Source organism: Mycolicibacterium iranicum (assembly GCF_014190915.1).
Classification (GTDB): domain Bacteria; phylum Actinomycetota; class Actinomycetes; order Mycobacteriales; family Mycobacteriaceae; genus Mycobacterium; species Mycobacterium iranicum_B.
The window spans coordinates 113,900-225,028 of sequence record NZ_JACHVU010000001.1 but is presented as its reverse complement, the minus strand read 5'-3'; the positions used below and the strand labels follow the sequence as shown (position 1 = coordinate 225,028).

General features: G+C 69.6%; 113 protein-coding genes and 1 pseudogene (2 of these 114 only partly in view). 55 read left to right on the top strand and 59 right to left on the bottom strand.

Going from position 1 to position 111,129, the window contains the following annotated elements; all coding sequences use genetic code 11:
* The 4 genes from FHR72_RS01055 to FHR72_RS01040 all read right to left on the bottom strand — a co-directional run.
* On the bottom strand, window positions 1–719 hold the 5' portion of the coding sequence (locus FHR72_RS01055) for a succinate dehydrogenase/fumarate reductase iron-sulfur subunit (protein WP_311736012.1). 37 nt of this gene lie to the left of the window's left edge; the window shows 719 of its 756 coding nt (coding positions 1–719); it begins with the start codon at window positions 717–719; the stop codon falls past the left edge of the window.
* Between the two features lie 4 nt (window positions 720–723).
* On the bottom strand, window positions 724–2,658 hold the full coding sequence (locus tag FHR72_RS01050; RefSeq protein ID WP_183466052.1) for a fumarate reductase/succinate dehydrogenase flavoprotein subunit: 1,935 nt from the start codon (window positions 2,656–2,658) through the stop codon (window positions 724–726).
* Window positions 2,659–2,728: 70 nt separating this feature from the next.
* Complete coding sequence (locus FHR72_RS01045; RefSeq protein WP_183466051.1) at window positions 2,729–3,550, bottom strand: succinate dehydrogenase subunit SdhC; 822 nt, start codon at window positions 3,548–3,550, stop codon at window positions 2,729–2,731.
* A gap of 61 nt (window positions 3,551–3,611) precedes the next feature.
* Window positions 3,612–3,914 carry an Rv0250c family protein gene (locus tag FHR72_RS01040; protein ID WP_183466050.1) on the bottom strand — a complete coding sequence of 101 codons (303 nt, stop codon included), beginning with the start codon at window positions 3,912–3,914 and terminating at the stop codon, window positions 3,612–3,614.
* Window positions 3,915–4,030: 116 nt separating this feature from the next.
* Between FHR72_RS01040 and FHR72_RS01035 the strand changes: the two genes are divergently transcribed.
* Window positions 4,031–4,792, top strand: coding sequence for an isocitrate lyase/PEP mutase family protein (locus FHR72_RS01035; RefSeq protein WP_183466049.1), 762 nt, complete (start codon window positions 4,031–4,033; stop codon window positions 4,790–4,792).
* On the opposite strand, the gene FHR72_RS01030 is transcribed toward FHR72_RS01035, so the two are convergent.
* The 3 genes from FHR72_RS01030 to FHR72_RS01020 are packed head-to-tail and all read right to left on the bottom strand — an operon-like array spanning window position 4,789 to window position 6,308.
* Window positions 4,789–5,247, bottom strand: coding sequence for a hypothetical protein (locus FHR72_RS01030; protein WP_183466048.1), 459 nt, complete (start codon window positions 5,245–5,247; stop codon window positions 4,789–4,791). The genes FHR72_RS01035 and FHR72_RS01030 overlap by 4 nt on opposite strands.
* The gene (locus FHR72_RS01025) at window positions 5,238–5,801 is read right to left on the bottom strand and encodes an RNA polymerase sigma factor (protein WP_183466554.1); all 564 of its coding nucleotides are present in this window, start codon (window positions 5,799–5,801) and stop codon (window positions 5,238–5,240) included. Before FHR72_RS01025 ends, FHR72_RS01030 begins: the two co-directional genes overlap by 10 nt.
* 57 nt (window positions 5,802–5,858) lie before the next feature.
* Entirely contained in the window at window positions 5,859–6,308 is a 450-nt protein-coding gene (locus tag FHR72_RS01020) for a universal stress protein (RefSeq protein ID WP_183466047.1), read from the bottom strand.
* A 136-nt stretch (window positions 6,309–6,444) separates the two neighbouring features.
* Here FHR72_RS01020 and FHR72_RS01015 point away from each other — a divergent pair, with 136 nt between their 5' ends.
* From FHR72_RS01015 to FHR72_RS00990, 6 genes are all read left to right on the top strand, one after another.
* Window positions 6,445–6,909, top strand: a complete 465-nt coding sequence (locus tag FHR72_RS01015; RefSeq protein WP_183466046.1) for an Asp23/Gls24 family envelope stress response protein — start codon at window positions 6,445–6,447, stop codon at window positions 6,907–6,909.
* Window positions 6,909–7,205, top strand: coding sequence for a hypothetical protein (locus FHR72_RS01010; protein WP_183466045.1), 297 nt, complete (start codon window positions 6,909–6,911; stop codon window positions 7,203–7,205). Before FHR72_RS01015 ends, FHR72_RS01010 begins: the two co-directional genes overlap by 1 nt.
* A 297-nt stretch (window positions 7,206–7,502) precedes the next feature.
* On the top strand, window positions 7,503–7,682 hold the full coding sequence (locus FHR72_RS01005; protein WP_183466044.1) for a hypothetical protein: 180 nt from the start codon (window positions 7,503–7,505) through the stop codon (window positions 7,680–7,682).
* Entirely contained in the window at window positions 7,675–8,055 is a 381-nt protein-coding gene (locus FHR72_RS01000; protein ID WP_183466043.1) for an Asp23/Gls24 family envelope stress response protein, read from the top strand. The genes FHR72_RS01005 and FHR72_RS01000 overlap by 8 nt, the downstream gene beginning before the upstream one ends.
* Window positions 8,052–8,615 carry a DUF6286 domain-containing protein gene (locus FHR72_RS26705; RefSeq protein ID WP_183466042.1) on the top strand — a complete coding sequence of 188 codons (564 nt, stop codon included), beginning with the start codon at window positions 8,052–8,054 and terminating at the stop codon, window positions 8,613–8,615. The genes FHR72_RS01000 and FHR72_RS26705 overlap by 4 nt, the downstream gene beginning before the upstream one ends.
* A gap of 1 nt (window position 8,616) precedes the next feature.
* Complete coding sequence (locus FHR72_RS00990; protein WP_183466041.1) at window positions 8,617–9,180, top strand: hypothetical protein; 564 nt, start codon at window positions 8,617–8,619, stop codon at window positions 9,178–9,180.
* A gap of 7 nt (window positions 9,181–9,187) precedes the next feature.
* Here FHR72_RS00990 and FHR72_RS00985 read toward each other — a convergent pair whose 3' ends face one another.
* Window positions 9,188–10,243, bottom strand: a complete 1,056-nt coding sequence (locus FHR72_RS00985; RefSeq protein WP_260155754.1) for a GGDEF domain-containing protein — start codon at window positions 10,241–10,243, stop codon at window positions 9,188–9,190.
* Window positions 10,244–10,522: 279 nt separating this feature from the next.
* Between FHR72_RS00985 and nirB the strand changes: the two genes are divergently transcribed.
* The 3 genes from nirB (at window position 10,523) to fdxA (ending at window position 13,973) form a co-directional block, all read left to right on the top strand.
* Complete coding sequence (gene nirB / locus FHR72_RS00980; protein ID WP_183466039.1) at window positions 10,523–13,081, top strand: nitrite reductase large subunit NirB; 2,559 nt, start codon at window positions 10,523–10,525, stop codon at window positions 13,079–13,081.
* A 6-nt stretch (window positions 13,082–13,087) separates the two neighbouring features.
* Window positions 13,088–13,465 (top strand): nitrite reductase small subunit NirD, encoded by a 378-nt coding sequence (gene nirD, locus FHR72_RS00975; protein WP_183466038.1) that lies wholly within the window; start codon window positions 13,088–13,090, stop codon window positions 13,463–13,465.
* Between the two features lie 154 nt (window positions 13,466–13,619).
* On the top strand, window positions 13,620–13,973 hold the full coding sequence (gene fdxA / locus FHR72_RS00970; protein WP_183466037.1) for a ferredoxin: 354 nt from the start codon (window positions 13,620–13,622) through the stop codon (window positions 13,971–13,973).
* A gap of 108 nt (window positions 13,974–14,081) precedes the next feature.
* Here the strand turns inward: fdxA and FHR72_RS00965 are convergent, their stop codons facing one another.
* The 9 genes from FHR72_RS00965 to FHR72_RS00925 form a co-directional block, all read right to left on the bottom strand.
* A complete protein-coding gene (locus tag FHR72_RS00965) occupies window positions 14,082–14,798 on the bottom strand; it encodes a sirohydrochlorin chelatase (protein WP_183466036.1) in 717 nt (238 codons plus the stop codon).
* A complete protein-coding gene (locus FHR72_RS00960) occupies window positions 14,795–15,937 on the bottom strand; it encodes a uroporphyrinogen-III synthase (RefSeq protein ID WP_183466035.1) in 1,143 nt (380 codons plus the stop codon). Before FHR72_RS00960 ends, FHR72_RS00965 begins: the two co-directional genes overlap by 4 nt.
* Before the next feature lie 120 nt (window positions 15,938–16,057).
* Window positions 16,058–16,636 carry a GNAT family N-acetyltransferase gene (locus tag FHR72_RS00955; protein ID WP_311736043.1) on the bottom strand — a complete coding sequence of 193 codons (579 nt, stop codon included), beginning with the start codon at window positions 16,634–16,636 and terminating at the stop codon, window positions 16,058–16,060.
* A 12-nt stretch (window positions 16,637–16,648) separates the two neighbouring features.
* Window positions 16,649–17,575 carry a 5-oxoprolinase subunit C family protein gene (locus FHR72_RS00950; RefSeq protein WP_183466034.1) on the bottom strand — a complete coding sequence of 309 codons (927 nt, stop codon included), beginning with the start codon at window positions 17,573–17,575 and terminating at the stop codon, window positions 16,649–16,651.
* Window positions 17,572–18,246 carry a 5-oxoprolinase subunit B family protein gene (locus FHR72_RS00945; RefSeq protein WP_183466033.1) on the bottom strand — a complete coding sequence of 225 codons (675 nt, stop codon included), beginning with the start codon at window positions 18,244–18,246 and terminating at the stop codon, window positions 17,572–17,574. The genes FHR72_RS00950 and FHR72_RS00945 overlap by 4 nt, the downstream gene beginning before the upstream one ends.
* A gap of 85 nt (window positions 18,247–18,331) precedes the next feature.
* Window positions 18,332–19,021: a queuosine precursor transporter gene (locus tag FHR72_RS00940; protein WP_183466032.1), complete on the bottom strand. Its 690-nt coding sequence runs from the start codon at window positions 19,019–19,021 to the stop codon at window positions 18,332–18,334.
* 12 nt (window positions 19,022–19,033) lie between these two features.
* Window positions 19,034–19,996 (bottom strand): ABC transporter substrate-binding protein, encoded by a 963-nt coding sequence (locus FHR72_RS00935; protein WP_183466031.1) that lies wholly within the window; start codon window positions 19,994–19,996, stop codon window positions 19,034–19,036.
* A 65-nt stretch (window positions 19,997–20,061) separates the two neighbouring features.
* Window positions 20,062–20,586, bottom strand: coding sequence for a hypothetical protein (locus FHR72_RS00930; protein ID WP_311736011.1), 525 nt, complete (start codon window positions 20,584–20,586; stop codon window positions 20,062–20,064).
* 51 nt (window positions 20,587–20,637) lie between these two features.
* Window positions 20,638–21,246: a LysE/ArgO family amino acid transporter gene (locus FHR72_RS00925; protein WP_183466030.1), complete on the bottom strand. Its 609-nt coding sequence runs from the start codon at window positions 21,244–21,246 to the stop codon at window positions 20,638–20,640.
* Window positions 21,247–21,456: 210 nt separating this feature from the next.
* On the opposite strand from FHR72_RS00925, the gene FHR72_RS00920 reads away from it, so the two are divergent.
* Window positions 21,457–23,889: a hypothetical protein gene (locus FHR72_RS00920; RefSeq protein WP_183466029.1), complete on the top strand. Its 2,433-nt coding sequence runs from the start codon at window positions 21,457–21,459 to the stop codon at window positions 23,887–23,889.
* 94 nt (window positions 23,890–23,983) lie between these two features.
* Here FHR72_RS00920 and FHR72_RS26385 read toward each other — a convergent pair whose 3' ends face one another.
* Window positions 23,984–24,109 (bottom strand): hypothetical protein, encoded by a 126-nt coding sequence (locus FHR72_RS26385; RefSeq protein ID WP_260155712.1) that lies wholly within the window; start codon window positions 24,107–24,109, stop codon window positions 23,984–23,986.
* A gap of 74 nt (window positions 24,110–24,183) precedes the next feature.
* On the opposite strand from FHR72_RS26385, the gene FHR72_RS00915 reads away from it, so the two are divergent.
* Entirely contained in the window at window positions 24,184–24,882 is a 699-nt protein-coding gene (locus tag FHR72_RS00915) for a GAF domain-containing protein (RefSeq protein ID WP_311736010.1), read from the top strand.
* A gap of 45 nt (window positions 24,883–24,927) precedes the next feature.
* On the opposite strand, the gene FHR72_RS00910 is transcribed toward FHR72_RS00915, so the two are convergent.
* Window positions 24,928–25,182: a DUF6480 family protein gene (locus FHR72_RS00910; RefSeq protein WP_183466028.1), complete on the bottom strand. Its 255-nt coding sequence runs from the start codon at window positions 25,180–25,182 to the stop codon at window positions 24,928–24,930.
* 288 nt (window positions 25,183–25,470) lie between these two features.
* Between FHR72_RS00910 and FHR72_RS00905 the strand changes: the two genes are divergently transcribed.
* The 3 genes from FHR72_RS00905 to FHR72_RS00895 all read left to right on the top strand — a co-directional run bounded on the left by FHR72_RS00905 (window position 25,471) and on the right by FHR72_RS00895 (window position 26,613).
* Window positions 25,471–25,767: a hypothetical protein gene (locus FHR72_RS00905; protein WP_183466027.1), complete on the top strand. Its 297-nt coding sequence runs from the start codon at window positions 25,471–25,473 to the stop codon at window positions 25,765–25,767.
* Window positions 25,768–25,931: 164 nt separating this feature from the next.
* Window positions 25,932–26,336, top strand: a complete 405-nt coding sequence (locus FHR72_RS00900) for a phage holin family protein (protein WP_183466026.1) — start codon at window positions 25,932–25,934, stop codon at window positions 26,334–26,336.
* On the top strand, window positions 26,320–26,613 hold the full coding sequence (locus FHR72_RS00895; RefSeq protein WP_183466025.1) for a DUF3618 domain-containing protein: 294 nt from the start codon (window positions 26,320–26,322) through the stop codon (window positions 26,611–26,613). The genes FHR72_RS00900 and FHR72_RS00895 overlap by 17 nt, the downstream gene beginning before the upstream one ends.
* Window positions 26,614–26,623: 10 nt before the next feature.
* On the opposite strand, the gene FHR72_RS00890 is transcribed toward FHR72_RS00895, so the two are convergent.
* Entirely contained in the window at window positions 26,624–26,764 is a 141-nt protein-coding gene (locus FHR72_RS00890) for a hypothetical protein (RefSeq protein ID WP_183466024.1), read from the bottom strand.
* Window positions 26,765–26,851: 87 nt separating this feature from the next.
* On the opposite strand from FHR72_RS00890, the gene FHR72_RS00885 reads away from it, so the two are divergent.
* From FHR72_RS00885 to FHR72_RS00845, 9 genes are all read left to right on the top strand, one after another.
* Window positions 26,852–27,652, top strand: coding sequence for a DUF5718 family protein (locus tag FHR72_RS00885; protein ID WP_183466023.1), 801 nt, complete (start codon window positions 26,852–26,854; stop codon window positions 27,650–27,652).
* 53 nt (window positions 27,653–27,705) lie between these two features.
* Entirely contained in the window at window positions 27,706–28,728 is a 1,023-nt protein-coding gene (locus FHR72_RS00880; protein ID WP_183466022.1) for an NAD-dependent epimerase/dehydratase family protein, read from the top strand.
* Window positions 28,729–28,874: 146 nt separating this feature from the next.
* Window positions 28,875–29,582 carry a cutinase family protein gene (locus FHR72_RS00875; protein ID WP_183466021.1) on the top strand — a complete coding sequence of 236 codons (708 nt, stop codon included), beginning with the start codon at window positions 28,875–28,877 and terminating at the stop codon, window positions 29,580–29,582.
* 181 nt (window positions 29,583–29,763) lie between these two features.
* Window positions 29,764–30,633: a LysR family transcriptional regulator ArgP gene (locus tag FHR72_RS00870; RefSeq protein ID WP_183466020.1), complete on the top strand. Its 870-nt coding sequence runs from the start codon at window positions 29,764–29,766 to the stop codon at window positions 30,631–30,633.
* A gap of 24 nt (window positions 30,634–30,657) precedes the next feature.
* Window positions 30,658–31,425, top strand: coding sequence for a precorrin-6A synthase (deacetylating) (gene cobF, locus FHR72_RS00865; protein WP_183466019.1), 768 nt, complete (start codon window positions 30,658–30,660; stop codon window positions 31,423–31,425).
* The gene (locus FHR72_RS00860) at window positions 31,422–32,894 is read left to right on the top strand and encodes a cobyric acid synthase (RefSeq protein ID WP_183466018.1); all 1,473 of its coding nucleotides are present in this window, start codon (window positions 31,422–31,424) and stop codon (window positions 32,892–32,894) included. Before cobF ends, FHR72_RS00860 begins: the two co-directional genes overlap by 4 nt.
* Entirely contained in the window at window positions 32,891–33,637 is a 747-nt protein-coding gene (locus FHR72_RS00855) for a cobalt-precorrin-6A reductase (RefSeq protein ID WP_183466017.1), read from the top strand. The genes FHR72_RS00860 and FHR72_RS00855 overlap by 4 nt, the downstream gene beginning before the upstream one ends.
* Entirely contained in the window at window positions 33,634–34,158 is a 525-nt protein-coding gene (locus FHR72_RS00850) for a bifunctional adenosylcobinamide kinase/adenosylcobinamide-phosphate guanylyltransferase (RefSeq protein ID WP_183466016.1), read from the top strand. The genes FHR72_RS00855 and FHR72_RS00850 overlap by 4 nt, the downstream gene beginning before the upstream one ends.
* A 36-nt stretch (window positions 34,159–34,194) precedes the next feature.
* Window positions 34,195–35,013 (top strand): DNA-formamidopyrimidine glycosylase family protein, encoded by an 819-nt coding sequence (locus FHR72_RS00845; RefSeq protein WP_183466015.1) that lies wholly within the window; start codon window positions 34,195–34,197, stop codon window positions 35,011–35,013.
* On the opposite strand, the gene FHR72_RS00840 is transcribed toward FHR72_RS00845, so the two are convergent.
* From FHR72_RS00840 to FHR72_RS00815, 6 genes are read right to left on the bottom strand one after another with little or no spacing between them, the layout of a single operon-like run.
* Window positions 34,989–35,288: a hypothetical protein gene (locus FHR72_RS00840; protein ID WP_183466014.1), complete on the bottom strand. Its 300-nt coding sequence runs from the start codon at window positions 35,286–35,288 to the stop codon at window positions 34,989–34,991. The two genes, FHR72_RS00845 and FHR72_RS00840, sit on opposite strands and share 25 nt — an antisense overlap.
* Window positions 35,278–36,354 carry a spore photoproduct lyase family protein gene (locus FHR72_RS00835; protein WP_183466013.1) on the bottom strand — a complete coding sequence of 359 codons (1,077 nt, stop codon included), beginning with the start codon at window positions 36,352–36,354 and terminating at the stop codon, window positions 35,278–35,280. Before FHR72_RS00835 ends, FHR72_RS00840 begins: the two co-directional genes overlap by 11 nt.
* Window positions 36,355–36,394: 40 nt before the next feature.
* Window positions 36,395–37,042, bottom strand: coding sequence for a 5,6-dimethylbenzimidazole synthase (bluB, locus tag FHR72_RS00830; RefSeq protein ID WP_183466012.1), 648 nt, complete (start codon window positions 37,040–37,042; stop codon window positions 36,395–36,397).
* Window positions 37,042–37,821 carry a cobalt-precorrin-4/precorrin-4 C(11)-methyltransferase gene (locus FHR72_RS00825; RefSeq protein WP_183466011.1) on the bottom strand — a complete coding sequence of 260 codons (780 nt, stop codon included), beginning with the start codon at window positions 37,819–37,821 and terminating at the stop codon, window positions 37,042–37,044. The genes bluB and FHR72_RS00825 overlap by 1 nt, the downstream gene beginning before the upstream one ends.
* A gap of 40 nt (window positions 37,822–37,861) precedes the next feature.
* Window positions 37,862–39,103 (bottom strand): amidohydrolase family protein, encoded by a 1,242-nt coding sequence (locus FHR72_RS00820; RefSeq protein ID WP_183466010.1) that lies wholly within the window; start codon window positions 39,101–39,103, stop codon window positions 37,862–37,864.
* Between the two features lie 42 nt (window positions 39,104–39,145).
* The gene (locus FHR72_RS00815; protein WP_183466009.1) at window positions 39,146–39,724 is read right to left on the bottom strand and encodes a TetR family transcriptional regulator; all 579 of its coding nucleotides are present in this window, start codon (window positions 39,722–39,724) and stop codon (window positions 39,146–39,148) included.
* A 56-nt stretch (window positions 39,725–39,780) separates the two neighbouring features.
* Between FHR72_RS00815 and FHR72_RS00810 the strand changes: the two genes are divergently transcribed.
* Complete coding sequence (locus FHR72_RS00810) at window positions 39,781–40,863, top strand: isocitrate/isopropylmalate dehydrogenase family protein (RefSeq protein WP_183466008.1); 1,083 nt, start codon at window positions 39,781–39,783, stop codon at window positions 40,861–40,863.
* A gap of 3 nt (window positions 40,864–40,866) precedes the next feature.
* Here the strand turns inward: FHR72_RS00810 and FHR72_RS00805 are convergent, their stop codons facing one another.
* On the bottom strand, window positions 40,867–42,294 hold the full coding sequence (locus FHR72_RS00805) for a WS/DGAT/MGAT family O-acyltransferase (protein WP_183466007.1): 1,428 nt from the start codon (window positions 42,292–42,294) through the stop codon (window positions 40,867–40,869).
* A gap of 133 nt (window positions 42,295–42,427) precedes the next feature.
* A complete protein-coding gene (locus FHR72_RS00800; protein WP_396888375.1) occupies window positions 42,428–43,471 on the bottom strand; it encodes a LacI family DNA-binding transcriptional regulator in 1,044 nt (347 codons plus the stop codon).
* A 108-nt stretch (window positions 43,472–43,579) separates the two neighbouring features.
* Between FHR72_RS00800 and FHR72_RS00795 the strand changes: the two genes are divergently transcribed.
* The 5 genes from FHR72_RS00795 to FHR72_RS00775 are packed head-to-tail and all read left to right on the top strand — an operon-like array spanning window position 43,580 to window position 48,900.
* Window positions 43,580–44,998: a sugar porter family MFS transporter gene (locus FHR72_RS00795; RefSeq protein WP_183466006.1), complete on the top strand. Its 1,419-nt coding sequence runs from the start codon at window positions 43,580–43,582 to the stop codon at window positions 44,996–44,998.
* Window positions 44,995–45,915 carry a sugar phosphate isomerase/epimerase family protein gene (locus FHR72_RS00790; RefSeq protein WP_183466005.1) on the top strand — a complete coding sequence of 307 codons (921 nt, stop codon included), beginning with the start codon at window positions 44,995–44,997 and terminating at the stop codon, window positions 45,913–45,915. The genes FHR72_RS00795 and FHR72_RS00790 overlap by 4 nt, the downstream gene beginning before the upstream one ends.
* Before the next feature lie 12 nt (window positions 45,916–45,927).
* Window positions 45,928–46,980: a Gfo/Idh/MocA family protein gene (locus FHR72_RS00785; RefSeq protein ID WP_183466004.1), complete on the top strand. Its 1,053-nt coding sequence runs from the start codon at window positions 45,928–45,930 to the stop codon at window positions 46,978–46,980.
* Between the two features lies 1 nt (window position 46,981).
* A complete protein-coding gene (locus tag FHR72_RS00780; RefSeq protein WP_183466003.1) occupies window positions 46,982–47,854 on the top strand; it encodes a sugar phosphate isomerase/epimerase family protein in 873 nt (290 codons plus the stop codon).
* 35 nt (window positions 47,855–47,889) lie between these two features.
* Window positions 47,890–48,900, top strand: a complete 1,011-nt coding sequence (locus FHR72_RS00775; RefSeq protein ID WP_183466002.1) for a sugar phosphate isomerase/epimerase family protein — start codon at window positions 47,890–47,892, stop codon at window positions 48,898–48,900.
* Here FHR72_RS00775 and FHR72_RS00770 read toward each other — a convergent pair whose 3' ends face one another.
* Window positions 48,901–49,776 (bottom strand): LysR substrate-binding domain-containing protein, encoded by an 876-nt coding sequence (locus FHR72_RS00770; RefSeq protein WP_183466001.1) that lies wholly within the window; start codon window positions 49,774–49,776, stop codon window positions 48,901–48,903.
* Window positions 49,777–49,850: 74 nt separating this feature from the next.
* On the opposite strand from FHR72_RS00770, the gene FHR72_RS00765 reads away from it, so the two are divergent.
* The 3 genes from FHR72_RS00765 to FHR72_RS00755 all read left to right on the top strand — a co-directional run bounded on the left by FHR72_RS00765 (window position 49,851) and on the right by FHR72_RS00755 (window position 53,376).
* Window positions 49,851–51,011: an MFS transporter gene (locus tag FHR72_RS00765; RefSeq protein WP_311736009.1), complete on the top strand. Its 1,161-nt coding sequence runs from the start codon at window positions 49,851–49,853 to the stop codon at window positions 51,009–51,011.
* An 86-nt stretch (window positions 51,012–51,097) separates the two neighbouring features.
* Window positions 51,098–51,676 (top strand): TetR/AcrR family transcriptional regulator, encoded by a 579-nt coding sequence (locus tag FHR72_RS00760; protein ID WP_260155710.1) that lies wholly within the window; start codon window positions 51,098–51,100, stop codon window positions 51,674–51,676.
* Between the two features lie 89 nt (window positions 51,677–51,765).
* On the top strand, window positions 51,766–53,376 hold the full coding sequence (locus tag FHR72_RS00755) for a diflavin oxidoreductase (protein WP_183466000.1): 1,611 nt from the start codon (window positions 51,766–51,768) through the stop codon (window positions 53,374–53,376).
* Here the strand turns inward: FHR72_RS00755 and FHR72_RS00750 are convergent.
* From FHR72_RS00750 to FHR72_RS00725, 6 genes are all read right to left on the bottom strand, one after another.
* Window positions 53,373–54,785, bottom strand: coding sequence for an NCS2 family permease (locus FHR72_RS00750; RefSeq protein ID WP_183465999.1), 1,413 nt, complete (start codon window positions 54,783–54,785; stop codon window positions 53,373–53,375). The genes FHR72_RS00755 and FHR72_RS00750 overlap by 4 nt on opposite strands.
* Before the next feature lie 8 nt (window positions 54,786–54,793).
* The gene (locus tag FHR72_RS00745; protein WP_183465998.1) at window positions 54,794–55,045 is read right to left on the bottom strand and encodes a hypothetical protein; all 252 of its coding nucleotides are present in this window, start codon (window positions 55,043–55,045) and stop codon (window positions 54,794–54,796) included.
* 13 nt (window positions 55,046–55,058) lie between these two features.
* Window positions 55,059–56,225, bottom strand: a complete 1,167-nt coding sequence (locus FHR72_RS00740; RefSeq protein WP_260155746.1) for an acyl-CoA dehydrogenase family protein — start codon at window positions 56,223–56,225, stop codon at window positions 55,059–55,061.
* Between the two features lies 1 nt (window position 56,226).
* Window positions 56,227–57,417 carry an acyl-CoA dehydrogenase family protein gene (locus FHR72_RS00735; RefSeq protein ID WP_183465996.1) on the bottom strand — a complete coding sequence of 397 codons (1,191 nt, stop codon included), beginning with the start codon at window positions 57,415–57,417 and terminating at the stop codon, window positions 56,227–56,229.
* A gap of 160 nt (window positions 57,418–57,577) precedes the next feature.
* Window positions 57,578–57,985, bottom strand: coding sequence for an STAS domain-containing protein (locus FHR72_RS00730; protein ID WP_183465995.1), 408 nt, complete (start codon window positions 57,983–57,985; stop codon window positions 57,578–57,580).
* Between the two features lie 148 nt (window positions 57,986–58,133).
* Window positions 58,134–59,372 (bottom strand): DNA polymerase domain-containing protein, encoded by a 1,239-nt coding sequence (locus tag FHR72_RS00725; RefSeq protein WP_183465994.1) that lies wholly within the window; start codon window positions 59,370–59,372, stop codon window positions 58,134–58,136.
* 70 nt (window positions 59,373–59,442) lie between these two features.
* On the opposite strand from FHR72_RS00725, the gene fadD2 reads away from it, so the two are divergent.
* Window positions 59,443–61,158, top strand: coding sequence for a long-chain-fatty-acid--CoA ligase FadD2 (fadD2, locus tag FHR72_RS00720; RefSeq protein WP_183465993.1), 1,716 nt, complete (start codon window positions 59,443–59,445; stop codon window positions 61,156–61,158).
* Window positions 61,159–61,175: 17 nt separating this feature from the next.
* Here fadD2 and FHR72_RS00715 read toward each other — a convergent pair whose 3' ends face one another.
* A complete protein-coding gene (locus FHR72_RS00715; RefSeq protein ID WP_396888374.1) occupies window positions 61,176–61,529 on the bottom strand; it encodes a hypothetical protein in 354 nt (117 codons plus the stop codon).
* Between the two features lie 89 nt (window positions 61,530–61,618).
* On the opposite strand from FHR72_RS00715, the gene FHR72_RS00710 reads away from it, so the two are divergent.
* Entirely contained in the window at window positions 61,619–62,971 is a 1,353-nt protein-coding gene (locus FHR72_RS00710; RefSeq protein ID WP_260155709.1) for an MFS transporter, read from the top strand.
* Here the strand turns inward: FHR72_RS00710 and FHR72_RS00705 are convergent.
* From FHR72_RS00705 to FHR72_RS00670, 8 genes and pseudogenes are all read right to left on the bottom strand, one after another.
* Window positions 62,894–64,066 (bottom strand): annotated as a pseudogene (locus FHR72_RS00705) (flavin monoamine oxidase family protein); the annotation flags it as partial. The gene FHR72_RS00710 and the pseudogene FHR72_RS00705 sit on opposite strands and share 78 nt — an antisense overlap.
* 52 nt (window positions 64,067–64,118) lie before the next feature.
* Window positions 64,119–65,006 (bottom strand): ferredoxin family protein, encoded by an 888-nt coding sequence (locus tag FHR72_RS00700; RefSeq protein WP_311736007.1) that lies wholly within the window; start codon window positions 65,004–65,006, stop codon window positions 64,119–64,121.
* Window positions 65,007–65,015: 9 nt separating this feature from the next.
* Window positions 65,016–66,242: a cupin domain-containing protein gene (locus FHR72_RS00695; protein WP_183465991.1), complete on the bottom strand. Its 1,227-nt coding sequence runs from the start codon at window positions 66,240–66,242 to the stop codon at window positions 65,016–65,018.
* Between the two features lie 9 nt (window positions 66,243–66,251).
* Window positions 66,252–66,500 (bottom strand): BatC protein, encoded by a 249-nt coding sequence (locus FHR72_RS00690; RefSeq protein WP_183465990.1) that lies wholly within the window; start codon window positions 66,498–66,500, stop codon window positions 66,252–66,254.
* A 173-nt stretch (window positions 66,501–66,673) separates the two neighbouring features.
* Complete coding sequence (locus FHR72_RS00685; protein ID WP_183465989.1) at window positions 66,674–68,866, bottom strand: acyl-CoA dehydrogenase family protein; 2,193 nt, start codon at window positions 68,864–68,866, stop codon at window positions 66,674–66,676.
* A gap of 56 nt (window positions 68,867–68,922) precedes the next feature.
* Window positions 68,923–69,870, bottom strand: coding sequence for a 2-hydroxyacid dehydrogenase (locus tag FHR72_RS00680; RefSeq protein WP_183466545.1), 948 nt, complete (start codon window positions 69,868–69,870; stop codon window positions 68,923–68,925).
* A gap of 11 nt (window positions 69,871–69,881) precedes the next feature.
* Window positions 69,882–71,018 carry an alpha/beta fold hydrolase domain-containing protein gene (locus FHR72_RS00675; protein WP_183465988.1) on the bottom strand — a complete coding sequence of 379 codons (1,137 nt, stop codon included), beginning with the start codon at window positions 71,016–71,018 and terminating at the stop codon, window positions 69,882–69,884.
* 129 nt (window positions 71,019–71,147) lie between these two features.
* Entirely contained in the window at window positions 71,148–71,777 is a 630-nt protein-coding gene (locus FHR72_RS00670; RefSeq protein WP_183465987.1) for a TetR/AcrR family transcriptional regulator, read from the bottom strand.
* A gap of 97 nt (window positions 71,778–71,874) precedes the next feature.
* On the opposite strand from FHR72_RS00670, the gene FHR72_RS00665 reads away from it, so the two are divergent.
* From FHR72_RS00665 to eccE, 12 genes are all read left to right on the top strand, one after another.
* Window positions 71,875–72,774 (top strand): oxygenase MpaB family protein, encoded by a 900-nt coding sequence (locus FHR72_RS00665; protein WP_183465986.1) that lies wholly within the window; start codon window positions 71,875–71,877, stop codon window positions 72,772–72,774.
* Between the two features lie 168 nt (window positions 72,775–72,942).
* Complete coding sequence (eccA, locus tag FHR72_RS00660; RefSeq protein WP_183465985.1) at window positions 72,943–74,817, top strand: type VII secretion AAA-ATPase EccA; 1,875 nt, start codon at window positions 72,943–72,945, stop codon at window positions 74,815–74,817.
* Entirely contained in the window at window positions 74,814–76,346 is a 1,533-nt protein-coding gene (gene eccB, locus FHR72_RS00655; protein ID WP_183465984.1) for a type VII secretion protein EccB, read from the top strand. The genes eccA and eccB overlap by 4 nt, the downstream gene beginning before the upstream one ends.
* On the top strand, window positions 76,343–80,320 hold the full coding sequence (gene eccCa / locus FHR72_RS00650) for a type VII secretion protein EccCa (protein ID WP_183465983.1): 3,978 nt from the start codon (window positions 76,343–76,345) through the stop codon (window positions 80,318–80,320). Before eccB ends, eccCa begins: the two co-directional genes overlap by 4 nt.
* Window positions 80,320–80,628 (top strand): PE family protein, encoded by a 309-nt coding sequence (locus FHR72_RS00645; RefSeq protein WP_183465982.1) that lies wholly within the window; start codon window positions 80,320–80,322, stop codon window positions 80,626–80,628. Before eccCa ends, FHR72_RS00645 begins: the two co-directional genes overlap by 1 nt.
* 31 nt (window positions 80,629–80,659) lie before the next feature.
* The gene (locus FHR72_RS00640) at window positions 80,660–82,234 is read left to right on the top strand and encodes a PPE family protein (protein WP_183465981.1); all 1,575 of its coding nucleotides are present in this window, start codon (window positions 80,660–80,662) and stop codon (window positions 82,232–82,234) included.
* Window positions 82,231–82,524 (top strand): type VII secretion protein EsxS, encoded by a 294-nt coding sequence (locus FHR72_RS00635; protein ID WP_183465980.1) that lies wholly within the window; start codon window positions 82,231–82,233, stop codon window positions 82,522–82,524. Before FHR72_RS00640 ends, FHR72_RS00635 begins: the two co-directional genes overlap by 4 nt.
* 32 nt (window positions 82,525–82,556) lie before the next feature.
* The gene (locus tag FHR72_RS00630; protein ID WP_183465979.1) at window positions 82,557–82,844 is read left to right on the top strand and encodes a WXG100 family type VII secretion target; all 288 of its coding nucleotides are present in this window, start codon (window positions 82,557–82,559) and stop codon (window positions 82,842–82,844) included.
* Between the two features lie 9 nt (window positions 82,845–82,853).
* Window positions 82,854–83,726 carry an ESX secretion-associated protein EspG gene (locus FHR72_RS00625; RefSeq protein ID WP_183465978.1) on the top strand — a complete coding sequence of 291 codons (873 nt, stop codon included), beginning with the start codon at window positions 82,854–82,856 and terminating at the stop codon, window positions 83,724–83,726.
* On the top strand, window positions 83,708–85,156 hold the full coding sequence (gene eccD / locus FHR72_RS00620) for a type VII secretion integral membrane protein EccD (RefSeq protein ID WP_183465977.1): 1,449 nt from the start codon (window positions 83,708–83,710) through the stop codon (window positions 85,154–85,156). The genes FHR72_RS00625 and eccD overlap by 19 nt, the downstream gene beginning before the upstream one ends.
* 35 nt (window positions 85,157–85,191) lie before the next feature.
* A complete protein-coding gene (gene mycP, locus FHR72_RS00615) occupies window positions 85,192–86,553 on the top strand; it encodes a type VII secretion-associated serine protease mycosin (protein WP_183466544.1) in 1,362 nt (453 codons plus the stop codon).
* Window positions 86,550–87,467: a type VII secretion protein EccE gene (eccE, locus tag FHR72_RS00610; RefSeq protein ID WP_183465976.1), complete on the top strand. Its 918-nt coding sequence runs from the start codon at window positions 86,550–86,552 to the stop codon at window positions 87,465–87,467. The genes mycP and eccE overlap by 4 nt, the downstream gene beginning before the upstream one ends.
* On the opposite strand, the gene FHR72_RS00605 is transcribed toward eccE, so the two are convergent.
* The gene (locus FHR72_RS00605) at window positions 87,454–88,671 is read right to left on the bottom strand and encodes an alpha/beta hydrolase family protein (protein WP_183466543.1); all 1,218 of its coding nucleotides are present in this window, start codon (window positions 88,669–88,671) and stop codon (window positions 87,454–87,456) included. The two genes, eccE and FHR72_RS00605, sit on opposite strands and share 14 nt — an antisense overlap.
* 1 nt (window position 88,672) lies before the next feature.
* Complete coding sequence (locus FHR72_RS00600; protein WP_183465975.1) at window positions 88,673–90,613, bottom strand: heavy metal translocating P-type ATPase; 1,941 nt, start codon at window positions 90,611–90,613, stop codon at window positions 88,673–88,675.
* 90 nt (window positions 90,614–90,703) lie between these two features.
* Here FHR72_RS00600 and FHR72_RS00595 point away from each other — a divergent pair, with 90 nt between their 5' ends.
* Together FHR72_RS00595 and FHR72_RS00590 are read left to right on the top strand one after the other, a co-directional pair.
* Complete coding sequence (locus FHR72_RS00595; RefSeq protein ID WP_183465974.1) at window positions 90,704–91,042, top strand: ArsR/SmtB family transcription factor; 339 nt, start codon at window positions 90,704–90,706, stop codon at window positions 91,040–91,042.
* A gap of 26 nt (window positions 91,043–91,068) precedes the next feature.
* The gene (locus tag FHR72_RS00590) at window positions 91,069–91,833 is read left to right on the top strand and encodes a trans-aconitate 2-methyltransferase (RefSeq protein ID WP_183465973.1); all 765 of its coding nucleotides are present in this window, start codon (window positions 91,069–91,071) and stop codon (window positions 91,831–91,833) included.
* Window position 91,834: 1 nt separating this feature from the next.
* Here FHR72_RS00590 and cysC read toward each other — a convergent pair whose 3' ends face one another.
* The 4 genes from cysC to FHR72_RS00570 all read right to left on the bottom strand — a co-directional run bounded on the left by cysC (window position 91,835) and on the right by FHR72_RS00570 (window position 96,959).
* On the bottom strand, window positions 91,835–93,706 hold the full coding sequence (cysC, locus tag FHR72_RS00585; RefSeq protein WP_396888386.1) for a sulfate adenylyltransferase subunit CysN: 1,872 nt from the start codon (window positions 93,704–93,706) through the stop codon (window positions 91,835–91,837).
* Window positions 93,707–93,795: 89 nt separating this feature from the next.
* Window positions 93,796–94,716 (bottom strand): sulfate adenylyltransferase subunit CysD, encoded by a 921-nt coding sequence (cysD, locus tag FHR72_RS00580; RefSeq protein ID WP_183465971.1) that lies wholly within the window; start codon window positions 94,714–94,716, stop codon window positions 93,796–93,798.
* Window positions 94,713–95,516: a trehalose 2-sulfotransferase gene (gene stf0, locus FHR72_RS00575; RefSeq protein ID WP_183465970.1), complete on the bottom strand. Its 804-nt coding sequence runs from the start codon at window positions 95,514–95,516 to the stop codon at window positions 94,713–94,715. The genes cysD and stf0 overlap by 4 nt, the downstream gene beginning before the upstream one ends.
* A gap of 66 nt (window positions 95,517–95,582) precedes the next feature.
* A complete protein-coding gene (locus tag FHR72_RS00570; protein WP_183465969.1) occupies window positions 95,583–96,959 on the bottom strand; it encodes a sulfatase family protein in 1,377 nt (458 codons plus the stop codon).
* A 127-nt stretch (window positions 96,960–97,086) separates the two neighbouring features.
* Between FHR72_RS00570 and FHR72_RS00565 the strand changes: the two genes are divergently transcribed.
* Both FHR72_RS00565 and FHR72_RS00560 read left to right on the top strand, forming a co-directional pair.
* A complete protein-coding gene (locus tag FHR72_RS00565) occupies window positions 97,087–98,634 on the top strand; it encodes an HNH endonuclease signature motif containing protein (RefSeq protein WP_183465968.1) in 1,548 nt (515 codons plus the stop codon).
* A gap of 10 nt (window positions 98,635–98,644) precedes the next feature.
* Window positions 98,645–99,550, top strand: a complete 906-nt coding sequence (locus FHR72_RS00560; protein ID WP_183466542.1) for an NAD-dependent epimerase/dehydratase family protein — start codon at window positions 98,645–98,647, stop codon at window positions 99,548–99,550.
* Between the two features lie 27 nt (window positions 99,551–99,577).
* Here the strand turns inward: FHR72_RS00560 and FHR72_RS00555 are convergent, their stop codons facing one another.
* Together FHR72_RS00555 and FHR72_RS00550 are read right to left on the bottom strand one after the other, a co-directional pair.
* Complete coding sequence (locus FHR72_RS00555; protein ID WP_183465967.1) at window positions 99,578–100,060, bottom strand: hypothetical protein; 483 nt, start codon at window positions 100,058–100,060, stop codon at window positions 99,578–99,580.
* 14 nt (window positions 100,061–100,074) lie between these two features.
* Entirely contained in the window at window positions 100,075–100,557 is a 483-nt protein-coding gene (locus FHR72_RS00550) for a hypothetical protein (RefSeq protein WP_183465966.1), read from the bottom strand.
* 59 nt (window positions 100,558–100,616) lie between these two features.
* On the opposite strand from FHR72_RS00550, the gene FHR72_RS00545 reads away from it, so the two are divergent.
* On the top strand, window positions 100,617–101,288 hold the full coding sequence (locus tag FHR72_RS00545; RefSeq protein WP_183465965.1) for a phosphatase PAP2 family protein: 672 nt from the start codon (window positions 100,617–100,619) through the stop codon (window positions 101,286–101,288).
* Here FHR72_RS00545 and FHR72_RS00540 read toward each other — a convergent pair.
* Window positions 101,242–102,735, bottom strand: coding sequence for a bifunctional phosphatase PAP2/diacylglycerol kinase family protein (locus tag FHR72_RS00540; RefSeq protein ID WP_183465964.1), 1,494 nt, complete (start codon window positions 102,733–102,735; stop codon window positions 101,242–101,244). The two genes, FHR72_RS00545 and FHR72_RS00540, sit on opposite strands and share 47 nt — an antisense overlap.
* A 142-nt stretch (window positions 102,736–102,877) precedes the next feature.
* Here FHR72_RS00540 and FHR72_RS00535 point away from each other — a divergent pair, with 142 nt between their 5' ends.
* Window positions 102,878–103,537, top strand: a complete 660-nt coding sequence (locus tag FHR72_RS00535) for a L,D-transpeptidase family protein (protein ID WP_311736006.1) — start codon at window positions 102,878–102,880, stop codon at window positions 103,535–103,537.
* A gap of 22 nt (window positions 103,538–103,559) precedes the next feature.
* Here FHR72_RS00535 and FHR72_RS00530 read toward each other — a convergent pair whose 3' ends face one another.
* Entirely contained in the window at window positions 103,560–104,018 is a 459-nt protein-coding gene (locus FHR72_RS00530) for a nuclear transport factor 2 family protein (RefSeq protein WP_183465962.1), read from the bottom strand.
* Window positions 104,019–104,098: 80 nt separating this feature from the next.
* Here FHR72_RS00530 and FHR72_RS00525 point away from each other — a divergent pair, with 80 nt between their 5' ends.
* Window positions 104,099–105,895, top strand: a complete 1,797-nt coding sequence (locus FHR72_RS00525) for an Hsp70 family protein (RefSeq protein WP_183465961.1) — start codon at window positions 104,099–104,101, stop codon at window positions 105,893–105,895.
* A 158-nt stretch (window positions 105,896–106,053) separates the two neighbouring features.
* Here FHR72_RS00525 and FHR72_RS00520 read toward each other — a convergent pair whose 3' ends face one another.
* A complete protein-coding gene (locus FHR72_RS00520; protein ID WP_183465960.1) occupies window positions 106,054–106,776 on the bottom strand; it encodes a hypothetical protein in 723 nt (240 codons plus the stop codon).
* A gap of 164 nt (window positions 106,777–106,940) precedes the next feature.
* Here FHR72_RS00520 and FHR72_RS00515 point away from each other — a divergent pair, with 164 nt between their 5' ends.
* Window positions 106,941–107,141, top strand: coding sequence for an excalibur calcium-binding domain-containing protein (locus FHR72_RS00515; protein WP_183465959.1), 201 nt, complete (start codon window positions 106,941–106,943; stop codon window positions 107,139–107,141).
* Here FHR72_RS00515 and FHR72_RS00510 read toward each other — a convergent pair.
* The 4 genes in view from FHR72_RS00510 to FHR72_RS00495 are tightly spaced (at most 54 nt apart) and all read right to left on the bottom strand, a layout consistent with a single transcriptional unit that may run on beyond the window.
* A complete protein-coding gene (locus FHR72_RS00510) occupies window positions 107,138–107,917 on the bottom strand; it encodes an SDR family NAD(P)-dependent oxidoreductase (protein ID WP_183465958.1) in 780 nt (259 codons plus the stop codon). The genes FHR72_RS00515 and FHR72_RS00510 overlap by 4 nt on opposite strands.
* Before the next feature lie 10 nt (window positions 107,918–107,927).
* Window positions 107,928–109,157 (bottom strand): FAD-dependent oxidoreductase, encoded by a 1,230-nt coding sequence (locus FHR72_RS00505; RefSeq protein ID WP_183465957.1) that lies wholly within the window; start codon window positions 109,155–109,157, stop codon window positions 107,928–107,930.
* A 54-nt stretch (window positions 109,158–109,211) separates the two neighbouring features.
* Window positions 109,212–110,735: a GMC family oxidoreductase gene (locus FHR72_RS00500; RefSeq protein ID WP_183465956.1), complete on the bottom strand. Its 1,524-nt coding sequence runs from the start codon at window positions 110,733–110,735 to the stop codon at window positions 109,212–109,214.
* Window positions 110,732–111,129, bottom strand: the 3' portion of a protein-coding gene (locus FHR72_RS00495) for a dioxygenase family protein (RefSeq protein WP_183465955.1). Its footprint extends 478 nt past the window's final position; the window shows 398 of its 876 coding nt (coding positions 479–876); its start codon lies off the right edge, out of view; the stop codon is at window positions 110,732–110,734. The genes FHR72_RS00500 and FHR72_RS00495 overlap by 4 nt, the downstream gene beginning before the upstream one ends.

Sequence of the window (111,129 nt, the reverse complement as noted above, 5' to 3'; positions counted from 1 at the left end):
ACCGGATCGTATTTGCGATCGGCGGCACGCTCTTTCATCGGGATGAGCGCATTGTCGGTGATCTTGATGTGCTCGGGGCACACCTCGGTACAGCACTTCGTGATGTTGCAGTACCCGAGGCCGTTGTCCTCCTGGGCCTCCTCGGCGCGGTGGCCGTGGGTGTCCAGCGGGTGCATGTCGAGTTCGGCCTGACGCATCAGGAAGCGCGGACCGGAGAAGGCCAGCTTGTTCTCCTCGTGGTCGCGCACGACGTGGCAGACGTTCTGGCACAGGAAGCATTCGATGCACTTGCGGAATTCCTGCGACCGGTTGACGTCTTCCTGGGCCATCCGGTACTCGCCGGGCTGCAGATCCTTGGGCGGCTTGAAAGCCGGGATCTCCCTGGCCTTTTCGTAGTTGAACGAGACGTCGGTGACGAGGTCGCGCATCACCGGGAACGTCCGGAGCGGGGTGACGGTCACCACCTCGTCCTCGCCGAACGTCGACATCCGCGTCATGCACGCCAGCCGGGGCCGCCCGTTGATCTCGACCGAACAGGACCCGCACTTGCCGGCCTTGCAGTTCCACCGCACCGCGAGGTCCCCGGTCTGGGTCTGCTGGAGCCGGTGGATGATGTCGAGCACCACCTCGCCGTCGTTCACCTCGACGGTGTAGTCCTTCAGCTCGCCGCCACTGGCGTCGCCCCGCCAGACCCGCATCTTCGCGTTGTACGCAGCCACGGTCTCAGCCCTTCCGTTGCGGATGGTCGACGAGTTCGTCGTTGGTGTAGTACTTCTCGAGTTCGGACAGCTCGAAACATTCGAGCAGGTCCGGCCGCATCGGAATCTGGCGCTGCTTCTCGACGTTCACGTCGGGCACCACCGGATCGTCTCCGTCGGAACGGACCACCAGCAGCGCGTTGCGCCAGTCGGAGTCCATCTGCGGGTAGTCGTCGCGGGTGTGGCCGCCGCGACTCTCGGTGCGGGTGATCGCCGACTTCGCGACCGATTCGCTGACCAGGAGCATGTTGCGCAGGTCCATCGCGAGGTGCCAGCCGGGGTTGAACTTCCGGTCGCCCTCGACCTTGACCCGCTTGTAGCGCTCCCGCAGCTCGGTCATCTTGTCGAGCGCCTCCTGCATCTCGTCCGCCTTGCGGATGATGCCGACCAGGTTGTTCATCGTGTCCTGCATGTCGAGTTGCAGGGTGTACGGGTTCTCGCTCTCCGAGCCGTCGCCGGGACCGTCGAACGGCGCCAGCGCCATCGTCAGGGCGGTGTCGACGGAGTCGTCGCTGACCTTGGGCCGGTCGGACAGCGCGCGGACGTAGTCCGACGCACCGAGTCCGGCCCGGCGTCCGAACACCAGCAGGTCCGACAGGGAGTTGCCACCGAGCCGGTTCGAGCCGTGCATGCCGCCGGCGCACTCGCCGGCGGCGAACAGGCCCGGCGTCGCGGCCGCGGCACTGTCGGGATCGACCTCGATGCCACCCATCACGTAGTGACAGGTCGGCCCGACTTCCATTTCGTCGGTGGTGATGTCGACCTCGGCGAGCTCGATGAACTGGTGGTACATCGACGGGAGGCGACGCTTGATCTCCTCGGCCGACATACGCGAAGCGATGTCGAGGTAGACGCCGCCGTGCGGGGTGCCACGGCCTTCCTTCACCTCGGTGTTGATCGCGCGCGCGACCTCGTCGCGCGGGAGCAGGTCAGGGGTGCGGCGCGCGGAGTCGTTGTCCTTGAGCCACTGGTCGGCCTCTTCTTCGGTCTCGGCGTACTGCCCCTTGAACACGTCGGGGATGTAGTCGAACATGAAGCGCTTGCCCTCGGAGTTCTTCAGCACTCCGCCGTCGCCGCGCACGCCCTCGGTGACGAGGATGCCCTTCACCGACAGCGGCCAGACCATCCCGGTCGGATGGAACTGGATGAACTCCATGTTGATCAGGGCCGAGCCGGCGCGCAGCGCCAGCGCATGGCCGTCGCCCGTGTACTCCCACGAGTTCGAGGACACCTTGTAGGACTTGCCGATGCCTCCGGTGGCCAGCACCACCGCGGGCGCTTCGAAGAGGACGAAATCGCCTGTCTCGCGGTAGTACCCGAAGGCGCCGGCGATGCGGTCGCCGTCCTTGATCAGCTCGGTGATGGCCACCTCGTGGAACACCCGGATGCGGGCGTCGTAGTCGCCGAGTTCGGCCTTGTCCTCCTGCTGCAGCGAGACGATCTTCTGCTGCAGCGTGCGGATGATCTCCAGGCCGGTGCGGTCACCGACGTGGGCCAGCCGCGGGTAGGTGTGCCCGCCGAAGTTGCGCTGGCTGATGCGGCCGTCCTTGGTGCGGTCGAACAGCGCGCCGTAGGTCTCCAGTTCCCACACCCGGTCCGGGGCCTCCTGCGCGTGCAGTTCGGCCATCCGCCAGTTGTTCAGGAACTTGCCGCCCCGCATCGTGTCACCGAAGTGCACCTGCCAGGAGTCCTTGGTGTTCACGTTGCGCATGGCCGCCGCGCATCCGCCTTCGGCCATCACGGTGTGGGCCTTGCCGAACAGCGACTTCGTCACCACTGCGACGCGCAGGCCGCGCTCACGGGCCTCGATCACTGCGCGCAGTCCAGCGCCGCCGGCGCCGATGACGACGACGTCGTACTCGTGCCTTTCCACGTGGCGGTCGTCGGTGTCGGGAGTCATGCAAACCTCATTCGTGTCGATCGGGGAGCAGAAGAAGCGTGGGTGCCGTTCGTGGCGTCGGACAGCGGCATCAGCCGACGAACCGCAGATCGGGGAACCATCCGGCCGCCAGGGCCATGACGTAGAAGTCCGTCAGCATCAAGGTGCCCAGGGTGATCCAGGCGTACTGCTTGTGCCGGACGTTGAGCTTGCTGATCTTGGTCCACATCCAGTAGCGGATCGGGTGTTTCGAGAAGTGCTTGAGCCGGCCACCGGCGACGTGCCTGCAGGAGTGGCACGAGATCGTGTACGTCCACAGCAGGATCACGTTGATCAGCAGGATCAGGTTGCCGAGGCCGAATCCGAAGCCGCCGTCGGGCTTGTGGAAGGCGATGATCGCGTCGTAGGTGTTGATCACCGAGATGATCGCCGCGATGTAGAAGAAGTACCGGTGGGTGTTCTGGATGATCAGCGGGAACTTGGTCTCGCCGGTGTAGTGCACGCGCGGTTCCGCCACGGCACACGCGGTCGGGGACTGCCACACGGTGCGGTAGTAGGCACCGCGGTAGTAGTAGCAGGTCAGCCGGAACAGCAGCAGGAACGGCAGCGACAGCGCCGCGTAGGGCAGCCACCACACGTCAGGCAGGAACTGGCCGAAGTGGCTGGCCTCGGGCACGCACCCGGTGCTGATGCACGGCGAGTAGAACGGCGTCAGGTAGCCGTACTGCTCGACGTAGTAGTTGTTCTGCATGAACGCGCGCACCGTCGCGTAGATGATGAACGCGGCGAACCCGAGGTTCGTGATGATCGGGGATTTCAGCCAGTTGTCCGTCCGCAGCGTGCGCTGCGTGATCCGGGCACGTCCAGGCGAGAAGACGCCGCTCGCTTTGCGGTCGGCGGTGGGTGCGCTCACGTTTGCCTTTCGATGAAGTTATGTCCCCTGAGCGGGTGCCGCGCGGGGCGGCACCCTGTACTCAGCGGGTGCCGCCGAGACCCTCGTCATCGACGCCACGCCAGAAATCGGTGTCGTACTGCGTATCCGGAATCGCGATCCGCTCGGCGATGTGGTGGTGCCGGCTGACTCCCCGCGCGAGTTCGAGTTCCTCGGCGTCGATGTCCAGACGGTCGATATCGTTGAGGATGCGTTCGGCGTCATTGACGATGCGACGGGTGGCAGGGCTGTCCCCGTATCGCGACGCCAGTGACGTGACGCAACGCCTGAGGCTCCCGATCAGGTCGTGGAGCTGGGCGAGTTCGGTGGTGCTGGTGCTGGACAAGCGACCTCCTTGGGCTGAAGGGTGTCATGGATCACAGTACGCAACCGATGCTAGCTAAATCACCGTCACCAGGCGTGAGACAGATCACTTTGATGAGCGAAAGAGTCGGAGGACAGATGGTCGAGAAGGATGCACTGAAGGATCGGGCCGAGGCGTTGCTCGCGCTTCACCAGCCTGGAAACCCGGTGGTGCTCCCCACGGTGTGGGATGCGTGGTCCGCGCATCTGGCGGTGGACGCCGGTTTCGCCGCGCTCACCGTCGGCAGCCACCCGGTCGCGGATTCGGTGGGCAAGGCCGACAACGAGGGGATGACGTTCGACGACCTCCTGACCCGGGTCGCCCAGATCACCGCGGCGGTCGACGTGCCGCTGTCGGTCGACATCGAGTCCGGCTACGCCGAGGCGCCGGAGCGGCTCATCGAGGGGCTGTTGTCCGTCGGGGCCGTCGGGCTGAACATCGAGGACACCGTGCACAGCGAGGGCGGCAGGCTGCGGTCGGCCGAAGAGCATGCGGAGTTGGTCCGCGGGTTGCGGTCGGCGGCCGACGACGCGGGCGTCCACGTCGTGGTCAACGCCAGGACCGACCTCTTCCTGCGGCAGGACGGCGACGAGGCCGATCGCGTGGACCGGGCGATCGCCCGGTTGCGGCTGGCCGCGGAGGCGGGTGCCGATGTGCTGTACCCGGTCGGAGTGCATCCGCCCGAGGTGATGCAGCGATTGACGTCCGAGCTCCCGCTGCCGGTCAACGCGATCGCCAGGCCCGATCAGTCCGACCCGGCGTCCTACGGCCCGCTCGGCGTGGCACGGATCAGCTTCGGTCCGTTCTGGCAGGCGGCGCTGGCCGAGAGGTCCAAGGAACTGCTGGCCCGCTGGAGCTAGCGGTGGACGTCGGTCACGGCGACCGACACCACGACGTCGTCGGCGCCGATCGCGTCGGCGACCACCGCATGGGCGATCGCGCGTACCCGGTCGGCGGCGCGCGGTAGGTCGCTGCCGAACCGGCCGCTGACCTCGATGTCGATCGTGCGCAGCGTCTCGCCGTCGAGGGTGACCTCGACGTCGACGAGGGCGACGTCGGGGTCCTCGGTGACGCGGCGGGCGATCAGCGTGCGCAGGACGAGGTCGCTGACGCGGATGCGTCCGGGCGCCCTGACGCGGATGCGTCCGGGCGCCGTGTCGGGGGCGGGATCGTGGACGGCGATCGGCCAGCCGCCTCGGGGCGCCGCGCGGACTGCGTCGAGGACGCGCTGTTCGATTGCGGCCCAACCTGGTTCGGGCGCGGACCGCAGGGCGCGGGACGCGCGCGCGAGCACGTCGTAGTCGCCTATCGCCATCGCTGCAGCCTTTGTTGGAGTGTTGCGCGGGCCCGGTGGTGGTGTCCGCGCGCGCCGTCGGGGCTCAGGCTCAGGATCTCGCCGATCTGGGGGAAGGTCAATTCCTCCACTTCGCGCAGCACCCACACCGCGCGCTGACGCGGGGGCAGCTCGGCCAGTGCCTCCTCCAGCGCTGCCAGGAACTCCGCGTTCGTGGCCACCGCGAACGGGTCGGCCAGGGCGGACACGTCGGCGGGTTCCATCAGCCGATCGTCGAGGGGCTGGGCGCGCTTGACGCGGTGGGAATCGACGACCTTGCGCGCGCAGATCGCGAACAGCCAGGTCTTGGGGCTGGCGTCGCCGCGGAAGTGGTCGATCCGTCGCCACGCGGCCACGAACGTCTCCTGGACGATGTCCTGGACCGCGGCCTCGTCGCGGGTCATCCGGCGCGCGTACCGGTACAGGCTGGGGCCGTGCCGCCGGATCAGGACCTCGAACGCGGCTCTGTCACCGGCCGCGGCGGCAGCTGCAAGCTCGCCGTCGTCAGGCGAGTCGTCGAACCCGCCGTCGCGCATCTCCACCCGCGCGGTCCCTTTCTCGTGCCGGCCACGCCGGCCGTCGGAGCAGTATCACTACTCCGTGGTGTCGACGACGAGCACTTCGGTCTTCGCTCTCCGGCGCACGATCCGCGGCACGGATCCCACGAGGCGGCCGACGACCGAGTTGAGTCCGACGCTGCCGACGACGAGGAGGTCGGCGCCGACCTCTTCGGCCAGCTCGATCAGCGCGTCGGCCGGCACTCCCGGCACGGCCCGCTGCTGCACGTCACGCGCTCCGGCGGCTCTGGCCTTCGCTGCCGCGTCGCGCAGCAGGTCGAAGACCGGCGCGTCGCCGGCGATCTTGTAGTCCTCACCGCGCGGTTGATCGGGGTCGGGCGCGGCGCCGTCGCGGGACGCGGGGGTGTAGGCCGACCCGATGACCAGGGTGGCGTCTGATTCTGCGGCCAGGGACGCGGCTTTTTCGACCGCACGCAGGGACGTGTCCGAACCGTCTGTACCGACGACGATCACGCGGTAGCTCATCTTGTTCTCCTCATTCAGTGAACACTTGTTCTTACTTTACAGTAAGGAAGGCCGTGATCGACGTCACGCCGACGGCGCATTCGGTTCGGCGGAGCAGCCCCGACCAACTCATGTGACCGAAGAGAGAGGATCAACGATGAGCACCACTCAGACAAGCGGGTCGACAGCCACGTCCGCGGTCGCCACCCAGGCGGGCCCCCTGGCGACCTCGCAGGGCAAGACCACGATCGCCGACACTGTGGTGTCGAAGATCGCCGGACTCGCCGCCCGCGAGGTGTCCGGGGTCCATGCCCTGGGCGGCAGCGCCAGCAGGGCGGTCGGCGCGCTGCGCGACCGGATCCCCGGCGCGACCGTCAACCATGCGCAGGGCGTGTCCGTCGAGGTCGGTGAGAAGCAGGCCGCCGTCGACATCGACATCGTGGCCGAATACGGGGTGTCGATCTCCGACCTCGCCGCCGGTATCCGCCGCAACGTGATCGCCGCGATCGAACGGATGACGGGCCTGGAGGTCGTCGAGGTGGACATCACGGTGCACGACGTGTTCGTCGCCGACGAGGAGTCCGACGAGCCGGCCGACAGTCGCCTCACCAGGGTCGAATAATGGCCGAGCAGGAACCGGCCGACGCCGTCGAGGCGATCGTCCGAGCGGTTCCGGGGGTGGCGGACATGCACGCAGGCATGTTCGGCGAAGTCGCCACCCACCTGCCGGGCCGCAAGGTCGTCGGAGTCCGGATCAGCGGCAGCACGATCGATGTCCACATCACGGCGTGGGCGGATCCCTCGGTGCGCGAGACGGCCGCCGGCGTGCGTGCCGCACTGGCCGACCGGTGGCCCGACGCGTCCGTGGACGTCACGGTCGAAGCCGTCGCCCTGGCACCCCTGCCGCACGCGGACTGACCGTGCCGCCCGACGTCGCCGGGCAATCCCGGCGCAGAGCCCGGCGTGCGGTGATCCGCCGGCATCACCCCGATGCCGGCGGATCTGCCGGCGCCCTGACAGCGGCCCTCGCCACCTTCGACCGGAACGCCGCACCCACCGTCGCCGTCCGCGCGACCAGGCGGGGCCGATGGGCCCGCCTCACGGCGCGGGCGGCCCGCCGGATAAACCGCCGCAGATTCGTGACCCTGCATTGAATCAATTGTCTTACAACATCTTTCGAACAGATTTCGAATTCGACAACCGTGGAGGATCGACATGACCACCGCAACCGCCGGCCTGCTGGCCGGACTTCTGCTGGGCGTGGCTGCGGCCGCGGGCGGCTTCACCGGGTTCCTCGTGGCACTCGTACTGGGCGCCGTCGGCTACCTGATCGGCGGCCACCGCGACGGGGAGTTCGACGCGATGAGCCTGCTCAGGGGCCGGGGCCGTGGCTGACGACATTCCCGACACCGCTGACCCGGGGGCCCGCGGTGCGCTCACCATCCGCGAAAAGGCAGTGCAGACAGTGGCCTTCGCCGCTGCGCTGGAAGTCGAGGGCGTGGTGCGCGAGAGCAGGGGACTCGGAAAGCTGGCACTGCGTGAGCTGCCCCGCGCCGAGGTCGTCGTTTCCGGAGACCACGTGCGCGCCAGCCTGGATGTGGCCGTGGCGTGGGGCCTTCCGCTCGCAGCCACGGCTGCCGAGATCCGCCGGCGCGTGAGTCACGGGCTGTCCGAGCTCAGCGGTCTGGTCGTCGACGGCGTCGACGTCCACGTCACCTCCGTCGTGATCGCTCCTGGTCCCGGCGGGCGGGAAAGGGTGCTGCTGTGACCGTCGAACTGGAGAAGACCTCTGCACAGCCGGTGCGGCCAGGAGCCCAGCCACTGGCGCCCGCCGGGGCGACATACCTGGGTGCCGCGTTGGCAGTTCTGGTCGTCGCCGCCGGTGCGGTCGGCATCCGCGAAGCGCTGGTCGAGGCCGGTGTGGTCGCGGGTGACGGCTGGGTGGCCGCTGCCGTGTCCGCCGTCGACGGCGCCGCTCCGGCGTCCTGGATGCCGGCCGCGGGGATCGCGGTGGCGGTCGTCGGCCTGACCCTGATGCTCGTCGCTCTGAAACCGCGGCGGCGCCGGACAGTGCGGGCACGGGCGGAGACCGCCGTCTACGTCGACCTGACCGACGTGGCCAGGATCGCCCGCGCGGCCGCCGAGGCGGTGCCGGGCGTTCTCTCGGCTCCCACCACGGCGTCGCGACGGACGCTGACGATCCGATGCGAGGTGTCCGGTGCCTCGGACGCCGACCTCGAGAATGCGGTGATCCGGTCCGCCACCGACGAACTCGCCGCCCTGGAGCGTGCTCCGCGTGTCCGGGTGCGGCTGACCGAGAGGACATGACATGACCCGCGCAACGGTGTTCCTGGATCGCCTGGCGGTCTTCGCGGTGGGGGCAGCGCTTCTGGCCGCAGGCGGCACGGCGGTGCTGTGGGCGCGCCGGGACGGTCCAGGTGCACAGCCGTTGCAGCTGCCCGCGCCGCTACGCGATGTCGAGACATCCTGGTGGCCGTGGGCCTGCGGTGGCATCGGCGCCGTGCTCGTCCTGCTCGGCCTGTGGTGGCTCTCCGTGCACCGGCGTACCCCCCGCGTGCGGGACGTGCCGCTCAGCGACGACGCGCCGACCCGGGGCTCGCTCAGCGTCGATGCCGCCGCGGTGGCGTCCGCGGCGGCGGACGTCCTCGCGCAGCACCCTGCGGTGTCGAAGGCCGGCTCCCGGGTGAGCGTCGAGAACCGCGTCCGGACAATCACGTTGAGCGTGACGATCCCTGCCCGTCGGGCGCTGGAGTCGGCCGTCGCGGCCGCCGACGACACCGCCGCCACCGTCGCACAGATGCTCGGCGACGACGTGGCCGTGCGCACCCGGGTGCGCGTGAAAGCCCGCGACCGCCGGATGCCGGTGGCCTAGCGTCACCTCACCCGAACTGGACCTGGTTGCCGCCGTTGCGTTTCGCCGCGTACATCGCCGCGTCGGCCGCCGCGATCAGCTCGTCGATCAGAGACTCCGCGTCGCGGGCCCGCAGGTGCTCCAGACCGAGGCTACTCGTGCCGACGCTGGCGGTGACGTCGTGCGGCAGTTCGGCGATGGCGCGGCACACCTGGCCCGCCAGCGATTCCGTGCCCCCGCGGGCGGCGGTGACCGCAATGAGGAACTCCTCGCCGCCGGCCCGACAGATCGCGGCGTGACGTGGACTGCGCTGGCGGAGGAGATCGGCCACGGCCAGCAGCGTGCGATCCCCTTCGGCGTGGCCGTGGGTGTCGTTGACCCGCTTGAAGTTGTCCAGGTCGACCATCACCAGGCCGAGGTGGGTGGCTGATCCGGCGGGCTCCGTGAGCTGACGGCCGATGGCGTCGGCGAACCCGCGCCGATTCAACAAGCCGGTCAGTGGATCGGCGCCCGAACGGACGGCGTAGGTGCCCATCGCCCTGGTCATGCCGCGGATGGCCAGCGGGACCGTCAGGTTGAGGAACCACAGCAGCCAGAAGGCCGCGATCGCCGTGGCGACGTTCGTGTCACCGGCCAGCCGCCACGACGCCGACGCCGCGATCGCCACGGCGACCGAGAAGTTGAACAAGAGCACCTTGGTGTTGTGGAAGAACGCGACATAGCCACCGGTCACGGCCGTCGCGGTACAGGCCAGCACCGAGACCGCGGCGTCGGGTTGCGCCACACTCCAGACCGCGATGAACACGATGCCCGCGACCACCGCCACCTCCGACTGCCGGCGGGTTGGCCACCGGGTGAGCCAGAACGCGGTCATGCCCAGGGTGAAGCCGGCGCCCACCAGGCCGACGGCCAACAATCGCGTGGTCGGCCAGCCGAGCCCCAACAGGAAGCTCAGCGCGACCAGCGACGCCGACGCGGCCACGACGGCCATCACGCCCTGCGTGGAACGCAGCATGCCGTGCTGGCGCAGGAACTGGGATATCCATTCGAAGTGGTCCGGCTCGTTCCACCACCGCTGAACCATCGTCGTCAAGCGGGGCACCCCTACACGAGTCGTCTGATTGCAGCTAAATAATAGTTGCAGCAACTATACAGATCAGAACCATTTCAGGCAGGCAAACAGCAATCTTTGATCGGGTTGAGAACAACCATCCTGCCCAGGAGGCGGGCCGACCGCCGCGCGCCGCCGGTCTCGCGTGTCAGCCGGGGCTCACAGTGCACGACCGAGTGCGGTGAGCACACCGTGATAGGCCCTTCACACGAGGCGACACGGAGGCAATATCGCTTTCCTAGCGTGGTCGCCATGTCGTCAATTTCGCACGTCGTGGTCGTCGGCCACGGCATGGTCGGCCACCGGTTCGTCGAAGCGCTGCGCGCGCGCGACGCCGAGGGCACATGGCGCGTCACCGTTCTCGCCGAAGAACTCGACCCCGCCTACGACCGTGTCGGCCTGACCGGCTACACCGAACACTGGGACCGCACGCGGCTCGCCCTGCCCGGCAACGACTACCTCGGCGACGAGCTCGTTCAGGTGCGACTGGGGCAGCGGGTGGTCGACCTCGACCCTACGTCCAAGACGGTGACCACGGACGCCGGAGAACGCTTCGAATACGACGCACTGGTCCTGGCCACCGGTTCGTATGCGTTCGTGCCGCCCGTACCCGGACGCGACCTGCCGTCGGTGCACGTCTACCGCACCCTCGACGACCTCGACGCCATCCGCGCCGACGCGATCAAGACCCGGGAGACCAGCCGCGCGCCGGTGGGCGTGGTGATCGGCGGAGGTCTGCTCGGGCTCGAGGCGGCGAACGCCCTGCGCGGTTTCGGCCTGAACGCCCACGTGATCGAACGGTCCGGGCGGTTGATGGCCCAGCAGCTCGACGAAGCGGGCGGCACGCTGCTCGGCAGGATGATCGGCGAGCTCGGCATCACCGTGCACACCGACGTCGGAACCGAGTCCATCAAGCCGGCCCAGCGCAACCGACCGCTGAAACGGTCCGCAGAGGACAACTCGATGCGGGTCACGCTGAGCGACGGGAACCACATCGACGCCGGCGTGGTCGTATTCGCCGCGGGGGTGCGGCCACGCGACCAACTGGCCCGCGACGCCGGCCTCGAGATCGCCGAACGTGGCGGTGTGCTGACCGACGTGAGCTGCACGACAAGCGATCCCGACATCTACGCGATCGGCGAGGTCGCGGCGATCGAAGGGCGGTGCTACGGGCTGGTCGGCCCCGGCTACACCAGCGCCGAAGTGGTCGCCGACCGCCTGCTGGGCGGGGCCGCCGAATTCCCCGAAGCCGACATGTCGACCAAGCTCAAACTCCTCGGCGTCGACGTCGCGAGTTTCGGCGACGCGATGGGTGCGACGCCGGACTGCCTGTCCGTCGTCGTCAACGACGCGGTCAACCAGACCTACGCCAAACTCGTGCTCTCCGACGATGCGAAGACGCTGCTGGGTGGCATCCTCGTCGGCGACGCATCGTCGTACGGCATTTTGCGCCCGATGGTCGGCGAACCCCTGCCCGGAGATCCGATGGCGTTGATCGCCCCCACCGGATCGGAAGACGGGGCAACGGCATTGGGCGTGGGCGCCCTGCCCGCAGCCGCGCAGATCTGTTCCTGCAACAACGTGACCAAGGGCGATCTGACCGGTGCGATCGCGGACGGCTGTTGCGACGTCCCCGCCCTGAAGAAGTGCACCCTGGCCGGGACGTCGTGCGGCTCCTGCGTTCCGCTGCTCAAGCAGCTGCTCGAAGCCGAAGGGGTCGAGCAGTCGAAGGCGTTGTGCGAGCACTTCTCCCATTCGCGGGCAGAGCTGTTCGAGATCGTCAGCGCCACCTCGATCCGCACCTTCTCCGGTCTGATCGAGCGCTTCGGCACCGGAAGGGGTTGCGACATCTGCAAACCCGTCGTGGCCTCGATCCTGGCCTCGACGAGCTCGGAGCACATCCTCGACGGTGAGCAGGCTTCGCTGCAGGACTCCAACGACCACTTCCTGGCCAATATCCAGCGCAACGGCAGCTATTCGGTGGTGCCGCGCGTCCCCGGCGGCGACATCACCCCCGAGCACCTGATCCTGATCGGCGAGATCGCCAGGGACTTCGGGCTGTACACCAAGATCACCGGCGGCCAGCGCATCGACATGTTCGGCGCGCGCGTCGATCAGCTCCCCGAGATCTGGCGCCGGCTGGTCGAGGGCGGCATGGAATCCGGTCAGGCATACGGCAAGTCGCTGCGGACGGTGAAGAGTTGCGTGGGCAGCGACTGGTGCCGCTACGGTCAGCAGGACTCGGTGCAGATGGCGATCAACCTCGAGCTGCGCTACCGGGGCCTGCGATCGCCGCACAAGATCAAGATGGGGGTGTCGGGCTGCGCCCGCGAGTGCGCGGAGGCCCGGGGCAAGGACGTCGGCGTCATCGCGACCGAGAACGGCTGGAACCTCTACATCGGCGGCAACGGCGGCATGACGCCACGGCATGCCGAGCTGCTCGCGGGCGACCTCGACGACGAGACGCTGGTGCGCTACATCGACCGGTTCCTGATGTTCTACATCCGCACCGCCGACCGGCTGCAGCGCACGGCGCCCTGGGTGGAGGAGCGCGGCCTCAACCACCTGCGCGAGGTGATCTGCGACGACTCCCTGGGTCTGGCAGTAGAATTCGAGGCGGCCGTCGAACGGCACGTCGACGGATACGCGTGTGAGTGGAAGGGCGTGCTCGACGACCCGGACAAGATGTCGCGGTTCGTCTCGTTCGTCAACGCGCCCGACGTGCCGGATCCCACGATCGAGTTCACGGAGAGGTCCGGGCGCAAGGTGCCCACGCCGGTGTCGATCGGCATGCCGAAGGTAGGAAGGTAACCCGCCATGACCGTGCTCAACGAGGCACTCAGCGCGACCACGACCACGACCGCGACCACGACCTGGACGACCGCGTGCCGCTATGACTTCCTGATCCCCAACCGCGGGGTGGGTGTGCTGCTGCCCGACGGCGCGCAGGCCGCACTGTTCCGGCTCGACGACGGCAGCGTGTGCGCCGTGGGCAACATCGACCCGTTCTCCGGCGCCGCGGTGATGTCCCGCGGCATCGTCGGCGACCGGGCCGGGCGCGTCACCGTGCAGTCGCCGATCAAGAAGCAGGCGTTCGCACTCGACGACGGCAGCTGCCTCGACGACCCCGAGGTGTCCCTGCCGGTGTATGCGACCCGCATCACCGACGACGGCGAGGTCCAGATCGCCTCCTGACCCCCACCCAGCCCTTGCCCCCGCCCCTTTGCGCCGAACTGAGGTTCCAGGCTGCGCCGCGCCCGCAGATCACGACCTGGAACCTCAGTTCGGCGCAGAAGGTGGGGACTTTCGGCCCCTGCGGCGCGACGGGCCGAGTACCTAGCCTCGGGGCATGACCTACGTGATCGGCAGCGCATGCGTGGACATCGTCGACAAGTCCTGCGTGCAGGAGTGCCCGGCGGATTGCATCTACGAGGGCGACCGGGCGATGTACATCAACCCCAACGAGTGTGTGGACTGCGGTGCCTGCCGCATCGCGTGCCGAGTCGACGCGATCTACTACGAGGCCGATCTCCCTGACGAAGAGCGGGCGTTCCTCGAGGACAACGCAGCGTTCTTCAGCCTCACGCTGCCCGGCCGCGACGAGCCGCTCGGTGACCCGGGTGGGGCGCTCGCGCTCGGCCGCGTCGGTGCCGACACCCCGCTGGTGGCCGCATTGCCGCCGTCCACCACCCGGCACCCCTGACGGCCCACACCCCTGACGGCCCGCACCCCTGACTGCCCTCACCCCTGACTGCCCTCGCCGAACTGGGGTTCCCGGCTGTTCCCGACCGGCTTTCGACGACCGGGAACCTCAGTTCGGCGCGGAGAGGGCGGGGGCCACGGGGCGCCACGGGGCGAGCGCGGCACTGGCCCGCTGGAACCGGCTCGCGATCAACCGGGTGACACCGGGGTGTGTGCCGAGCGGGTCGGTCACGAGATCGGCGCCGCTGGCGCGCAGCCTGTCTTGAAAGAGGCCCTCAGACAACAGGTATGACGCGACGACCACCCGGCGCCCGCGGGTGCGTGCGGCGGCGACGGCGTCGTCGATCCGGGGTTCGCCGGTCGCGGCGAAGGCCAGTTCCACCCGCGACCCGATGGTGGCCGACAGCCAGGTGGCGGTCGTGTGCAGATCCCGCATCGCCCAGGGGTCGGAGGTGCCCGCCGCGGCCAGGATCACCGAATCGTCGGGCCGCCAGCCGGTTTCGACGAGGCGGTCGACCAGCACGCGCACCAGCGCGGGATCGGGGCCCAGGGCGCGGGTGACGGTGACGTCGCGATGCCCGCTCGCGGCCACGTGGTCGGGGATGTCGCTGGTCACGTGGTAGCCGCGCGCGAGGAACGCCGGGACCAGCACCGTCGAGCGGTCCAGCGTGGCGCTGAGCACCTCGGCCGGCGTCGGGCCGAGGACGTCGACGAAGGCGACGCGCACGGGACGGTCCAGCGCCCTCGACACCTGCCCGGCGATGTCGCCGATCAGCGAGACCCCGCTCTGCTTGCGGGTGCCGTGGGCGACGAGCACCAGGCTCATGACGCGAACGCCTCGTCGACGGGCAGGCGATAGCCACGCTTGACCACCGTGGCCACCATCTTCTTGTCGCCCAGCGCGGTCCGCAATCGCAGCACCGCGGTCTCGACGGCGTGGGTGTCGGTGCCGCAGCCCGGCAGCGCCCGCAGCAGGTCGGTGCGCGACACGACCGCGCCAGGCCGCAGCGCCAGGGCCCTGATCGTGGCCATCGCGGCGGGGGACAGCGCCTTGACCGTGCCGTCGACGAGCACGCAGGTGCCCCGGATCTCCAAGAGATGCCCGGCGACCCGCACGGTGCGGGCCTGCAGCAGCGGCAGTTCGTCGGTGATGTGACGGGCCAACGCGCCCAACCGCATCCGCTCGGGCGCCGAGGTGGGGACTCCGAGGCGGACCAGCGGCCGCGCGGTCACGGGCCCGACGCACATCGCGTGCACACCGTTGCGCAGCGCCGAGAGCACCTCGGCCTCGATCCCCATCTCGTCGGCCCGCATCAACACCGATGCGACCGCGGGCGCCGAGGTGAAGCTGACGGCGTCGAACTTCTCCTCGGCGATACCGGCCACCATCTGGTCGAACTCGCCGTTGCGCGGCGCCGGGTGCCAGCGGTACACCCGGATCGGGACCACTTCGGCGCCGGCAGCGCGCAACTCGTCGAGAAATTCGGGGAACGGATCCCACTCGGCGGTGGCCCCGTGCAACTGCACCGCGATGCGGGTACCCGCGATGCCGCCGTCGACGAGGTAGTGGACCACCTCCCGGGACGACTCCGAATCCGGCGACCACTCCTCCGGCAGACCGGCGGCGCGCAGGGCCCCGGTCGCCTTCGGGCCGCGGGAGACGATCCGTGCCTTGCTCAGCGCGGTGGTCAGGTCGGTGGCCATGCCCCAGCCGTCGGCGGCGGCGATCCAGCCGCGGAAGCCGATGCCGGTGGTGGCGATGACGATGTCGGGTGGCGCGTCGATCAGCGACTGCGTGCGCTGACGCAGTTCATCGTCGTCGGGCAGGGGCACCATCTCGATCGCCGCGGCGCTCGTCACGGTCGCGCCGCGGCGGCGCAGCAGCGCACTCAACTCGTCGGCGCGCCGCGCGGAGGTGACCGCAACACGGAATCCGGTGAGCGGTGCCCAGTCCGGATCAGTCATGTCCAATGTCTATGCAGGCCGTGTTTCGGGGTGATTAACCGGCGATTGCGCAGCTGTGTCACCGCCGCTCACGCCGTGAATTTCCGTTCACCGCGTGTGCCGGCACGCTGTGAGGTCCGTTCACCAGACGTCGCCGTTGCGCCAGTCGCAGGCCAGCCCGGCAGACGGGTCGAGGGTCATCTCAGGCGGCAGGTCGCCGGGCAATACGAACACGCCGCCGTCGTCGTCGGGCGTCGGCGTGATCCCGCCCGGGGCCAGCACGGACAGCGGGCCTTTCCACTGGATCCACCCGCGGCCGGTGTACAGCGGCTCGCCCAGCTCGCTGGCCCCCAGCGCGCCGAGGTGGTAACCGCCGCGCACGACCTGCTCGACGGCGTCCATCAGCACCCCGCCCAGCCCCTGGCCGCGGTGGTCCTCGCGGACGGCCACGCCCTCGACGTACCCGCACCGCAGGGCGACGTCGGCGTCGTGGAGTCTGCCGTAGTAGAGGCGGCGCTGGACGACCGCGGCGTGCCCGATCACCTCGCCCCGCTGGCAGATGAGCGCGTGCATTCCACCGAGCGCATGCTCCCAGTCGTCGTCGGCGAAGTCGCCGCCGAAGGCCTCGACGACCATCCGGTGGGCATCCCCGCGGGTCTCGTCGTCGAGATCGGAGGTGTGGACCAGGCGTGCGCGCACACCTGGAGTTCTACCAGCGATCGGCGTAGTCCGTCAGAGGGACGGCTCGCTGGCGTGCGGCGGCGTCGCCTCGAACGGCTTCCTGGGGCGGGACCAGTGCAGCCGCACGGTCTGACCCGGCCGCGCCTGGGCGATCCTGTCGATGTCGTCTTCGGTGACCACGCCGATCACCGGGTAGCCCCCCGTCACCGGGTGGTCGGGGCCCAGGATCACCGGGAAACCGTTGGGGGGCACCTGGATCGCGCCGCGGGTGGCGCCCTCGCTGGGCAGCTGACGATCGGGCCGGCGGTATTCCAGCGGCATGCCGACCAGCCGGATTCCGACGCGATCGCTGTGGTTGGTGACCTGCCAGTTGGTGCGCACCAGCACGTCGGGGTCGGCGAACCAGTCGTCCCGCGGTCCCGGTACCACCCGTAGTTCCAGCGGCGCGTCGTCGATCGCGGCCACCGGCGCCTGGTCGATCTCGGGGAAATCCGCGGTGTGTTCGCCGACGGGCAGCACGTCGCCGGGCTGCAGGGGTTCCGGGCCGAGGGCCGACATCACGTCATAGCTGCGCGACCCGAGGACGGGCTCGACGTCGATGCCGCCGCGCACCGCCAGGTAAGACCTCAGCCCCGCCCTCGGCGAAGAGAGCGAGATGACCTCGCCGTCGTGCGCGTAGTGAATACTGTTGGTGCCGAACGGTATTCCATCGACCGACGGATCGGCGTCGGCTCCGGTCACCGCGATGGCGACACCTTCGCCGTTGCCGCCGTGCACCCGCGCGGTGAACCCGCCGAGGGTGATCTCCACGGTGGCGCGGTCGTCGGGATTGGCCACCAGCCGGTTGGCCAGGGTGTGGGCGCGACGGTCGGCTGCCCCCGAGCGCGTCACGCCGATGTGGGACAGGCCGGGGCGCCCGAGGTCCTCGACGAGCGCCAGCGGCCCGGTCTGCAGGATCTCCAACGTCACGCCGCTCACGGCCGGACCGCCTCGAACTGCACCCACAGCCCCGGCGCCAGCAGTGCGGGATCGTCGCGGTCGACGTCCCACAGCACCGCCGACGTCCGCCCGATCAGCTGCCAGCCTCCGGGTGATTCGCGCGGGTAGACCCCGCTGAACTCGCCGGCGAGCCCGACGGACCCGACCGGCACCTTGGTGCGCGGCTCGGACCGGCGCGGTACCGCCAGGCGTTCGTCGCCGCCCACGAGGTAGGCGAAACCCGGTGCGAACCCGCTGAAGCCGACGCGCCACAGCGTGCCCGTGTGGGCCGCGACGACCTCATCGGTGCCGAGCCCCGTCAGCCGGGCCACCTCGTCGAGGTCCGCACCGTCGTAGACGACCTCCAAGACGACGTCGGCGTTCGACGGGGTCGCCGACTCGGCGACGGCCTCGTCGGTCAGCCGCAGTTCGCCCAGGCGCTGTCGGGTCGGCCCCTGGTACGCGATGTCGTCCAGCTTCACCAGGATGGTCCTGGCCGCCGGGACGAGGTCGACCACGCCGGGCAGGTCGGCGGTGCGCAGGGCCTCGTTCCAGGCCAATACCTCTGCGCTACTGGTTAATTCGAGCAGGAGCGCCCGGTCGCCGTAGTCGAGAATGCGAGGGCCGCCCCCGGTGCGCACTGTGTCGATCGCATCCGCAGTCACGCTCATGACTCAAAGCTACCGCCGAGTAGGTTCGAAAGCTCCCCCTCGGACGAAGCTCTGTGAACCTTGCCAGAACGTCCTTACCGACGGCTCAGACGGTCACGGGCGAGTACGTCGGCTCGCGACGCTTGATCACCGCGATCACTCGGTAGGTGATGGGCAGCAGCGCGACCTCGACGACGGTCTTGTACAGCCAGCCCTGCGCGGTGTAGGTCAGGAAATCGCCGAACGAGGTGATGCCGATGACGCCGGCGGCGATGGCGCAGAACACCACCGTGTCACCCAGCTGGCCGACGAACGTCGAACCCACCAGGCGGGCCCACAGGTGCTTCTCCTTGGTGCGTTCCTTGATGAGCACCAGCGACCACGCGTTGAGCGTCTGGCCGACGATGAAGCCCGCCAGGCCCGCGATGATCAGCCCGGTGTAGGCGTGGGCGATGTTCTCGAAGTGTTCCTGGTTCTCGTAGAAATCGGCTGCCGGCAAATAGATGGTGGTCCAGAGGGCAAGGGCGGCAAGAATGTTCATCGCGAAGCCGGTGTAGATGGCGCGCCGCGCGGCCTTGAAGCCGTACACCTCCGACAGCACGTCGCCGATCACGTAGGTCAGCGGGAACACGATGAAGCCGCCGTCGGTGATGATCGGCCCGAACTCGACGCCCTTGGTCGCCGTCAGATTCGAGATGATGACCAGCGCGGTGAAGACTGCGACCAGAACGGGGTAGTAGCCCGACCCCACGCGGGCGAAGGACGCGTGTGTGTCGGGAGCGGCGGGGTCTGTCACCGGCCCATTAGATCAGCCCAGTGCGGTCGCGATCATCGTCGGCAACCGGTCGGCGACCACCGGGTAGGACAGGGTCGAGGCGTACGCGATCGCGCCGGCGAGCTCCTTACCGGTGAACACGTGGCGCTGCCGGGCCGTGGCGGTCAGGCCTGCGATGGCGGGGTCTGCCAGCAGTGCGGCCTGCTCCTGGTCGCTTTCGGTGGTCCAGATCAGGACGTCGGCCGAGTCGAGCACCGGGGCGATCTGATCGCGGGGGATCGCCGCGGTGTCGGTGGGCAGCATTGTCAGGCCCATCTGGGTCAGGAACTCGTGGCGCCACGGCGGCCCGGCGACCTGGACGGCCCCGTCGGACAGCGTCCCGCCGAGCAGCAGCGCGTTCTTGCCGGAGAACTGCGGGAAGCTGTCTTTGACGCCGGTGAACCTCGCGTCGACGTCGGTGATCAGCTTCTGCATGTCGTCGTGACGGAACACCGCCTGTCCGATGGCGCCGGCTTGATCGCGCCATGGTTCGAAGAACGCGGCGGGCCCCGCCTGGGCGATGGTGGGCGCGATCGCCGACAGCTGCTGATAGGTGGCCTCGTCGAGCCCGGCGTCGGTGGCGACGATCAGGTCGGGGGCCAGCGCCGCGATCTGGTTTGTCTGGATGCCGTCGGCGAGCGACAGCACCGCGGGCTGGGCGCCGCCGAGGCGCTGCTGGGCCCACGGCCAGACCCCGAACGGTTCGGCGCCGAACCAGTCCGTCACGGCGATGGGGACGACACCGAGGGCGAGCAGGTCGTCGGCGTCGGTCAGGCCCGCGCTGACGACCTTGGTGGGCGGCGCGGGGATCTTCGTCTCACCGAACGTGTGGGCCACGGTCACGGAACCGTCGTCGGCGACGGCGCCGGGTTTGTCGGTAGCGCTGCATGCGGTCAGCAGTGCCGCGGTGCCGGCGGACAGGCCGAGGAAGCTGCGCCGGGACCACACGCGGGACACACCGCGACAATAGCCAGCTCAGCGGCACGGCGCCGGACAATCAGGGCGCAAGCCCCGGACGGGACCTACTGGACGGGCCCGGGGATCGGCATGGGCGGCCAGATCGGCGGCGGGGCCGAGGCCGGCGGGGGCGGCGAGCCGGGCGCGACGACCGGGGGCGGGGGAGGCGTGCCGTACGGCGTGGGCGGGACCCACGTCGCGGGATCCATCTGGCCCGGTCCCATCGTCTGCATGAACTCGGGGGAGTTCCGCATGTTCCACAGATCGCGCAGGAAGTCGAACTGGCCCGTGTTGCCGAAGTTCGCGTTCGGCACCGGCGGGATGAACGGCGCACCTGCCGGCGGTGGCGCCGGAGGAGCGACAGGAGCCTGGGGGGTGCCTCCGGTGGCGCTCGGGCTGCCACCGCCCTCGGCGATCGGCGTGTAGACGAAGACCGGCGGGGCGGGCTGCGCGGGGGCCGCCGCCGGCGGAGGAGGCGGCGGATCGAACGGGACCGCCGGTTGCGCACCGGCGGTGGTGGCGGCGGCCAGCGCGGCACCACCGATCAGCGAGGTCAACGCGGCGATCTTGGCGAGGTGCACGACTGTCACATCGACGAGGCTAGTGCCTTGCGTTACATGGCGACACTTTTCGGCCCAGCCTCAGCTCAGGGCCAGCGAGATTCCCAGTCCGAGCATCGTCACGGCGATCACGGCGTCGAGCACCCGCCACGTCGTGGCGGACGCGAACAGGTGGCGGAGCCGTTTCGCGCCGAACCCGAGCCCGGCGAACCACACGGCACTGGCCGAGACGGCCCCGGCGCCGAACAGCCATCTGCTGTCCTGGTGCTCGTTGGCCAGCGCGCCGATCAGGATGACGGTGTCGAGATAGACGTGCGGGTTCAGGAACGTCATCGCAAGGCACGTCGCGAGGACAGCCCCCAGCCGGGCGGGTGCGGCATCGGCCGGCGTCAGCGTTCCCGGCTTGACGACCCGGCGCGCGGCGAGGAGCCCGTAGCCGAGGAGGAACACCGCACCGCTGACCTTGATCACCGTGACGACGTCCGGGTGGGCGGCGATCACGGCGCCCACACCGGCGATGCCCGCGACGATGAGCAACAGGTCCGACACCGTGCACACCGCGACGACCGGAAGGACGTGTTCGCCGCGGATGCCCTGTCGGAGGACGAACGCGTTCTGCGCGCCGATCGCCGCGATGAGGGCCATCGTCGTGGCGAAGCCGCTGAGCACGACGAGGTAGGCGGTGTCCATACCGACGAACGCTAACGAGCAGGATTGGAACAGTACAGCTAAAGAAACTTCACTGTGATTAGTAGAACTTAATCCACCCACCGAGGACGTCCCGCGCCGCCCGTACCCCTGGGCGACGATGATCGGCGGGGAGAGCAAGGGGGTTCCCCTATTCCTTCTGGACGGTTCTTTTCACAGGATGGGTGGAGGAACTCGACGGGGAGGTTCGTGATGACGAGGGACGTTCGAGTCGGACGGGTGGGAGCGCTGGCCGTTGCGCTCGGGATCGGTTCGGCGATAGCCGGTATGCCCGGGGTCGCGTGGGCGCAGCCCGACGGCGACAACTCCTCGGCCGGCGCATCGCGGAGTGTTGATGCCGGTTCGGCCACTGGGACGCAAGGCGCCGACGAGCCTTCGCGGGGCATCGGCGACGAGAACAGCGCGGGATCAGGTGATGGCGAGGGAGTCGACGACGACGCCCCCGCCGCCACCGAGACTCCGGAGACTCGTGAGAACACCGAGAAGCGTTCCGGGACAGGGCGTGGCTCCGCCGCGGACGACACCGAAGACGACGCGACTGTCCCTGGCCGCGCCCGAATACGTGAGACCGAAGACGCCGCCGATGTCGGCCATGACACCTCGATTCGCGACACAGGCGATCCGGTCCTTCCCACTGCCGTCGAGACGCGCTCCGCAGCCGAGGCATCGACCGCCGCGCCCGAGGAGGCCGTCGACACCAACGAGGTCGTCGACACCGACAAGGCCACAGCACCGACATTTGCGCCGGCAACCGTGTTCGCCTCGTTGTTCTCACCCAGGACGACCCCGAACCCCGCAGACACACCGAAAACCCCGCCCGCGTCTCCCTTGCTGTGGACGATGCTGGGCTACGCGAAGCGTCACGCGGGCTCCGCAAGCGACCAGGCGGGCAGCGCCGCGATCTCGAGCGTCGCCACGCCCACCGGTGCCGTCGCCGCCGCGGCGGGGTCCTCGCAGCTTCCCGGGCAGGCTGTTCATGCTCCCGTTGTCGCCGCCGACGGCACCGTCTACCAGGTCACGTACGGCGCGGGCGTCACCCGCGTCTTCATCCTCGACGACAACGCCCAGGTGGTCGCCGAGAGCGGGGACATCACCGGCTTGTTCCGCGCTACCGGGGTCACGCGACCCGACGGATCCTTGATCGTGATCGCGGCCAACGACCGAGGCACGCGATCGACCGTCTATGAAGTCGACAGCACCGGCGCGGTGACCACCGTCAGGACAGTCCTCGGTTCGGCGAGCAATCAACTACGCGCGGGGGCAGACGGCGCGCTGTACTTCAGCACCCACTTCACCAATCCCTTCGACCCCTTCGGAGCGAACATTCCGTACCGGTCCTTCAGGATCTCGCCGACCAACGGCGTGCGGACCTTCGCCTACAACACCGCTGTCGACCTCGGACCGGACGGAACGGCGTTTCTGCGGTCGTCGGGTTTCGGATTCTCGACGTTGAGGGTCTTCGGTCCCACCGGGGCGCCGAGAACGTTCTTCCTGCCCTACGGGTCAGCGCCAAGCGACCCGATCGTGGGTCTGGACGGAACGGTCTACGTGACGGCGGGGGCGACGGGATTCTTCGGCACCAAGACCACCCGCGTGTACACATTCACCCCGACGTCGACCACGGTGCGCACCGTCGATGGTCTGCCGGGCGACACCGTGGCGACTCCGGACGGTCTCTATCTCGAGACCTTCACCTACTCCGGATCGACCGACAACGGCACTGGAACGACCGTCATCTCCCGGATCACCCCGACCACGGTCGACGCTTCCGACGTGATCGACGGCCGCATCGCAGGCTTCCAGGTCACCCCGGACGGCACTCTCTATGCGCCCCTCAGGCTCCCGTCGTCGGCGACCTCTCCTGTAGCCGTTGTCGCTACTGACGGGAGCATCACCACCGTCACGCTGCCGGGCACGCTCAGGACACGGGCAACGCGAATCCGCGGGGGAGCAGAGTCCGGGGCGGAGAATGTGGGATACGTGAACTACAGCGCCGGCGGACTCGATCACGTGGCGGTGCTCAACCCGGACGGGACCATCGCGCGCACCATCGATCTGCCGCCGGGTGCGACCGCGAGCACGGTGTTCTTCGGCCCCGACGGCGCGGCCTACCAACTCCTCGATTACTTCGGACCCGATGACGGGCAGACCACGGCTCGGCAGATCCTCGCACTCTCGACCGACACGTACACGGCGAAGGTGCCCCAAAGGGTGCCGCAGGGCTCCTACGATGTCGACTTCGGCCCGAACGGCATCGGCTATTTTTTCACAGGCGCATCGAACTCGACGGCCACCAGCGTCCTGGGATTCGACGCCGAGGGCAACACCGTCGTTCCGCTGAGCACGTTCACTCAACCGGTGGGCACGGGCGCCAGGGATGACGACCGGTTGCTGACGTTCGCCCCTGATGGCACCGCCTACGTGTACAACTACTCCGCCGACGCCACGGCCGGTGTGTACGCGTTGACGGCCTCAGGCGCGGTCAAGGTACTTGACGTCGACAGGGCAGGCGGAGTCCGAGCCACAGGACCGGTCTTCACCGCGGACGGAATCGGTTACGTCACTTTCCAGGCCGACACCGGTGGCACCACCGTCGCCGGCTTCCCCGCCCTCAGCGCCCTCTGAACTCGCGCTCCCGACCGGCGGCGTCATGGTCGCAGAAGCGTTGCGCGCCAACGGCATCACGACCACCGAGCAGGCCGTCCCACACGACTTCCGCTCACCGTAGTTCGAGCCAACCCTCGACACCATCGCCGAGTCGTTTGGACCCGTGGGTGCGCCACGTCGACCCGACGCCACCACCACCGTGGGTGAGGCTCTCGCGGCGGAGGGCGGGCGTCGTCATCGTCGGACCGGAGGCCCGGGTGTTCTTCGCTCATGCTTCCCCGCGGCCGCTCGACTGTGGGTTACCGTTCGCAGGTGGCGAAGTGGGTGAGTGGGTTCAACGACACGCTGAATGAGTTGCTCGCCGAGTTCGCTCGCCACGCGGGTGAAACCCCGGAGCGATACGTGGCCCGTGCCGTGGCCGCTCAGATGTTGGCCGACCAGCGTGCGACCGGCGGCGAGGACGGGACTCTCTTCGAGTGCTTGCGCGCCAACGCTCTGCCCGCATCCGCGCTCCCTGACGTCACCGCCGCGATCACCGACCCGGATCGGCTGCGCGCGGTGTACGCCACCGGCCTGCTGGATTCACCGCCCGAAGAAATGTACGACCGGATCACCCGTGCGGCCGCCGATGCGCTGCAGGCTCCGTTCTCGCTGATCTCGGTGATCGACGTCGACCGGCTCTACCTCAAGAGTGAGATCGGTGTGGTCGGCCATGCCGTGGAGGAGAAGCAAGCCCCGCTGGAGCGCTCCCTGTGTCAGTACGCGGTGGCGAACGGCACTCCTTTGGTTCTCGCGGACGCGCGGCTCGACCCGACCTTCAAGAACCACCCCGTCGTCCGCGAGGGCAGTGTCGTCGCCTATCTGGGCATACCTCTGCTCGATCACGACCGCAACGCCGTCGGAGCGCTCTGCGTCTACGACACCAAGCCACGTCTGTGGGCAACCGGCCACATTCAGATCCTCAGTGATCTCGCCAAGCTCACCGCGGACCGGATATTCGGCGACGAATAGCGCGTCGTCCAGCGCAACGGGGAGCCATACCGGCCGGCGGCACCGTCACCAACGATCCATCAGCCCGAACACCTGCAGGCCGTAGAGCACGGCGACGACCAGGAAGACCACGAAGACGATCCCGACGGTGACCATGCCTACGATCGCCCCCGGCGTGAAGCGGCGGGTGGGCGGCGGGTCCTGGTTCGCCGTGGCCGACTCCGAGCCGGAGTCCGGAGGAGTGTCGCCTGGTTGAACACTTCCACCCGGTGAGAGGCCGGTGGTGTCACTGGGATCGGGGTCCGGGGGAAGTGCGGTCATCAGGATGCAGTCCCCGCGCCGGGCGGTTCCGTAAACATGCAGCTGACGGTCCGTGCACCGCATTCATCCAGGTCAGCAGTGTGCGCGTCATCGTTGACGGGTCCGTCCGTCAGAGTTCGGTCATCGTCGGGATTCACGTTCTGTTCATCTCTGGAGCGCAAGTCCGAGGTTAGAACCCATACCGGTTGGGGAACCCCGACACCAGCGTGTGCTGAATCGTCCACGCCTCAGCGACAATTCGGCCTCTTGACCGGTACGTCACCATGGAGTCATCACGGAGGGTTGATCATGAAACGTCTGACACTCGCGGCCGCCGCAGGATCGCTGGCAGCCGTTGCCGCACTGAGCTTTTCGGCTAGTGCTCTGGCCGATCCCGAAGAACCGGCACCGGCCACCGACGGCACGGCGTCCGAGGCGCCCAACGCGGCCGCCGAGATCGCACGCCTGCAGTCCGAGGGCAAGTCGGTCCAGATCGTCGGCGGCGAGACCGCGCCGCTGGAGAGCTGCGACATCGCGAACACCACCGAGGGGGAAGTGGCCAACACGGTGATGGTGGAGGTGTCCTGCCCGGTCACCGACTTCTGAGTCTCCGCACAGCGCGGCGTCGGGGTGACGTGCACCCCGACGCCGCGTTGTCGTCTGCAGGGACCGGAAGACCGTGATGGCCGACTCGCACGGCAGATCGGTGAGTTTCGCGTCACAGTCAACGGGCATTCCCTCGACGAGTCCACATGGTGGGAGGAGCGGCAATGTCCGAAACGAAGACTCAACCGTCGACGGGTGAGCTGGTGAGTCAGCTCTCGGAACAGACATCACGGCTCGTCCGCGACGAATTGCGCCTGGCGCAGAAGGAATTCCAGGAGTCTGCCAAGCACGCGGGTATCGGTGCGGGCCTGATCGGCGCAGCAGGCCTGCTGGCCGTGCTGGGCCTCGCCACGCTGATCGCGGCGGCCGTGGCGGCGTTGTCCCTTGTTCTCCCGGTGTGGGCGGCGGCGGTGATCGTCGCCGCCGTGCTGTTCGTGGCGGCCGGGGTCGCGGCACTGGTCAGCAAGAAGCAGGCCGAGCAGGTGCCCCCGCCGGCAGCGACCTCGCTGCAGAGCGTGAAGACCGACATCGACGAGATCAAGGAGGCACGTCATGGCAGCAGAGCCTGATCCGCGCCCTGCGCCCGGGCCGGATGCGACGGCCGAGGAGCTGAAAGCCGACATCGAGGCGACCCGAGCCGATCTGGGCGAGACGGTGAGCGCGTTGTCCGACAAGCTCGACGTCAAGGCCCGCTCACAGCAGGCGGTCGCCGAGGCGAAGGAGAACGTGGTTCAGCGTGGCCATGAGGTGGCCCAGCAGGCCAAGGAACGCCCGGCTGTGCCGGTGGGTGCGGTGGTCGCGGTCGTCGCCGTGATCGGGCTGCTGGTCTGGTGGCGGCGGCGCTGAACGCTGAGCTTCACTCCTGGTCCCGGTCGGGCTCGGTGAGCTCCGGGGCGATCTCCCGCGTCGCCATCCCGCCGTCGCGGCCATGGTCGGCCGGTCCCGGCGGCTCCGGATCCTGATCGTTCTGGTCGTCCTTGCGAGGCGTGCTGTCCATGCGCGCGGGTTACCCCCGCCCGATGGCCGTCACACCAGCGTCAACGCGCCGCCTGCGGGTCCACCCGCAGGGCGTACGCTGCTGACCGTGATCGAGATCGCCCTCAGCGAGATGCGCAACTGGTTCGGCTTCGGTGTCGCGGGGAACTTCGCCGGTCACCTCGAACAGGCGGGTGAGGCGGTCGATTTCGTCAACGTCGCCAGCGAGGGCACCGCGCCCAAGGGGATCTTCCCCTGGTACGCGCCGGGCTCGGACACCTTCCTCGGCGAGTTCCCGCTGTCCAACGACTCGATCGTGCTCCCGGACGAGAGCGACGGCCCCCTCAACCTGCAGATCGAACCCGAGGTCGGTCTCGCCTGTCGGGTGGTGTGGGAGGGGGACACGGTCGTCACCTTGCAGCCGTTCGCACTGGGGGCGTTCAACGACTGTTCGATCCGTCGGCCCGGCGCGCCCAAGATCAGCGTGAAGAAGAACTGGGGTCCCTCGTCGAAGGGCGTGTCGAGCCGGTTCTTCGACATCAGCGATCTGACGCCCGACGGTCCGACCTCGACACTGCGCCTGGTGTGTTTTCTCGACAGCGGCGGCCAGGAGCACGAGTACGGCGTCGACAGCCCGCTGATCGGCTACTCCTACTACGGCGAGGTCCTGCTGGACTGGATCGTCGAGCGCCTGGCCAACCAGAAGGGCTCGCCCGACACGCCCCTCGAGGACGTCGGCGCCCTCATGGTGGCCAGCGGGCGCCCGGAGAACGTGCTGATCGGCATCGGCGCCACGCGGTACACGCCGCTCGGCGAGTCCACGTTCCTGAAACGGGGTGACGAGGCGATCGTGCGGGTGTACGACACCGCCACCGAGTCTGCGGCGGAGCTGCGCCAGACGGTGCAGTAGGTCCGTCCCGACTGTCGCTCTTACGGTAGCGGGCTCCGTTACTATGCGGAGCCATGACCGGCGTCGACGACCTGACCGTGACGGGCCAGCGCGCGCTGGTCATGGGGGCCAGTGGCAACGTCGGCGCCTGCGTGACGCGCCACCTCGCCGCCGGCGGGGCCGACGTGCGCGTCCTTCTGCGAAAGAGCAGTTCCGACAAGGGTATCGACACGGTCGACGTCGACAGGCGGTACGGCGACCCGTTCGACCGCGAGACGGCCGCCGCCGCGATGGCCGACCGCGAGGTGGTCTACTACTGCATCGTCGACACCCGGGCCGAGCTGCGCGACCCCGCACCGTTGTTTGCGACGAATGTCGAAGGCCTGCGCGCCGTGCTCGACGTCGCCGCGGACGCCGACCTGCGCAAGTTCGTCTTCTTGAGCACCATCGGCACGATCGCCGTCGGTGTCGACGGGGCGACGGTCGACGAGGACACACCCTTCAACTGGTCCGACCGGGCGGGCGCCTACATCGAATCACGCCGCGCCGCAGAGGATCTGGTGCTGTCGTATGCCGCGGAGCGAGGGTTGCCCGCAGTCGTCGTCAATGTCTCCAACCCGTACGGACCACCCGATTGGCAACCCCGTCAGGGGATGTTCGTCCAGATGGCGGCACTGGGGAAGATGCCGTTCTACATCCGTGGCGTGGGGGCCGAAGTGGTCGGCATCGACGACGCCGCCGAGGCCATGCTGCGCGCCGGGGCGCACGGCCGCGTCGGTCACCGGTACATCGCCTCGGAGCGTTTCATGTCGCACCGCGAGCTCGTCACGACTGCCGCCGATGCCGTCGGCGCCCGCAGGCCCCGGGTCGGCATCCCGATGGCGGTGGTGCGCGGCCTGGCCCGGGCCGCAGACACCGTGGGATCGCTTCTGCGGGTGCAGGTTCCGATCAGCAGCGAAAGTGCTCGCCTGCTCGAGCTCACCTCGCCCGCCAGTCACGCCAAGGCCACGCGCGAGCTGGGATGGCATCCGCGCCCGACGGAGCACTTCATCAGGTTCGCCGCCGAGGAGTACGTGCGTCGGCAGCAGGCGGGCTGACTTCCGGCCAACCGGCGCACGGGATGGGTGCTAGCCGCCATTTGTCGGTGAGCGCGACCCCGGGCCGACATTCCTGGAATTTTCTGCGGGCGTCCCGACATTCCACTGGGTAACGCCGCTGGAGCGGCCCTGACTGAGGAGACCGAATGTCCGATCGCCGTTCCGTCCGACGCACACTCATCCTGGCCGGCGTGGGAGGCGTCGCCGCCGCAGGCCTCCTGGGCCCCGGCGCCGCCAGCGCGCAGGCCCAGTCCTGTCCCGACGTCGAGGTGGTCTTCGCCCGCGGCACCGCCGAACCGGTCGGCCTGGGCCGCGTGGGCCAGGCCTTCGTCGACGACCTCCAGGGCGCCCTGGGTGGCCGCACCGTCAGCTCCTACGCGGTGAACTACCCCGCGTCCTACGACTTCCTGCAGTCCGCGCCGCTGGGTGCTGACGACGCCAGCGCGCACATCCAGGCCACTGCGGCATCCTGCCCGTCGACCAGCATCGTGGTCGGCGGATACTCCCAGGGTGCGGCCGCGGTCGATCTCATCACCGCAGATCCCAACGCCACGTTCGGTTTCGGGCGGCCGATGCCTCCGGCTGTCGCCGACCATGTGGCGGCGGTCGCAGTGTTCGGAAACCCGTCGACCAAGATCGGACGGCCGCTCACCGCGATCAGCCCGCTGTACGGGGCCAAGACCATCGACCTGTGCAACGGCGCCGACCCGGTGTGTTCCGACGGCGACGACCGGCCCGCGCACAGCCAGTACGTGCAGACCGGGATGACGCAGCAGGCGGCGGATTTCGTCGCAGGCCGGATCGCCGGGACCCCGGGCGAGGTCATCAGCAACGCCTCCGCCGCCGTACGCTGACCCGGTCCACCTCGTTCGGCCGGCCCTCGGCTCTGGCCCCTGGAACGTCGTCGAGTTCTGCGTGAGGGCTGCTGTACGGCCTCGCCGGCGACCACTGTGCAGAACTCGGCACCAAAACCCGACGGGCGCAGGGCCGCATCAGCGCTGCTCATCATTCAAGCGAAGCATTAGCATCGCTGAGGTGGTGGATCAGCTCGACACGGGTCAGCTGGCGGCGCTGTCGGCCGTCGTCGAGTTCGGCAGCTTCGATGCCGCCGCCGAACACCTGCACGTGACGCCGTCGGCGATCAGCCAGCGCATCAAGGGCCTCGAACAGCGTGTCGGCCAGGTGCTGGTGCTCCGCGAGAAGCCGTGCGTGGCGACCGCCGCCGGAATACCGCTGCTGCGACTCGCGGCGCAGATGGCATTGCTGGAATCCGAAGCGCTCGCCGAGATGCGGGGCGGCACCGCCGATTCGCGGCGGGTCGCGCTGGCCGTCAACGCCGATTCGATGGCCACCTGGTTCACCGACGTGTTCGCCAGGCTGCCCGGCGTGCTGTTCGACATCCGGATCGAAGACCAGGACCACTCCGCCCGCCTGCTGCGCGAGGGCGTGGTGATGGGCGCGGTCACCACCGAACGCGCCGCCGTCGGCGGCTGCCGTGTCCGGCCGCTCGGGGTGATGCGCTATCTGCCGGTCGCCACCCAGGCGTACGTCGACCGCTTCCTGCCCGAGGGATTCACCGCCGACGCTGCGGCCGAAGCGCCCTCGCTGGCCTGGAACCGCGACGATGCGCTGCAGGACCAGCTGGTGCGCAAAGTCTTCCGGAAGAACATCCGGCGCCCGACGCACTACATCCCGACCGCCGCCGGCTTCGGCGCCGGCGTGCACGCGGGCCTCGGGTGGGGCATGTACCCGGTGCAGCTGGTCGACACGTCCTTCGTCCCGATCACCGACCAGTACCTCGACGTGCCGCTGTACTGGCAGTGCTGGAAGCTCGACAGCACGACCGTCGCCGAGGTCACCGCGGCCGTGGAGTCGGCCGCCTCGGGGCTGCTCCGCGGCCGCTGACCAGGACCAGGGACAATCACTGCCATGGCCTCGGCGGTACGCATCAGGATCCTCGGCGTGGGCATGGGGCCCCAGCACGTCACCCCCGAGGCCGCCGAGGCTCTGCGCTCGGTGGACTACGTGCTGGCCGCCGAGAAGACCGAGGACGACCGCCTGCTCGCGGTGCGCCGGCAGATCGTCGACGCTCACCCGGGCCCTCGGGGCGCCGCCGAACTGGTCGCACTCACCGATCCGCCGCGCGACCGCTCGACGGGACTCACCCAGGACGGATACGCCTCGGCGGTGGCCGACTGGCACGACGCCCGCGCCGCGCAGTATGCCGACGTGCTGCGCGCACGCGGCGGCACCGCGGCCTTCCTGGTGTGGGGTGACCCGTCCCTGTACGACTCCACGATCCGCATCGTCGAGAAGGTGCGGGCGCTCGGCGTGGACGCCGACTACGACGTGATCGCGGGGATCAGTGCGCCCCAGCTGCTGGCCGCACGCCACCGCATCGTGCTCCACGAGGTCGGGCGACCGGTCCTCATCACCACCGGCCGCCGGCTGCAGGAGGCGGTGGCAGCGGGACAGGACAACATCGTCGCCATGCTCAACCCGCCGACCGACCGGCTCGACGTCACCGGCCTGCAGGACTGGACGATCTGGTGGGGCGCCAACCTCGGAGCCGCGGGCGAGAAGCTGGTGTCGGGGCGGCTGGGTTCGGTGCTGCCCGCGATCGCCGAGGCCAGGGCCTCAGCGGAGGCCGACGACGGGTGGGTCATGGACGTCTTCCTGCTCCGGAGGCCACGATGACCGGACTGCTGATCGCCGGCACGACCAGCGACGCGGGCAAGTCCGTGGTCACCACCGGGCTGTGCCGGGCACTGGCACGCCGCGGCGTGAAGGTCGCCCCGTACAAGGCGCAGAACATGTCGAACAACTCCATGGTCTGTTCCGGAGCCGACGGCCAGGGCGTCGAAATCGGTCGCGCGCAATGGATCCAGGCCCTCGCCGCGCGCGCCACCCCGGAGGCGGCGATGAACCCGGTACTGCTCAAGCCCGGCAGCGACCGCCGCAGTCACGTCGTCCTGATGGGACAACCGTGGGGACACGTGTCGTCGTCGGACTGGCTGGAGGGCCGCCGGGCCCTCGCCGCGGCCGCGCACGCCGCCTACGACGACCTGGCGTCCCGCTACGAGGTCGTCGTCGCCGAGGGTGCCGGCAGTCCCGCCGAGATCAACCTGCGCGCAGGCGATTACGTGAACCTCGGCCTGGCGCGCCACGCCGGGTTGCCGACGGTCGTGGTCGGCGACATCGACCGGGGCGGCGTGTTCGCGGCGTTCTTCGGCACGGTCGCATTGCTCTCGGCCGAGGACCAGGCGCTGGTGGCAGGGTTCGTCGTCAACAAGTTCCGCGGCGACCTGGCACTGCTCGACCCCGGCCTGCGCGATCTGGAAAAGGTCACGGGCCGAAGAGTTTACGGCACGCTGCCGTGGCATCCCGACATCTGGCTGGACTCCGAGGACGCACTCGACCTGCAGGGCAGGCGCTCGCCGCGGACCGGGGCCCGGCGCGTCGTCGTGGTTCGGCTGCCCCGGATCAGCAATTTCACCGACGTCGACGCCCTCGGCATCGAACCCGACCTCGACGTGGTCTTCGCCTCCCATCCCGGCGCGCTGGCGGATGCGGATCTGGTCGTCCTGCCCGGCACCCGGTCCACGATCGCCGATCTGGCGTGGCTGCGGTCGCGCGGACTCGACCGTGCCGTGCTGGCGCACGCCGCGCAGGGCCGGCCCGTCCTGGGCATCTGCGGTGGCTTCCAGATGCTGGGCCGGGTGGTGCAGGACAGAGACGGGATCGAAGGTCCGCCCACCGAGGTCGACGGGCTCGGACTGCTGGACGCCGCAACCGATTTCGCCGCCGAGAAGACTTTGCGGCTGCCCCGGGGGTTCTGGCGTGACGCCCCCGCGACGGGGTACGAGATCCACCACGGGCGGATCACGACGGGCGGGGGTGCCGAGGAGTTCCTCGGCGGCACCCGCGCCGGGAACGTCTACGGGACGATGTGGCACGGCGCGCTGGAAGGGGACGCGCTGCGTGCCCTGTTCCTGCAGGAGACGCTCGGCGTGCAGTCGGCTGCCTCCTTCGGCGCGGCCCGCGAGAGCCGCCTGGACCTGCTGGGCGATCTCGTGGAGCGTCACCTCGATGTGGCCGCACTGCTCGATCTGGCCAGAGAGGGTGTCGCACAATCACTTCCGTTCCTGCCCCCGGGGGCGCCATGACACGGGTCATGCTTCTCGGCGGCACGGCCGAAGCGCGGGATCTGGCCGCGCGGCTGACCGCGGACGGCGTCGAAGTCATGTCCTCCCTGGCGGGACGCATCGCCGATCCCCGCCTGCCCGTGGGTGACGTCCGTGTCGGCGGTTTCGGGGGAGTCGACGGCCTGCGGGCCGTGCTGTCGGACTACGACGCGGTTGTCGACGCGACCCACCCGTTTGCGAAGACGATCTCCGCCAACGCCGTTGCGGCCTGCATCGGGGAGGGCAGGCCGCTGCTCCGGTTGGAACGCCCCGGGTGGGCCGACCGGTCGGGAGAGTCCTGGCACTGGGTGGACAGCCACGAGCAGGCCGCCGAGACGGCCGGACGGCTGGGGCGTCGTCCCTTCCTGACGGTGGGCCGGCAGGAGATGGCCCGTTTCGTTCCCGATCTGGGCGAGCACGCTGTGCTGGCCCGCGTCGTGCAGGCCCCCGACGCGCCGATCCCCGCCGCGTGGCGGTTGGTGACCAGCCGGGGCCCGTACCACCTGGCCGGCGAACTCCGTCTGATGCGCGATCACCGAACCGACGTCCTGATCACGAAAGATTCAGGGGGAGAACACACCTGGCCGAAGATGGCCGCCGCCGGGGAACTCGGGGTTCCCGTCGTGATCGTGCGCAGGCCCGCCCGGCCGCACGACGTGCCCACGGTGCACGACGTCGCCGATGCGGTCGCCTGGGTGCGCGCGATTCCCGCGGGGCCGCGATGAGAATCCTCGTGACCGGCGGCGTGCGCTCGGGCAAGTCCCGCCACGCCGAGGGACTGTTCGACGCCGCCGAGCGCGTCACCTACATCGCGCCGGGCCGGCCCGCCGACGGCACCGACCCGGACTGGGACGCCCGGGTCGCCCGTCACCGCTCCCGGCGGCCGGCACACTGGGCGACCGCCGAGACCCACGACGTGGGCGCCGCGGTGCGCGACGCCGGCGGACCGGTCCTCGTGGACTGCCTCGGCACATGGCTCACCGCGATCCTCGATCGCGGCGGCCTGTGGGAGGCCTCCACCGAGGCGGCGGCCCGCGCCCTCGACCTCCGCGCCGAGGCCCTGTGCACCGCGCTGTCCGCGACGCCACGCGCGGTCGTGGTGACCAACGAGGTCGGCCTCGGCGTGGTCCCGTCACACCGGTCCGGGGTGATGTTCCGCGACCTGCTCGGCACGCTCAACCAGCGGGTGGCCGAGGTCTGCGACGACGTGCACCTCGTGATCGCCGGGCGGGTACTGAGGCTCTAAGGCTCTAAGGCTCTAAGGCTCTGAGGAGGTGCGGACGTGCCCGAGGGTGACACCGTCTACGCGCTGGCCCGCCGACTGGACGGCGCGCTGCGCGGCCGGGTCCTCACCCGCGCCGAGCTGCGGGTCCCGCAGCACGCCACCGAGGACCTCGCGGGCCGCACGGTCACCGAGCACATCACCCACGGCAAGCACCTGCTCACCCGGCTGTCGGGCGATCTGACCCTGCACACCCATCTGCGGATGTCGGGGTCGTGGACGATCTCCGAGGCGGGCCGCTGGCTTCCCCGGACGGTGATGCCCGACGTGCGGGTCGTCCTGCGCACCGACGGACCGGCGGCCTACGGTGTGCTGCTGCCCGTGGTCGACCTGGTGCGCACGCGCGACGAGGCCGCCGTCGTGGGACATCTCGGCCCGGATCCGCTGCGCGAGGACTGGGACCCCGAGGAGGCCGCCCGACGGGTTTCCCGCGACCCCGACCGGGCACTGGCGGCCGCCCTGCTCGATCAGCGTTGCGTCGCGGGCTTCGGCAATCTCTGGGCCAACGAACTGTGCTTCCTGCGCGGGCACAGCCCGTGGACACCGGTCGGGTCGGTGGACGTGCCCGCGCTGCTGCGGCTCGGCGCCAGGGCGTTGCGTCATTCGGCGACGGTGCCGGGCGCCATGCAGGTGACCACAGGTACCCGTCGCAAGGGGGAATCCCACTGGGTCGCGGGCCGGGCGGGACGCCCCTGTCTGCGCTGCGGCACGACCGTACGGGTGGTCGCCGAGGTGGCCAACGACCCGGAACGGCGACGCACCTGGTGGTGCCCGACATGTCAGCCGGGCCCCGTTCAGGAGCCGGGTTCGGGGACCTGAGCCTCCCAGCGCGTCCGCCGTTGCGCATCGGTCTGCTCCCACCACGGCGGAGTTCCCCGCTCCCCGAGGGCGATCTTGGTCGCGTTCACACCGGCTCGCGACGTCGCCTCCGCGTCGGTGCCCTTGGTGCGGCGCACCTCGCGACGCCATGCCATCAGGATGCGGGTCAGCTCCGCCCGTCGCGGTTCGGGGATGGCCGGATCGGTGGCGCGCCAACGGCGTCCGTTGATCACGAGGTAGTGCCCGTCGTCGGTCCTGGGCGGCTCAGAAGGCATACCGGATCCGGCAGGTCGGCAGCTTCTGGTCGATGAGGTCGGTGAGCTGCTCGACCCAGCGGCCCTTCCACGGCGACTTGTACCGGACATTCCACTGCCCGTTCTGACTTCGCTTGAGCTGCTGCAGGTCCGGACGCCACAGCACCTCCTCGGCCTTGGGATGCCAGCCGAGGTTGACCTCGTGCAGGCCCTCGTTGTGGGTCAGGAAGATGATCTCGGCGGCCAGTTGGGCCTTGCTGCGGTCGTTGGTGTTGTCGGCGATCTGCTCCAGCAGCTCCGACCAGTCCTCGCGCCAGTTCTCGTGGACGATCACCGGGCTGAAGTTCAGGTGCACCTCGTAGCCCGCCTCGACGAAGTCGTCGATCGCGGCGATGCGGTCGGTGATCTTGGAGGTCCGGATGTCGACGAGCTTGGACGTCTCACCGGGCATGAGGCTGAACCGGATCCGGGTGCCGCCGCGCGGGTCGTAGGTCAGCAGATCGCGATTGACCAGCTTGGTGGCGAAACTCGCCTTCGCGTTGGGGAGGCGGCCGAACAGATCGACGAGGTCGCGCACGTTGTCCGACACCATCGCGTCCACCGAACAGTCGCTGTTCTCGCCGATGTCGTACACCCAGTCGACGGGATCGCATTGGTTGGGTTCGGGTTTGGCGCCCTGCCGGCCGGCGTGGCGCTCGAGGTAGCCGGTTATCTTGTCGATGTTGGTGAAGACGGTGATCGGATTCGCGTAGCCCTTGCGGCGCGGGACATAGCAGTACGCGCAGGCCATCGCGCAGCCGTTCGCCGTGGACGGCGCGATCCAGTCGCTGGACCGCTCGTTGCGGCGTGCGGTCAGGCTCTTCTTCTCGCCGAGGACCAGCACCTGCTGCTTGATGCGGACCCAGTCCTCCACGTTGCCCGCGTTGCCGTAGAGGCCGGGGATCGTCTGGTGTGACGGCACCTCGATGCGTTCGGCTCCGGGGAAGCGGTCAAAGACCTGTTGTGCGCGTGGGGACCGCTCGATGCCGGGCTCGTGGTAGATCCGCGTGATGTCGAGAAGTCGCTCCGCCAGAGGCGTCGACGTCATGCCTGTTCCAACGTGCGGGGCGGCGGCGCGTGTTCCCCGATCAGGGATGTTCCGGGGCCGCCCGGTAACGCTCTCGGTGCAGCACGGTCTCGAGCGACGACCGGGCGCGCCACCCGAAACGCTCCAGGTCGGGTACGTCGGGAAGGTCGGCGACCGCGCCGACGCACAACCACGCGATCGGGCGCACGTGGTCGGGCATGCCGACGAGCTCGCGCAGGAACTGCTCCCGGTAGAACGACACCCAGCCGACGCCGAGCCCCTCGACGGTCGCCGCCAGCCACAGGTTCTGGATGGCGCAGACCACGGAATAGAGACCGGCGTCGGGGATGGCGTGGCGGCCGAGCACCTGAGGGCCGCCGCGCGTCGGGTCATAGCCGACGACGATGCCGAGACCCGATTCGCAGATGCCCTCGATTTTGATGCGCTCGAACGTCTCGGCGCGCTCACCGGTCAGCTGCCCGGCGAAGGCCTCCCGTTCTGCGGCGACGTGGTCGCGGAAGGTGCGCAGGGTCTCGGGGGAGCGGACGAGGACGAAGTCCCACGGCTGCGACATCCCGACCGAGGGCGCGGCATGTGCGGCGAGGAGCACCCGGTGCAGCACCGTCTCGTCGACAGTCGCACCGGTGAACTCGCGGCGCGTGTCCCGGCGCCGATTGATGACGTCGTACAGCGTTGCCGCGCAATCCATCAGATCCGGCCCTCACGCTTGACCGACCGGTCGCGTGCCGGGTCGTACAGGTAGCTCTCGCCGGCGTCGGGGTCGGGCCGGCCCGCGAGCGCCCTGCCCACCAGGATGACCGCCGCCTGTCGGAGCTGCGCGGCGTCGACCGCGTCGGCGATGTCGGCGACGGTCCCGCGCAGCACGAGCTCCTGCGGCTGCGAAGCCCGGTACACGACCACCACGGGGCAGTCGGATCCGTAGTCGCCCTCGATCTGGGCCATCAGTTCCCGGATCCGGGTGATGGCCAGATGCAGCACGAGTGTGGCGCGGGTCGCGGCGAACGCGGCCAGCGACTCCGTCTCGGGCATCGGTGTCGACCGCGCCCGGGTGCGGGTCAGGACCACCGACTGGGCGACCAGCGGCACGGTGAGCTCGCGTCCGACCCTGGCGGCCGCGGCCGCGTAGGCGGGCACGCCCGGAGTCACCTCCCACGGCACCGCGGCGGCGTCGAGCCGGCGGGTCTGCTCCGACACCGCGGAGTACACCGACGGGTCCCCCGAGACCAGCCGCACCACCGCCAGGCCCGCGCGGTGGCCGTCGATCAGCCGCGCGACGATGGCGTCGAGATCGAGATCCCCGGTGTCGACGAGTGAGGCCGTGGGCGAGCAGTTCGCGAGCACCTCGGGGTCGAGGTAGGTCCCCGGATACAGCACCAGGTCGGCGTCGGCGAGCAGCCGGGACGCGCGCACCGTCAACAGATCTGCGGCGCCGGGTCCCGCGCCGACGAACTGCACCGGGTGATTCATCGGGTGGGAGTCTAGGCGCGCACAGCACCCACGCTCGACGTCAGGCGGTGCTCAGCACCGGAGGTCTGGCCGCTTCGGGGTCGGGGTTGGCGATCGGCAGGCCCATGAACCGGCGGGCGTTGTCACCCATGAAGTCATAGGTCCGCCGCACGTCCATCCCCTCGGCGTACTTCCAGAATCCTCTCGGTTCGGCCAGGCCCTCGGGGTGCGGATAGTCCGAACCGAACAGCACCTTGTCCCAGCCGACGGTGTTGACGACGTCGGAGACGCAGCCCTCCCAGAACGGGCTGACCCAGATGTTGCGACGGAACACCTCCAGCGGATGTTCGGGGAAGTTCTGCGGCATCTTCCTGGCCAGCTCGTCGAAGTCGCTGAACAACGGGAAGATCCACGAGCTGCCGTTCTCGACGCTGGCGATGCGCAGTCTGGGGAACCTGGTCAGGGTGCCGTGGCAGATCAGACTTGTGATCATGTCGGCGATCTCGCGGTGGCCGAGCACCATCCAGCGGAACGCACTCATCGCCATGAAGTTCTGGGTGTGCGGCGGCTCCCACTTCCCGACGTACTCGTCGAGCGGCGGATAACTGGCGTGCAGCACGATCGGCAGCCCCGCGGCCTCGACGTCACGCCAGAACGGATCGAACTCCGGAAGCGCCGGCGAGCGCCAGCCCCGCAGACCGTGGACGGGCCCGGGCTTGATCAGGGCCACCTTGGCGCCGTGGGCGAGCAGGAATTCCAGCTCCCGCTGCGCGCCCTCGACCTCGGACAGGTTGATGATCGGCGTGGAGAACACCCGGCCCTCGTAGTCGTAGGTCCAGTGCTCCAGCATCCACTGGTTGAGGGCGTGCACCACCGCCAGCGTCAGCTCCGGATCCTCGGCGGTGGCGTGTTCGATGAGGCTGGCCAGCGTCGGATAGTTCAGCGCCTCGCGCACACCCTGTCGGTCGAGCTCGGCCACCCGGTCGACGGGGTTGCGGGTGGCCGCCGGTGCCGCGATCGCCGGCCCCTGCATCTCGCGCAGCGTGAGCCCCTCGGTGTTCTGGCCGGCGAAGAACTTCTCGTGCGCGCCCGGGGCGGCGACGCGGTCGAACGTGGGGTTCGGGATGAAGTCGGACACCCGGTTGTTGATGACGATGCGGGTGTGCCGGCCGAACTGGGCGAACTGCACGGCCCGGGAGAACCTGTCCGGCAGGAACTTCGTCAGCGATTCCGGCGTCTCGTACATGTGCTGATCGGCGTCGAAGATCGGCGCGTCCCGGAACTGCTCGGCGGGCTGGGTCATGCGGCTACCTTACTGTAATGCCAACGGTAGCGGCTACGGGTCTTACTGGGGCAGGCCCTGGTCCAGCAGGTCGAGCGCGTCGAGGAACGCTTCGCCCGACATCGGGGCGCCGTCGGAGGCCGCCAGGAAGACACCGATGATGGCGCCGGCGATCACCCGTAACTGGTAGTCGTCGGCGGGCCGGTCGAGCCGCTGGGCCATCGCGGTGGTCAGGACCCGGATCGCGCCGACGTGTTCGTTCCACAGCGCGCCTTTGGCCTCGGGCAGGGAGTACAGCAGCTTCTGACGGGCGATGATGTATTCGTAGTCGGGGCCCGCCATGGCGGCGAACACTTGCGCAGCGGCATGCCGGTAGGCGGCCACCGGCGACAGGTCCGCCGGTGCGGCGAGGAACTCGTCGATGATCGGGCTGAACAGATCGTCGGAGAACAGCACCGATTCCTTGGTCGGGAAGTACCGGAAGAAGGTGCGGGGCGAGACGTCCGCGGCCTCGGCGATCTGGTCGATGGTGGTCTGCGCATAGCCGTTGAGCTGGAACAAGCGGAATGCCTCGCGGCGGACCGTCTCGCGGGTGCGCGTCTTCTTGCGCTCCCGCAGGCTGGGTTGGTCGGCGCCGTCCATCGTTCCATTGTGGCAGTGCGACTCACAGCGGTGCCCGGTCGCTGGCGGGTGCGAGGATGGGCGGCGTGACTGGCGCTCCCCGACTGGGACTCATGCTGGGTGACGGAATCGGGCCCGAGATCGTGCCGGTGGCCGTCCGTGTGGTCGACGCGGCGCTGTCCGCGGCCGGCGGTTCGAGACCGGACTGGGTCCTGCTGCCGGTGGGCGCGTCGGCGATCCCCGAGCACGGCAGCCCCCTGCCGAGTCAGACCGTGGAGGCGCTGGAGGGGATGGACGGCTGGCTGCTCGGCCCGCACGACAACGCGGCCTACCCCGAACCGTTCGCGTCGCAACTCAATCCCAGCGGGGCCATCCGGAAGCACTTCGGGTTGTTCGCCAACATCCGTCCGGCCAGGTCCTTCCCCGGGGCGCGAGCGGTCGTTCCCGGAACCGATCTGGTGATCGTGCGGGAGAACACCGAGGGGTTCTACGCCGACCGCAACACGTTCGCGGGCACCGGCGAGTTCATGCCCGACCCCGACACGGCGATCGCGATGGGGATCGTCACCCGCTCCGGCGTCGAGCGCATCGCACGGGTGGCCTTCGACCTCGCCAGAACCCGCAGCCGGCGAGTCACGGTGGTGCACAAGGCGAATGTCCTGCGGCTGACCATGGGGTTGTTCCTCGACACCTGCCGGCGCGTCGCGGCCGAGTATCCCGACGTCGACGTCGACGACTATCACATCGATGCTCTCGCAGCACATCTGGTGCGCCGCGCGGATCACTTCGACGTGATCGTCGCCGAGAACATGTTCGGCGACATCCTCTCCGATCTCACCGGCGAACTGGCCGGCTCCCTGGGTATCGCACCGTCGATCAACGCCTCGCGGGACAAAGCCATGGCGCAGGCGGCGCACGGTTCGGCCCCGGACATCGCCGGACGCGACGTGGCCAACCCGATCGCGATGATCCTGTCGGCGAGCATGCTTCTGCGTTGGCTGGGTGAGCGCGGTGACGATGCGGTGCCGGTCGACGCGGCGCAGCGTATCGACGAGGCCGTCGCCCGGACGGTGGCGGCCGGCGTCACGACGCCCGATCTCGGGGGCACCTGCGGCACCGAGGATTTCGGCACCGCCGTCGTGGATGCTCTCGCAGGCTGACGGCTAGGGGCGGCCGCGCTTGCGGGGCGGCCGGCCCGAGGTGTCCTCGACGAGCCCGGCCGCGACCTCGAGGTCGTGGAGTGCGGGCTCGATCTGATCGGCCAGATCGGCGATGTCGGCGGCGGTCTCGGGCGTGGTGATGAAGCCGAAATCGACCGAGCCGCAATAGCTGAAGCACGTGACGTTGAGGGCGACGTCGAAGAGAAGCGGCCCCATCGGCATCAGGCGTTCGACCCGCGCGCCGCCCAGGTACAGGGGGAAATCGGGTCCGGGAACGTTACTGATGACCAGGTTCATCGGCGCGATGTTGCGGCCGATCCCGCTGGCGGCGTAGGCACGCGAGGCCAGCGCGAGCAACCCGGGTGGCGTCGTCTGCGTGTAGCCCATGATCTGATGCGCGGTAAGGGCTTTCGTCATCTCCTTGGCGCCCTGGGTGTAGGCGTAGATGGCCTTGATCCGCTCCGCGGGATCGGCGACGTCGGTCGCGAGCACCACGGTCATCGCGCTGACCTGGTTCCCGACCGTGTCGTCGGCCTCCGAACGCGTCGACACCGGAACCTGCGAGACGAGCGACTTGGCCGGCAGCTCGCCGTGCTTCTTGAGGTAGTTGCGCAGCGCACCCGACACCAGCGCCAGCACCACGTCGTTGATCTTGACGTCGAACGACTTCTTGACGGCCTTGACGCGGTCGAGCGGAACGCTGGCGCCCGCGACGCGGCGATGCGGTGAGATGGGCGCGTTGAAGCGGACTTTCGGCGCGTCGAAGTATCGCGGAGGCTTGTTGTCGATACCGCGCACGGCGATCTGCTGGCGCACCGTCTGCTGGACCAGCCGCGCGATCCGGTACGGCGTCTTGACCCACACGTTGACCAGACCGTTGACCGCCTGCACCTCACGGCGGGGAGGTTTGACCCCGATCAGCGAGCGGCTCACGTCCGCGGCGGGCGGACGCGGTTCCGGGGTGACATCGAGCAGGATCTCGCTGATGCCGGCGCCGGACACGCCGTCGACGATCGCGTGGTGCATCTTGGTGACGATCGCGACGCGGCCGTTCTCCAGGCCCTCGATGAACCACAGCTCCCACAGGGGCTTCGACCGGTCCAGCTTGTAGGACATCAACCGGCCGACCAGCTCGTCGAACTCGGTGCGACCGCCGGGCGAGGGCACCGCGATGCGGCGGATGTGGAAGTCCACGTCGATGTCGTCGTCCTCGACGAAGTACGGCCGGTCCAGTCCCAGCGGCGCGCCCTCGACCCGCCAGCGGAGCTGCGGGAGTTCGTTGAGCCTGCCGGCGATCAGATCCCGCACCTTCTGAAAGCTGAAATCCGGGGCGTCGGTGGGATCGCAGACGGCCAGCGCGCCGATGTGCATGTGCCATTTCAGGTTTTCAGCGAACCAGAAGGCCGCATCGACACTGGATAGCCGGTTCATTCGCGCAAGCGTACGGTCGCCCCGGTTTCCGCGGTGTGGATTGGGCCGATTGCCGGGTGGCGGCCGGCCCCGCCGCCGTGCGCCGGGACGGGAAGGACACGCCCCGGCCGGCTTTCAGCAAATGTCGCGAGCGTCAGCGGTGCGGCGGGCCGGTGGTGCCGCGCACGATCAGCGTCGGCTCCAGCACGACGTCGGAGGCGCGCGACGGTCCGTCGACGAGCATCTGCACGGCGAGTTCGACCGCGTTGCGCGCGATCTCGTGGGCGTCCTGGTGGATCGTCGTCAGGTCGATGCGGGGGTTCTCCGAGAGCCGGCTGTCGTCGTACCCCATCAGCGACACCTGCCCGGGAACGTCGACACCGGCCCGGGTGAACACGTCAAGGATGCCCAGGGCGCACCGGTCGTTGCCGGCCAGCACCGCGGTGGGCAGGGCGGGCGCCGCCAGCATCGCTCGCGCCGCGGCCGCGCCGGCCTCCTCGTTGTGGGCGCCGGCGATGACCGCGATCTCCTCGGCCAGGCCGTGCGCACGCATGGCCGCCCGATAGGCGCGCAGCCTGTCGGCCGAACCGGGGTCCTTGCCCCCGTCGACGTGGTGGATGCTGCGGTGCCCGAGGCCGACGAGGTAGTCGACCGCCTGCCGGATTCCCTTGGCGTCGTTGGTGCGAACGGTGGCCAGCGGCGACTCCCCGTCCAGGCCGGTCAGTCTCCGGCACGCCACCACGACGGGCACCCGGGAGGCCAATCCGGCGAAGAACTCGTCGTCGGCCTTGGGTCCGAGCAGGATCAGGGCCCCGCAGCGGTGGCTGAGCAGGGACTCGGTGACCGCGGCCTCGCTGCGGTCGGGCAGGTTCGCCGACAGCAGCACCTCGTAACCCAGATGCTCTGCGGCAGGGTAGATGTGGGTGACGAGCTCCGCCTCGAACAACTGACGGATGTCACTCATCACGCCGAGGGTGCGGCTGCGGCCCTGGGCGAGCAGTCGCGCCGCCGAGTCGGGGCGGTACCCGATCTCGTCGGCGATGGCCAGCACCCGCTGCCTCGTCTCGTCGCTGGCGCCCGGTTTGCCGTCGAGGATGAACGACACCAGCGTGCGCGACACCCCCGCGCGCTCGGCGACGTCGGCCATCGTCGGTCTCCGGGGCGCGCCGTTGGTACGCCGCCGTCGGGGTGTGCTCACGGTGTTCCTGCCTTCGGTGGAGTGACGGTTGACACATTCGCCGAGCGCGGTTCATAGTAGACCTTACGCGCGTTACTAACGCGCGTTAGTTCGAGAAACGAGGTACCCGTGTCCACACACGCCTCGCCCGACAGATCCTCGGGCCGCTTCCTGACGAAACTCACCGTCATCGCCACCCTCGGTGGCCTGCTGTTCGGCTACGACACCGGTGTCATCTCCGGCGCGCTGCTGTACATGAAGGACGACCTGGCGCTGTCCTCCTTCGGCGAGGCCACGGTCGTGAGCTCCCTGCTGTTCCCCGGTGCGGCCTTCGGCGCGCTGTTCGGCGGCCGCGTCGCCGACCGGCTCGGGCGTAAGCGCACCCTGCTCATCTGCGCGGGCCTGTTCCTCGTCGGGGCGATCGGCTGCGCCCTGGCCCCCAACGTCCAGATCATGGTCGCCGCCCGCATCGTGCTGGGGCTCGGCGTCGGCGCCGCCGCCGTGACGTGCCCCCTCTACCTGGCCGAGATGGCGCCGGCGGACCGGCGTGGGCGCATGGTGACCATCAACGAACTGATGATCGTCACCGGTCAGATGCTGGCCTTCGCGACCAACGCGCTGCTCGACCACCTGATCCACGACCCGCACGTGTGGCGCACGATGCTGGCCGTCGCGGCGGTGCCCGCAGTGGCCCTGCTGATCGGGATGATGGTGCTGCCCGACTCCCCGCGCTGGTACGCCCTCAAGGGCCGGCTCCCCGAAGCCCGCACCGTGCTGTCGCTGAGCCGGACCCCGAGCGAGGCCGACGCCGAGTACGCGATCGTCGTGGACCACACCAACCACATGCTCAAGACGAGGACCACGCCGTTCACCGTGATCCGCGACGTGCCGTGGATCCGCCGGATCGTGCTGATCGGTTGCGGGCTCGCGATCGTGCAGCAGGCCACCGGAATCAACACCGTCAACTACTACGCGCCGACGATCCTGGAGCAGAGTGGCCTCGGCGTGAGCGCCGCACTGATCGCCACGATCGCCGTCGGCGTCACCTCGGTGATCACCACCATCATCGGCATCGTCCTGCTCGGCTTCGTCGGCCGCCGGACCATGCTGCTGATCGGTTTCGCCGGTGTCGCGGCATCTCAGGCCGCGCTCGCCGCGACCTTCCTGATGTCGGAGAGCACCACGCGCAGCTACGTGATCCTCGGCTGCATGGTGCTCTTCGTGGGGTTCGTGCAGATGTTCATCGGAACCTGCGTCTGGCTGCTGCTCTCGGAGATCTTCCCGCTGTCGGTGCGCGGATTCGCCATGGGCATCGCGGTTTTCGTGCTGTGGTGTACCAACGCGGTCATCTCGTTCCTGTTCCCGCTGCTCAACGACGCGCTGGGTTCCACGGGCACCTTCGCCCTGTTCGTCGTCGTCAACATCGCGTCCTTCGTCTTCGTGCACCGGACGGTGCCTGAGACCAAGGGCACCACCCTGGAAGAACTCGAAGAACGTCTCGAAGCCGAGGGCCTCGCGGCGTCTGTCACCGAAAGGACCCCTGCATGACCACCATTCGCGTTGGCTCCGCCCCCGACTCGTGGGGTGTGTGGTTTCCCGACGATCCGCAGCAGACGCCCTACACGCGGTTCCTCGACGAGGTCGCCGCGTCCGGCTACGAGTGGATCGAGCTGGGTCCCTACGGATACCTGCCGACCGATCCCGCGCAGCTGTCCGACGAACTCGCCGCCCGCGGTCTGAAGCTCTCGGCCGGAACGGTGTTCGAGCACCTGCACCAGTCCACCTCTCGCGGGGACGACGCCTGGAACTCGGTGTGGAAGCAGATCGAGGACGTCGCCAAGCTGACCGCCGCGGTCGGTGGCAAGCACGTGGTCGTGATCCCGGAGATGTGGCGCGACCCCGCGACCGGCGAGGTGCTCGAGAACCGCGATCTCACCCCCGACCAGTGGGCGGCCAAGACCGGCGGCATGAACGAGCTCGGCAAGGCGATGTTCGAAACCTACGGCGTGCGTGCGCAATACCATCCCCATGCCGACTCGCACGTCGACACCGAGGAGAACGTGTACCGCTTCCTCGACGGCACCGACGGCGCCCACGTCAACCTCTGCCTGGACACCGGGCACATCTCCTACTGCGGGGGCGACAACATCGCGATCATCCGCCGCGCGCCGGAGCGCATCGGCTACCTGCACCTCAAGCAGGTCGATCCCGAGGTGCGCGCCAAGGTCGAGGCCGAGGACCTGCCCTTCGGGGAGGCCGTCAAGCTCGGCGCGATGATCGAGCCTCCCCACGGAATCCCGGACATGCCGCCCCTTCTGGCCGAGGTCGAGAAGCTCGGCATCGACGTGTTCGCGATCGTCGAGCAGGACATGTATCCCTGCGAGGTCGACGCCCCGCTGCCCATCGCCCAGCGCACCCGCAACTACCTCGGGTCCTGTGGCGTCCCGTCCGTGACCTTCCGCTAGGAGATCCTGACAATGCCTGACCACAACCTGTCTGACCAAGACCTGCGTGTCGCCGTCCTCGGTGTCGGCCTCATGGGTGCTGATCACGTGGCCCGCATCGGATCCCGCATCTCCGGTGCGCGGGTGGCCGTCGTCAACGACTACGTGACGGAGAAGGCCGAGCAGCTGGCCGCCACGATCCCCGGCTGCCGGGCCATCGCCGATCCGCTCGAAGCGATCGCCGACCCCGCCGTCGACGCGGTCGTCCTCGCCACGCCCGGGCCCACCCACGAGAAGCAGCTGCTCGCCTGCCTGGAGCACCGCAAGCCCGTCCTGTGCGAGAAGCCGCTGACCACCGACATCGACACCTCCCTGGAGGTCGTCCGCCGCGAGGCCGAACTGGGGACCCGGCTCATCCAGGTCGGGTTCATGCGCCGCTTCGACGACGAGTACGCCCACCTGAAGGCACTCATCGACGGTGGCGAGCTCGGCGCCCCGCTGCTGCTGCACTGTGTGCACCGCAACCCCGCCGTTCCCGACCACTTCGATTCGGTGATGACGGTGCGCGATTCCCTGGTCCACGAGGTCGACGTCACGCGGTTCCTGCTCGACGACGAGATCACCTCGGTCCAGATCGTGAAGCCGCAACCGAATTCGCTGGCGCGGGAGGGTCTCTTCGACCCCCAGATCGCGATCCTGGAGACAGCCGGCGGCAGGCACGTCGACGTCGAGCTGTTCGTGACCACCGGCGTCGCCTACGAGGTGCGCACCGAGCTGGTCGCCGAGAAGGGCAGCGCGATGATCGGACTCGACGTCGGCCTGGTGCGCAAGGGCGCGCCGGGGGTGTGGGGCGGAACCATCACCCCGAGCTTCAAGGAGCGGTTCGGCCGCGCCTACGACACCGAGATCCAGCGGTGGGTGGACGCCGTCCGCCGGGGTGCTGAGACCGGGAACTACGTCGACGGCCCCACCGCATGGGACGGGTATGCCGCCACCGCCGTCTGCGAGGCGGGCGTGCAGGCCCTGCAGTCCGGACAACCCGTCGCGGTCACGATGGTCGACCGCGCCTCGATCCCAGGAGCCTGACATGAAGATCGCCCTCGATCCGACCCCGTTCCACCACGACCACTCACTGCTCGAATTCCCGGCTCTGGTGGCCGAACTGGGTTACGAGCACCTGCAGCTGACGCCGCACCGGGACTTCATCCCGTTCTACAACCATCCCCGCGCCGACGACGACCTGGTCGCGAAGTTCCGCAAGGCATGCGCCGACGCCGGCGTCGGGATCGCCTCGGTCCTGCCGGTTTTGCGCTGGTCGGGTCCGGACGAGGACGCGCGGGAGGCCGCGGTGCGCAACTGGAAGCGCGTCGTGCAGATCACCGTCGACCTCGGCGTGAACGTCATCAACACCGAGTTCTCGGGCCGGCCGGAGAAGGCCGAGGAGTCCGAGCGTGCGTTCTTCCGGTCCATGGAAGAGCTCGTGCCGATCTTCGAACGCGAAGGCATCGACGTGCGCATCGACCCCCACCCCGACGACTTCGTCGAGGACGGGCTGGAGGCGCTGCGCATCATCCGCGGGGTGAACTCGCCGAACATCGGCATGGTCTACGTCGCGTGCCACAGTTTCCACATGGGCGGCAACATGTCCGAGATCATGGAAGCCGCAGGCGACAAGCTGCGCCTGGTCCACGTCGCCGACTCCATGGACCACCACCGCTCGCACGGACTGCGCTACATCACCAATCCGCCGGGCAACCCGGTACGGGTGCACCAGCACCTCAAGGTCGGCGACGGTGACGTCGACTGGGACGAATTCTTCTCCGGCCTGGGCAAGCTCGGATTCTACGACCGCGAGGACACCGTGATGGTCTCCAGCGTGTTCGCCGAAGACGAAGCAGCGCACGATGTCTCGCGCTACCAGCTCAAGACCATGACGGAGTACGTCAACAAGTACCGCTGACAAGTACCGGTGACGCACCCGCGGCAAGGAGAATGATGAAGCTCGGGCTCTACAACGCCGTCCTGCACGACCGTCCCCTGTCCGAGGCGCTCTCGGTCGTCGCCGACCTCGGTCTGACCGGGATCGAGCTCAACACGGGTGGCTTCCTGCCCGCGGTCCACGTGCCGAACATCGACGACATCCTGGTCAGCGACGCCGCCCGCGACGACTTCATCGGGGTCTTCGAGGGCACCGGTGTGTCGATCGCGGGGCTGAACTGCAACGGCAACCCGCTGCATCCCGACCCGGCGATCGGTCCCCGCCACGCCGCCGACGTGCACCGGTCGATCCGGTTGGCGCAGCGGCTCGGTCAGCACCGCGTCGTCACCATGTCGGGCCTGCCGGCCGGTGAGCCCGGCGGGGCACGGCCCAACTGGGTTGTCAACGCCTGGAATTCCGCCGCGTTGGACGTCCTGGATCACCAGTGGGGCATCGCGGCGGACTTCTGGAGGGAGACCGACCGGATGGCCCGCGACTGCGATGTCAAGGTCGCCCTGGAGCTGCATCCCCAGAATCTCGTGTTCAACAGCGCCACGGTGCACGAGCTCGTCGACCGCACCGGGGCGACGAACATCGGTGTGGAACTCGATGCGTCCCATCTGTTCTGGCAGCAGATGGACCCGGTCGCGGTGGTCCGTCACCTCGGCGGCCTCGTGGTGCACGCCGCCGCGAAGGACGTCCGCATCAACCCGGAACACGCAGCGCTCAACGGTGTGCTGGACAACAGCTTTCGGCGTCTTGGCCCCGGGGAGCCGAGGACCAACCTGGGCGGGGACGAGTGGGCCAACGAGTGGCCGAAGAACTCGGCGTGGGACTTCGTCGCGCTCGGCAAGGGCCACGATGTCGCGTACTGGACCGAGTTCCTGCGTGCCCTGCACGAGGTCGACCCGGACATGATGGTCAACATCGAGCACGAGGACGTCGAGCTGGGGCAGATCGAGGGGATCGCCGTGGCTGCCGAGGTCCTTCGGGCTGCCGACACCGCGCTGCAGGCTTCGCTGGTGTGATCAGCGGGACGCGCCCACGAGCGCGTCGATGAACGCCCCGACGAGCAGGTCGGCGTCGGTGCGGCAGAGCGCACTCATCGCGATCGAGAGCGGCGAGCGGACGCGGACCGTGGTGATGCCGTCCTGTGCGGCCGCCGAGCTCGCGGGGACGAGCGCCACCCCGAGGCCCGCGGCCACCATCGCGAGCTGACTGCTGATCGATTGCGCGAGATGCGCAGCCCGCGGGGTGAATCCGGCACCGCGGCAGCAGGCGGCGACCTGGTCGTGGTAGTCCGGTGTCCCCGAGCGGGGGATCCACACCCACGGCAGGTCGGCTGCCCGTCCGAGGTCTGATCGCAGCCCCGTCGGCAGCGTCCAGCCCTGCGGCGCCGCCAGGACGAACGGTTCCTCGGTCAGGGTGACGTGACGCAGCCACGGCCGCGCCGGCCCGTGCCGGACGATCGCGATGTCGATCTCCCGACGCTGCAGCAGTTCGGATCCGAAGTGGGTGTCCACCTCACGCACCGTGACGTCGACACCGGGGTGGGTACGGGCGTGCGCGGCGAGCGCCCGCGGCAGCACACGGGTGAAAGCCGTTGTCACCGCGCCGATTCGCAGTTCACCCACCTGACCTTCGGCAGCCAGCCGGGCCGCGGATTCGGCGTCCTCGGCCGCGGCCACGACGCGGCGGCACCGGTCGAGGAACACCGTTCCCGCCGACGTGAGCACCACGTGCCGGGTGGTCCGGTTCAGCAGCAGCACGCCGAGTCGCTTCTCGATCGCCTTCACCGCCGACGACAGCGGTGGCTGGGACATCTGCAGACGGTCCGCGGCCCGGCCGAAGTTCAGTTCCTCGGCGACGGCGATGAAGTAGCGGGCCTCCCGCACCTCGAGCATTGATAGCTGCTCCCTATCACTGAAAGACGGAATCGGACCTTCACAGGATAAATGGCGTCCGGTGCAATGGTCGGGTGCTTCTCTCCGCCAGTGCGCCCGCCCGGACCGCCGAACGGCGTCTGGTGCTGACGTTGTGGTGCGCGGGTCTGGCCGCGTTCGCCGCGATGTACGCCCCGCAGGGCCTCCTCCCGTCGATCGGCCACGACCTGGGCGTCAGCGCATCCCAAGCGGCCCTGCTGATCTCGGCCTCCACCTTCGGGCTGGCGCTGTCGGTGCTGCCGTGGGCCTGGCTGGCCGGCCGCATCGGTCTGCCGACGGCGATGCGGGCCGCGGCCGTTGCGGCTGCGGTGTGTGCCGTCGCCGTGCCCCTGCTGCCGACGTTCGACGCGCTGCTGGCGGGCAGGGTGGTCCACGGTGTGGCGCTGGGCGGCATCCCCGCCCTGGCGATGACCCTCTCGCACGACATCGCCGCGCCGGCCCGCGCCGCGACGATGGCGGGCAGCTACGTGGCCGCGACCTCGGTCGGGGGATTGGGCGGGCGCCTGCTCGCGGTACCGGCAGCCGAGCAGTTCGGTTGGCGCATCGGCCTTCTCCTGCTCGGCGGTGTGGTGGCGGCGTTGATGGTGGCGATGATCGCCCTCGTCCCGTCCTGCGCGGCCACGACGCCGCGCAGGGCCGCCGGAATGATCGGGGCACATCTGCGCAACCGCGCCCTGTGGCCCGTGCTGGTCGTCGGACTGCTCCTGTCGGGGGCGGTCATGACAGTCTTCAACTATCTGCCGTTCCGTCTGTCCGCGGCCCCCTACGGGCTGGCGCCGGCGATGATCTCGATGATCTTCCTGACCTACCTGGGTGGAACGGCAGGCTCACGCAGTACCGGGTGGCTGGGCGCCCGCTTCGGACCGGCCGTCGTGCTGGCGACGGCGGGGGCATTGGTGGCTGTCGGCGCGCTGGTCACGTCGGCGGGACCGCTGGTGGTCGTCGTCATCGGCGTCGCGGTGCTGACCGCGGGGTTCTTCGTGGGGCACGCGGTCGCGTCGAGCATGGTCGCCGCCCGCGCGGTCGAGGGCCGCGCTCAGGCGAGCGCCCTCTACACGATCGGCTACTACACCGGATCGAGTCTGTTCGGTTGGCTCGGGGGCCTGGTGTGGTCCCACGGCCACTGGGCTGCGGTCGCCACTCTCGTCGCCGTGCTCGGTGTCTCGGCCGTCGCGTTCACCGCCGCGGCCCGCTGACGCCGGGCGGGCCGCCGGGGCGGGTGCTTAAGATCGCACCTGTTGAGATCCGCCGAAAACACAATGCCACCGAGCGGCGTCGCCAGTTGTGCGACGCCGCCATCGCGCTGTTGGCCCAGGACGGGCCGCGCGGCCTGAGCCACCTCAAGGTGGACCGGCGCGCCGGAGTCCCCGACGGCACGACGTCCTTCTACTACCGGACCAGAGCGGCGCTGCTGCGCGGAGTGGCCGACCAGTTGATCCGCTACGACGCCGAGGCCTTCACCGAAGCGTTCAAGGACGCGCCCACCAGCAGCGGCGAGGTCATCGCCGACGTGCTGGCCCGCCAGATCCTCTCCATCCGGGAGGAGCCGCAGTTCTCGCGCACGCGCGCCCGCCTGGAGCTGACGATGCTGGCCACCGGCGATCCCGACCTGGCCGCGGGCTTCGAGGAGATGGACGTGAGTTTCCGCGCCCTGGTCGGACAGTTCGTGCTCGCCCTGCAGTCCGGGGACGTCGACCCCGCGATCCTCGACGAGCAGGCCACCGTGCTCCTGGCGTACCTCGGCGGCCTGATCTTCGCGTTCGCCAACGGTTCGCCACAGGTGATGACCAGGCAGGACATCGCCCGCCAGATGCGCGCGGTGATCGTCGGTGTGGCCGCCGAGCGCCTCGGCACCCACTAGAGAGCCCGCACAGGAGCCCAACGGGCCAGTAAGGTCGCCCTAACTAAGGGTGAGCTTACTCATGATGCCCGGAAGGGGTGGCTCCGACGATGTCTGACAATCCGCCGTTCTCGCTGGTGCTCGGCTTCGCCACCGAGACGGGCAACTCCACGATGGTGGCCAAGAAGTTCGCGCAGGCCGCCCGCGGTGCCGGGATCGACGTCGAACCGCAGTACCTCAACGATCTGAACCTGGACGCGCTGGCGACCGCCACGCACTTCGTGGTGATCACCGCGACGTACGGGGACGGCGAGGTGCCCTACGACGCCGAGGTGTTCTGGGAGGAACTGAGCTCCGACGGTGCGGGCCGCCTCGACCATCTGACGTTCGCCGTCCTCGGCCTGGGGGACAGCTTCTACCCGCTGTTCTGCAACGCGGGAAAGATCATCGACGAGCGGCTCGCCGAACTGGGCGCCCACCGCCTCACCGACCGCGTCGACTGCGACCTCGAGTTCGAAGAACCCTCGGAGGCATGGACTGCCCAGGTGGTGGGCCGCCTGGCGCAGATCTCGGCCGCCACGCCCGTGGCGGCGACCGAGGCCGACGAGCCCGTGCAGACGGATTCGCCGTGGAACCGCCGCAATCCGTTCCCCGCCCGGTTGGTGGTCAATCTTTCCCTGACCCACGCCGGCTCGGACAAATCGGTGCGCCACTACGAGATCGACCTCGGCGACAGCGGGATGTCCTACCAGGCGGGCGATTCGCTGGGCGTACACCCGGTGAACGACCCCGAGCTGGTCGACGCCGTGCTCGCACGGTTCGGGGTGGGGCCCGAGTACGTGGTGGCGCACCACGATCGACCGCTGGGAGCGCTGCTCACCGAGCACCTGGAGCTACGCGTGCCGACGGGCGCACTGCAGAGCCTGGTGGCGACCCACACGCGTGACGCCGAAGCCAGGGCGCTCCTGACGGGCGGTGACGCGGCGGCGCTGACGGGCTGGTTGTACGGCCGCGACGTTCTCGACCTGCTGGCACTCGCCGACCTCGGCGTCGACGAGGTGGTTCCCACGCTGCGACCGCTGCAGCACCGGGACTACTCGATCGCGTCGAGTCCGCTTCTGCACCCGGACCGTATCCACCTCACGGTCGCGACAGTGGACTATACCGCCCGTGGCCGGGCCCACCGCGGGGTGGCGTCCGGCTTCCTGGCCGACCGCGCCGATACCGTGCGAGTTCACCTGGCGCCCAACGACTCTTTCCGTCTACCGGCCGGCGACGCGCCGATCGTCATGGTCGGACCCGGCACCGGCATCGCCCCGTTCCGGGCGTTCCTGCAGGAACGGCAGGCCACCGGGGCGACCGGAGACTCGTGGCTGTTCTTCGGTGACCGTCACCGCGCCACCGACTTCCTGTACGGCGACGACCTCGCCGCGTTCCGGGAGGCGGGTGTGCTGACCCGGTTGAACTGTGCGTTCTCCCGCGACCAGGCCGCCAAAGATTATGTGCAGCACCACATGCTGGCCCACGCCGCGGAGCTCTACTCGTGGCTGCAGGACGGCGCGTACTTCTACGTCTGCGGCGACGCCGACCACATGGCCAAGGACGTGCACCGCGCACTGCACGAGGTGGTGCGCACCGCCGGTGGTCTGGACGAGGAGGCCGCGCACTCCTACGTCAACGACCTCATCACCACGCATCGCTACCTGCGCGACGTGTACTAGACCCCGATCAGCGACTCGAGAGGGGTGCGGGCGAAGTACACGCCGAAGCCCGCGGCCACCACCCACAGCAGCGGGCTGACCTCACGGAATTTCCCTGCCGCCGTGCGCATCAGCACCCACGCGATGAAGCCGACGCCGATGCCGTTGGCGATCGAATAGCTGAACGGCATGACCGCGACGGTCAGTACGACCGGCAGGGCGACCGAGAATTCCGACAGGTCGATGTGGCGCAGCTGAGACACCATCATCGCGCCGACGATCACCAATGCCGCGGCCGCGACCTCGGTCGGCACGATCGACGCCAGCGGCGAGATGAACATCGCGGCCAGGAACAGCACTCCGGTGACGACGTTGGCCAGGCCGGTGCGGGCGCCCTCCTCGATGCCGGCACCGGATTCGATGAAGACGGTGTTCGACGACGACGAGGTCGCACCGCCGACCACCGCGCCCGCACCTTCGACGACCAGCGCCGAACGTAACCGCGGGAACGTGCCCTTGTCGTCGGACAGCCCCGCCTCGCGGGACAGTCCCGTCATGGTGCCCATCGCGTCGAAGAAGTTCGCGAACACCAGCGTGAAGACGAGCATGACCGCCGCCAGGACACCGATGCGGCTGAAGCTGTTCAGGCTGAACTCGCCGACCAGGGACAGGTCCGGCAGCGAGAACGGCGACCCCGACAGCGACGGCACGGACAGGCTCCAACCGCCCGGGTTGTCCACCGCCGACCCCAGATGCCAGATCGCCTCGATCACGACGGCGACGATCGTGCCGGCGACCAGGCCGATGAGGATGCCGCCGCGCACTTGCCGGATCACGAGGGCTCCGGTCAGGACCAGGGTGAGGACGAACACGAGCGTCGGCACGGTGCTGATCGACCCTGCCCCGCCGGCGCCGAGTCCGACCGGCGGCGACGGGACGCCGGTGGAGGCGATGAACCCCGCATCCACCAAACCGATGAACAGGATGAAGAGGCCGATGCCGGCGGTGATCGCGAGCTTGAGCTGCATCGGCACCGCGTCGAAGACCAGGCGCCGCAGGCCGGTCACCGCGAGCAGCACGATGATGAGGCCGTTGATCACGACGAGGCCCATCGCCTCGGCCCATGTCAGCGATCCGACGACGGTGGTCGCGAGGAACGAGTTGATGCCGAGGCCGGCGGCGAGCGCGAACGGCAGCCGGGCGACCAGGCCGAACAGGATCGTCATCACCCCGGCGGCCAGCGAGGTGGTGGCCGAGACCTGGGCGAAGTCCAGCTTGGCGCCGGTCACGTCGGCCGACCCCGACAGGATGATCGGGTTCAGCACGACGATGTAGGCCATCGCGATGAAGGTGACGACGCCACCGCGGATTTCGGTGCCCAGCGTCGACTGGCGGGCCGTGATCTCGAAGAAGCGGTCCACTGGGTTCACGGGCGGCCCTAGAACCGCGGTGCGGGTGCGGGTGCGGGTGCGGGGGGAGGAGGAGCGATGGGTATGCACAGCCCGGTCTGCGTGTCGAGGAACTTACCCTCGACGCAGAACGGCGAGCACCCGTAGATGACCCCGGTCTGACCGGGCGGGCACTGTGCCGTCGAGGTGGCGGGCGCACTGCCGAACGCCGCGGAGAGCGGAGCCGCCAGTGCCACGGCGGCGACGGCCGCAGCGGCGAGACGCGACATCCTCGGTTTCATGTGCTTCCCCTTCTCAGCTGGGCGTGCCGGTGGCGACACGGGGTGCGTCTTTGTCGGGCGCGACGTCGAGCACGAACTCAGCCACCCGGGAGCGGTGCGCTTCGGCGCTGCCGAGCAGCGCCGCATCGGTGTAGGCCCGCTTGTAGTACAGGTGGGCCTGGTGTTCCCAGGTGAATCCGATACCACCGTGTACCTGGATGGTGTCGGTCGCAACCCGGACGAACGCCGCCGAGCTCGTCGCCTGCGCGATGGCCACGGCGAGGGCGGGGTCGTCCGAGCCGTCGGTCAGCGCCCAGACGGCGTGGTAGGCGGTCGAGCGGGCGTGCTCGACGGCGACCAGATCGTCGGCGAGGCGGTGCTTGACGGCCTGGAACGATCCGATCGGCCTGCCGAACTGCAGCCGGTTCTTGGCGTAGTCGACCGTGAGGTTCAGCAGATGCTGTGCGGCGCCGACCTGTTCGACGGCCAGCAGTGCGGCGCCCACCTGCAGCGCGTGGGTGACGACACGCTCGGCCTCCTCCGGCCCGGACACCAGCCGAGCAGGGGCGCCGGTCAGCGTCACCGAGGCCTGCGGACGGGTCAGATCCAAGGTGGTCAGCGAAACCCGCTGCACACCTTCGTCATTCGCGTCCACCGCGTACAGTCCGACCCCGTCGGGACCGGTCGCCGCGACAAGCAGCACGTCCGCTGCCCCGGCGTCGACGACGCGCTCGACGCTGCCGGTCAGCGTCCACCCGTCCCCGGCGCGGACGGCGTCCACGGTCACCGCCGACGGGTCGAACGTCGCGGCGTCCTCGGGAACGGCGAAGGCGGCGGTGCGGGTGCCCTCGACCAACGCGTCGAGGAGATCGCCGGAATCCGACGACGCGACCAGTGCCGGAATGGCCAGATACACGGTGCCGAACAGCGGTCCGCACGCCAGCGCGGCGCCCAGTTCCTCGACGGCCACCGCCTGATCGATCAGCGTGCCGCCCGCGCCGCCCGCCGACTCCGGAACGGCCATGCCCAGCACCCCCAGCTCGGTGCCGAGGCGCGCCCAGACCTTGGCGTCGAAGGGCGGGTCCGAGGCCATCCACTCCCTGACCGCACTCTCGCCGATGTGGTCAGCGCAGAAGGAACGCACCGCAGCACGCAGTTGCCCCTGCTCCTCGGTGAACACGTACTCCGTGCCCCCCAACATTTCAGCCACGCGGCACCTCCTTCCACGGCATCCCCGCATCCGCCCGCAAGTCGCCCGGCAGGCCGAGGACCCGTTCGCTGAGGATGTTGCGCATGACCTCGGACGTGCCGCCCTCGATAGTGTTCGCGCGGCTGCGCAGGAAGCGCTGCTGGATCGGGCCGCGCCAGTCGTCGACGTCCTGATCGGAATCGTGCATCGCGTACCCGTCGTACAGGATCCCCTCGGGCCCGAGGAAGTCCATGCAGAACTCGTAGATGTGCTGGTTGAGCTCGGCGCCCACCAGCTTGCCCACCGACGCCTCGGGGCCGGGCCCGCCGACGGTCGCCGACGCGCGGGACCGCTCCGAGGTGAGTCGCTGCGCCTCGCTGCGCAGCCACAGAGTGGTGAGCCGGTCCCGCAGCACCGGTGTCTGACGCTCGGGCCGGGACCCCCACAGGGCCACCGCGTCGGAGATCGTGCCCGCGCCGCGCCGGCTGCCGCTGCCGCCGAGGGCGCTGCGTTCATTCATCAACGTGGTCATGGCCACCCGCCAGCCGTCGCCGACCGCGCCGAGACGGAACGCGTCCGGGATGCGCGCGTCGGTCATGTAGACCTCATTGAACTCCGCGTGACCGGTCATCTGCCGCAGCGGGCGGGTCTGCACCCCGTCGCTGTGCATGTCGATGACGAAGTAGGTCAGCCCTTTGTGCTTCGGCACGTTCGGATCGGTGCGCGCGAGCAACAGGCCCCACCGAGCGCGATGGGCCAGGCTGGTCCACACCTTCTGGCCGTTGACCACCCAGGTGTCGCCGTCGAGGACCGCCGAGGTCGCGAGGCCTGCAAGGTCCGAGCCCGCACCCGGCTCGGAGAACAGCTGACACCAGATGTCCTCGGTGGTGGCCAGCGGCCGGAGAAGCAGCTTCCGGATGTCGTCGGTCTGAGCATGTTCACGCACGGTCGGCGCGGCCATGCCGTAGCCCATGGGGTTCAGGCCGAGTGGGACGGGCCCGCCGGCACCCTGCAGGATCCGGTCGGCGACGGCCTGCAGACCGCGGGACAGGCCGAGGCCACCGAAGCCTTCGGGGAAATGCACCCACGACAGACCCGCATCGAAACAGGCACCGAGGAACTGTGGAATCGGAACGGACTTGGGATCGTGCTCGGCGACCACCCGCTGTGCGGCGTCGGCAACCCGATCGGCATCAGTGCCCATAGCTGCACACTAAATCAGTCGACGGGCCGGCCGACGGTCAACTCATCGGTATGAGGGAATCGACCTCAGTAGGCGGTGAGGGCCAGGCGTTCGTGCTGAGCCCTGTGACGACGCTGGAGCAGGTACCGGAGCCACCGAACATCAATTAACACAGTGTTCCTTACGCAGTCTTGGTGAGCAGGGGGAGCAGCTGACGGCGCGCGACCATCGCATCGGCGAAGTGGTTGAGCGCTTCGGGCACCGAGCCGGCCGCGGGGAAATCGATCCCGGCGTCGCGAAGGGCCTGCTCGACAGCGCGGCTGGCGACCAGTGACCACTCCTCGCCGGCGGCGGTGCAGAGGTCGTCGACGACGAACAGCAGCGAAAGAGCTTCCGCGGCAAACGAATCGACGTCGCTGAGGTCTAGGACGAAGGGCTTCTCCGGAAGGATGAAGCGGTCGATGTAGCGCCCGGACCGCTCGACGTTGGCGCCGTCGAGGTGGCCCGAGATCTTGACGACGGTGGCCAGCTGACGACAGTGCGCCCGAATGTCGGCGCCATCGCAGTGAAACGTCGGATTGCCGTACATCGCAGCCTCCCTCGATCTAGTGCAATTTCGCGTCACCGGTCAGCGACACAATCATCAAGGTAGTAAGCCAATTTAAGGCTGCTGGGTGTAAGGACTAATTGTTCGGTAAGAACTCTGAGCCGATGCCGCTAGCAAACTCGCCGGTAACTTAGCCGCGGCGCTGTTGCTGAGCGCCCTTGTAGGTGGCCCAGGGGTTGTAGTCCGCCAGCAGTTCCTCCTGCGGCGGGCGCGCCTCCTCGGCGACGTGCTGCAGGTTGATCCGGATGCGATACCAGATCGAGCTCGGCCCACGCATGCCGTCGACGAGAACGTCTGTGGGTTCCAATTTTTCGGCCGCCGACGGGTACTTGTCCCGCCACTGCTGCAGCGCCGCCATCGCCTCGTCCCTGGTCTTGGTCCGCGCCACCTCGATCAACGGCATGATCGACTGTCTGCGCCCGTCGCCCGACTTCGCCGCGCCCCGAGGGGCCTTCTCGGCAGGGCCCAGCGCCTCGGCGAGCTCGAGCAGGCCCTCCAGGCCGCCGGGGGCGTCGTCCATGCCCTCCCACGGATCGCCCAGGTCGGCGAACCGCCCGGGCACGGTCCGCACGGTGAACTCCTCCGGCCGGCATGCGGCCACCTCGTCCCAGAACAGCGGGGTCGAGACGCGCGCGTCCGGGGTGGCGCGCACCGAGTACGCGGAGGCGACCGTCCGGTCCTTGGCGTTCTGGTTGAAGTCGACGAAGACGCCGTGACGTTCTTCCTTCCACCACCGTGCGGTCGCCGACTCCGGCGCGCGGCGCTCCACCTCGCGCGCCACTGCTTCGGCGGCGAGCCGCACGAGTTTGAAGGGCCACCGGCGGTGGATGCGGGCATAGATGTGGAAGCCGCGTGAACCCGAGGTCTTGGGCCAGGCCACCAGGCCGTGGTCTTCGAGGACCTCGCGGGCGACGAACGCGACGTCGAGGATCTGGCGCCACCCGACGCCCGGCATCGGGTCCAGGTCCACCCGCAGTTCATCGGGGTGCTCGAGGTCGTCGTCGCGCACGGGATGCGGGTTCAGGTCGACGCAACCCAGATTCACCGCCCAGACGAGACCGGCGGGCTCGCGCAGTACCGCCTCCTTCGCCGACGTCCCCGACGCGTACTTGAGTTCGGCCACCTCGATGAAGTCCGGCCGTTTCTCCGGCGCCCGTTTCTGGAACACGGCCTCCTGGTCGATCCCCTTGACGAAGCGCTTGAGGATCATCGGCCGGTCTCGGACGCCGCGCAGCGCGCCGTCGGCGACCGCGGTGTAGTAGCGGATCAGGTCCATCTTGGTCAGACCGAGGTCGCCGAAGACGACCTTGTCCGGATTGGTGATCGGCACCTGCCGCCCGCCGATGTCGAACGACTCGCCAGCAGCCATGTGCTCATCGTAGGTTCCCGGCCCCGTCGTTCGACGTCTGACTGCGACCCCTGTCACATAAGGTTGACGCATGCCCAACATCAGCGATCTCCCGTTCCAGGCGCTCGCCAAGGTGCAGCAGTCGTCGGTCGGTAAGACCGTCGGGAAGTACCTCGATCGCGGCTCGGCCGAGATCCACTACGCGCGCAAGATGTTCGAGTCGGGCGCCCTGAAGGTGGAGCCGCCGCAGGACGTCGCCGCACTGATCGGCGACATCCGGCGCTGGGGCGAGTTCGGCATGATCGCAGCGCTCAACGCGCGCCGGCACCCGCACCGCACCGCGGTCATCGACGACTTCGGTCAGATGACGTTCAAGGAACTCGACGACGCGGCCAACGCGGTGGCCAACGGGCTGCTCGCCAAGGGGGTCAAAGGCGGTGACGGCGTGGCGATCCTGGCCCGCAACCACCGGTGGTTCCTCGTCTCGGTCTATGCCACCGCCAAAACTGGGGCCCGCATCATCCTGCTCAACAGCGAGTTCTCCGGACCCCAGATCAAAGAGGTCTCCCACCGCGAGGGCGCCAAGCTCATCATCTTCGACGACGAGTACACCGCCGCCGTCTCGCAGGCCGAGCCGGAACTGGGCAGGCTGCGCGCACTGGGCGTCAACCCGGACAAGGACGAACCCTCGGGCAGTACCGACGAAACCCTCGAAGAGCTGATCGCCCGCACCAGTGCGACGCCGCCGCCGAAGGCGACCCGGCATTCGTCGATCATCATCCTCACCAGTGGCACCACCGGCACGCCGAAGGGCGCCAACCGCAGTGCGCCGCCGTCGTTGGCCCCCATCGGCGGGGTGCTGTCCTCGGTGCCGTTCAAGGCCAAGCAGGTGACGTCGCTGCCCGCCCCGATGTTCCACGCGCTGGGGTTCCTGCACGCGACGATCGCGATGATGCTGGGCTCGACGCTGGTACTGCGCAGGCGGTTCAAGCCGGCCACGGTGCTCGCCGACATCGAGAAGCACAAGGCCACCGCGATCGTCGTGGTTCCGGTGATGCTCTCGCGCATGCTCGACGAACTCGAGAAGACCTCACCGAAACCCGACCTGTCCTCGCTGCGCATCGTGTTCGTCTCGGGCTCGCAGCTCGGCGCCGAGCTGGCCACCCGCGCGCTCAAGGACCTCGGTCCCGTCATCTACAACCTCTACGGGTCCACCGAGGTGGCGTATGCGACCATCGCTGGGCCGCAACACCTTTCGATCAACCCGGCCACCGTGGGCCCGGTCGTCAAGGGCATGAAGGTCAAGATCCTCGACGACAACGGCAACGAACTCCCCAAGGGAGAGGTGGGCCGGATCTTCGTCGGCAATTTCTTCCCGTTCGAGGGGTACACCGGCGGCGGCGGCAAGCAGATCATCGACGGGCTGCTGTCTTCCGGCGACGTCGGCTACTTCGACGAGAACGACCTGCTCTACGTCAGCGGACGAGACGACGAGATGATCGTCTCCGGCGGCGAGAACGTCTTCCCCGCCGAGGTCGAGGATCTCGTCAGCGGCCACCCCGAGGTCGTGGAGGCCACGGCGCTCGGTGTCGAGGACAAGGACTGGGGCCACCGACTGCGCTGCTTCGTGGTCAAGGCCGAGGGCGCCACGATCGACGAGGACGCCATCAAGGCCTACGTCAAGGACAACCTCGCCCGCTACAAGGTGCCTCGCGAGGTGGTCTTCCTCGACGAGTTGCCCCGCAACCCCACGGGCAAGATCCTCAAGCGCGAGCTGCGGGACATGGAGCTCCCCACCTCGGACTGAGGTGGGCGTGATCGGCCTCAGCTCGCGAAGGCGGCCGAGCCCGGGACCGAGAGCGTCACGAGCATGCTCAGCAACAGAAGCCAGCCAGCACCCTGCCACGCGGTCCAGCCGCGCTCGGTCTTCCATTCGCGATAGGCCCGGATCAGCGCCCCGACCCCACCGGCGAACAGGAACGCCGGGACCAGGGCTGCGCGGAACACCGAATCCCGGGGCCCGGTGGCGTAGAACGCGAACGCCACGCCGGCCAGCGCGATTACGACGAGGGTATAGACCACCGCGGTCCGGTAGTCACCGGGCCTGGTGAACCTCTTCTCGGCGAAGTCGCGGTCGTTACCCATCGACAACCGGGTTCCCGCATTCCGCGGTTGCATGCCTCGATGTCTCACTGGTTTACTATCTACGTATGAAAGCAGATAGTGCTTCATCCCTTTCGTGGGCCTAGCGATCGAATTGCGTTGCGATGCTGGGCATTCTGCGTAATCCGACGTTCCGGTCGCTGTTCGGCGCGCAGGTCGTCGCGCTGATCGGCACCGGGCTGCTGACGGTCGCGCTGGGGCTGCTGGCGTATGCGCTGGCCGGTGACGACGCCGGCACGGTGCTCGGATCGGCGCTGGCGATCAAGATGGCCGCCTACGTCCTGGTGGCCCCGGTGATCACGGCGGCGGCCTACCGCGTCCCGCCGCGCACTCTGCTGATCGGGGCCAATGTGCTGCGCGCAGGGATCGCAGCACTGCTGCCGTGGGTCGAACAGACCTGGCAGATCTATGTTCTCGTCTTCGTCCTGCAGGCTGCCTCGGCCACCTTCACCCCGGCGTTCCAGTCGGTGCTGCCCGCGGTCCTCGACGACGACGAGGACTACACCCGCGGGCTGACCCTGTCCCGGCTCGCCTACGACCTGGAATCGCTGCTGAGTCCGGCCCTGGCCGCCGCCCTCCTGGTCGTGGTCACGTACGACAACCTGTTCCTCGGTACCGCACTGGGTTTCGTGCTGTCGGGTCTGCTGGTGCACAGGAGCGCGATACCGCGCTCGGGTGGTGAGCGGGCGGCGTCGTCGTTCTGGACGCGGACGACCGACGGCGTGCGGCATGCGTTCGGCCGGCCGGTGCTGCGCGCCCTGCTCGCGCTGAACATGGTGGTGGCCGCCGCGACCGCCCTGGTGGTCGTCAACACCGTGGTGTACGCCCACACGCTGCTCCATGCCGACGGCGGGTCCGCGATGGCGGTGCTGCTCGCCTGTTACGGAGCCGGCTCGATGGCCGCGGCGCTCTCGGTGCCGGCACTGATCGCGATCGCCTCGGACCGGCGCGTCATGCTCACCGGGGCCGCAATCGTGCTGGCGGGGCTCGGTGCGACGGCCGCCACGCTGCTTCTCGCGCCGCCCGCCACGACGGCGTGGATGCTGCTGTCGTCGCTGTGGGTCGTTCTCGGGGCGGGAACCTCACTGATCAATACGCCCGCGGCGAGGTTGGTGCGCGACGAGTCGGTGCCTGAGACGCGCTGCGCGCTGTTCACCGCGCAGTTCTCGCTGTCCCACGCCTGTTTCTTCGTGACCTACCCGCTGGCCGGCTGGCTCGGCGCCTCCGCGGGCCAGGGGTTCGCGGCAGTGGTGCTCGCCGGGCTGGCGGCCGTCGCCGCGGTGGTGGCTGCCACTCAGTGGGCGTCAGGTGCGGCCCGTGATGGCGTCGGCGACCCGGCGGCCGCTGACCAGGGCGCCCTGGATCGACGCCGTGTCGCGGTGGTCGCCGCACACCCACAGGCCGTCGGGGCTGCGTACCGGTCCGCGGGCACGGAGCGGCGGCGGCTGCACGGGTAGCGCATCGCTGATCACGTGTCTGACCAACGGAATCCATGACGAACCGTCGGTGCCCAGGATGTCCGCCGCGTGCGCGCGAACGACCGGCTCGGGTGGCGCCTCGGTCCGGCCGACGAGCGCCGACGCCGCGACGAGGTGGTAGCCCGCGGGCGCATAGGACGGCGCCGCCTTGCTGATGACGCTGGTGTTCACCACGGGCCCGGCTGGAGTCGCGCGGCCGTCCACCCACACCATGGCCGGGCCGGGCACCTCGCGATCGGTGGCCCACCAGTCGGTGACGACGCCCTTCATTGCCGGGGCCGGCACGCCGGTCAGCGACGCCGCGGTGCGGGCATCGGTGGCCACGACCGCGTGCCGTGTGCGTACCGTGTCGCGGCCGTCGGTGACCACCCAGCCGTGGCCGTCGCCGGCGATCCTGGTGACCGTCCTGCCGAATTCGATGTCGCGGACGATCGGCCGGGCCATCAGTGCCGGCAGTGCCTGCATGCCGTCGGCGGGCAGGCCGGGGACGCCGAGCGCGAACATCCGGGCCAGCAGCAGGGTGAACGCGTTCGAGGTCGAACCCTCGTCGTCGAGGACGACACCGGCCTGGAAGCGCTGCAGCACCCGGCGGGGCAGACCGCGGACCTTCGCGCGATCGAGCGCGTCGCGCAACGTCGTGTCGCGGCGACCCGAGGTCAGCGCTGCGGGACGCAGCGCCGGCAACGCCCAGCGTGCCAGCGCGAGCACGTCGCGCGTGCCAAGCCCGCCGCGGGTCAGCATCTGCGGCACCTCGCGGGGGGAACGCAGCGGATGGACCCACACCGCGGCGCCGTCGTCGGTGCGCACCGCCACCCCGGCCGCGAAGGATTGCAGCTCGAGGGCCGAAACATCGACGGCGCGAGCCAGTTCCGGATACGCGGGATTGAGTACCTGGAAGCCGCGATCGCAACGGAAGCCGTCGACCACGTCGGTGTGCACACGCCCACCGACGCGGTCGCCGGCCTCCCACACCATGACCGACATACCGCGCTGTGCCAGCAGGGACGCACAGCGCAGGCCGGCCAGGCCTGCTCCGACGACGAGGACATCGCAATCGCCGCCCGTGCTCGCCATGATCAAGCAGTACCCGCGACCGGTGCTGCGCCGGGCCCTGCGGCCTGCAGCGTCACAGTTCGGTAAGCGAACGCAATCGGTAGGTCCGGACGGGGCCCGCCACCGTGGCGCGGCACTGGGAGAACAGCGGTTCCGACATCTGCTGGTCCAGAACGACTTCCACCGATCCCGTATCCGTCGCCAGCACGACCCGGGCCCCGTCTTCGACGGTCTCGACGCTGACGGGCGCAAGCGCCTCGATCCGGTCCTCGCCGTGGTGCTGCCGCGCGAAATGCTGGGCGGCCTGGACCACGTGGGGCAGCGAGGTGCGGCCGCGCAGGAACCGGTCGTCGAGTCGCCCGTCCAGGTACAGCCGCACGAGGCCGGCGGCGTCGGTGCCGTCGACCCGGCCGTAGCAGAGCCCCTCCGGAAGGATCAGCATCGTCGCAGCGAACCGGTCGCCACCAAGATGCGAACACTCCCAGGTGAATTCGGGGTAGGCGGCGCTGATGGCGGCAACCGCGGCGCGCCCCCGCACCGCGCAGCACTGGTCGTGTTTGCCGTGGGCGCACACCGCCACCAGCGGGTCGGGAGACTCGGTGCCGTCCGCTCCACTGAGGTCGAGGTCGAGGTAGTCGCCCGGGCCGTCGACCTCACCCTGTAGGAGCTTGTGCCGGCCGACGTCGGCCTTGGCCACGAACCACCGCCAGCGCGGCGTCTGCGTGCGCCGGCCGTGCCGCCGGATCGCGGCGATGCGCATCCCGGCGGACTCGGCGCGGCGCACGATCGCGCGGCCGAGGTCTGGCTCGATAGACGCGGGTGACTGCAGGAACGCCGACGGCCCCCATCCGCCCTCCAGCTCCAGGAGAAGCCAGGTCGCGCCGGCGGATGCGGTGCCGAACATCGGCTCGTCGCGCGCCAGGGACTGCTGGCTGCACGGCGCGCGTTTGGCAGTCGTCACGCAGCAAGCCTAGGGACGGGTTTCCGGGGCGTCGGCGGGGACCACGACACCTTCGCGCAGCAGCCGCCGGATCAGCACGGCGCCGTCGGCGGCGTCGAGACCGGGCAACGCCGCCGCCGCGACGGCGTGGCCGGTGAGAATGTCGCGCAGCGCTGCCGCGCAGGTGTCCGGGAAAGTGATGGTCTTGTCGGGTAACCGCAGGCTGACCCGCGCACCGGAGACCTGGTCGACGGTGGCGTGCAGGGCGCTGCGCCACCGCACCGCGGAAGTGTCCGCCTGCTCGGCCGCCCGCAGGGTGGCGAGCGGACGGACGGCCTCGGGTCGTGTGCGTGACGAGTGCCGTGTGATCAGCCGGTCGGCGGCCGCCGTGCTGAGCGTCTGCGCGTTGTCACGCAGGTGGGCGACCATGTCGGCGATGACCTTCGCGGTCGTCGCCGCGATCTGGTCGGCGTCCGTGGGGTCGGAGCCCATGGGCAGGGAGGCCCGGAACTCCTCGAACTGGCCGAGTTCGTCGAGGACGGCGCGGGCGACGTCCAACCCGGTGGTCGCCGACACACCCAGGGTCAGGTGGATCGACGTCGTGTCCATCGCCTGGGCCGCATGGACCCAGCCGCGGGGGAGGTAGAGCGCGTCGCCGGCCGAGAGCACCGTGTCGAGCACCGGATCGGCGGTGACCCGCTCCTCGATCTGCTCGCGGTAGTGCGTCCACGCCTGCGCGGGAAGCGGATGCCGGTGCACGGGTTCGTGCACGATCCACCGCTTGGTCCCCGACACCTGCAGCACGAACACGTCGTGGACGTCGTGGTGGAAGTCGAACCCGCGGTTGCCGGGTGGGGTGATGTAGGCGTTGGCCTGAACCGGGTGCCCGATGTCGGCCACCGCCTGCTGCACGAAGTCGATGAGCGGCGGCCACAGCCGGTGCAGCCCCTGCAGGACTGCCGTGGCACCGGAGTCCAGTTGCGCCAGCACCTTGGCCGAGTCGACCTGGTCGGCGATCTCGGCGCCGAAGCCGGCGGGCCCGAGGTAGGAGTCCTTCGCGAGCACCCGCCCCTCTTTGGCCAGCCGCAGGAACGGCGCGCGTACCCCGCGCTCGGCGATGAGCTCGTCGACCATGTCGGGCGAGAGCAGATCGCAGAAGTCGCGGGGCAGCGCGTCAGAACGGCTCAGCAGCGGCTTGCGCCCCCAGTACTCGGCGGCGAAGACATCGGGGTCGATGCCGATGCAACGGCTGAGCACAAGCCGGCCTCAGGCGGTGCCGTCGGCGCCGCCGTCGTGACCGTCGGGGTTGCTTCCGCCGTCGGCGGTGCCTTCGCCGCCTGCGGTGCCGTCGGCTCCGCCGTCATGGCCTTCGGGGTTGCTTCCGCCGTCGGCGGTGCCTTCGCCGCCTGCGGTGCCGTCGGCTCCGCCGTCATGGCCTTCGGGGTTGCTTCCACCGTCGGCCGTGCCTTCGCCGCCGGCAGAGGAGGTGCTGATGTCGTCGTCGTCGAGCGCCATGGGGGTCTCTTTCCACTGTCATCCCCGAGGGGATCTCCGGAACGCCTCGGCGCCGTGAAGAGGTGACGCTTCGAAGCGTGCGCGGGCTGCGCGCGTCGGGGGTTTGCCCCGCCGAGGAGCAGCCGAAACACCAGGGTCGGCTAACTTCATCAGCAGCCCCCGGCGTCGCGGGTCTACGGATCCCGGGGGAGTCCCAGCAGGCGCTCGGCGATGATGTTCAGCTGTACCTCGGAGGTGCCGCCGTAGATCGTGGTCGCGCGGCCGGCCAGCAGATACTCGGCCCACTTGCCCGACAGCTCGTTCTGGTCGCCGATGGCGGCCTCGGTGCCGAACGACGACACCCCGAACTCGGCGTACCCCTGGCCGGTCTTCATCGACAGCAGCTTCGAGATGGCCGCGGCGGGCATCGGATCGCCGCCGGCGAGCGTCAGCAGCGTCGACCGCATGTTCAGCAGCTTGGCGGCGTGTCCCTCGGCGATGAGCCGTCCCGCTTCGTGCTGCTCGATCTGGTCGAAATGTCCGTCGCGGACGAACTCGACGAACTGGTCCAGGCTGGCCAGGAACGGCGGCTCACTGCTGCCGATCGACACCCGCTCGTTGGTCAGGGTGTTGCGGCTGACCTCCCAGCCGCGGTCCACCTCCCCGAGCACCATGTTGTCCGGAACGAACACGTCGTCGATGAAGACCGTGTTGAACATCGCGTTGCCGGTCAGCTCGCGCAGCGGTTTGACCTCGACGCCCTCGGCCTTCATGTCGAGCAGGAAATACGTGATGCCCTGGTGCTTCGGAGCGCTCGGATCGGTGCGGGCCAGCAGCGCGCCCCATGCGGAGTACTGGGCGCCGGTGGTCCAGATCTTCTGGCCGGTGATCCGCCAGCCGCCCTCGACCTTGGTGGCCTTCGTGGTCAGGCTCGCCAGGTCCGAACCCGCGCCCGGCTCGGAGAACAGCTGGCACCAGATCATCTCGCCGCGGAAGGTCGGCGGGAGGAACTGCTGCTGCTGTTCGTCGGTCCCGTACGCCACGATCGACGGGATGATCCAGGCGGCGATGCCCATCTGCGGCCGGCGTACGCGTCCGCTGGAGAACTCCTGGGCGATGATGATCTGCTCTATCGGGCTCGCGGCGCGGCCCCACGGCTTGGGCAGATGCGGCTGCACCCAGCCGCCCTCGGCGATGGCGGTGAACCGCTCTTCTTTCGGAATGGCTTTCAGCGCAGCGACTTCGGCGCGGATCTCCTCGCGCAGCTTCTCGGTGTCGGGGTCGAGGTCGATGTCGATGGACCGCATGCCGGTGCTCGTCGCGGTGTCCACCACCTGCTGAGGGTGGTCGGCGGCCCGGCCGAAGCAGGCGGCCAGCACGATGGCGCGGCGGTAGTAGACGTTGGTGTCGTGCTCCCAGGTGAAGCCGATGCCGCCGTGCACCTGGATGCAGTCCTGGGCGCAGTGCTGGGCCGCCACCGGCGCCAGCGTCGCCGCGACGGCCGCGGCGAACTCGAAACGGCTGTCGCCCTCGGGGTTCGCGCGATGCTCGTCGATCGAGCGCGCCGCGTCCCAGACGGCTGCGGTGGCCCGCTCGGTTTCGGCGATCATGCCCGCGCACTTGTGCTTGATGGCCTGGAACTGACCGATCGGCCTGCCGAACTGCTCGCGGATCTTGGCGTACTCCGACGCGGTGTCCGTCGCCCAGCGCGCCACGCCGATCGCCTCGGCGGCCAGCACCGTGGTGATGAGGGCCCGTGCCAGGCCGCGGCTCACAGTGCCCAGCACGCGGTCGTCTCCGACCTCGACGGCATTGACGCGCACGTGCGCGATCGGGCGCAGCGGGTCCACACTGGCCACCGGCTCGATCTCGAGCTGGTCGGCGTCGAAGACCACCCATTCCTCACCGGATTCGATGGCGACGGGCAGCACCAGCACCGAGGCCTGTGCGGCTGCCGGCACGGCCCGCACCTCGCCGCGGATCACGAGCCCGTCGCCGTGCCGGGTCGCGGTCAGTCCCGAGTCGATCGCGTAGGCGCCGATGACCTCCCCGGAGGCGAGCCCGGAGAGCACTTCGGCCTCGGGGTCGTGGGCGGAGATGAGCAGGCTGGCGATGGCCGACGGGACGAACGGGCCCGGCACGGCGCCGTACCCGAACTCCGCGGCGACGATGGCGAGCTCGAGTACGCCGAAGCCCTGTCCGCCGACCGACTCGGCGAGGTGAACACCCTGCAGCCCCTGCTCGGCGGCCGACTTCCAGTACGGCGGCGGGTTGGGCACAGGTGTCTCGAGGGCTTCGTGCAGCACGTCCGACGGGGCGACCCGCTGCACGAAAGCGCGCACCGAATCGGCGAGGTCGTTGTGCTCTTCAAGGATCGCGATGGGCATAGCTGCACCTCTTCACGTCGTCGTGACTGGTCCCAACCGGTTGGTTGGGACCGAGGTTACCTCGCCACCTGGTTCACCACGTTGGCGAGGTCGCGTCCGTCACGCAACCGTTCGCAGTTGTCGACCGCGAACTCCAGATAGCGGCGCATCGTGTCGGCCGTGTACCAGGTGACGTGCGGGGTGAGGACGACGTTGGGCAGTGTGAGCAGCGGGTTGTCGGCGGGCACGGGTTCGGTGGCGAACACGTCGAGCCCGGCGGCGGCCAGGGATCCCGACCGTAGGGCTTCTACCAGCGCGGCCTCGTCGACAATCGGTCCCCGCGAGGTGTTGACCAGCACCGCGTCGGACTTCATGCGCGCGAACGCCTCCCGGCCGAGGAGTCCGTGCGTCGCGTCGGTCAACGGCAGGTGCAGCGAGACGATGTCGCTCTCGGCGAGCAGGTCGGGCAGCGCCCGCCACTGCGGGGAGCCGTCGTCGCGGGTACTGGTGTGCCGCACGTCAGCGCCCAGCGCGAGCAGGATGCGCTCGACCTGCTTGGCGACATTGCCGTAGCCGACCAGCCCGACGGTGCACCCGCCGATGTCGCGGACCGTCTCGCCGAGCGTCGGATCCGACGGCCAACCGGCGCCCGCGCGCGTGGCGCGGTCGAGTTCGGGGAGCCGGCGCAGCGCGGCCAGCATCAGCAGCAGCGTGCCCTCGGCGACCGATGCCGCGTTGGCGCCGGGCATGTTGGCCACGGGGACACCGCGCGCGGTCGCCGCGGCGACGTCGATGGTGTTCACGCCGGCCCCCATCTTGTGCACCAGTCGCAGCGCCGGGGCCTTGGCGAGGTCGTCGCCGGTCAGGGGCCGCAGCACATGCCAGAGCACGTCGACCTGGGGCAGCTCGCGGTAGAACGTCTCCTCGTCGTCCTCGGCGCAGTATCTGATGTCCAGCCAATGTGTGTGCGGGGCAAGGAAATCGATGACCTTCGCGCCGGGGACGAAGTGCGCCAGAACCTTCAACCCCGGCGCCGTCACCACCGGCGCGTGATCCACTTGGCGATCGTATCGGCCTTCTCCGAGCGTGATCCCGGCGTCGTGAAGTAGTGGTCGGTGTCCATCGCCTGCAGCGCCTTGTCCGGGCTACCGAGCGCCTCCAGGATGCGCTGGGCGTCGGAGGGGAACACACCGGTGTCCTGCTCGGCGGTGATCACCAGCGCGGGGCAGGTGATGCGCGCGAGATGGGGCTCGGCGCGCGTCTGGGCATGACGCAGGCTCCACATGCCCAGCCAGTTGCGCAGGGTGCAGGCCGCGGCGATGCCGTGGGTCGAGCGATTGGCCCGCGCGGGCACTCCGGCGTAACACATGTTGGCCGGCCGCCTGGTGGGTTCGAGCCCGGGATCGACCATCCGCGGGTCGGCCCACGTGCGCATCACGGTGAACGGGCGGTCGGAGAATCCCGCGGCCCGGACGCGGACGAGTTCGGCCTCCGCCCAGTCGGTGATCGCCTCGTTGCGCGCGACCTGGGCCGCGCGGTAACGGCTCACGAACTCGGCGTCGTAGGACGGGCCGTTGCGCTCGTTGAACAGGTCGAGGTCGGGATCTGTTGCCACGGCGTCGTTTTCGTCGACCACCGCGGCGTCCATCCAGGCGGTCAGCACGTCGGGACGACCCGGGTGCGCGGCGCTGGCCACGTAGCCGTCGGCAGCCGGGAGGTCGTCGAGCCCCGCGGCGGGGCGCATTCCCTCCAGCGGGGTCACGTGCCGGTCGACCGCGTTGGCCTGATAGGCGGCCATCAGCGAGCCGCCACCCGAATTACCCAGCAGGATCACGGTTTCGATCCCTTGGGCCTCGCGCAGCCAGCGCACCCCGACCCCGATGTCGACCAGCGCGTGATCGAGCAGGAAGCTGCTCTCGAACCCGCGGAAGCGGGTGTTCCACCCGAGGAACCCGATGCCCCGAGTGGCCATGTAGTCGGCGAGATAGTGCTCGGAGAAATCGATCTGGTAGTGCGCGGCGATCATCGCGACCTTGGGCTTGCGGCCCATGCCGCGGTGGTAGAGGCCCTGGCACGGGTGCCCGCCCGAGCCGGCGCGGCGTGCGGTGGTCGAGTCGAGCCCGACGAATTCCCGGGTGACACCTGGTGTCTGGGTGGCGGTCGTTCGGCTCATGGGTGTCCGGCCTCCGGGTGGTGGATCCTCGGGTGCAGCGACCTGCCGATCCGAAACTGACACTGATGTTAGATTCCGTTCGGGCCCCTGGCCAGAGACCGCGGCCCACCGCCGCCGGCCGGTCCCGGGCTAGTCGCGGTAGAGCGCCGGGTCGGCGAGCTGGTCGATCAGCGCCCCGAGCTGAGAGGCGAGCTGCGCAGGGGTGAAGGACAGGTCGCCGGCCAGCCACGCGCTCAGGGTCTGCGCGACACCTCCGACCACGAAGTGCCCCGCTGCCTTGATGCGGTCGTTCTGCTCGAGCTGTAGTGCGACACCGGCATGCTGGCCGGACAGCAGTGCGAACAGCGCACCCGACTCGGCCCGCTTGCGCACCACGACCGGATTGTCGAGATGGGCGCTGAACAGCAGCCTGCCCACGCGGACGTCGTCGGAGATGACCCGCACGACGTTGGCCATGCCGGCCCGGCTCTGTTCCCGCACCGGGGCGGTGGCCACTGCGGCCTGTGTGGTCGCGGCGATGTCGCCGATGACCCAGTCGAAGACCGCGCCGACGAAGACGTCCTTGTCGGCGAAGCTCTCGTAGAAGTAGCGGGCCGCCAGCCCCGACTGCGCGCAGATCGCCCGCACGGTCAGGTCGGACGGCGTCGGTTTGCCACCGAGCAGGTCCAGGCCGGCTTCGAGAAGTCGGCGGCGGCGTTCGGCGACCCGTTGCGGTGCCTCCACGCCGCGGTACGGACGGACTTGGCCCATGTGTCCCATATTGACACTCGGTCGGCGGCCGGAGCAATATCAGGAAACCGGCGTTCGCACTTTTGCGCGCCGCGGGAACACCATCGCCGGCAGAGGAGCCTGATCCATGACCCTGAACGAGTCGGTCGACGCACCCCTGCCGGTGGTGGAACGCCCGATCAGCGACACGGGTGTCCGCCGCAGCGCGCCCACCGGCCCCGACGACGGCGGCATGCTCGGCCTCGGGCTGCTCGCGGGCCCCGCGAACGTGATCATGCAGCTGGCCCGGCCGGGTGTCGGCTACGGCGTGCTGGAGAGCCGCGTCGAGAGCGGCCGCGTCGACCGGCACCCGATCAAGCGCGCCCGCACCACGTTCACCTACCTCGCGGTCTCGACCAACGGCACCCCGGCCCAGCAGGCCGCATTCCGCGCCGCCGTCGACGGCGCCCACCGGCAGGTGTTCTCCACCGAGGAGAGCCCGGTGAAGTACCACGCGTTCGACAAGAAGCTGCAGCTGTGGGTCGGCGCCTGCCTCTACAAGGGTGTCGTCGACGTGCACCGATTGTTCGTCGGGGAGATGGACGAGGCGACCGCGGACCGGCTCTACCTGCAGGGGCGCGCCCTGGGCACCATGCTGCAGGTGCCCGAGAGCATGTGGCCCGCCGACCGGGCCGCGTTCGACCGCTACTGGTCCGAATCGCTCGACCAGGTGCACATCGACGACACCGTGCGGGAGTACCTCTACCCGATCGCGGCGTCGCGACTGCGGGGGATGACGCTGCCCGCGCCGCTGCAGCGGCGGGCCGAAAGCATGGCCCTGCTGATCACGACCGGCTTCTTGCCGCAGCGCTTCCGCGACGAGATGCGCCTGCCGTGGGGGCCGGACCGGCAGCGCCGTTTCGACCGCCTCATCGCCGTGCTGCGCACCCTCAACCGAATTTCGCCCAGATTCGTCCGGCAGTTCCCGTTCAACGTGCTGCTCAAGGATCTGGACTGGCGGATCCGGACCGGGCGTCCGCTGGTGTAGCAGGTCGCCGGCCCGCGCCGGCGCCCCGAACCCGTGCGTCTCGACACTTTGGTTATGCGATGCTAACTTCAGCCAAAGTTAGCTTAGCCATACATAAGCCTTGCAAGGGAGATGGCGGGGGGCCGGCGTCCAGAACTGGGCAGATGGCCGCTTCCGCGGACACAGTTCATGGACATTGGAAGTGACACGCTCGCGGCTCCGCCCGGGACGGCCCGCGTCGATCAGGACGTGGTCAGCCGGTTCGCCACGTGCTGCCGCGCGCTGGGGTTGTCCGTACACGACCGCCGCCGGCCGGCAGATCTGAGCGCGGCCCGGTCGGGGTTCGCCGCGCTGACCCGCATCGCCAACGATCAGTGCGACGCCTGGACGGGCCTGGCCGCGGCCGGCGACGTCTCACCCCAGGTGATCGAGGCCATCTGGCAGACGTCGGCCGCCACCGCCGGCCGGCTCCAGCGCGAGATCGACCTGGCTCCCGAGGCGCTCGGGTTCCAGTACGACAGCGGGTTGTACCTGCAGTTCCGCGCGACCGACCGCGACGATTTCGCGCTGGCCTACGCGGTGCGCCTCTCCGACGCCTCCCGCTACGAGGAAGCCGACGAACTCGTGGACTCCCTCCTGCAGCGGCGCCGGGGATGGTTCGAGGCCCGCTGGGTTCGGGTGGCCGTCTACCACCGCACGGGGCGCTGGTCCGATGTCGTCCGGATGCTGACCCCCCTGGTCACCGACCAGACCCTCGACGAGACCTGCGCGCATGCCGCCCGCATCACGCTGGGCATCGCGCTCGCCCGGCTCGGCATGTTCGCCCCGGCGCTCTCGCATCTGGAACGGCCCGACGGCCCGGTCGCGGTCGCCACCGTCGACGGTGGTCTGGCCAAGGCGCTGTCCCTGCGCGCGCAGGGGGAGGACGACGAGGCCCAGCAGCTGCTGCAGGAGCTCTACGCCGCGAACCCCGACCACGCGCAGATCGAAGAAGCGTTGCTGGACACCAGCTTCGGGATCCCGACCACGACGGCCGCGCGCATCGAGGCGCGCAGCAACCCGTGGGATCCGGAGACCGAGCCGGGCGAAGCCGACTTCGTCGACCCCGGCGCCAAGGATCGCAAGGCCCACCTCCTCGTCGAAGCGGAGGCCGAACTCGCCGAGTTCATCGGCCTCGAAGAGGTCAAGTACCAGGTCGCGAGACTGAAAAGCTCTGTGGCGATGGCCATTCGGCGTCAGGAGCGCGGTCTGGCCGTCGCCCAGCGCACCAACCACCTGGTCTTCGCCGGCCCGCCCGGAACGGGTAAGACCACCATCGCCCGCGTGGTCGCCAAGATCTACTGCGGGCTGGGGCTGCTGAAGAAGGAGACGGTGCGCGAGGTGCACCGGGCCGACCTGATCGGCCAGCACATCGGCGAGACCGAGGCCAAGACGAACGCCATCATCGACAGCGCACTGGACGGTGTGCTGTTCCTCGACGAGGCGTACGCGCTGGTGTCCACCGGCGCCAAGAACGATTTCGGGCTGGTCGCGATCGACACGCTGCTCGCCCGGATGGAGAACGACCGCGACCGCCTGGTCGTGATCGTCGCGGGCTACCGCAAGGACCTCGACACGTTCCTCGACACCAACGAGGGTCTGCGGTCCCGGTTCACCCGCAGCATCGACTTCCCGTCGTACTCACCGAAGGAGCTCGTCGAAATCGCCACGCGCATGGCCGAGAAGCGCGATTCGCACTTCGAAGACGCAGCCCGTTCCGACATGGAGCGACTGTTCGCCCACCTCGCGGCGTCCTCCAGTCCCGACGGCAACGGGGTGGACCGCCGCAGCCTCGACATCGCCGGTAACGGCCGTTTCGTGCGCAACCTCGTCGAACGGTCCGAGGAGGAACGGGAGTACCGGCTCGATCACACACCGCGCCCGGTCGGTTCGAACGACGAAGCCGACGACTTCACCGACGACGAGCTCATGACCATCACCGCCACCGACGTCGGCAATTCCGCGGGCCCGCTGCTGCGTGGCCTCGGTCTGTCCGTGCCGCAGCGACTGCCGGAACAGCAGTGAGCACCCCGGACGGGGAGCGGCGGTCGTTCACCTCGCGTACCCCCACCAACGAGAATCCCGAGCAGGTCACCTACCGGCGTGGCTTCGTGACGCGCCACCAGGTCACCGGCTGGCGGTTCGTCATGCGCCGCATCGCCTCCGGCGTGGCGCTGCACGACACCAGGATGCTCGTCGATCCGCTGCGCACCCAGTCGCGCTCCGTGCTCGTCGGCGCGCTGATCCTCGTGACCGGCGTCATCGGCTGCTTCCTGTTCTCGCTGATCCGGCCGTCCGGGGACGCGGGAACCGATGCGGTCCTGGCCGACCGGGACACCGCGGCGCTCTACGTGCGGCTCGGAGACCAGCTCCATCCGGTGCTGAATCTGACGTCCGCGCGATTGATCACCGGCCGGGCGGACAACCCGGCCATGGTCAAGAGCAGCGAGCTCGACCAGTTCCCCCGCGGTAATCTGCTCGGCATTCCCGGCGCCCCGGAACGCATGGTGGCCAACACGACTCGCGACGCGTACTGGACGGTGTGCGACGCCGCCGCAGGCGACGTCACCGGCGTCACCGTGATCGCGGGCAGGCCCGACGAGAGCGGCGAACGGGCGGCCACGCTCGCCTCGGGCCAGGCCGTCCTGGCCGAGAACGGCGGCCGGACGTGGCTGCTGTGGGACGGAAAGCGCAGCCCCGTCGACCTCGCCGACCGCGCGGTCACCTCGGGCCTCGGGATCGGCGTGGACGCCGCTGCGCCGCAACCGATCGCCGTCGGCCTGTTCAACGCGATCCCGGAAGCGCCCGCGCTGACGAGCCCGGCCGTCCCGAACGCCGGCCTGCCCTCGAACATCGGCCTGCCCGAACCGTTCCCGGTGGGCGCGGTCGTGGTGGCATTCGACACCGACGGCTCGGCCGACAGCATGCGGCACTACGTGGTGCTGACCGACGGACTGCAACCGGTCTCCCCGGTGGTGGCGGCGATCCTGCGCAACACCAACTCGTGGGGCCTCGCCGCGCCTCCGCGCCTGGACGCCGATGTCGTGGCGCGCATCCCCGAGGCGCGCGCCGTGAACACCGAGGCCTACCCGCGCGAGCGCGTCACCCTCGTCGACACCGCAGCCGACCCCGTCCTCTGCGCGGCGTGGTCGAAACCCGAGGGCGCACAGACCAGTTCGCTGACGTTGCTGTCGGGCGCCGCACTCCCGGTCCCGGACGGGCTGCGCACCGTGGGGCTGGTGAGCTCCGGCGCCCCGGACGGGCCGGCGAACCAGGTAGCCCTGCCCCCGGGCAGCGGGTACTTCGTCGAGAGTTCGGGATCGCTGTTCTGGGTGAGCGACACCGGAGTGCGCTACGGCATCGACAACGCCGCTGCCACCGGTTCGGATTCGGACACCGTGTCGGCGCTCGGCCTCACCTCCGCACCGCTGCCCGTCCCGTGGTCGGTGCTGTCCCAATTCGCCGAGGGGCCCACGCTGTCGCGTGACGACGCGCTGCTGGCCCACGACACCCTGGCGCCCAATGCCGCGCCGGCCCGAGTGGAGACCCCATGAGCAGGTTGATCTTCGAGCACCGCAAGCGGGTGCCGGCCCCGGTGGTGCGCAAGGGCGCCATCGCCATCGAACCGCCCCCCGAACTGCCCCGCGTCGTACCGCCCTCGCTGCTGCGACGCGCGCTGCCGTACCTGATCGTCATCCTCATCGTCGGGATGATCGTGGCGCTCGTCGCGACGGGGCTGCGGCTGATCTCGCCGACCACGCTGTTCTTCCCGTTCGTGCTGCTGCTCGCCGCGACCGCCCTCTACCGCGGCACCGACAACAAGATGCGTACCGAGGAGGTCGACGCCGAGCGCGCCGACTACCTGCGCTACCTGTCGGTGGTTCGGGACAACGTCCGCGCCCACGCCGATGAACAGCGTGCGGCGCTGGAGTGGTCGCATCCGGAACCCGCTGCGCTGGCCCGTATCCCGGGAACCCGTAGGCAGTGGGAACGCGACCCGCACGACAGCGACTTCCTGATCCTGCGCGCCGGCTTGCACGACCAGGCCCTGGCCGCCACCCTGCGGGTCAAGGACACCGCGAACGAGATCGACCTGGAGCCCGTGTCGCACAGCACCTTGCGTGGCCTCCTCGACACACAGCGCACGCTGCACGCCGCGCCCACCGGGATCGACCTGGCCCGCGTCGCGCGCATCGCGGTGACCGGCACCGGCTCCGAGGTCACCGGCGCCCTGCGCGCATGGATCGCCCAGGCCATGACCTGGCACGACCCGTCGGTACTCGGAATCGCCTACGCCGGAACCGGAGTGGAGTCCAACTCCTGGTCGTGGCTCAAGTGGCTGCCTCACGTCGACATCCCGGGCCGGGTCGACGGCGTCGGCCCGGCGCGCTACCTGGCCGCCGACGCCGCGGACCTGCGCCGCCTGCTCGCGCCGGCGCTGGCCGAGCGCGGTGCCTTCACCGGTGACGGGTCGGCCACCACCAAACATCTGCTCATCGTTCTCGACGACCCCGATGCCGACCCCGCCGACTTCGTCGGCCGCGGCCTGGCCGGCGTCACGGTGATCCACCGCGCCACCACCGAACCGGATCGCGAGCAGTACCCGGATCCGGAACGTCCCGTCCTGCGGGTCGCCGACGGCCGGATCACGCGCTGGCAGAACGGAACCTGGGCCGGCTACGTCGATCGGGCCGACAGCCTCGGCTCCGACGACGCGCGCCACATCGCCCGGCGGTTGTCCCGGTGGGACTCCAACCCCGGCCACGGCCGCTCCGCGACGACCAGCGGCGCGACCTTCACCACGCTGCTGGGCATCCCGGACGCGTCGGCCCTCGACGTCGCCGCGCTGTGGGCGCCACGCAACCGCGACGACGAGCTGCGCGTCCCGATCGGGGTCACCTCCACCGGTGAGCCGCTGATCTTCGACCTCAAGGACGAAGCCGAAGGCGGAATGGGCCCGCACGGGTTGATGATCGGCATGACGGGCTCGGGCAAGTCGCAGACCCTGATGTCGATCCTGCTGTCGCTGCTGACCACGCATTCCGCCGAACGCCTCATCGTGATCTACGCCGACTTCAAGGGCGAGGCAGGCGCCGACATCTTCCGCAACTTCCCGCAGGTCGTCGCCGTCATCTCGAACATGGCCGAGAAGCGTTCGCTGGCAGATCGTTTCGCCGACACACTGCGCGGCGAGGTCGCCCGCCGCGAGCAGCTCCTCAAGGACACCGGACGGCGGGTGCAGGGCAGCGCCTTCAACTCGGTCACCGAATACGAGAACGCGATCGCCGAAGGGCACGACCTGCCGCCCATCCCGACCCTGCTCGTGGTCGCCGACGAGTTCACCCTGATGCTCGCCGACCACCCCGAGTACGCCGAGTTGTTCGACTACGTCGCGCGTAAGGGCCGGTCGTTCCGGATCCACCTGCTGTTCGCCTCGCAGACGCTCGACGTCGGACGCATCAAGGACATCGACAAGAACACGTCCTACCGCGTCGGCCTCAAGGTCGCGAGCCCGAGCGTGTCCCGGCAGATCATCGGTGTCGAAGACGCCTACCACATCGAATCGGGCCGGGAGCACAAGGGAGTTGGCTTTCTGGTGCCCGCCCCCGGGGCATTGCCCGTCAAGTTCCGCAGCACCTACGTCGACGGGATCTACGAGCCGCCGCGCGTCGATCGCTCGGTCGTCGTGCACGCGGTCCCGAAGCCGCAGCTGTTCAGCGCCGGATGGGTCGATCCGGAACCCGACACCGTCATCGTCGACGACGGCGCCGACGTCGAGGTCCTCCCGCCGCGCAAGCTGATCGCCACGATCGGCGACCAGCTCGCCCAGTACGGGCCGCGCGCGCCCCGGCTGTGGCTGCCGCCCCTGGAGGAGGCGCTCCCGCTGCGCGACGTGCTCGCCCGGTCCGGCGTCGCATCCCGGCAGTGGCGCTGGCCGCTCGGCGAGATCGACCGCCCCTTCGACATGCGCCGCGATCCACTGGTCTTCGACGCGACCTCGGCGGCGGCCAACATGGTCATCCACGGCGGCCCGAAGTCCGGGAAGTCCACCGCGCTGCAGACATTCGTGCTGTCCGCAGCCGAACTGCACGCCCCCGGCGACGTATCGTTCTACTGCCTGGACTACGGCGGCGGTCAGCTGCGTGTCCTGGACGGGCTGGCACACGTCGGCAGCGTGGCGTCCCCGCTGGAGCCCGAACGTATCAGGCGCACGTTCGGTGAACTCGAGCAGTTGCTGCGCGCTCGGCAGCGCCAGGGCGCGGCGATCGCCAACGGCGAGTACCGGGACGGCTACGGCGAGGTCTTCCTGCTGATCGACAACCTGTACGCGTTCAGCAGGGACAACACCGACACCTTCAACACGCGTAACCCGTTGCTGGCCAAGGTGACCGAGTTGGTCAACACCGGGCTGTCGTACGGCATCCACGTCGTCATCACCACCCCGAACTGGCTCGAGGTGCCGCTGGCGATGCGCGACGGGCTCGGCCTGCGGCTCGAACTGCGTCTGCACGACGCGCACGACAGCAATGTGCGGGTCGTGGGTGCGCTGCGCAAGCCCGCCGAGAGCGTGCCGGCAGATCAGCCCGGGCGCGGGCTCACCATGGCCGCCGAACACTTCCTGTTCGCGCGGCCGGCCACCGAATCCATCGCCGCGCTCAACGCCCGCCACCCGGGTCAGAGCGCGCCCCCGGTGCGGTTGCTGCCGACGAGCCTCGCGCCCAGTGCGCTGGGCACCCTCTACCCGGCGCCGGAACGGGTGGTCATCGGGCAGCGCGAAGAGGACCTCGCGTCGGTCGCGGTCGACTTCGCCGACAACCCGTTGATGGTGGTCTTCGGCGACACCAAGACGGGCAAGACGACGCTGCTGCGCCACCTGATCCGCACGATCCGGGAGAACTCCCGACCCGATCAGGTCGCGTTCACGGTGATCGACCGGCGCCTGCAACTCGTCGACGAGCCGATCTTCCCGGACAACGAGTACACCCCCAACATCGACCGCGTCCTGCCGGCGATGCTCGGGCTGTCCGCGCTGCTCGAAAAGCGGCGTCCCCCAGCCGGATTGACCCCGCAGGAGCTGAGCGGGTGGACCTACCGCAACGGCGCCGACGGTACGGGCGACCACCTGCACTACCTGATCGTCGACGACGTCGACCAGATTCCCGACGGCCCCGCGGTCAGTGGACCGTTCGCCGGTCAGCGGCCGTGGACGTCCCTGATCGGGCTGCTCGCCCAGGCCCCCGAGCTGGGCCTGCGCGTGATCGTCACCGCCAGGGCCGCCGGGTCGGCGCACGCGGTGATGACGGCGCCACTGCTGCGGCGACTCAACGATCTGCAGGCCACCACCCTGCTGCTGTCGGGCAACCCGCAGGACAGCGGCAAGATCCGCGGGCACCGCTTCCACAGACTGCCCGTGGGCCGCGCCATGCTGCTCGACGACTCGGACACCCCCACCTTCGTGCAGCTCGTCAATCCCCTCGCCGAGAGTGCGGTCGCGCACACCGGATACAGCGGAAAGGAATACAGCTGATGACCCTGCGAGTAGTTCCGGAAGGCCTGACCGCCGCGAGCGCGGCCGTGGAGGCACTCACCGCCCGGATGGCCGCCGCGCACGCCGCAGCGGCCCCCGTGGTGAGCGCCGTCCTGCCACCGGGCGCCGACGCGGTGTCGCTGCAGACCGCGGCGGGCTTCAGCGCCCACGGCGCACAGCATCAGGCAGTGGCCGCCCAGGGTGTCGAGGAGCTCGGCCGTTCGGGCCTCGGGGTGGGCGAATCCGCGGCCAGCTATGTCAGCGGGGATGCGCTGGCCGCCTCGACCTACCTGATCGCCCGCGGCTGACATGACATCCCCCGTCGCTTCGCTCGCCCCGGTGACAGCTCCCGTGTGGATGGCGCTGCCCCCCGAGGTCCACTCGGCGCTGCTCAGCAGCGGCCCCGGGCCGGGGTCACTGATGGCCGCGTCGGGCGCCTGGCAGTCGCTGAGCACCGAATATGCCTCTGCGGCAGCAGAGCTCACCAGCATCCTGGCCGGCGTGCAGTCCGGATCCTGGGAGGGACCGAGCTCCGAGCAGTACGTCGCGGCGCACACCCCCTACCTCACGTGGCTGGCCCAGCAGAGCGCGAACAGCGCGGCGGCGGCGGTGCAGCACGAAACGGCGGCGGCCGCGTACTCGTCGGCGCTGGCGATGATGCCCACCCTGCCCGAACTGGCGCTCAACCACACCACGCACGCGGTCCTGGTCGGGACGAACTTCCTCGGCATCAACACGATCCCGATCGCGCTGAACGAAGCCGACTACGTCCGGATGTGGATTCAGGCCGCCACCGCGATGGCGACGTATCAAGCGGTCTCGGGTGCCGCTCTCGCCGCGACACCGGCGTCCACCCCGGCCCCGTTCGTGCTGAAGCCGGGGGTGGGGGAGGCCGGCAGGGTCGCCGCCGACATGTCGGCGCTGGCCGCACAGCCTCTGGCCGCCGACGCCGGTGCGGCGCTGGATGTCTCGAACATCATCGCCGACATCATCCGGCTGTACGGGGAGCTCCTGCGGTTCCTGTTCGAGCCCATCATCAACTTCCTGCGCGACCCGATCGGCAACACGATCCAGCTGATCACCGACTTCCTGACCAATCCCGCGCAGGCCCTCATCGTGTGGGGCCCGTTCCTGGCTGCGGTTGCCTACCAGGCGATCTCGTGGGTCGGCGCATCCATCCTGTACCCGTCGCTGCTGCTCCTCCCGCTGCTGGCGACGACGCTGGCCATCGTGCTCGGCATCGGCCAGCACCTGCTCGGCCTGCTCAACGTGCCGCCGCTCGAATCGCCTGCCGAGGAGCCCGCGGCCCCGGAGCAGGCCGCGACCGCACGGCCCGACCAGCAGAACCCCCCGATCACCATGAGCGCTCCGCCCGCGCCCAGCGGGGCGCCGATCTCGGCGAACACCGTCTCCGCCGGATCGGCCCCCGCCCCCGGGAGCGCGGCCGCGGCCGCAGCCCCGTTCGTGCCGTATGTGATCGCCGGACGGGACCCCGGTGAAGGCTTCTCACCGACGGTGCGTGACACCACGAGTGCGAAGGCGCCGGCGGCGTCGATTCCGGCGGCGGCGTCGGGGGTTGCGGCCTCCGCCGCCGAACGCCGCAAGCGCCGCCGCAGGCAGAAGGACGAGATCAAGGGACGCGGTTACGCCGACGCGTTCATGGACTACGACGACGAGCCGGGCCCGGGATTGTCGTCGCCGCCCGAGCCGCGCGTCGCGGCGTCCGGGCGCGGCGCCGGGCCGATGGGATTCTCCGGCACCGTCGCCAAGGACGCCGAGGAAGCGGGCGGCCTGACCACGCTGGCCGGCGACTCGTTCGGCGGTGGCCCCAAGGCTCCGATGCTGCCCGGGTCGTGGGACCCGGACGCCACAGATGATCAGCACGACCACCACCAAGGAAAGGAAAACCCATGAGCCTCCTGGATGCTCACATTCCGCAGATGGTCGCCTCCGAGGCGACGTTCGGCGCGAAGGCAGGACTGATGCGCAGCACCATCGCCCAGGCCGAGGGGGCCGCCCAGTCCGCGCAGGCCTTCCACATGGGGGAGTCGGCAGGGGCGTTCCAGGCGGCACACGCCCGCTTCGTCGAGGTGTCGGCGAAGATCAACGCGCTTCTCGACATGGCCCAGGCCAACGTCGGTGATTCCGCGGGCGCATACGTCGCCGAAGACGCCGCAGCCGCCGCCAACTACCCCGTCGTCTGACCCGACGCACCCGAGCACACGGAGGAATCCTGATGTCGCAGATCATGTTCAACTACCCCGCCATGCTCAACCACGCCGGCGAGATGTCGAGCTACGCGGGCGCACTGCAGGCCATCGGCGCGGACATCGCGGCCGAGCAGGCCGCGCTCAAGAGCGCCTGGCAGGGTGACACCGGCATGACCTACCAGGCGTGGCAGGCGCAGTGGAACACCAGCATGGAGGAACTCGTGCGGGCCTACCGCGCGATGGCGAGCACCCACGAGATGAACACGACGTCGATGGCCGCGCGCGACCAGGCCGAAGGCGCCAAGTGGGGCTGATGAATTCCCGTGCACGCTAATGCCGTCGAGCTGAGCGCCGAGGCGGCCTGGTTCCTCGCCGACATCCTGGGAGCGGGATCGTATCCGTGGGTGCTGGCGATCACGCCGCCCTACGGCGATCTCTCGCAGCGGGAAACGTTCGACAGGGAGCAGGCCGAGCGGCTGAGCCGCATGGGCGTCCTGACCGCCGACCGGGTCGTCGATCCGTCAGTGGCGCAATGGATCCGCCGCGCGTGCAGGCCGACGCAGTGGCTGGAGCTGAGGTTCGTCGGTAGCCGCGGCGCCGTCCTGCGCGGCATCGTCGCGCGGGATGCGTCGGGCACCGTGGTGGCCCTGCGCAACGGCGGTCTCGTGACCTTCACCGCGCTGGAGCTCGACCACCCTCAGGCGCTCGTCCCGGTGCTCACAGCCGGACTGTCCGGAAAGGCGCCCGCGCGTTTCGAGGAGTTCTCGCTGCCCTCCCGCGTCGGCGCCAGGGCCGACGAACAGATCCGCAACGGCGCAGGTGTTCACGACCTGCTCGACTATCTCGGCATCCCGCCGAGTGCGCGCCCTGTGGTGGTGGCCGCGTTCGAGGGAACCCGGACCTACGTCGAGATCGTGGCCGGGCAGCACCGCGACGGGCACCGGGTCAGCACCGACGTCGGGGTCAGCATCGTCGATACGACCTGCGGCCGCGTGCTGGTGAGCCCCACGAAAGCTCGTGACGGCGAGTGGATCTCCACCTTCGCGCCGGGCGCCCCGCTGGCGGTCGCCGCGGCGGTCGAGCGCCTGACCGCGGCCCTGCCCGACGGCCCGTGGTTCCCCGACCACGCCGTCACCAGAAACTTCGATCCACCCACGGCTGAGAGAAAAGAAGACAGATGCCAGAGTCCGCTGTAAGTCCGAACACGGTGATGCCCATCGTCCGTGTCGCCGTACTGACCGCCCCGGTCGGTGACGACGACACCGATCAGGGCGCCCGGCTCACCGAGGTGGCGCTGCCCGCGCAGCTTCCGTTGCGCGAGATCATCCCCGCCGTCCAGCGCATCGTGGCGCCGTCGGACGACACAGTCGGTGCGGCCGAGCTCCTGAGCCTCGCGCCCATCGGCGGTGCCCCGTTCAGCCTCGACGCCACGTTGAACACGGTCGGGGTGGTCGACGGCGATCTGCTGGCGCTGCAGCCCGTTCCGGCCGGCCCGCCCGCTCCCCGCATCGTCGAGGACATCGCCGACGCCGCGATGATCTTCTCCCGCGCTCGCGAAAAGCCTTGGGGAACCACTCAGATCAAGCAGGGTGCCACGCTGGCCGTGATCGGGCTGATCCTGGTCGCCACCGCGCTGGCCGTTGCGCACCGGATGGTCGCCGACTCGGTGATCGGACTGTTCGCCGTGAGCGGTGTCGCCATCGCCGCCGTGCTGGGCGCGCTGGTGGCCCGCAGCGGCTCCCCGCGCCTGGCGACAGCCCTGGCCGCTGCGGCGCTGCCCTCGGTCGCCGCAGCGTTCGCGTTGGCTGTTCCGGGGGACTTCGGTTCCTCGAGTGTGGTTCTCGGAGCGGCGGGAGTCGCGGCATGGTCGATCATCAGCATCACCGTCGGAGAGCGCGCGATCGCGCTGTTCACCGCGTCGGCCGCGACGGCCGTCGGGGTGCTGCTGGCCGCTGCCGCTGCCACGCTGTGGACACTGCCCCTGGTCAGCATCGGCTGCGCCCTGATCCTGATCGCACTGCTGATCACCGTGCAGGCGGCCCAGCTGTCGGCGATGTGCGCGCGTCTGCCCGTCCCGGTCATCCCCGCACCGGGTGACCCGGCCCCGTCGGCGCCGCCGCTGCGCGTCCTGGAAGACCTGCCCCGGCGCATCCGCGCCGGCGATTCGCATCAGACCGGGTTCATCGCTGCCGGCGTGCTGCTGGCCGTCACAGGATCGGTCGTGCTCCTGTGGCCGGCTGTCACCGGGGACGGTTCCGTCTCGCCGTGGGTCTGGTACCTGGTGGCCGCGACCGGGCTGGCCGCGGCGCTGCGGGCCCGGGTCTGGGACTCGGCGGCGTGCAAGGCCTGGCTGCTGGGTCACTCCTACCTCGTCACCGCGGTGCTGCTGGGGCTGTTCGCGGTGTCCGGCCGGTACGGCGCAGCCTGGGTGGCACTCGGGGTGCTGGCGGTCCTGGTGGCGGCGTGGGCACTGGTCGCCCTGAATCCGTCGGTGGGCCGGCCCGAGACCTACTCCCTGCCGATGCGGCGCCTGCTGGGTTTCGTCGCCACCGGCCTGGACGCGTCGGTGATCCCGGTGATGGCATACCTGGTCGGTCTGTTCGCCTGGGTCCTGAACGGGTTCTGACACATGAGCTCTTCCGAACCGGTGGTGAGCCGGTGATGCGGCGCGCGGCGTCGGTGTTGGCGGTCGCCGCCGGCGTGGTCGCGATCGGCGGCCCCGCTGCCGGTGCGGTCACCCCGCCCGAGGTCGACCCCGCGGCCACCCCGCCCGGTGGGTCCGCGGGTCCTCTGCAGCCGATGACCCAGCGCAACCCGTGCGTCACGAGCGGGGTCATCCCCGGCACCGATCCCGGCGCCCCCGGCCCGAATCAGGTGTTGCTGGGCCTGCCCGAGGCCTGGACCCACAGCAGGGGCGAAGGTCAGCTGGTGGCGGTCATCGACACCGGCGTCACGCCCGGGCCCCGTCTGCCCGACGTCGAGGCCGGGGGCGACTTCGTCGAATCGGGTGACGGGCTGACCGACTGCGACGGCCACGGCACTCTCGTCGCCGGTCTCATCGCCGGGCAACCGGGCCCGGACGGGTTCTCCGGCGTGGCGCCCGCGTCGAGGATCCTGTCGATCCGTCAGACCTCGCCGCGCTATGCACCCCGTGACCCGGGGGAGGACCCGGCGCTGACCCGCGCGACCATCGACACCTCGACGCTGGCGCGCGCGGTCGTGCGCGCCGCCGACCTGGGTGCCCGCGTGATCAACGTCGCGACCCCGATCTGCATCCCCGCGGGCATGGCCGTCGACCAGAACGCGCTGGGGGCCGCGCTGCGCTACGCCGCGGTCGAGAAGGACGCGGTGATCGTGGCCGCCGCCGGGGACACCGGCGGTGCGGGCGGGTGCGGCGAGAACCCGCTGTCCGACCCGGCGCTGCCCACGGACCCGCGCAACTGGTCCGGCGTTGCGGCACTGTCCATCCCGGCGTGGTGGGAACAGTACGTGCTCTCTGTCGGATCGCTCGCACCCGGCGGGCAACCGTCGGTGTTCTCGATGGCCGGCCCGTGGGTCGGCATCGCCGCGCCCGGCGAAGGCGTCGCGTCGGTGAGCAACGACCCCTCGGGCGGCCTGGCCAACGGCGTGCTCAACAGCCGGCAGGAACTGAACCCCATCTCGGGCACCGCGTATGCGAGCGCCTACGTCTCCGGCGTTGCGGCGCTGGTGCGCAGCAGGTTTCCGGAGTTGACGGCCCGGCAGGTGGTCGATCGTCTGACCGGGACGGCCCACTCGGCGGCGCGGTCGCCGTCGAACCTGGTGGGCGCCGGCGGCGTTGATCCCGTTGCCGCACTGACCTGGAACGTGCCGGCCCCGGCCGGCGACGAGCCCGCTGCGGTCAGGCAGGTCGCCGCTCCGCCCGCTCCTGAACCGACCGACCCGCTCCCGCGCATCGTCGCCTTCACCGGGGTCGGTGTGCTCGCGCTCGCGGTGCTCGCCGCCGTCGTGCTGAGGGCGAAACGAAAGGACTCTCCGTCATGATCGTCCGGCTCACCCTGGCCGCCCTGTTCGTCATCCCGGCGGCGATGGCCTACCCGTGGCAGACCACCCAGGACCGCTGGCTGCTCGGTGTGGCCGTCGCGGTCGTGGTCATCCTGTTCGCCTGGTGGCGTGGTCTTTTCGTGACGACGATGATCGCCCGCAGGGTCGCGATGATGACCAGGCGCGGCCGCAGCGGAGATGCCCGCACCGACGAGTACGCCACCGTCGCGCTGCGTGTCGAGCCGGCCGGCGCCGCGGAGATGCCCCTGGATCTCCTGGCCGGCTATCTCGACCGCTACGGCATCAGCTTCGACAAGGTGCGGGTGCTGAGTCGGCAGTCCGGCCCGGAGCGCACCACATGGGTGACGCTGACCCTGGGCGCGGCCGACAACATCGCGGCGCTGTCGGCACGTTCGTCGCAGATCCCGTTGCAGGACACCGCGGAACTGTCGGCGCGGCGGCTGGCGGACAACCTGCGCGAGACCGGGTGGGACGTCTCGGTGGACGACGCGCCGGCCGGACCGGTCGCGGACGGGTCGAAGGAGACGTGGCGCGGGGTGACCGACGGGAACGGCTATGTGGCCGCCTACCGGATCGCCGTCACCGATCGATTTGCCGACACCCTGCAGGCGGTACGCGAATCCGGGGCCGACGAGATCTGGACCGCCGTCGAATTGACCGGCAGCAGAACGCAACCCGAGGTGGCGGCAGCGTGCGCGCTGCGCACCTCGGACCGGCCCGCGGCCGGCTCCCCGCTTCCGGGGCTCACCCCCGAGCGCGGCCTGCACGGGGCCGCACTGTCGGCGCTGCATCCGGCCTCGGACCGTCGCCTCCCGGCACCGGGGGTCCGCGCCTCGCGGGACCTGCTCGCGCAGGTGCGCTGGCCTGCGGGGGTCTCGCTCAGTCGAACATGAACGACGCCATGAACTTGGTCATGCGTCGCAGGTAGTCCGGCTGGCTGACATGCAGGATGTGGTTGCCGGGGAACCAGTGGAAAGCGCACCGGTCCCAGTGCTCCCACAGCATTTCGGCCTGCTCGGGCGGTGCCAGCCGGTCACCGAGACCGGCGATGATCAGCCGCCGATCCTTGGCAGGCAGCGGGCGGTAGTTCAGCGGGGAGGAGTACATGGTGGCCGCGTCGACCAGTTCGGAGTCCGTGCCGGCGATCCGATCACGCAGGGCGACAACCTTGTTGGCCGGGAACCATTCGTCGACGGTGCGGTCCGGTGTGACGACCGGGACGTTCGGGATGACGGCCTGGATGCGGTCGTCGATGCTAGCGATCAGCGCGGAGGTGTAGCCGCCCAGCGACATCCCGGTCAACGCGACGCGGTCCACACCGGTGAACTCCAGGTAGTCGAGCAGCGAGCGGAAGTCGTGCACGGCCTGTGCCATCGCCTCGGCGAAACCAGCCATGCCGTGGGCGAAGTAGCCGTGGCCGCTGAACGGCGAGTACTTCTCGGCGCGACGGCCGTGGAACGGCAGCGTGTAGAGCATCACGTCGTAGCCGCAGCGGTAGAACCAGGGCAGCGAGAAGAACAATCCGTTGAACAGGTACGCCGATCCCATGAATCCGTGGATCAGGCACAGCGTGGGTCGCGGGCCGTCGTCGTGGCGCCAGTGCTGGGCGTGCACCACGTTGTTGCGGACGAAGCCCGCGCACTGATCGCGCAGATCCGGATTGACGGCCCGGAAGCTGCTCTCGAACCGGATATTGCGCACATTGCCGTGCGCGACCCATTCGGCGACGGGGTTGGCCGGCCGCGAGGACACCCGCGGAGGTCCCTGCGGGGCGGGGAACGCCACCTCGGGGTCCTGGGCGGCGGCCAGCTCGGCGTAGAACGCCAGGTGCTTTCGCTCCTCGGCGGCCTGGGACTTACGCAGCGCGCCGGCCAGGGACGGCACCATCGTGGCGCTCAGCAGCGAGGCGATCGAGGTCCGCAGCGCGATGTCGGCCATCGCGGACGAGTCGACGATGAGTCGCTGGCGCAGCGTCAGGTCGACACGGCGCGGCAGTCCGCGTGCCGAGGCGTCGGCGCCGGGCACGTCGGGAACCGGGATCGGCGGTGCCAACTCGTCGATGTCGCCGGGCACACTGTCGGGATCCACGCCTCGGATGCTAGCGCGGCCGGCCGGGCCAGACTCCGTCCCGCAGCAGTCGAAGGCCGTTGAGTCCGACCAGAATGGTCGAGCCCTCGTGGCCCGCGACCCCCAGTGGTAGCGGTAGATGCCCGACGAGATCCCACGCCACCAGCACGACGATGAAGGATGAGGCGATCATCAGGTTCGCGATGACCACGCGGCGGGCCCGTCGCGCGAGTGCGACCACGGCGGGCAGGGCGGACAGATCGTCACGGGTGATCACGGCATCGGCGGTGTCGAGCGTCAGATCGGAACCCGTTCGGCCCATGGCGACCGACACGTGGGCGGTCGCCATCGCGGGGGCGTCGTTGACACCGTCGCCGACCAGCATCACCCGTGCCCCGTCGGCCTCCAGCGTCCGCACCACGGCGGCCTTGTCCTCGGGAAGCAGGCCCGCGCGCACGTCGTCGAGGCGCAGTTCGGCAGCCAGCCGTGCCGCCGCGCGGGGATTGTCGCCGGTCAACAGCAGCGGCACGGATCCGGTGAGCTCCGCCAGGTCTGACACCGCCTGTGCGGCAGCGGTTCTCGTACGGTCGTCCAGCCCCAGGACGCCGACCGTCCGGCCGTCGACGCGCACGGTGACCGCGGTACGGCCGTCGCGCTCGATGTCGTCGACGATGCGGCGGGCGTCGTCGTCGTGCACACCCAGCGCCGCGGGCTTACCGACGTCCACGCGTTCCCCGAGGATCTCGGCGCTGACGCCCCGGCCCGGCACGGAGGTGAAGTCGTTCGCGGCCGGCAACGCCACCCCCGCCCGGCGCGCGGCGGCGACGATGGCCCGCGCCAGCGGGTGCTCCGACGGGTTCTCCGCGGCGGCAGCCAGGGCGAGGAGCTCCGTTTCGGAGGTCCCGGCGAGCGGCCGGAGGGTTGTGAGCCGGGGCTCGCCTTCGGTCAGGGTGCCTGTCTTGTCGAGAGCCACGGTGTCGACGGTGGCGAGCTTTTCGAGCACGACCGCGGATTTGACGAGCACCCCGTGCCGGCCGGCGTTGGCGATCGCGGCCAGCAGTGGCGGCATGGTCGAGAGCACCAGCGCGCACGGCGAGGCCACGATCATGAACGTCATCGCCCGCAGCAGCGACGATTGCACGCTGTCGCCGAGGAGCAGTGGGACGACGAAGAGCGCGACGGTAGCGATGACCATGCCGACGGAGTAACGCTGTTCGACCTGCTCGATGAACAGTTGCGTGCGCGCCTTGCTCTCCCCGGCCTCGGTCACCATCGCCGCGATGCGGGCGACGACCGTGTCGTTCGCCGGACGGGTGATCCGGACCCGCAGGGTTCCGGTGCCGTTGACGGTGCCGGCGAAGACCTCGTCGCCGGTGCCCTTGTCCACCGGCAGGGGCTCTCCCGTGATCGTCGCCTGATCGACCTCGCTGGCGCCGTCGACCACCACGCCGTCGCCGCCGATCCGTTCACCCGGGCGGACGAGCACGGTGTCGCCGATGTCGAGGACGGCACTGTCGACCACCTCTTCGGAGCCCGCGGCCGTCAGCCGCGTCGTGGTCGGGGGCGCGAGGTCGAACAGGCCACGCACCGAATCCTCGGTCCGCTTCGTCGCGACGGCTTCCAGGGCCCCGGACGTGGCGAAGATGACGATGAGCAGGGCGCCGTCGAAGATCTGACCGATCGCGGCCGCCCCGATCGCCGCAGCGACCATCAGCAGATCGACGTCCAATGTCCTGTTGCTGAGCGCTCTCACGCCGGCCAGGGCGGGCTCCCACCCGCCGCTGAGGTAGCAGGTCAGATACAGCGTCCAGTACATCCACGCGGGCATCCCCGCCAGCTGGACGAGTCCGCCGGCGGCGAAGAAGCCCACCGCGATGAGCGCCCAGCGGACCTCGGGCAGGGTCCACGCGCTGGTCGCGGCCGGCGGGGGCGGGGAGATCTCGGCCGGCAGGACCTGGGTGGTGCACGACATGCCGCAACCCTATCTGCTTGTTCATGCATATTCGCATGCACCTGATCAGCACGACAACTGATCAGCCGATATCGCGAGTATGCTGACCGCGTGCACACGTCGATCTCGAACTTCGCGATGCCCAGCGAGGAACAGGTGGGCCGTGCTGCCGAGGCGTTCCGGATGCTCAGCGACCCGACCCGGATCAAGGTGCTGTGGGCGCTGCTGCAGGGGGAGACGTCGGTGGCGTGCCTGGCCGAACTCGCCGAGGTCGCCCCGGCGGTCGTGAGCCAGCATCTGGCGAAGCTCCGGCTGGCCGGCCTCGTGAAGGGGCGCCGGGAAGGCACCTTCGTCTACTACTCGCCCGCCGACGACGATGTTCTGCGCGTCCTGAGCCAGGCACTGTTCGGGACGGCCGACCCCGCCGAGCAGGCGACGAAGACCCGCTGACGCCGCCGCGGTGCCACACTGACGGCATGTGGAACCCGGAAGTCTACCTGACCTACGCCGACCACCGCGGCAGGCCCTATTACGACCTGCTGTCGCGCGTGGACGCCCGTGCGCCTCGGCGGATCGTCGATCTCGGTTGCGGGCCCGGCAATCTCACCGAGACACTGACTGTCCGGTGGCCCGACGCCGCGGTCGAGGCGTGGGACTCGTCGTCCGAAATGGTGTCCGCGGCGCGAGAACGCGGCGTCGACGCACACGTCGGGGATGTCCGGGAGTGGACACCGCAGCCCGACACCGACGTGCTGGTCAGCAACGCCACGCTGCACTGGGTGCCCGAGCATGCCGACCTGCTGGTGCGCTGGGCCGGTCAGCTGGCCGCGGGGTCGTGGATCGCGTTCCAGGTGCCCGGCAACTTCGAGGCGCCCTCGCATCAGTCGGTCCGCGAGCTCGTGCACAGCCCGCAGTGGTCGACACTGTTACGCGACTTTCCCTTCGAGAGAACCGATGTCGTTCGCACCGCGGCCGGGTACGCGGAATTGCTCACCGACGCCGGATGCGCCGTCGACGCGTGGGAAACCACCTATGTGCACGAACTCACCGGTGGATACCCCGTCCTGGAGTGGATCCACGGCACCGCGCTGCGGCCGGTGCGGGCCGCACTCGACGACGAACAGTGGCAGCGTTTCTGCGCGGAGCTGATCCCGATGCTGGACGCCGCCTACCCCCGCCGCGAGGATGGCCTCACGTTCTTCCCGTTCCGGCGGATCTTCGTTGTGGCGCAGGTGAAGTGAGTCAGCGCCGCTCGTTCAGCAGAGCGATGACCTGAGCGACGAGCTCCTCGATGTCCGCGCCGGTGGTGTCGAGGATCAGATCGGGATTCTCCGGGGGCTCGTAAGGTGCGTCGACACCGGTCAGCCCCTTCAGCTCGCCGGCACGTGCCCTCGCATACAGGCCCTTGGGATCACGCTTCTCGCATTCCTCCCTCGGTGTGGCGACATACACCTCGATGAACGGCAATGTGGCGGCATCGTTGAGCGCCCGGGCGATCTCGCGATCGGACTTCAGCGGTGACACCAGCGAGGCCAGCGCGACGACACCGGCATCGGCGAACAGACGCGTGAGATGTCCGACACGACGGATGTTCTCGGCGCGGTCCCCTGCGGAGAACCCGAGGTCGTCGGACAGGCCGTGACGAATGTTGTCACCGTCGAGCAGGTAGGCGACCTGACCGGAATCGACCAGCGCCCGCTCGACCGCGACGGCGACCGTGGACTTGCCCGATGCGGGCAAGCCGGTGAACCAGATCGTCGCGCCCTTCTGTCCCGTCGCCGACCGGCGGTACTCACGCTCCAGGGCCGAGGGGTGCCAACGGATGTCGTTGCGGGTCTGCTCACCCGGTACGACCTCGCGGGGTTCGATGACCGTCCCCGCGCCGACGGTGTCGTTCGACGACTCGTCGATCAGAATGAACGCACCACTGTCACGGTTCTCCGCGTACGGGTCGGCCACCACGATCGAGCTGGTGCGCAGTGTCACCGAGCCGATGTCGTTGAGTACCAGTTCCACCGGGTTGTCGAGCTCGTCGAGGGTCTCCGGGTCGAGCCGCGAGTGCAGCGCCTGCACCGTTGCCCGCACGGTACGGGTCCCCTGCTTGAGCGCCAGACGGTCGCCGGCCCGCAACGGGGCGTCGCGAAACCAGCAGACCGTCGCGTCCAGTTCGCGCGCGAGCACCGGCAGCGACGCGTCCTCGGCACCGCTGACGAAGACGTCGCCGCGGCCCACGTCGATGTCGTCGGCCAGTTCGATCGAGACCGACAAGGGCGCAACCGCTGTCGTCCGGTCGTCGTCGAGGGTGTCGACCGCGGTGACCGTCGACGTGGTTCCCGAAGGGAGGCTCACGACGGTGTCTCCCACGCTCAGGGTTCCGCCGGCGAGACGACCGGTGTAGCGGCGACGCTGGTGCGCGCCCGGGCGGGAGACCCACTGCACAGGCAGCCGGAGGCTGCGCGGTTGTGCTTGCGGCGCAGCGAGTTCGACTGATTCCAGATACTCCAGCAGCGGCGGACCCTGGTACCAGGGCGTGTTCCGGGAGCGGTGCACGACGTTGTCGCCGAGCTTGGCCGCGACCGGGATCACCGTGATGTCGGCATCGCCGAGGCGCGCCGCGACCTGCTGCAACTGCGCCTCGACCTCGGTGAACCGGCCTTCGTCGAAATCCACCAGGTCGATCTTGTTGACGGCGGCGACGAAGTGTTTGATGCCGAGCAGTTTCGCGATCCGGGCGTGCCGATTGGTCTGGCGCAGGACACCTGCGCGCGCGTCGACGAGCAGGACCGCCACATGCGCGTTCGAGGCGCCGGTGAACATGTTGCGCGTGTAGCGCTCGTGGCCGGGTGTGTCGGTCAGGATGTAGCTGCGGGTCTGCGTCGAGAAGAACCGGTAGGCCACATCGATGGTGATGCCCTGCTCGCGCTCGGCGCGCAACCCGTCTGAGAGCGCCGCGAGATCGGCGACCCCCTCCTCGTCGGTGACCGCTTCGAGGTGGTCCAGCGGGAGGCTGTCGGTGTCGTGCAGCAGCCGCCCGATCAGCGTGCTCTTCCCGTCATCGACCGACCCGGCGGTGGTGATCCGCAACAGTTGACGCGTCGTGGCGCTCATCAGGATCTCCGCTTCTTCGCGCAAGCGCTCATCAGGGTCTCCGCTTCTTCGCGCAAGCGCTCATCAGGGTCTCCGCTTCTTCGCGCAAGCGCTCATCAGAAATAGCCCTCGCGCTTCCTGTCCTCCATCGCCGCCACCGACGTCCTGTCGTCGGCCCTGGTCTCACCGCGCTCGGAGACGGTCGCCGCCGAGATCTCTGCGATGACCCCGTCGATGGTCGTGGCCATGGACCGCACCGCGCCGGTGATCGTCAGATCCCCTACGGTGCGGTACCGCACCCACTCCACCGCGGAAGCCTCGCCGTCCCGCGGCCGCGCGTACTCCGAGACGGCCAGCAGGATGCCGTCGCGCTCGAAAACCTCACGCTCATGGGCGAAGTAGATCGACGGCAGCTCGAGGTTCTCCAACTGGATGTAGCGCCAGATGTCCAGTTCGGTCCAGTTGCTCAGCGGAAAGACCCGCACCTGCTCACCCCGGCGGATACGGCCGTTGTACAGCGACCACGGCTCCGGCCGCTGCGCACGCGGATCCCACTGCCCGAACTCGTCGCGGAAGCTCAGGATCCGCTCCTTGGCGCGGGCTCGCTCTTCGTCGCGGCGGGCGCCGCCGAACGCCGCGTCGAACCGGCCGGCCTCGAGTGCGTCGAGCAATGTGCGCGTCTGCTGTCGATTCCGCGAGGCGCCGGGCCCGGGGTCGGCCACGCGGCCCTGATCGATCGTCGCCTGGACGGAGGCCACGATCAGCTTGTGTCCCTCCCAGGTGACGCGTCGGTCCCGGAAGTCGATGACCTCGGGGAAGTTGTGGCCGGTGTCGACGTGCAGGACGGGAAAGGGGAGCGGGCTGGGCCGAAAAGCCTTCTCGGCCAACCGCAGGAGAACGATCGAGTCCTTGCCCGCGGAGAACAGGAGCACGGGCCGTTCGAGTTCGGCGACGACCTCCCTGATGATGTGCACCGCCTCTGCTTCGAGCAGGCGGAGTTCGTCGACATGGACGACGTCGAAGCTACCGGCGGTCATGTGGGCAGCCCCTGCTTCTCCGCGTCGGCGCGGTAACGGTCGACCCATTCGTCGGAACGCTGATCGGCCTGCCGCTCCAGCACCGGCTCGGGCGCAAGCTTCGGATCCAGTCCGAGGCGTTCCAGCACCGACCCCACCACGTCGGTGAGGTTGCGCCACAGCACCGGATACGGCACGTCCATGGGCTCGACGTCCTCCTCGGCGAACCACGTCCGCCAGCCCTCCTCCTGCGCCCGCAGCATCGTCACCACATGGGCGATCGCGCCGGCGTGATACTCGGCACGCGCATCGCGGACGGGGTCGGGTCGGCCGCGCCAGACCCGGGTCTGAACGGCGCGCCAGAAGGAAACCGCCTGCGACACAACGTCCGGACGGTAGACGTGGATCAGCACCGGGTCACTGCCGATGACGTCGCGGATCGCCGAGAGCAGGCCCGTGCCTGACCGGTCTGGCAGACCGGCCGCACGCTGGAGCAGCAGGGGGGTCTGATTCCACATCAGCTTGCCGCCCCAGACGCCGTTCGGAGTGCGCCCCACGGTGCGGATGTAGTCGCGCCAGATCTCGGGCGGCGCCAGATCGGGCTTTCCCTCGTCGAGCGGGTCCAGCAGGCGCAGGATCGATTCGTCACCGACACCCTCGAACCATTGCCGCGGCTGGGGTGACTGGCTGGTCGTCGGCAGGTACTGGAAGAACTCGCCCGGCTCGCCCGCCACGCCGGTCGCCCGCAACGATTCGACCAGCAACGTGCTGCCGCTGCGCTGCGACGCGAGCACCAGGTAGGCCGTCGGGCTGGCTGACATGGTCGTGAGCTTAACCCCGAAACCCGGAGGCGGCAGCACCGGGATTTGTGATCAGCGTGAGCGAAACTATTGCCGTGGACCGTGGTCTTCTGCGATACCTCGATCAGTGGCTTTGGCTGAGCGACTTGGCAACTCGATGTTCTGGACGCGGCGGTAGGTCTCGGTGTAGCGCTCCGCGATCCTGGTGCCTGCGAACTCGGAGGGGATCACGTCGCTGGTCTTCTGCCGCCAGTCGTCGAGCAGCAGGGCGAGCTCACTCCCGATCGCTTCGGCGCTCTCCGTCGGTGCGGAACCCAGCAAATTGTGCGACTCCGCCGGGTCGGCGGCCAGGTCGTAGAGTTCGCGTTCGGGGCGTGGGTCCTGCGCCAACGGCTGCACGACCCGGCCCGGTGCGCTGTCGGCGATGTCCCACGGTAGGTCGAGCAGCGGGCGTGCCGCGTAGTTCTCGATGTAGCTGTATTCCTTGGTCCGGACGGCGCGGATCGGGTCGAAGGAATCGTGGTAGGTCTTCATCGTGTACACCTCGGAGCGGACGGTGTCCGCATCCGCGCCGGAGGTCAATGATGTTGCGTGCGAAAGGCCTTCGACATCCGTGGGGATGTCGATACCGAGGAGGCCGAGCAGGGTGGGAAGGAGGTCGACGCCGCTGAAGAGTTCGTCGTAGACCTTGGGTGCCACGGTGTGGTCGCGGGGCGGCCGCATGATCAGCGCGATACCCGTGCCCGCGTCGTACAGCGTGGACTTGGCTCTCGGCAGCGCCGGACCATGGTCGGTCACGAACACCACCCAGGTCGTACGGTCGAGCCCCGTCTCCTCAAGAGTGTCCAGAAGCCGGCCGACGGCGGCGTCGGCCACGCTGATCGAGCCGTAGAAGTCCGCGAGGTCCTGGCGGATGTCGTCGGTGTCGGGCAGGTAGCCGGGCAGCGTGACGCCTGCCGGGTCCGCCGGTCGATAGCGATCGTGTGGGTACGGGCGGTGGGTTTCGAAGAACCCCGCGGTGAGCAGGAACGGTTCGCGGGGCTCGTCGGTCAGCCACCGGGTGGTCTGCTCGACGACGTACTCGCAGTACGAATTGGAGACGTCGAATTCGTCGAATCCGAGCCGAGCAGGATAGGAAGTCTCGTGCTGCATGCCGAACAACACTGAGTAGTAACCGTTTTCGGAAAGAATCTGCGGTAGCGTGCGTACCCCGGAGCGGTACTCCCAGCCGTGGTGGGCGAGTCCCACCAGACCGTTGCTCTGCGGGTAGCGCCCGGTGAACAGGGATCCGCGGGACGGAGAACACAGCGGCGCGGTGGCGTGCGCCGCCGTGAAGAGGAACCCCTCGCCGGCCAGTCGGTCCATGCGCGGGCTCGACACGTCGTCGTGTCCGTAGGCGCCGAGGTGGCGGCCGAGGTCATGCCAGTGCACGAGCAAGACGTTGTCCCGGTGCGGTGCGGTCACTGGTGTCCTTTCCCGTTCGGGACGCCCGCGCGACTGCCACGAGGCGAGTTATCCCCAAACCCGAATCTATCCACAGGGGGAGATGTCGGCGTGGCCGACCGCGTCCGGAAGCCCTACCGTCGAAAGTATGTTCGATACATTGGCTGAAGCGGCCCGCCGGTCGCGAGGAGCCGCCTCGGTCGGGGCATGGGCTGCGGTGGAGAACGCCGCTGCCGCGCGGCGGCTGTCGGCGATGGCCGACCTTCTCGCCGCGAAGCTCGCCGGCAAGGACAGCGCTGAGCGCGACCAGTGGTGCCTGGACAACTGGGATGCCGTATCGGCGGAGGTCGCCGCGGCGCAGCAGGTGTCCTTGGGAACCGCGTCGGGGGAGCTGCTCGTGGCATGGGCGGTGCGGGAACGGTTGCCGCGGGTCGCCGAGGTGTTCGAGGCGGGGGCGGTTTCGCTCCGGGTGGTGAAGTCGGTCGTCAAGCGGACCCGACTGGTCTGCGACCGCGACGCGATGGCGAAGGTGGACGCCGAGATCGCCGCACGCATCCGCGGGTGGGGCGCCCTGTCGATGGCCAAACAGGAAGCCGAGATCGATTACTGGGTGGACCGTTACGACCCCGCCGCCGTCGTACGCGCGGAGAGCGCATCACGCTCCCGACACGTCGATGTGACGCCAGCCGCGGACGGGTCAGGCATCTGCTACGTCGAGGCGGTGCTCTACGCCCATGACGGCGAGGCGCTGGACAAGCGCCTGGACGAGATGGCCCGGGGTGTGTGCGCCGCCGATCCGCGCACCCGGGACCAGCGCCGGTCGGCGGCCCTCGGAGCAATGGCCGCCCAAGCGGACAGAGTGGAATGCCTGTGCGGCGCCGAGGACTGCGCCGCTGCGCAGCGCACGCCGAGTGCCGTGGTGATCCACGTGATCGCCGAGGAGGCGAGCCTGGCCGACGACACCCCGGTGGCGCTGCACGGCGAGCGGCCGGGTCCCGTCCTCGAAGCGCCCGATACGGCGAACCCGTTGCGCGAGAGGGTCGCCGGGCATCTGCTCGCGCCCGCGCGCGCGACGGGCCCGGCGAGGACCCGCCCCGGCACGATCGTCGGTGGTGCGTTGCTCCCGGGCCCGGTGATGACGGGCGCCCTGGCGAACACGGCGACCATCAGATGGCTGGTGCATCCCGGGGACTCGCCTCCTGAGCCGCGCTACGCGCCGTCGACGGCACTGGCGGATTTCGTGCGGTGCCGGGATCAGACGTGCCGGTTCCCGGGCTGCGACGCCGCGGCCTATGGGTGCGATCTGGACCACACGATCGCGTATCCGGTGGGCCCTACGCAGGCGTCCAATCTGAAATGTCTGTGCCGAAAACATCACTTGCTGAAGACGTTCTGGGGCTGGCGGGATGTTCAGCATCCCGACGGCACCGTGGTGTGGACGGCGCCGGGCGGGCAGACGTTCACCACGCGTCCGGGCAGCAGGGTGCTGTTCCCCGCGCTGTGCCGCCCGACTGCGCCGGTGGCGGTCCGGCCAGGCGCTGGTGCGCAGGCCGCGGCTAGTCGTGGCCTGGCCATGCCCCGCCGTACGCGGACCCGCGCCCAGGTGCGTGCGCAGCGTATCGCCGAGCAGAGGTCCGCCAACGAAGCATCGAGGGCGCCGCGCAACATCGCCCCGTCGGCGCCACCCAGGAGATAGCGTGGAGAACATGCGGGTGTTCGTCACCGGGGGAACCGGCGCGATCGGCAGCCATGCGGTGCCGGCGCTGCTCCAGGCGGGCCACGAGGTGACGGCGATGGCGCGCAGCGACGCGAAAAGCCAGGTGCTGCACCGGCAGGGCGCCACACCGGTGCTGGTGTCGCTGTTCGACCGTGACGGGCTCACCGACGCGTTCCGGGATCACGACGCGGTGGTGAACCTCGCCTCGGCGCTGCCGTCGCCGCAGCGGTTCATGGCGAAATCTGCGTGGAAGGACTGTCACCGCATCCGGATCCAGGGGTCGGCCACCGTGGTCGACGCCGCACTGGCCGCAGGAGTTCCGCGGGTGGTGCAGGAGTCGGTCGCGATGATCTATCGCGACGGCGGTGCGCGTTGGATCGACGAGGAATGGCCGGTCGACCACTACCACATCGCGGCGGGCAATCACGGTGCCGAGGCCAGCGCCCGCAGATTCCGCGAAAGCGGAAGCGACAGCGTCATTCTCCGGTTCGGAGTGTTCTACGGGGTGGGCGCCGCGCACAGCGAGCTGATCATGAACCTCGCGCGCAGGCACATCGGGTTCCAGGCGGGCAGGCCGGGCAGCTACGTCTCGTCGATCCACCTCGCCGACGCGGCCGCGGCCGTGGTCTCGGCGCTGCACGCGCCGTCGGGCACCTACAACGTGGTCGACGACTGCCCCGTGACCGCCGCACAGAACAGCAAGGCGATGGCCGCGGCCATCGGGGCCAGGCCGTGGATCACGACCCCGGGGCGGCTGGCGCTGCTGGCGGGGAGCCGCTCCACGTCGATGACGCGATCACTACGCGTTGACAATGCGCGGCTGCGCGACACGACCGGCTGGAAGCCGCGCTACCCGAGCGTATGGGACGGCTACCGCGCGATGGCCGGACTCTGAACGCCCGCAGCCAGGACAGGGTCGGGGTCACGGGTGGTACGGCACCCCGACGGCGCGGAACACGAATTCCGGTGGCACGTCGTAGGCCAGCGTGGTGCGGGGCAACCGCGCCAGCACCTCGGCCGGGATGTTCTCCTTGTAGTGCAGGGACAGCTCGCCTTCGCAGCGGGAGTCGATCGCAGCCACGTCGGCCGACAGCATCAGACCCGTCGCGCTCAGCTCGGCCGTGACCGCGCCCTGCTGCGGGGCATCCCAGCGCAGGTCGATCGTGCGGCCGGCCAGCTTGGGCACCGACGACAACGTGCCCAGCACCCTCTCGTTGGTGATGACGAGCGCGCCGACGTAGCTGGCGATGCTGCCGCCGGACCGCACACCGGGCACCGTCCCGCGGAAGCGCCGTGTCACCGCGACGTACTCCGAACAGAAGAGCATGCCCTCGGCGTCGACCTCGGCGCGCAACGCGCTGGGCAGCTTGCCGATTCGGAACAGTTTCCGGAGGAATACGGCCATGCTCGAACGGTAGCTCAGCCGTGTGGCACGCCGAGCACGCTGTAGACGAACCGGGGCGGGACGTTGAACGCGACGCTTCGCGTCGGCACCCTGGACAGCTCGTCGGCGGTCAGCGTGGTCGCGAACGTCAGCGACAGCGTCCCGCGGAACGCCGGATCGACCTGGGACAGATCGGCGATCTCCAACACCAGGCCCGTCTCGGACAGCGTGCCCTGCACGACTCCGGTCTGCGGCGCGCTCCACGGCAGATCGGCCGCACGTCCCGCCCGTCCGGGCAGCGCGCCGAGCGTCGCGAGCAGCCGCCTGTTGGTCAGCACGAGCGCGCCGCCGTACCCGCGCACCAGGCCCACCGACTTCCGGCCGGGGATCTCGCCGGTGAACCGCACCCAGACCCCCAGGCAGTCCGAGAAGTGGACGACGCCTTCGGCCTCCGCCTCGCCGCGCAGCGCGGTCGGGAGTTTGCCGATGCGCAACAGTCTGCGGAGGACTCCGGCCACGGGCGCATCGTAACGATCCGTCACCACTTTGCTCAGCCGTTTGGGGTACAGGTTGACTCGTGAGAGTGGACCGAAAAGGGCTCGTGGCCGGCGCCGTGGCGGCAGTCGCTGTCTACGCGCTGCTGTGGGTCGGGTGGGTGCAGGACTGGGCGTGGCTCGCGCGCGCCGATGACGCCGCGCTTGACCCCGCGTACCGCTTCGGGTCCGGCCACCCCGCCTGGGTGAGCGCCTGGGACATCTTCTGCACTCTGCTCGGCCCCGGCGCATTCCGCATCGTCGTGGTCGTCGTCGTGGTCGTGGCGCTCGTACGGCGGCGCGTCCGGTTGGCGATGTTCCTGGTCATCAGCGTCGAACTCAGCGGCCTGGTCACCGAGATCGCCAAGCACCTCGCCGACCGCGCCCGGCCGGACACCGCGCTGGTGTCGGCGTGGGGGACGTCGTTTCCGTCCGGGCACGCCCTGGGCGTGATGGTCGCCGTGCTGGCCCTGCTGACCGTCGCGGTCCCCGCGGCGAGCGCATCGTGGCGACGGCCGCTCATCGCCCTCGGCGTCGTCGTCGTGGTCACGATCGGCATCGGCCGGGTGATGCTCAACGTGCACCATCCGTCCGATGTGCTCGCCGGGTGGGCCCTCGGCTACGTCTATTTCGTCGTGTGCCTGCTCCTGCTGCCGCCCCGGCCGGCCGTCACACAGCCGGACGAAACACCGGCAGCGCTCGATAGCGCACGCTGAAGCTCGCCTCGTCTAGCTCCGTGCCGACCTCGCCGTCGAGCGCCACCACCGTCGGCCCGTCGGGCGAGCGGAACGAGAACTCCGGCACCCGCAGCTCGTGGTACAGCGGGCTGCGCTCCAGCCGGCCCAACGTGACCGCCGTCAGGATCCGCAGCCGGCTCAGCCGACGCCCCGTCTCCAGGATCCGGACATCGAGCAGGCCGTCGTCCATCCGGGTCCTGCGCGACGGCGCGAACCCCGTCGGCAGGTATGTCGAGTTACCGAGGAAGAACAGCGAGGTCTGAACGGTCTGGTTGTCGAACTCGATGCGCACCGACTCGTCGCGGCGCAGGGTGTGGAACATCGCGTAGATGCCGGCCAGCGGCTTGCCGATCTTGTGCTCGAGCTTCTCGCGCGTCTGCACGAACTTCGGGTAGGCCCCGATGCTCGCGGTGTTGACCACCATCTGCTTCTCGTTCAGGCACACCATGTCGACACAGGACACCTGGCCCTGCTGGATGGCGGCCACCGTCCGCGCCGCAGTGTCGCAGCCGATGTCCTTGGCGAAGTGGTTGAAGGTCCCGGCAGGGAACACGGCCAGCGGGACGCCCGCGTCGATGGCGACCGTGGCCGCCGCGGCCACCGTGCCGTCCCCGCCGCCGATGCCGAGCACCTCCGCGCGCTCGGCGGCCGCGGTCAGCACCTCCATGATGTCGTCGTCCTCGCCGAGTTCGACGATCTCGGCCTTCGGCAACGCCTCGCGGACCTCGTCGAGGACCCGGGCGCCCGTGCCGCTGCCCGACGCCGGATTGATCACCAGCGTGACGCCCTGCCCCTCGGGCCGCGGTGGGGTGTCCACCCGCAACGGCTGGGCTCCGGGCAGCCGGGTCTCGACGACGGGCGGCACGATCCGCGCACCGAGCACCGCGATGCCCGCTCCGAGGCCGAAACCGGCCAGCACGTCGCCGGGATAGTGCGCCCCGGTGGCCACCCGGGACATGCCGACCAGCCCCGCCAGCAGCGCGAGACCGAGCCCGACCGCGGGGTTCTCCAGGCCGACACCCACCGCGAACGCCGCGGCGCTGGCCGAATGACCCGACGGCAGTGAATTCGAGGTGGGGTGGCGCCGCGTCTGCCGGGCCAACGGCACGAAGGCCCAGTTCGGTCGCGCCCGCTTCCAGATCCGCTTGGCACCCTGGTTGGTGACCAGGCTCGTCAGGGCCAGCGTCGCCACTCCGCGCGCGGCACCCCGCTTCACCGACGCGTTGCCGACCACCGTGAGGCCTGCCGCGATCGCGAACCACAGCTTCGAGTGGTCGGCCGCCCTGGTCAGCCGGGGCATCGTCGCGTCCAGGAGCGGGCTGGGTGACTCCGCGATCGCCTCGAAGACCTCGCGGTCCAGCGTGCCGAGCCCCTGCCCGATCTGACGAATTCCGCGGCCACGACGTCTGAGGGGCACAAGGTCCATGACGCCAACCTAGCCGCCGGCGTCGGATGCCCGTCCCGAACGCCGGCCGACACCTCCTCGGGAGAAGCAACGATTCGGCGCATGTGGGTGGCACAGTTGGCGCATGCCGATCGCGCCGCGACCTGACCGACACCGGACGTCCGTGCGCCTATCGATACTGCTCTGTCTCGCCCTGCTGTCGGCGCTGCTGACCGCGGCGCCGGTCTCAGCCGAGTTCTCCCCGTGGTTCGCCAACTCCGTCGGGCCCGCCACCCAGGTGCTGGCCGTCACCGGCACCGGGGGCTCGGACGCCAAGCTCGACGTCTGGGAACGCGCCGCGGCGGGATGGCAGCCCGTCACCGGAGGCGTCGGGATCCCGGCCAAGATCGGCGAAAAAGGCATGTCGCCGAATCACTTCGACGGCTCGATGATGACGCCCAAAGGCATCTACACCCTCGACTTCGCGTTCGGCACCCAGCCCAACCCCGGCGGTGGCCTCAAGTACGTCCAGGTCGGGTCCAACCACTGGTGGGACGGCGACATGAAGAGCCCGACCTACAACACCATGCAGGTCTGCGACAAAGCGAACTGTCCTTTCAACACCTCGCTGAGCGCAGGGACCGAGAACCTCGACATCCCGCAGTACGCGCACGCGATCGTGATGGGCGTCAACAAGGAGCGCATCCCCGGCAAGGGCGGCGCCTTCTTCGTGCACAGCACCGACGGGGGCGCCACCGCCGGATGCGTCGCGATCGACGACGCCACGCTGGTGACGATCATGCGGTGGCTGCGGCCGGGCGCGGTGATCGCCCTCACCGAATGACCGTCGGCGTGATGCGACGGGGTCAGATGTTGAGCGCGCGACCGGGCTTGACCTTGAACTCCAGCGCATCGAGTTTCATCGACGCGTCGTAGGTGCGGTCGTAGCCGGTCTCGCTGATCCGCCAGCCGTCGGCGGTCTTGCGGTAACGGTCGTGGTAGAAACCCGCGCCGATCAGCATGAAGTTGAAGTCGGGCGCGATCACCCGGTCCTGCAGGTACCACGTCGCGGTCGCCTCGTCGCCGTCGACGGTGATCTCGGGGTGGTTCACCCGGTGTTCGGTGAGCACTTCGGGTCCCAGCGAGTTGCGCATGAAGTTGACGAGATCGTCGCGATTGGTGAAATGGTGTTCCTCGCCGATCGATTCGCCGTAGCGGCCGACGACGTCCTCGGTCAGGGTGTCCGCGAACTCGTCCCAGTGCTTGGTGTCCAGCGCACGGAGGTAGCGGTATTTGACCTGCTTGATGTCGTCGATGTCACTCATGGCCGTCATTGCAGCACACAACGGGCGCTTTGCGTGTCAGATGCGAAGCACCATGCCGCCCGTCTAGGGTGTCTCCAATCATGAGCGATGCGTTGGGGTTGTCTGTCGGGACCACCAACCTCGCCGCGGCGACTGTCGGTGATCAGCCCGTGGTCCGGCGCTCGGTGCTGACCGTCTACGAGCACGGCGCCCCCGAGGTCGGCGACGCGGTGGGACGCGCCGGCGGGGCGGTGCTGTCCGGTTTCGTCGAACGTGTCGGGGACCCGGTTCCGCTGGTCGCCGCCGACGGAGCCACCTATCCCGCCGACCAGTTGCTGGTCGAGGCGCTCGAATCGATGGCGGGCCTCGCGACGCGGCGCGGTGTCTCCGAGGTGGCCATCGCGATCCCGTCGTACTGGCGTCCCGAGACCGGCGCGGCCTTGGCCGAGACGTTGTCGGCCAGCGACGTCCTCGCCCCCGCCGGGGTGCGGCCCCGGCTCGTCTCGGACACCGAAGCGGCGCTGACCGCGCTGAACGCCAATCCTGGGCTGAACAGGCGCGGGGTGGCGGTGCTGCTCGACTTCGGCGGCGCGGGCACGAGCATCACCGCCGTCGACGCCGGGTCGGCGTTCGCGACGATCGGCGCCACCGAGCGTTATGCCGAGTTCGCCGGTGACCAGATCGACCAGGCACTGCTGGGCCACGTGCTCTCGGGTGTCCCGGGGGGCGGCGAGAACGACCCGGGACAGACGGCCGCCGTCGGATCGCTGGTCCGGCTGCGCGACGAGTGCCGTGCCGCCAAGGAACGACTGTCGCTGCTGACCGCCACCGAGGTGGCGGTCGACATCCCCGGCTTCCGCGGCAACGTCAGGGTGACCCGCGCCGAACTCGAAGAACTCGTCGCGCGCCCCCTCGACGGCGTCTTCGCGGCGCTCGAGGAAACCCTGGCGCGCAACGGTATCGGATGGAGCGACGTGTCCTCTGTCGCCCTCGCCGGCGGTGGTGCCGCCATTCCGATTCTCACACAACAGGTTTCGCAGCGTCTGCAGGTTCCCGTGGTGACGACGCCGCGGCCCGCCCTCGATGCCGCCGTCGGGGCCGCGCTGTTCGCCGCGTACGGCCGCAGTGCCGACACCTCCACCGTGGCCGCCGCCGCAGTGCCGATGCCGGTGCCGCCGCCCTCTGCGCCGGATGCCGCGTCGGATGCCGACAGCACCTACGCACTGGCCTGGTCGCAGGACGAGTCGCCCGCCGACGACGTCGTGCCCTACACCGGTCCGGACGTCGACGAGCGGCCGAACCCGTACGTTCTGCCCGAGTCCTTCGCAGCCACCGAGGTCATCGACCGCGACGACACGCCGGACTCCGGCCCGGGCCCGAAGTTCCCGCTCGCGCTGACCGGGGTCATCGCCGCGATCGCGCTGCTGGCCGTCGGTGGTGCCGCGATCGCGTTGACCAGCGTCGAGTCGGATCGCCCGCCGCCCACGCCGGGCAACGCACCGCTGAGCAGTGCGCTCGTGCCGAGCAGCGCTCCGCCGCCGGAGACCCTGACGATCTCCCAGCAGACGGTGCAACCACCGCCGCCCGCGCCGTCGGCGGCCCCGCCTGTCACCACACCGCCGGCCGCGCCGCCGACCACCGCGACGACGGCGCCGACGACGACGACCACGACGACGACCACCACCACGACCACGACGACCACCACGACGACGACGCCGCCGACCACCACCACGACCGTGCCGACCACGACACCACCGACAACCCCGCCCACGACCCAGCCCACGACGACGGCGCCGCCGTCGACGACCGAGCCACCGACCGTCGGCACGACGACGACCTATCTGACCGTGCCTTTCGTGCCGGTGCCGATTCCGATCCTGGTGCCCGAGAGTCCGTAACCGTCGGCCCCACGCTGACCACCGGTCATTCCTCGGGCAAGAAATAGGGTTTTCCCCGATTCCTTCGGGGGGTCCCCCGCGCCTATGTTTGCACTGTCGGCACGATCGGCTGCGGAGGGGACAGCCGATCGGCCGACTTTTTTCTGCAGGTTAGGCCGTTACCGCGCAACGGATTTGGACTGCTTGATCCAGCGCCGCCCCTTCTTGGCCGCGCGTGCGAGCGCCCCGCACTCACCGACATAGGCGGCCAGTGCCCCGACACCGGGCACCAGACCCAGGTATTTGAGCGGTCCGCGCGGCCGCGGGCGTTTGGCGAGCTCGTCGCCGATCGCGTCGAACAGGCCCACCAGGTTCCACAGTGCCTTCGCCACCCCGGCGGGGCTGTGCGGCAGCGCGGCCAGCGGCCTGCTGGTGTCGCCGTCGTAGACCATGACCGAGAAGTCCCTGTCGCACAGCACCGAGGCGAGCATCCGCACCTGGGTCCGCTGGTCGGTCACGCCCAGTTCGCGGGCGACCGCGCACAGGACCGCGGCCTGGCTGACGAAGCCGATCAGGTCCTGCAGCGGCAGCTGACGCCCCACGACGCCCAGAACGCCGGGGAAGGCCACCGCAACGGTGTTCAACGCGCCGACCCGCCACACCCACCAGTGGATGCGCGCATCGGTGTCCATGTCGTCCCACGACGGCGTTCCCGGCACGTCGACGGCGTTGAGGACCCGCCCGAGGGCGTCGTCCCGCCGCTTGAGGTCGAACGGATCGGTCGCCCACAGCAGGTCGAGCAGCGGGTTGATGATGCGCACCGCACCCGTCAGGGCGGCTTCGACCCCGGCGTCCGTGATGTGCACGGCGGGCGTCGGCAGGGTCGACAGCAGCATGTTCACCGTCACATCATGTCCGGCGCGCACCGTCCTCAAACGTCGCGCCGATATCCCGTTTGCTGAGGGGGTGGCGGCGGGGAACAAGGGAATCCCCCGATTCCCCCAGCGTCAATATCTTCTTACCGTCGTATCCGACATATTCCGAGCTCAACCACTGTGGAGCCCTCATGATGCATCGGCTACTCCCCGCGGCATTCCTCGCTGCCGCCGCAACTGTCGTGTCGGTCGGCATTGCCAGCGCCCAGCCCGCACCCTTCCCGAATTGCAAAGCAGCGGCTGCTGCCGGCCAGGAGGACATCCCGTCCAGCTCCCCGTACTACGGGCCCTGGCTCGACCGCGATTCCGACGGAGTCGGCTGCGAGAGCTAGAACTTGAGGTAGCCGCCGTCGAGACGCAACACGTCCCCGGTGTGGTACGCGCTGGCGGTGCTCGCCAGGTAGACCGCCACACCGGCCACGTCCTCGGCGGCGCCCCACCTGCGGACCGGAACGCGGGGCAGCACCCGGGCGCTGAACCGCGCGTCGGCGAGTCCTTCGGCGGTCATCTCGGTATCGAACCAGCCGGGCTGGATGGTGTTCGCGCGGATACCGTGCCGGGCCAGCTCGACGGCCAGGCTGTCCATCATCGAGGTCACCCCGGCCTTGGACGCGGCGTACGCCGGCTGGCGGGGCATGCCCTGCAGCGCACCCAGGCTCGACACCCCGACCAGACTGCCCCCGCGTCCGGCCGCGACCATCTGACGGGCGGCCTCGCGCAATGTCAGGAACACCCCGTCGAGGTCGACGCTGGTCACCGAGCGGAACTCCGCCAGCGACGTGTCCAGCACCGGGGTGAACCTACCGCGCACCCCCGCGTTGGCGAAACACGAGTCCAGCCAACCGAACTCCCCGCGGATGCGGGCCATGGACTCGGTCACGGCCTGCTCGTCGGTGACGTCGCAGACCACGGGCAGGACCGGATTGCCGTGTGCGCGCAGCATATTGGCGGCGTCCTCGAGACGCTGGGCGGTACGGCCGATGATCGCCACCGATGCCCCGGCGCGCGCTAGCCCCTCGGCCATGCCGAGCCCGATGCCCGACCCGCCTCCCGTCACGACGGCGACGTGGCCGGTCAGGTCGAACGGATTGCCCTCGGTTCTGGTCACGGGTGTGACCTTACGCGGGCGGTCTCCGAGCGAACGCGGGTGCGCGTTCGGGCCGCACCCCGACCCCGACGAGGTAGGCGGGCACGCCCGTCAGCCAAGGTGCCCGCTCCACCAGTCCGGCGACGGACGGTAGCGACACCTCGCCACCGCGCACGATCGGTCCGAGCAGTCGTGCGTCCATCTGGCGCTGCAAAGCCTGGGTCACCGCGGTCGGCACGACGCGGCGGCGCCGCACCCGGGCCAGGTCGCGGTCGGACACGGTGCCGCGGCGCAGCGGCTCGGCGAGCAGGCGTGCTGTGGCGACCCCGTCCTGAACCGCCATGTTGATACCGACACCGCCGGCCGGTGACATCGCGTGCGCCGCATCCCCGATGCAGAGCAACCCGTGGGTGTGCCAGCGCCGCAACCGGTTCAACCGCACGTCGAGCATCTTGACCTCGTCCAGGCTGGTGATCGCGTCGACAGTGTGGCCCGCCTCGGGCAGCAGCGCGAGGACATCGGCACGGAAGGCGTCCAGACCGCGGGCCCGCTGCTGGGCGTCGGTGCCTTTCGGAATGAGCAGGGCGATCTGCAGATAACCTTCACGCGGTATCACGATCATCGCCTTGCCCGGCATCACCCGCGGCACCAGCGTGTAGATCGCGTTGTCCTCGTGCCGGGGCAGTCTGAACCACCACACGTCGAAACCGACCGGGAACTCGCGGACGTCGAGCCCGGCGTCTCGACGCACCAGCGATCCGCGCCCGTCGCATCCGATGGTGAGGTCGGCGTGCAGCTCACCCTCGCCGTCGGCATCGCGGTACCGCACGCCCGACACTCGGTCGCCCTCCCACAGCAGGCCCGTCGCCTCGGTGCTCATCCGCAGCGTGAACGTGGGCTCCGCGCGGCCCGCATCGGCGAGCAGGTTGAGCAGATCCCACTGCGGCACCATCGCGATGTAGGGGTGGGGCTGGCGGCGCAGCCGGCCGAAGTCGACCATGGTGACCGAGCGCCCCGGCGCCACGTCGATGCTCGCCTCGCTGATACGGCTGTGGGGCAGCGCCTCGAACCTCGGCCACAACCCGAGTTCGTCGAGCAGGCGCAGCGTCGTGGGATGCACTGTGTCGCCGCGGAAGTCGCGGAGGAAGTCGGGGTGTTTCTCCAGGACCGTGACGTCCACCCCGGCGCGGGCCAGGATCAGACCCAGCACCATGCCCGCCGGCCCGCCGCCCACCACGGCGCACGCGGTCCTTGCGTTCATGGGCGCACCTTAACCCCTTTGCGCGCACGCGGCGCCGGATCGGGCGGCGCCCGGTCAGCAAGTGCGCACCAGGTCGGCGGCCTTCTCGCCGATCATCATCGCCGCCGCGTTCGTGTTGACCGAGACGATCCTGGGCATCACCGACGCGTCGGCGACACGCAGCCCGGTCAGTCCACACACCCGCAGAGAGGGATCGACCACCGCGGCGGGTCCGGTGCCCATCGCACAGCTGCCGACCGGGTGGTAGTACGTTCCGGTACCGCGGGCCAGGAAGGACCGGAGTCCCGATTCGTCGGTGACTCCGGGGCCGGGCAGCACCTCGCGGGATCGCCACGGCCCGAACGGTTCTGCGGCGGCGATCTCGCGCGCGACGCCGATGCCGTGCAGCATCCGCTGTACATCGTTCTCCGTGCCCAGGTAACCGGGATCGATCAGCGGTGGCGTCGCCGGATCCGGCCCCGCCAGGCGCAGGGATCCGCGGGCGTCCGGCACGGTCGCGACGGCCAGCGTGAAACTGTTCGCGGGTGCGACGAGGTGCGGCAGGTGGAACGGCACGTGGATGAACATCAGTTGCATATCCGGCCCGGGCAGGGCGCTGTCACTGCGCCAGGAGAGCGACGTCTCGGCGTGGTTGGTCTGCCCGGCGGGGATCGGACGGGCGGCCTCGTAGACCACCCCGCACAGCGGATGGTCGTGCAGGTTGCGGCCCACCCCGGGCAGATCGTGGGTGACGGTGACCCCGGCGCTCTCCAGTTCCGCAGCGGGTCCGACGCCGGAGAGCAGCAGCAGCCGGGGAGAATCCACCGCGCCGGCACTGAGAATCACCTCGGCGTCGGCGTACACGGTCCTCTGCCGGCCACGATGCTCGACGTCGACTCCGAGGCAACGGTTCCCGGCGAAACGCAGCCGATGGACCCGCGCCTCGGTGAGCACGGTGAGGTTGGACCTTCCGCGCGCGGGGTGCAGATAGGCCGCGGCGGCACTCTGCCGAACCCCACCACAGATCGACAGGTCGTGCCAGCCGGCCCCTTCGCCGTCGGCGCCGTTGAAGTCCGCCGTGGCCGGGAAGCCGGCGGCGGAGGCGGCGTCGAGGAACACCTGCGAGAGCGGGTTCGCGAACCCGGCGTCGGCCGGCGCCGGGTGCATCGGCCCGTCGGTTCCGCGGTAGCGGGGGTCCCCGGTGCGCACCGTCTCCATCCGGCGGAAGTACGGCAGCACCGAGTCGTAATCCCAACCGGTGCACCCGGACTCGGCCCACCGGGCGAAGTCGCTGCGATGGCCACGCAGGTAGACCATCGCGTTGATGCTGCTGCTCCCGCCGAGGGTGTGACCGCGGGGCCAGCTGTGGGGCAGGCCGCCGGTACCGGCCTGCGGGACGGTGTCGTAGGAGTAGTCGACGTCGGTGCCCCACAGCGTCGGCCACGCCGGTGGTGCGGCGATGTCGGGCCTGAGATCGGACCCGCCGGACTCCAGGAGCAGCACCCGCACGGCGGGGTCCGCGGAGAGCCGGGCGGCGACGACGCATCCGGCCGAACCGGCGCCCACCACCACGTAGTCGAACGAGCGCGCGATGGTCATGCGACGCCACCGGAGCGCGTGGGCTGCAGGACGAAGTCGAAGTCGACGCGTATCCACGGTACGTCGGACGTTCCGCCCCCCGGGGTGGCGCCGGGTTCGCAGGCGTCGAACGGGACGACCAACTCGGGCTTGGTCCCGAAGACGGCGTCGGAGTGCAGGTAGGGAGCGCCCTTCTCGAACAGATGGGTGGTCAGGCTCTCGTAACCCGGTGCGCTGACCAGGAAATGGAGGTGGGCCGGCCGGTATGGGCTGACGCCGGTGCGGGAGACCAGGTCGCCCACAGGACCGTCCATCGGGATGGAGTAGCCGACGGGTGCCACCGTGCGCACGCAGTAGGACCCGTCCCGGCGCGAGGTGTACCTGCCCCGCAGCCGCGGCTGCACCGCCTGTACCT

Excerpts from the sequence above, each read along its gene's own strand:
- eccE (WP_183465976.1), top strand. The coding sequence starts at position 86,550 with ATGATCGTCCGGCTCACCCTGGCCGCCCTGTTCGTCATCCCGGCGGCG.
- FHR72_RS00780 (WP_183466003.1), top strand. The coding sequence starts at position 46,982 with ATGAAGATCGCCCTCGATCCGACCCCGTTCCACCACGACCACTCACTG.
- FHR72_RS01050 (WP_183466052.1), bottom strand. The coding sequence starts at position 2,658 with ATGACTCCCGACACCGACGACCGCCACGTGGAAAGGCACGAGTACGAC.
- FHR72_RS00785 (WP_183466004.1), top strand. The coding sequence starts at position 45,928 with ATGCCTGACCACAACCTGTCTGACCAAGACCTGCGTGTCGCCGTCCTC.
- FHR72_RS00715 (WP_396888374.1), bottom strand. The coding sequence starts at position 61,529 with ATGCAACCGCGGAATGCGGGAACCCGGTTGTCGATGGGTAACGACCGC.
- FHR72_RS00790 (WP_183466005.1), top strand. The coding sequence starts at position 44,995 with ATGACCACCATTCGCGTTGGCTCCGCCCCCGACTCGTGGGGTGTGTGG.
- FHR72_RS00805 (WP_183466007.1), bottom strand. The coding sequence starts at position 42,294 with ATGAACCGGCTATCCAGTGTCGATGCGGCCTTCTGGTTCGCTGAAAAC.
- FHR72_RS00920 (WP_183466029.1), top strand. The coding sequence starts at position 21,457 with ATGACGAGGGACGTTCGAGTCGGACGGGTGGGAGCGCTGGCCGTTGCG.
- fdxA (WP_183466037.1), top strand. The coding sequence starts at position 13,620 with ATGACCTACGTGATCGGCAGCGCATGCGTGGACATCGTCGACAAGTCC.
- fadD2 (WP_183465993.1), top strand. The coding sequence starts at position 59,443 with ATGCCCAACATCAGCGATCTCCCGTTCCAGGCGCTCGCCAAGGTGCAG.
- FHR72_RS01010 (WP_183466045.1), top strand. The coding sequence starts at position 6,909 with ATGGCCGAGCAGGAACCGGCCGACGCCGTCGAGGCGATCGTCCGAGCG.
- FHR72_RS00985 (WP_260155754.1), bottom strand. The coding sequence starts at position 10,243 with ATGGTTCAGCGGTGGTGGAACGAGCCGGACCACTTCGAATGGATATCC.
- FHR72_RS00665 (WP_183465986.1), top strand. The coding sequence starts at position 71,875 with ATGACCCTGAACGAGTCGGTCGACGCACCCCTGCCGGTGGTGGAACGC.
- FHR72_RS00725 (WP_183465994.1), bottom strand. The coding sequence starts at position 59,372 with ATGGCTGCTGGCGAGTCGTTCGACATCGGCGGGCGGCAGGTGCCGATC.
- eccA (WP_183465985.1), top strand. The coding sequence starts at position 72,943 with ATGGACATTGGAAGTGACACGCTCGCGGCTCCGCCCGGGACGGCCCGC.
- FHR72_RS00555 (WP_183465967.1), bottom strand. The coding sequence starts at position 100,060 with ATGGCCGTATTCCTCCGGAAACTGTTCCGAATCGGCAAGCTGCCCAGC.
- FHR72_RS01025 (WP_183466554.1), bottom strand. The coding sequence starts at position 5,801 with ATGCGCGACGGCGGGTTCGACGACTCGCCTGACGACGGCGAGCTTGCA.
- FHR72_RS00515 (WP_183465959.1), top strand. The coding sequence starts at position 106,941 with ATGATGCATCGGCTACTCCCCGCGGCATTCCTCGCTGCCGCCGCAACT.
- FHR72_RS00895 (WP_183466025.1), top strand. The coding sequence starts at position 26,320 with ATGGCAGCAGAGCCTGATCCGCGCCCTGCGCCCGGGCCGGATGCGACG.
- FHR72_RS01035 (WP_183466049.1), top strand. The coding sequence starts at position 4,031 with ATGGTCGAGAAGGATGCACTGAAGGATCGGGCCGAGGCGTTGCTCGCG.
- FHR72_RS00890 (WP_183466024.1), bottom strand. The coding sequence starts at position 26,764 with ATGGACAGCACGCCTCGCAAGGACGACCAGAACGATCAGGATCCGGAG.
- FHR72_RS00530 (WP_183465962.1), bottom strand. The coding sequence starts at position 104,018 with ATGAGTGACATCGACGACATCAAGCAGGTCAAATACCGCTACCTCCGT.
- FHR72_RS00565 (WP_183465968.1), top strand. The coding sequence starts at position 97,087 with ATGTTCGATACATTGGCTGAAGCGGCCCGCCGGTCGCGAGGAGCCGCC.
- FHR72_RS00635 (WP_183465980.1), top strand. The coding sequence starts at position 82,231 with ATGAGCCTCCTGGATGCTCACATTCCGCAGATGGTCGCCTCCGAGGCG.
- FHR72_RS00820 (WP_183466010.1), bottom strand. The coding sequence starts at position 39,103 with ATGACCCAGCCCGCCGAGCAGTTCCGGGACGCGCCGATCTTCGACGCC.
- FHR72_RS00525 (WP_183465961.1), top strand. The coding sequence starts at position 104,099 with ATGAGCGATGCGTTGGGGTTGTCTGTCGGGACCACCAACCTCGCCGCG.
- FHR72_RS00755 (WP_183466000.1), top strand. The coding sequence starts at position 51,766 with ATGTCTGACAATCCGCCGTTCTCGCTGGTGCTCGGCTTCGCCACCGAG.
- FHR72_RS01020 (WP_183466047.1), bottom strand. The coding sequence starts at position 6,308 with ATGAGCTACCGCGTGATCGTCGTCGGTACAGACGGTTCGGACACGTCC.
- FHR72_RS00925 (WP_183466030.1), bottom strand. The coding sequence starts at position 21,246 with ATGGACACCGCCTACCTCGTCGTGCTCAGCGGCTTCGCCACGACGATG.
- FHR72_RS00740 (WP_260155746.1), bottom strand. The coding sequence starts at position 56,225 with ATGTTGGGGGGCACGGAGTACGTGTTCACCGAGGAGCAGGGGCAACTG.
- FHR72_RS00770 (WP_183466001.1), bottom strand. The coding sequence starts at position 49,776 with ATGCTCGAGGTGCGGGAGGCCCGCTACTTCATCGCCGTCGCCGAGGAA.
- FHR72_RS00945 (WP_183466033.1), bottom strand. The coding sequence starts at position 18,246 with ATGAGCGTGACTGCGGATGCGATCGACACAGTGCGCACCGGGGGCGGC.
- FHR72_RS00835 (WP_183466013.1), bottom strand. The coding sequence starts at position 36,354 with ATGACGTCGACGCCTCTGGCGGAGCGACTTCTCGACATCACGCGGATC.
- FHR72_RS00505 (WP_183465957.1), bottom strand. The coding sequence starts at position 109,157 with ATGAACGCAAGGACCGCGTGCGCCGTGGTGGGCGGCGGGCCGGCGGGC.
- FHR72_RS00960 (WP_183466035.1), bottom strand. The coding sequence starts at position 15,937 with ATGACTGATCCGGACTGGGCACCGCTCACCGGATTCCGTGTTGCGGTC.
- eccD (WP_183465977.1), top strand. The coding sequence starts at position 83,708 with ATGCCAGAGTCCGCTGTAAGTCCGAACACGGTGATGCCCATCGTCCGT.
- FHR72_RS00880 (WP_183466022.1), top strand. The coding sequence starts at position 27,706 with ATGACCGGCGTCGACGACCTGACCGTGACGGGCCAGCGCGCGCTGGTC.
- eccCa (WP_183465983.1), top strand. The coding sequence starts at position 76,343 with ATGAGCAGGTTGATCTTCGAGCACCGCAAGCGGGTGCCGGCCCCGGTG.
- FHR72_RS00965 (WP_183466036.1), bottom strand. The coding sequence starts at position 14,798 with ATGAGCCTGGTGCTCGTCGCCCACGGCACCCGCAAGCAGAGCGGGGTC.
- nirB (WP_183466039.1), top strand. The coding sequence starts at position 10,523 with ATGTCGTCAATTTCGCACGTCGTGGTCGTCGGCCACGGCATGGTCGGC.
- FHR72_RS00875 (WP_183466021.1), top strand. The coding sequence starts at position 28,875 with ATGTCCGATCGCCGTTCCGTCCGACGCACACTCATCCTGGCCGGCGTG.
- FHR72_RS00645 (WP_183465982.1), top strand. The coding sequence starts at position 80,320 with ATGACCCTGCGAGTAGTTCCGGAAGGCCTGACCGCCGCGAGCGCGGCC.
- FHR72_RS00850 (WP_183466016.1), top strand. The coding sequence starts at position 33,634 with ATGAGAATCCTCGTGACCGGCGGCGTGCGCTCGGGCAAGTCCCGCCAC.
- FHR72_RS00810 (WP_183466008.1), top strand. The coding sequence starts at position 39,781 with ATGGGCGGCGTGACTGGCGCTCCCCGACTGGGACTCATGCTGGGTGAC.
- FHR72_RS00540 (WP_183465964.1), bottom strand. The coding sequence starts at position 102,735 with ATGGACCTTGTGCCCCTCAGACGTCGTGGCCGCGGAATTCGTCAGATC.
- stf0 (WP_183465970.1), bottom strand. The coding sequence starts at position 95,516 with ATGTCAGCCAGCCCGACGGCCTACCTGGTGCTCGCGTCGCAGCGCAGC.
- FHR72_RS00630 (WP_183465979.1), top strand. The coding sequence starts at position 82,557 with ATGTCGCAGATCATGTTCAACTACCCCGCCATGCTCAACCACGCCGGC.
- FHR72_RS00745 (WP_183465998.1), bottom strand. The coding sequence starts at position 55,045 with ATGAAACCGAGGATGTCGCGTCTCGCCGCTGCGGCCGTCGCCGCCGTG.
- FHR72_RS00590 (WP_183465973.1), top strand. The coding sequence starts at position 91,069 with ATGTGGAACCCGGAAGTCTACCTGACCTACGCCGACCACCGCGGCAGG.
- FHR72_RS01015 (WP_183466046.1), top strand. The coding sequence starts at position 6,445 with ATGAGCACCACTCAGACAAGCGGGTCGACAGCCACGTCCGCGGTCGCC.
- FHR72_RS00685 (WP_183465989.1), bottom strand. The coding sequence starts at position 68,866 with ATGCCCATCGCGATCCTTGAAGAGCACAACGACCTCGCCGATTCGGTG.
- FHR72_RS00775 (WP_183466002.1), top strand. The coding sequence starts at position 47,890 with ATGAAGCTCGGGCTCTACAACGCCGTCCTGCACGACCGTCCCCTGTCC.
- FHR72_RS00840 (WP_183466014.1), bottom strand. The coding sequence starts at position 35,288 with ATGCCTTCTGAGCCGCCCAGGACCGACGACGGGCACTACCTCGTGATC.
- FHR72_RS00900 (WP_183466026.1), top strand. The coding sequence starts at position 25,932 with ATGTCCGAAACGAAGACTCAACCGTCGACGGGTGAGCTGGTGAGTCAG.
- FHR72_RS00735 (WP_183465996.1), bottom strand. The coding sequence starts at position 57,417 with ATGGGCACTGATGCCGATCGGGTTGCCGACGCCGCACAGCGGGTGGTC.
- FHR72_RS00825 (WP_183466011.1), bottom strand. The coding sequence starts at position 37,821 with ATGAATCACCCGGTGCAGTTCGTCGGCGCGGGACCCGGCGCCGCAGAT.
- FHR72_RS00905 (WP_183466027.1), top strand. The coding sequence starts at position 25,471 with ATGAAACGTCTGACACTCGCGGCCGCCGCAGGATCGCTGGCAGCCGTT.
- FHR72_RS00910 (WP_183466028.1), bottom strand. The coding sequence starts at position 25,182 with ATGACCGCACTTCCCCCGGACCCCGATCCCAGTGACACCACCGGCCTC.
- FHR72_RS00675 (WP_183465988.1), bottom strand. The coding sequence starts at position 71,018 with ATGAGCCGAACGACCGCCACCCAGACACCAGGTGTCACCCGGGAATTC.
- bluB (WP_183466012.1), bottom strand. The coding sequence starts at position 37,042 with ATGGATTGCGCGGCAACGCTGTACGACGTCATCAATCGGCGCCGGGAC.
- FHR72_RS00990 (WP_183466041.1), top strand. The coding sequence starts at position 8,617 with ATGACCCGCGCAACGGTGTTCCTGGATCGCCTGGCGGTCTTCGCGGTG.
- cobF (WP_183466019.1), top strand. The coding sequence starts at position 30,658 with ATGGCCTCGGCGGTACGCATCAGGATCCTCGGCGTGGGCATGGGGCCC.
- FHR72_RS00690 (WP_183465990.1), bottom strand. The coding sequence starts at position 66,500 with ATGGCGCTCGACGACGACGACATCAGCACCTCCTCTGCCGGCGGCGAA.
- FHR72_RS01005 (WP_183466044.1), top strand. The coding sequence starts at position 7,503 with ATGACCACCGCAACCGCCGGCCTGCTGGCCGGACTTCTGCTGGGCGTG.
- FHR72_RS00860 (WP_183466018.1), top strand. The coding sequence starts at position 31,422 with ATGACCGGACTGCTGATCGCCGGCACGACCAGCGACGCGGGCAAGTCC.
- FHR72_RS00670 (WP_183465987.1), bottom strand. The coding sequence starts at position 71,777 with ATGGGACACATGGGCCAAGTCCGTCCGTACCGCGGCGTGGAGGCACCG.
- FHR72_RS00855 (WP_183466017.1), top strand. The coding sequence starts at position 32,891 with ATGACACGGGTCATGCTTCTCGGCGGCACGGCCGAAGCGCGGGATCTG.
- FHR72_RS01030 (WP_183466048.1), bottom strand. The coding sequence starts at position 5,247 with ATGGCGATAGGCGACTACGACGTGCTCGCGCGCGCGTCCCGCGCCCTG.
- FHR72_RS00560 (WP_183466542.1), top strand. The coding sequence starts at position 98,645 with ATGCGGGTGTTCGTCACCGGGGGAACCGGCGCGATCGGCAGCCATGCG.
- cysD (WP_183465971.1), bottom strand. The coding sequence starts at position 94,716 with ATGACCGCCGGTAGCTTCGACGTCGTCCATGTCGACGAACTCCGCCTG.
- FHR72_RS00500 (WP_183465956.1), bottom strand. The coding sequence starts at position 110,735 with ATGACCATCGCGCGCTCGTTCGACTACGTGGTGGTGGGCGCCGGTTCG.
- FHR72_RS00815 (WP_183466009.1), bottom strand. The coding sequence starts at position 39,724 with ATGGACGGCGCCGACCAACCCAGCCTGCGGGAGCGCAAGAAGACGCGC.
- FHR72_RS00600 (WP_183465975.1), bottom strand. The coding sequence starts at position 90,613 with ATGTCGTGCACCACCCAGGTCCTGCCGGCCGAGATCTCCCCGCCCCCG.
- mycP (WP_183466544.1), top strand. The coding sequence starts at position 85,192 with ATGCGGCGCGCGGCGTCGGTGTTGGCGGTCGCCGCCGGCGTGGTCGCG.
- nirD (WP_183466038.1), top strand. The coding sequence starts at position 13,088 with ATGACCGTGCTCAACGAGGCACTCAGCGCGACCACGACCACGACCGCG.
- FHR72_RS00710 (WP_260155709.1), top strand. The coding sequence starts at position 61,619 with ATGCTGGGCATTCTGCGTAATCCGACGTTCCGGTCGCTGTTCGGCGCG.
- FHR72_RS26385 (WP_260155712.1), bottom strand. The coding sequence starts at position 24,109 with ATGACGACGCCCGCCCTCCGCCGCGAGAGCCTCACCCACGGTGGTGGT.
- FHR72_RS00730 (WP_183465995.1), bottom strand. The coding sequence starts at position 57,985 with ATGTACGGCAATCCGACGTTTCACTGCGATGGCGCCGACATTCGGGCG.